Origin of the sequence: Roseovarius lutimaris, from assembly GCF_900115165.1 — a bacterium.
Lineage (GTDB): Bacteria > Pseudomonadota > Alphaproteobacteria > Rhodobacterales > Rhodobacteraceae > Roseovarius > Roseovarius lutimaris.
In genome coordinates, this window is sequence record NZ_FOVP01000002.1 from 1 (window position 1) to 112,078 (window position 112,078).

Annotated in this window: 111 protein-coding genes and 1 pseudogene (1 of these 112 cut by a window edge); 65 read left to right on the top strand and 47 right to left on the bottom strand. The window is 58.0% G+C overall.

Annotated elements, in window-relative coordinates; genetic code table 11:
* Positions 1–333 precede the first annotated feature (333 nt).
* The 3 genes and pseudogenes from istB to BMZ91_RS21710 all read right to left on the bottom strand — a co-directional run bounded on the left by istB (position 334) and on the right by BMZ91_RS21710 (position 1,826).
* Positions 334–1,086, bottom strand: a complete 753-nt coding sequence (gene istB, locus BMZ91_RS01655) for an IS21-like element helper ATPase IstB (protein ID WP_092833656.1) — start codon at positions 1,084–1,086, stop codon at positions 334–336.
* 14 nt (positions 1,087–1,100) lie between these two features.
* Positions 1,101–1,363 (bottom strand): annotated as a pseudogene (locus BMZ91_RS01660) (DDE-type integrase/transposase/recombinase); the annotation flags it as partial.
* 190 nt (positions 1,364–1,553) lie between these two features.
* The gene (locus BMZ91_RS21710) at positions 1,554–1,826 is read right to left on the bottom strand and encodes a sigma factor (protein WP_425441528.1); all 273 of its coding nucleotides are present in this window, start codon (positions 1,824–1,826) and stop codon (positions 1,554–1,556) included.
* A 358-nt stretch (positions 1,827–2,184) separates the two neighbouring features.
* Between BMZ91_RS21710 and BMZ91_RS01670 the strand changes: the two genes are divergently transcribed.
* From BMZ91_RS01670 to BMZ91_RS01695, 7 genes are all read left to right on the top strand, one after another.
* A complete protein-coding gene (locus BMZ91_RS01670; protein WP_092833657.1) occupies positions 2,185–3,312 on the top strand; it encodes a TRAP transporter substrate-binding protein in 1,128 nt (375 codons plus the stop codon).
* Between the two features lie 79 nt (positions 3,313–3,391).
* Positions 3,392–3,976 carry a TRAP transporter small permease subunit gene (locus BMZ91_RS01675; RefSeq protein WP_092833658.1) on the top strand — a complete coding sequence of 195 codons (585 nt, stop codon included), beginning with the start codon at positions 3,392–3,394 and terminating at the stop codon, positions 3,974–3,976.
* Positions 3,973–5,391, top strand: a complete 1,419-nt coding sequence (locus tag BMZ91_RS01680) for a TRAP transporter large permease (RefSeq protein ID WP_092833659.1) — start codon at positions 3,973–3,975, stop codon at positions 5,389–5,391. The genes BMZ91_RS01675 and BMZ91_RS01680 overlap by 4 nt, the downstream gene beginning before the upstream one ends.
* Positions 5,381–6,727, top strand: coding sequence for an amidase (locus tag BMZ91_RS01685; protein ID WP_092833661.1), 1,347 nt, complete (start codon positions 5,381–5,383; stop codon positions 6,725–6,727). Before BMZ91_RS01680 ends, BMZ91_RS01685 begins: the two co-directional genes overlap by 11 nt.
* Before the next feature lie 15 nt (positions 6,728–6,742).
* Entirely contained in the window at positions 6,743–6,901 is a 159-nt protein-coding gene (locus BMZ91_RS21335) for a hypothetical protein (protein ID WP_177193759.1), read from the top strand.
* A 1-nt stretch (position 6,902) separates the two neighbouring features.
* Positions 6,903–7,868: a 2-hydroxyacid dehydrogenase gene (locus tag BMZ91_RS01690; protein WP_092833663.1), complete on the top strand. Its 966-nt coding sequence runs from the start codon at positions 6,903–6,905 to the stop codon at positions 7,866–7,868.
* 60 nt (positions 7,869–7,928) lie between these two features.
* The gene (locus tag BMZ91_RS01695) at positions 7,929–8,210 is read left to right on the top strand and encodes a YrhK family protein (protein ID WP_092833665.1); all 282 of its coding nucleotides are present in this window, start codon (positions 7,929–7,931) and stop codon (positions 8,208–8,210) included.
* 67 nt (positions 8,211–8,277) lie between these two features.
* Here BMZ91_RS01695 and mdoH read toward each other — a convergent pair whose 3' ends face one another.
* From mdoH to BMZ91_RS01730, 7 genes are all read right to left on the bottom strand, one after another.
* The gene (gene mdoH / locus BMZ91_RS01700; RefSeq protein ID WP_177193760.1) at positions 8,278–10,161 is read right to left on the bottom strand and encodes a glucans biosynthesis glucosyltransferase MdoH; all 1,884 of its coding nucleotides are present in this window, start codon (positions 10,159–10,161) and stop codon (positions 8,278–8,280) included.
* Positions 10,149–11,660, bottom strand: coding sequence for an OpgD/OpgG family glucan biosynthesis protein (locus tag BMZ91_RS01705; RefSeq protein ID WP_092834110.1), 1,512 nt, complete (start codon positions 11,658–11,660; stop codon positions 10,149–10,151). The genes mdoH and BMZ91_RS01705 overlap by 13 nt, the downstream gene beginning before the upstream one ends.
* A complete protein-coding gene (locus BMZ91_RS01710) occupies positions 11,657–12,889 on the bottom strand; it encodes an OpgC family protein (RefSeq protein ID WP_092833667.1) in 1,233 nt (410 codons plus the stop codon). The genes BMZ91_RS01705 and BMZ91_RS01710 overlap by 4 nt, the downstream gene beginning before the upstream one ends.
* A 33-nt stretch (positions 12,890–12,922) precedes the next feature.
* Positions 12,923–14,299: a tetratricopeptide repeat protein gene (locus BMZ91_RS01715; protein ID WP_092833669.1), complete on the bottom strand. Its 1,377-nt coding sequence runs from the start codon at positions 14,297–14,299 to the stop codon at positions 12,923–12,925.
* A 207-nt stretch (positions 14,300–14,506) separates the two neighbouring features.
* Entirely contained in the window at positions 14,507–14,977 is a 471-nt protein-coding gene (locus tag BMZ91_RS01720) for a DUF302 domain-containing protein (protein WP_092833671.1), read from the bottom strand.
* A gap of 76 nt (positions 14,978–15,053) precedes the next feature.
* The gene (locus tag BMZ91_RS01725) at positions 15,054–16,229 is read right to left on the bottom strand and encodes a CaiB/BaiF CoA transferase family protein (protein ID WP_092833673.1); all 1,176 of its coding nucleotides are present in this window, start codon (positions 16,227–16,229) and stop codon (positions 15,054–15,056) included.
* A gap of 10 nt (positions 16,230–16,239) precedes the next feature.
* On the bottom strand, positions 16,240–17,871 hold the full coding sequence (locus BMZ91_RS01730; RefSeq protein ID WP_092833675.1) for a thiamine pyrophosphate-binding protein: 1,632 nt from the start codon (positions 17,869–17,871) through the stop codon (positions 16,240–16,242).
* Between the two features lie 209 nt (positions 17,872–18,080).
* Between BMZ91_RS01730 and BMZ91_RS01735 the strand changes: the two genes are divergently transcribed.
* The 6 genes from BMZ91_RS01735 to BMZ91_RS01760 all read left to right on the top strand — a co-directional run bounded on the left by BMZ91_RS01735 (position 18,081) and on the right by BMZ91_RS01760 (position 21,883).
* A complete protein-coding gene (locus BMZ91_RS01735) occupies positions 18,081–18,692 on the top strand; it encodes a ribonuclease D (protein WP_092833677.1) in 612 nt (203 codons plus the stop codon).
* On the top strand, positions 18,692–19,306 hold the full coding sequence (gene lptC / locus BMZ91_RS01740) for an LPS export ABC transporter periplasmic protein LptC (protein ID WP_092833679.1): 615 nt from the start codon (positions 18,692–18,694) through the stop codon (positions 19,304–19,306). Before BMZ91_RS01735 ends, lptC begins: the two co-directional genes overlap by 1 nt.
* On the top strand, positions 19,303–19,806 hold the full coding sequence (lptA, locus tag BMZ91_RS01745; RefSeq protein ID WP_092833681.1) for a lipopolysaccharide transport periplasmic protein LptA: 504 nt from the start codon (positions 19,303–19,305) through the stop codon (positions 19,804–19,806). The genes lptC and lptA overlap by 4 nt, the downstream gene beginning before the upstream one ends.
* Positions 19,803–20,561, top strand: coding sequence for an LPS export ABC transporter ATP-binding protein (gene lptB / locus BMZ91_RS01750; RefSeq protein ID WP_092833683.1), 759 nt, complete (start codon positions 19,803–19,805; stop codon positions 20,559–20,561). Before lptA ends, lptB begins: the two co-directional genes overlap by 4 nt.
* Before the next feature lie 246 nt (positions 20,562–20,807).
* On the top strand, positions 20,808–21,371 hold the full coding sequence (gene hpf / locus BMZ91_RS01755; RefSeq protein ID WP_092833685.1) for a ribosome hibernation-promoting factor, HPF/YfiA family: 564 nt from the start codon (positions 20,808–20,810) through the stop codon (positions 21,369–21,371).
* Positions 21,372–21,418: 47 nt separating this feature from the next.
* Entirely contained in the window at positions 21,419–21,883 is a 465-nt protein-coding gene (locus tag BMZ91_RS01760; protein ID WP_092833687.1) for a PTS sugar transporter subunit IIA, read from the top strand.
* An 18-nt stretch (positions 21,884–21,901) separates the two neighbouring features.
* Here BMZ91_RS01760 and BMZ91_RS01765 read toward each other — a convergent pair whose 3' ends face one another.
* The 5 genes from BMZ91_RS01765 to BMZ91_RS01785 form a co-directional block, all read right to left on the bottom strand.
* Positions 21,902–23,329, bottom strand: coding sequence for a sulfotransferase family 2 domain-containing protein (locus BMZ91_RS01765; protein ID WP_092833689.1), 1,428 nt, complete (start codon positions 23,327–23,329; stop codon positions 21,902–21,904).
* A gap of 6 nt (positions 23,330–23,335) precedes the next feature.
* Entirely contained in the window at positions 23,336–25,033 is a 1,698-nt protein-coding gene (locus BMZ91_RS01770; protein ID WP_092833691.1) for a DUF5927 domain-containing protein, read from the bottom strand.
* Between the two features lie 17 nt (positions 25,034–25,050).
* Complete coding sequence (locus BMZ91_RS01775; protein ID WP_092833693.1) at positions 25,051–26,037, bottom strand: glycosyltransferase family 2 protein; 987 nt, start codon at positions 26,035–26,037, stop codon at positions 25,051–25,053.
* Positions 26,038–26,218: 181 nt separating this feature from the next.
* On the bottom strand, positions 26,219–26,770 hold the full coding sequence (locus tag BMZ91_RS01780; RefSeq protein ID WP_092833694.1) for an ActR/PrrA/RegA family redox response regulator transcription factor: 552 nt from the start codon (positions 26,768–26,770) through the stop codon (positions 26,219–26,221).
* Between the two features lie 77 nt (positions 26,771–26,847).
* The gene (locus BMZ91_RS01785; RefSeq protein WP_092833696.1) at positions 26,848–27,477 is read right to left on the bottom strand and encodes an SCO family protein; all 630 of its coding nucleotides are present in this window, start codon (positions 27,475–27,477) and stop codon (positions 26,848–26,850) included.
* Between the two features lie 90 nt (positions 27,478–27,567).
* Between BMZ91_RS01785 and regB the strand changes: the two genes are divergently transcribed.
* The 8 genes from regB (at position 27,568) to trxA (ending at position 39,470) form a co-directional block, all read left to right on the top strand.
* A complete protein-coding gene (gene regB / locus BMZ91_RS01790; protein ID WP_143076281.1) occupies positions 27,568–28,962 on the top strand; it encodes a sensor histidine kinase RegB in 1,395 nt (464 codons plus the stop codon).
* Between the two features lie 95 nt (positions 28,963–29,057).
* Entirely contained in the window at positions 29,058–30,584 is a 1,527-nt protein-coding gene (locus BMZ91_RS01795; RefSeq protein ID WP_092833700.1) for a PAS-domain containing protein, read from the top strand.
* 40 nt (positions 30,585–30,624) lie between these two features.
* The gene (tsaE, locus tag BMZ91_RS01800) at positions 30,625–31,101 is read left to right on the top strand and encodes a tRNA (adenosine(37)-N6)-threonylcarbamoyltransferase complex ATPase subunit type 1 TsaE (protein ID WP_092833702.1); all 477 of its coding nucleotides are present in this window, start codon (positions 30,625–30,627) and stop codon (positions 31,099–31,101) included.
* On the top strand, positions 31,094–32,119 hold the full coding sequence (locus BMZ91_RS01805) for an aminoglycoside phosphotransferase family protein (protein ID WP_092833704.1): 1,026 nt from the start codon (positions 31,094–31,096) through the stop codon (positions 32,117–32,119). Before tsaE ends, BMZ91_RS01805 begins: the two co-directional genes overlap by 8 nt.
* Positions 32,095–32,787: a nucleotidyltransferase family protein gene (locus BMZ91_RS01810; protein WP_092833706.1), complete on the top strand. Its 693-nt coding sequence runs from the start codon at positions 32,095–32,097 to the stop codon at positions 32,785–32,787. The genes BMZ91_RS01805 and BMZ91_RS01810 overlap by 25 nt, the downstream gene beginning before the upstream one ends.
* Positions 32,780–35,719 (top strand): double-strand break repair protein AddB, encoded by a 2,940-nt coding sequence (gene addB, locus BMZ91_RS01815; protein ID WP_092833708.1) that lies wholly within the window; start codon positions 32,780–32,782, stop codon positions 35,717–35,719. Before BMZ91_RS01810 ends, addB begins: the two co-directional genes overlap by 8 nt.
* Entirely contained in the window at positions 35,716–39,090 is a 3,375-nt protein-coding gene (addA, locus tag BMZ91_RS01820) for a double-strand break repair helicase AddA (RefSeq protein ID WP_092833710.1), read from the top strand. Before addB ends, addA begins: the two co-directional genes overlap by 4 nt.
* Positions 39,091–39,149: 59 nt before the next feature.
* Positions 39,150–39,470 (top strand): thioredoxin, encoded by a 321-nt coding sequence (trxA, locus tag BMZ91_RS01825; protein WP_092833712.1) that lies wholly within the window; start codon positions 39,150–39,152, stop codon positions 39,468–39,470.
* A 66-nt stretch (positions 39,471–39,536) separates the two neighbouring features.
* On the opposite strand, the gene BMZ91_RS01830 is transcribed toward trxA, so the two are convergent.
* Positions 39,537–40,688: an amidohydrolase gene (locus BMZ91_RS01830; protein WP_092833714.1), complete on the bottom strand. Its 1,152-nt coding sequence runs from the start codon at positions 40,686–40,688 to the stop codon at positions 39,537–39,539.
* A 90-nt stretch (positions 40,689–40,778) separates the two neighbouring features.
* Between BMZ91_RS01830 and hslV the strand changes: the two genes are divergently transcribed.
* The 4 genes from hslV to BMZ91_RS01850 all read left to right on the top strand — a co-directional run bounded on the left by hslV (position 40,779) and on the right by BMZ91_RS01850 (position 44,564).
* Positions 40,779–41,333 (top strand): ATP-dependent protease subunit HslV, encoded by a 555-nt coding sequence (hslV, locus tag BMZ91_RS01835; RefSeq protein WP_092833716.1) that lies wholly within the window; start codon positions 40,779–40,781, stop codon positions 41,331–41,333.
* Positions 41,330–42,637: an ATP-dependent protease ATPase subunit HslU gene (gene hslU / locus BMZ91_RS01840; RefSeq protein ID WP_092833718.1), complete on the top strand. Its 1,308-nt coding sequence runs from the start codon at positions 41,330–41,332 to the stop codon at positions 42,635–42,637. The genes hslV and hslU overlap by 4 nt, the downstream gene beginning before the upstream one ends.
* 66 nt (positions 42,638–42,703) lie before the next feature.
* Complete coding sequence (locus tag BMZ91_RS01845; protein ID WP_092833720.1) at positions 42,704–43,279, top strand: NYN domain-containing protein; 576 nt, start codon at positions 42,704–42,706, stop codon at positions 43,277–43,279.
* Between the two features lie 61 nt (positions 43,280–43,340).
* Positions 43,341–44,564 (top strand): MFS transporter, encoded by a 1,224-nt coding sequence (locus BMZ91_RS01850; RefSeq protein WP_177193761.1) that lies wholly within the window; start codon positions 43,341–43,343, stop codon positions 44,562–44,564.
* On the opposite strand, the gene BMZ91_RS01855 is transcribed toward BMZ91_RS01850, so the two are convergent.
* The 3 genes from BMZ91_RS01855 to BMZ91_RS01865 are packed head-to-tail and all read right to left on the bottom strand — an operon-like array spanning position 44,547 to position 46,833.
* On the bottom strand, positions 44,547–45,140 hold the full coding sequence (locus BMZ91_RS01855; RefSeq protein ID WP_092833722.1) for a Smr/MutS family protein: 594 nt from the start codon (positions 45,138–45,140) through the stop codon (positions 44,547–44,549). The two genes, BMZ91_RS01850 and BMZ91_RS01855, sit on opposite strands and share 18 nt — an antisense overlap.
* Entirely contained in the window at positions 45,137–46,177 is a 1,041-nt protein-coding gene (mltA, locus tag BMZ91_RS01860) for a murein transglycosylase A (RefSeq protein ID WP_092833724.1), read from the bottom strand. Before mltA ends, BMZ91_RS01855 begins: the two co-directional genes overlap by 4 nt.
* Positions 46,174–46,833, bottom strand: a complete 660-nt coding sequence (locus BMZ91_RS01865; protein ID WP_092833726.1) for a Tim44/TimA family putative adaptor protein — start codon at positions 46,831–46,833, stop codon at positions 46,174–46,176. The genes mltA and BMZ91_RS01865 overlap by 4 nt, the downstream gene beginning before the upstream one ends.
* Before the next feature lie 110 nt (positions 46,834–46,943).
* Here BMZ91_RS01865 and BMZ91_RS01870 point away from each other — a divergent pair, with 110 nt between their 5' ends.
* On the top strand, positions 46,944–47,429 hold the full coding sequence (locus BMZ91_RS01870; RefSeq protein WP_092833728.1) for an FxsA family protein: 486 nt from the start codon (positions 46,944–46,946) through the stop codon (positions 47,427–47,429).
* A gap of 63 nt (positions 47,430–47,492) precedes the next feature.
* Positions 47,493–47,987 (top strand): protein-export chaperone SecB, encoded by a 495-nt coding sequence (gene secB / locus BMZ91_RS01875; protein WP_092833731.1) that lies wholly within the window; start codon positions 47,493–47,495, stop codon positions 47,985–47,987.
* On the opposite strand, the gene dnaQ is transcribed toward secB, so the two are convergent.
* Genes dnaQ through BMZ91_RS01895 form a run of 4 tightly spaced genes read right to left on the bottom strand, consistent with a single transcriptional unit; the run spans position 47,984 to position 50,694 of the window.
* On the bottom strand, positions 47,984–48,682 hold the full coding sequence (gene dnaQ / locus BMZ91_RS01880; RefSeq protein WP_092833733.1) for a DNA polymerase III subunit epsilon: 699 nt from the start codon (positions 48,680–48,682) through the stop codon (positions 47,984–47,986). The genes secB and dnaQ overlap by 4 nt on opposite strands.
* Complete coding sequence (gene coaE / locus BMZ91_RS01885; RefSeq protein ID WP_092833735.1) at positions 48,675–49,268, bottom strand: dephospho-CoA kinase; 594 nt, start codon at positions 49,266–49,268, stop codon at positions 48,675–48,677. The genes dnaQ and coaE overlap by 8 nt, the downstream gene beginning before the upstream one ends.
* Positions 49,265–50,098, bottom strand: a complete 834-nt coding sequence (locus BMZ91_RS01890) for a shikimate dehydrogenase (protein WP_092833737.1) — start codon at positions 50,096–50,098, stop codon at positions 49,265–49,267. The genes coaE and BMZ91_RS01890 overlap by 4 nt, the downstream gene beginning before the upstream one ends.
* On the bottom strand, positions 50,095–50,694 hold the full coding sequence (locus tag BMZ91_RS01895; protein WP_092833739.1) for a Maf family protein: 600 nt from the start codon (positions 50,692–50,694) through the stop codon (positions 50,095–50,097). Before BMZ91_RS01895 ends, BMZ91_RS01890 begins: the two co-directional genes overlap by 4 nt.
* 418 nt (positions 50,695–51,112) lie before the next feature.
* Here BMZ91_RS01895 and hemJ point away from each other — a divergent pair, with 418 nt between their 5' ends.
* The 7 genes from hemJ (at position 51,113) to BMZ91_RS01930 (ending at position 58,471) form a co-directional block, all read left to right on the top strand.
* Positions 51,113–51,562 carry a protoporphyrinogen oxidase HemJ gene (gene hemJ / locus BMZ91_RS01900; protein ID WP_177193762.1) on the top strand — a complete coding sequence of 150 codons (450 nt, stop codon included), beginning with the start codon at positions 51,113–51,115 and terminating at the stop codon, positions 51,560–51,562.
* 119 nt (positions 51,563–51,681) lie between these two features.
* Positions 51,682–52,953, top strand: a complete 1,272-nt coding sequence (gene rho, locus BMZ91_RS01905) for a transcription termination factor Rho (protein WP_092833741.1) — start codon at positions 51,682–51,684, stop codon at positions 52,951–52,953.
* Positions 52,954–52,980: 27 nt separating this feature from the next.
* Positions 52,981–54,267 (top strand): tRNA uridine-5-carboxymethylaminomethyl(34) synthesis GTPase MnmE, encoded by a 1,287-nt coding sequence (gene mnmE, locus BMZ91_RS01910; protein WP_092833743.1) that lies wholly within the window; start codon positions 52,981–52,983, stop codon positions 54,265–54,267.
* A 12-nt stretch (positions 54,268–54,279) separates the two neighbouring features.
* Positions 54,280–56,142, top strand: a complete 1,863-nt coding sequence (gene mnmG / locus BMZ91_RS01915) for a tRNA uridine-5-carboxymethylaminomethyl(34) synthesis enzyme MnmG (protein ID WP_092834115.1) — start codon at positions 54,280–54,282, stop codon at positions 56,140–56,142.
* Positions 56,139–56,744 (top strand): 16S rRNA (guanine(527)-N(7))-methyltransferase RsmG, encoded by a 606-nt coding sequence (gene rsmG / locus BMZ91_RS01920; RefSeq protein WP_092833745.1) that lies wholly within the window; start codon positions 56,139–56,141, stop codon positions 56,742–56,744. Before mnmG ends, rsmG begins: the two co-directional genes overlap by 4 nt.
* Positions 56,737–57,546, top strand: coding sequence for a ParA family protein (locus tag BMZ91_RS01925; protein WP_092833747.1), 810 nt, complete (start codon positions 56,737–56,739; stop codon positions 57,544–57,546). The genes rsmG and BMZ91_RS01925 overlap by 8 nt, the downstream gene beginning before the upstream one ends.
* 19 nt (positions 57,547–57,565) lie before the next feature.
* On the top strand, positions 57,566–58,471 hold the full coding sequence (locus BMZ91_RS01930) for a ParB/RepB/Spo0J family partition protein (protein WP_092833749.1): 906 nt from the start codon (positions 57,566–57,568) through the stop codon (positions 58,469–58,471).
* Between the two features lie 6 nt (positions 58,472–58,477).
* On the opposite strand, the gene hemW is transcribed toward BMZ91_RS01930, so the two are convergent.
* From hemW to rph, 3 genes are read right to left on the bottom strand one after another with little or no spacing between them, the layout of a single operon-like run.
* The gene (gene hemW / locus BMZ91_RS01935; protein WP_092833751.1) at positions 58,478–59,635 is read right to left on the bottom strand and encodes a radical SAM family heme chaperone HemW; all 1,158 of its coding nucleotides are present in this window, start codon (positions 59,633–59,635) and stop codon (positions 58,478–58,480) included.
* The gene (gene rdgB, locus BMZ91_RS01940; protein WP_092833754.1) at positions 59,628–60,236 is read right to left on the bottom strand and encodes an RdgB/HAM1 family non-canonical purine NTP pyrophosphatase; all 609 of its coding nucleotides are present in this window, start codon (positions 60,234–60,236) and stop codon (positions 59,628–59,630) included. The genes hemW and rdgB overlap by 8 nt, the downstream gene beginning before the upstream one ends.
* On the bottom strand, positions 60,229–60,945 hold the full coding sequence (rph, locus tag BMZ91_RS01945) for a ribonuclease PH (protein WP_092833756.1): 717 nt from the start codon (positions 60,943–60,945) through the stop codon (positions 60,229–60,231). The genes rdgB and rph overlap by 8 nt, the downstream gene beginning before the upstream one ends.
* 117 nt (positions 60,946–61,062) lie before the next feature.
* Here rph and hrcA point away from each other — a divergent pair, with 117 nt between their 5' ends.
* Both hrcA and BMZ91_RS01955 read left to right on the top strand, forming a co-directional pair.
* On the top strand, positions 61,063–62,127 hold the full coding sequence (gene hrcA / locus BMZ91_RS01950) for a heat-inducible transcriptional repressor HrcA (protein WP_092833758.1): 1,065 nt from the start codon (positions 61,063–61,065) through the stop codon (positions 62,125–62,127).
* 9 nt (positions 62,128–62,136) lie between these two features.
* The gene (locus BMZ91_RS01955; protein WP_092833760.1) at positions 62,137–62,700 is read left to right on the top strand and encodes a nucleotide exchange factor GrpE; all 564 of its coding nucleotides are present in this window, start codon (positions 62,137–62,139) and stop codon (positions 62,698–62,700) included.
* Between the two features lie 15 nt (positions 62,701–62,715).
* Here BMZ91_RS01955 and mutS read toward each other — a convergent pair whose 3' ends face one another.
* Positions 62,716–65,343, bottom strand: coding sequence for a DNA mismatch repair protein MutS (gene mutS, locus BMZ91_RS01960; RefSeq protein ID WP_092833762.1), 2,628 nt, complete (start codon positions 65,341–65,343; stop codon positions 62,716–62,718).
* A 162-nt stretch (positions 65,344–65,505) separates the two neighbouring features.
* On the opposite strand from mutS, the gene BMZ91_RS01965 reads away from it, so the two are divergent.
* The gene (locus BMZ91_RS01965; RefSeq protein ID WP_092833764.1) at positions 65,506–67,761 is read left to right on the top strand and encodes an NADP-dependent malic enzyme; all 2,256 of its coding nucleotides are present in this window, start codon (positions 65,506–65,508) and stop codon (positions 67,759–67,761) included.
* 64 nt (positions 67,762–67,825) lie between these two features.
* Positions 67,826–68,683, top strand: a complete 858-nt coding sequence (locus BMZ91_RS01970; protein ID WP_092833766.1) for a ribokinase — start codon at positions 67,826–67,828, stop codon at positions 68,681–68,683.
* On the opposite strand, the gene msrA is transcribed toward BMZ91_RS01970, so the two are convergent.
* Positions 68,680–69,348 carry a peptide-methionine (S)-S-oxide reductase MsrA gene (gene msrA, locus BMZ91_RS01975; RefSeq protein WP_092833768.1) on the bottom strand — a complete coding sequence of 223 codons (669 nt, stop codon included), beginning with the start codon at positions 69,346–69,348 and terminating at the stop codon, positions 68,680–68,682. The genes BMZ91_RS01970 and msrA overlap by 4 nt on opposite strands.
* Before the next feature lie 148 nt (positions 69,349–69,496).
* Between msrA and BMZ91_RS01980 the strand changes: the two genes are divergently transcribed.
* Positions 69,497–70,405 (top strand): D-amino acid aminotransferase, encoded by a 909-nt coding sequence (locus BMZ91_RS01980; protein WP_092834117.1) that lies wholly within the window; start codon positions 69,497–69,499, stop codon positions 70,403–70,405.
* Here BMZ91_RS01980 and tmpT read toward each other — a convergent pair.
* A complete protein-coding gene (gene tmpT, locus BMZ91_RS01985) occupies positions 70,402–71,040 on the bottom strand; it encodes a thiopurine S-methyltransferase (RefSeq protein WP_092833770.1) in 639 nt (212 codons plus the stop codon). The two genes, BMZ91_RS01980 and tmpT, sit on opposite strands and share 4 nt — an antisense overlap.
* A 142-nt stretch (positions 71,041–71,182) precedes the next feature.
* On the opposite strand from tmpT, the gene BMZ91_RS01990 reads away from it, so the two are divergent.
* Complete coding sequence (locus BMZ91_RS01990; protein WP_092833772.1) at positions 71,183–71,902, top strand: sulfotransferase-like domain-containing protein; 720 nt, start codon at positions 71,183–71,185, stop codon at positions 71,900–71,902.
* Here the strand turns inward: BMZ91_RS01990 and BMZ91_RS01995 are convergent.
* Complete coding sequence (locus tag BMZ91_RS01995; RefSeq protein WP_092833773.1) at positions 71,892–73,118, bottom strand: argininosuccinate synthase; 1,227 nt, start codon at positions 73,116–73,118, stop codon at positions 71,892–71,894. The two genes, BMZ91_RS01990 and BMZ91_RS01995, sit on opposite strands and share 11 nt — an antisense overlap.
* A gap of 154 nt (positions 73,119–73,272) precedes the next feature.
* Here BMZ91_RS01995 and ilvA point away from each other — a divergent pair, with 154 nt between their 5' ends.
* A complete protein-coding gene (ilvA, locus tag BMZ91_RS02000) occupies positions 73,273–74,511 on the top strand; it encodes a threonine ammonia-lyase IlvA (RefSeq protein ID WP_092833775.1) in 1,239 nt (412 codons plus the stop codon).
* Here ilvA and BMZ91_RS02005 read toward each other — a convergent pair.
* Positions 74,508–74,840, bottom strand: coding sequence for an Hpt domain-containing protein (locus BMZ91_RS02005; RefSeq protein ID WP_092833777.1), 333 nt, complete (start codon positions 74,838–74,840; stop codon positions 74,508–74,510). The two genes, ilvA and BMZ91_RS02005, sit on opposite strands and share 4 nt — an antisense overlap.
* Positions 74,841–75,003: 163 nt before the next feature.
* Between BMZ91_RS02005 and BMZ91_RS02010 the strand changes: the two genes are divergently transcribed.
* Positions 75,004–76,269, top strand: coding sequence for a PP2C family protein-serine/threonine phosphatase (locus tag BMZ91_RS02010; protein ID WP_092833779.1), 1,266 nt, complete (start codon positions 75,004–75,006; stop codon positions 76,267–76,269).
* Here the strand turns inward: BMZ91_RS02010 and BMZ91_RS02015 are convergent.
* On the bottom strand, positions 76,244–76,687 hold the full coding sequence (locus tag BMZ91_RS02015; RefSeq protein WP_092833781.1) for an NUDIX hydrolase: 444 nt from the start codon (positions 76,685–76,687) through the stop codon (positions 76,244–76,246). The two genes, BMZ91_RS02010 and BMZ91_RS02015, sit on opposite strands and share 26 nt — an antisense overlap.
* A gap of 77 nt (positions 76,688–76,764) precedes the next feature.
* Here BMZ91_RS02015 and hslO point away from each other — a divergent pair, with 77 nt between their 5' ends.
* The 5 genes from hslO to BMZ91_RS02040 all read left to right on the top strand — a co-directional run bounded on the left by hslO (position 76,765) and on the right by BMZ91_RS02040 (position 81,333).
* Positions 76,765–77,757 (top strand): Hsp33 family molecular chaperone HslO, encoded by a 993-nt coding sequence (gene hslO, locus BMZ91_RS02020; RefSeq protein WP_092833783.1) that lies wholly within the window; start codon positions 76,765–76,767, stop codon positions 77,755–77,757.
* A complete protein-coding gene (locus tag BMZ91_RS02025) occupies positions 77,747–78,346 on the top strand; it encodes a CoA pyrophosphatase (RefSeq protein WP_092833785.1) in 600 nt (199 codons plus the stop codon). The genes hslO and BMZ91_RS02025 overlap by 11 nt, the downstream gene beginning before the upstream one ends.
* Positions 78,346–79,491 (top strand): CCA tRNA nucleotidyltransferase, encoded by a 1,146-nt coding sequence (locus tag BMZ91_RS02030; RefSeq protein WP_092834119.1) that lies wholly within the window; start codon positions 78,346–78,348, stop codon positions 79,489–79,491. The genes BMZ91_RS02025 and BMZ91_RS02030 overlap by 1 nt, the downstream gene beginning before the upstream one ends.
* A 42-nt stretch (positions 79,492–79,533) precedes the next feature.
* Entirely contained in the window at positions 79,534–80,757 is a 1,224-nt protein-coding gene (locus tag BMZ91_RS02035) for a class I SAM-dependent RNA methyltransferase (protein ID WP_092833787.1), read from the top strand.
* Between the two features lie 75 nt (positions 80,758–80,832).
* The gene (locus BMZ91_RS02040) at positions 80,833–81,333 is read left to right on the top strand and encodes a L,D-transpeptidase family protein (RefSeq protein ID WP_092833789.1); all 501 of its coding nucleotides are present in this window, start codon (positions 80,833–80,835) and stop codon (positions 81,331–81,333) included.
* On the opposite strand, the gene dalA is transcribed toward BMZ91_RS02040, so the two are convergent.
* A complete protein-coding gene (gene dalA, locus BMZ91_RS02045; RefSeq protein ID WP_092833791.1) occupies positions 81,334–81,849 on the bottom strand; it encodes a divisome-associated lipoprotein DalA in 516 nt (171 codons plus the stop codon).
* 169 nt (positions 81,850–82,018) lie between these two features.
* On the opposite strand from dalA, the gene BMZ91_RS02050 reads away from it, so the two are divergent.
* The gene (locus BMZ91_RS02050) at positions 82,019–82,621 is read left to right on the top strand and encodes a L,D-transpeptidase (protein WP_092834121.1); all 603 of its coding nucleotides are present in this window, start codon (positions 82,019–82,021) and stop codon (positions 82,619–82,621) included.
* 144 nt (positions 82,622–82,765) lie between these two features.
* Positions 82,766–82,954 carry a hypothetical protein gene (locus tag BMZ91_RS02055; protein WP_092833793.1) on the top strand — a complete coding sequence of 63 codons (189 nt, stop codon included), beginning with the start codon at positions 82,766–82,768 and terminating at the stop codon, positions 82,952–82,954.
* Between the two features lie 74 nt (positions 82,955–83,028).
* On the opposite strand, the gene hemH is transcribed toward BMZ91_RS02055, so the two are convergent.
* Together hemH and BMZ91_RS02065 are read right to left on the bottom strand one after the other, a co-directional pair.
* Positions 83,029–84,093, bottom strand: a complete 1,065-nt coding sequence (gene hemH, locus BMZ91_RS02060; protein WP_092833795.1) for a ferrochelatase — start codon at positions 84,091–84,093, stop codon at positions 83,029–83,031.
* Between the two features lie 60 nt (positions 84,094–84,153).
* The gene (locus BMZ91_RS02065) at positions 84,154–84,969 is read right to left on the bottom strand and encodes a methyltransferase domain-containing protein (RefSeq protein WP_092833797.1); all 816 of its coding nucleotides are present in this window, start codon (positions 84,967–84,969) and stop codon (positions 84,154–84,156) included.
* A 21-nt stretch (positions 84,970–84,990) separates the two neighbouring features.
* On the opposite strand from BMZ91_RS02065, the gene BMZ91_RS02070 reads away from it, so the two are divergent.
* From BMZ91_RS02070 to BMZ91_RS02085, 4 genes are read left to right on the top strand one after another with little or no spacing between them, the layout of a single operon-like run.
* A complete protein-coding gene (locus BMZ91_RS02070) occupies positions 84,991–85,716 on the top strand; it encodes a ComF family protein (protein ID WP_177193763.1) in 726 nt (241 codons plus the stop codon).
* 33 nt (positions 85,717–85,749) lie between these two features.
* The gene (gene grxC / locus BMZ91_RS02075) at positions 85,750–86,007 is read left to right on the top strand and encodes a glutaredoxin 3 (RefSeq protein ID WP_092833799.1); all 258 of its coding nucleotides are present in this window, start codon (positions 85,750–85,752) and stop codon (positions 86,005–86,007) included.
* A 5-nt stretch (positions 86,008–86,012) separates the two neighbouring features.
* Complete coding sequence (locus BMZ91_RS02080; protein WP_092833801.1) at positions 86,013–86,846, top strand: carbon-nitrogen hydrolase family protein; 834 nt, start codon at positions 86,013–86,015, stop codon at positions 86,844–86,846.
* The gene (locus BMZ91_RS02085; protein ID WP_092833803.1) at positions 86,843–87,289 is read left to right on the top strand and encodes a MarR family winged helix-turn-helix transcriptional regulator; all 447 of its coding nucleotides are present in this window, start codon (positions 86,843–86,845) and stop codon (positions 87,287–87,289) included. Before BMZ91_RS02080 ends, BMZ91_RS02085 begins: the two co-directional genes overlap by 4 nt.
* Here BMZ91_RS02085 and ubiG read toward each other — a convergent pair.
* Positions 87,286–88,032, bottom strand: a complete 747-nt coding sequence (gene ubiG / locus BMZ91_RS02090) for a bifunctional 2-polyprenyl-6-hydroxyphenol methylase/3-demethylubiquinol 3-O-methyltransferase UbiG (RefSeq protein WP_092833805.1) — start codon at positions 88,030–88,032, stop codon at positions 87,286–87,288. The two genes, BMZ91_RS02085 and ubiG, sit on opposite strands and share 4 nt — an antisense overlap.
* Before the next feature lie 48 nt (positions 88,033–88,080).
* Here ubiG and pip point away from each other — a divergent pair, with 48 nt between their 5' ends.
* Together pip and zapE are read left to right on the top strand one after the other, a co-directional pair.
* Positions 88,081–89,055: a prolyl aminopeptidase gene (pip, locus tag BMZ91_RS02095; protein WP_092833808.1), complete on the top strand. Its 975-nt coding sequence runs from the start codon at positions 88,081–88,083 to the stop codon at positions 89,053–89,055.
* A 54-nt stretch (positions 89,056–89,109) separates the two neighbouring features.
* Positions 89,110–90,165 carry a cell division protein ZapE gene (gene zapE / locus BMZ91_RS02100; protein WP_092833810.1) on the top strand — a complete coding sequence of 352 codons (1,056 nt, stop codon included), beginning with the start codon at positions 89,110–89,112 and terminating at the stop codon, positions 90,163–90,165.
* Between the two features lie 22 nt (positions 90,166–90,187).
* Here the strand turns inward: zapE and BMZ91_RS02105 are convergent, their stop codons facing one another.
* Complete coding sequence (locus BMZ91_RS02105) at positions 90,188–91,117, bottom strand: ABC transporter ATP-binding protein (protein WP_092833812.1); 930 nt, start codon at positions 91,115–91,117, stop codon at positions 90,188–90,190.
* A gap of 74 nt (positions 91,118–91,191) precedes the next feature.
* On the opposite strand from BMZ91_RS02105, the gene BMZ91_RS02110 reads away from it, so the two are divergent.
* Together BMZ91_RS02110 and polA are read left to right on the top strand one after the other, a co-directional pair.
* On the top strand, positions 91,192–91,371 hold the full coding sequence (locus BMZ91_RS02110; RefSeq protein ID WP_092833814.1) for a zinc-finger domain-containing protein: 180 nt from the start codon (positions 91,192–91,194) through the stop codon (positions 91,369–91,371).
* An 85-nt stretch (positions 91,372–91,456) separates the two neighbouring features.
* Positions 91,457–94,258, top strand: a complete 2,802-nt coding sequence (gene polA / locus BMZ91_RS02115; RefSeq protein WP_092833816.1) for a DNA polymerase I — start codon at positions 91,457–91,459, stop codon at positions 94,256–94,258.
* Positions 94,259–94,279: 21 nt separating this feature from the next.
* Here polA and BMZ91_RS02120 read toward each other — a convergent pair whose 3' ends face one another.
* From BMZ91_RS02120 to cuyA, 3 genes are all read right to left on the bottom strand, one after another.
* The gene (locus BMZ91_RS02120; protein WP_092833817.1) at positions 94,280–94,726 is read right to left on the bottom strand and encodes a YtoQ family protein; all 447 of its coding nucleotides are present in this window, start codon (positions 94,724–94,726) and stop codon (positions 94,280–94,282) included.
* 17 nt (positions 94,727–94,743) lie between these two features.
* Positions 94,744–97,143, bottom strand: coding sequence for a phenylalanine--tRNA ligase subunit beta (gene pheT / locus BMZ91_RS02125; protein WP_092833819.1), 2,400 nt, complete (start codon positions 97,141–97,143; stop codon positions 94,744–94,746).
* Positions 97,144–97,268: 125 nt separating this feature from the next.
* Positions 97,269–98,285, bottom strand: a complete 1,017-nt coding sequence (cuyA, locus tag BMZ91_RS02130) for a D-cysteate sulfo-lyase (protein WP_092833820.1) — start codon at positions 98,283–98,285, stop codon at positions 97,269–97,271.
* A gap of 108 nt (positions 98,286–98,393) precedes the next feature.
* Between cuyA and BMZ91_RS02135 the strand changes: the two genes are divergently transcribed.
* The gene (locus BMZ91_RS02135) at positions 98,394–99,272 is read left to right on the top strand and encodes a LysR family transcriptional regulator (RefSeq protein ID WP_092833822.1); all 879 of its coding nucleotides are present in this window, start codon (positions 98,394–98,396) and stop codon (positions 99,270–99,272) included.
* 74 nt (positions 99,273–99,346) lie between these two features.
* Here the strand turns inward: BMZ91_RS02135 and BMZ91_RS02140 are convergent, their stop codons facing one another.
* On the bottom strand, positions 99,347–100,606 hold the full coding sequence (locus BMZ91_RS02140) for a urate hydroxylase PuuD (RefSeq protein WP_092833824.1): 1,260 nt from the start codon (positions 100,604–100,606) through the stop codon (positions 99,347–99,349).
* A 107-nt stretch (positions 100,607–100,713) separates the two neighbouring features.
* Here BMZ91_RS02140 and BMZ91_RS02145 point away from each other — a divergent pair, with 107 nt between their 5' ends.
* Positions 100,714–101,625: a LysR family transcriptional regulator gene (locus tag BMZ91_RS02145; RefSeq protein WP_092833826.1), complete on the top strand. Its 912-nt coding sequence runs from the start codon at positions 100,714–100,716 to the stop codon at positions 101,623–101,625.
* A 2-nt stretch (positions 101,626–101,627) separates the two neighbouring features.
* On the opposite strand, the gene uraH is transcribed toward BMZ91_RS02145, so the two are convergent.
* Entirely contained in the window at positions 101,628–101,981 is a 354-nt protein-coding gene (gene uraH / locus BMZ91_RS02150) for a hydroxyisourate hydrolase (protein WP_092833828.1), read from the bottom strand.
* 153 nt (positions 101,982–102,134) lie between these two features.
* Between uraH and puuE the strand changes: the two genes are divergently transcribed.
* From puuE to BMZ91_RS02165, 3 genes are read left to right on the top strand one after another with little or no spacing between them, the layout of a single operon-like run.
* Positions 102,135–103,553: an allantoinase PuuE gene (puuE, locus tag BMZ91_RS02155; RefSeq protein ID WP_092833830.1), complete on the top strand. Its 1,419-nt coding sequence runs from the start codon at positions 102,135–102,137 to the stop codon at positions 103,551–103,553.
* Positions 103,550–104,041 (top strand): ureidoglycolate lyase, encoded by a 492-nt coding sequence (locus BMZ91_RS02160; protein ID WP_092833832.1) that lies wholly within the window; start codon positions 103,550–103,552, stop codon positions 104,039–104,041. The genes puuE and BMZ91_RS02160 overlap by 4 nt, the downstream gene beginning before the upstream one ends.
* Positions 104,042–104,099: 58 nt before the next feature.
* Positions 104,100–105,533, top strand: coding sequence for a uracil-xanthine permease family protein (locus tag BMZ91_RS02165; protein WP_092833834.1), 1,434 nt, complete (start codon positions 104,100–104,102; stop codon positions 105,531–105,533).
* A gap of 80 nt (positions 105,534–105,613) precedes the next feature.
* Here the strand turns inward: BMZ91_RS02165 and BMZ91_RS02170 are convergent, their stop codons facing one another.
* Positions 105,614–106,447, bottom strand: a complete 834-nt coding sequence (locus BMZ91_RS02170) for a bifunctional allantoicase/(S)-ureidoglycine aminohydrolase (RefSeq protein WP_092833836.1) — start codon at positions 106,445–106,447, stop codon at positions 105,614–105,616.
* 271 nt (positions 106,448–106,718) lie between these two features.
* On the opposite strand from BMZ91_RS02170, the gene pncB reads away from it, so the two are divergent.
* Positions 106,719–108,011: a nicotinate phosphoribosyltransferase gene (gene pncB, locus BMZ91_RS02175; RefSeq protein ID WP_092833838.1), complete on the top strand. Its 1,293-nt coding sequence runs from the start codon at positions 106,719–106,721 to the stop codon at positions 108,009–108,011.
* A gap of 90 nt (positions 108,012–108,101) precedes the next feature.
* Here the strand turns inward: pncB and BMZ91_RS02180 are convergent, their stop codons facing one another.
* The 4 genes from BMZ91_RS02180 to BMZ91_RS21340 all read right to left on the bottom strand — a co-directional run bounded on the left by BMZ91_RS02180 (position 108,102) and on the right by BMZ91_RS21340 (position 111,117).
* On the bottom strand, positions 108,102–109,145 hold the full coding sequence (locus BMZ91_RS02180) for a fatty acid desaturase (RefSeq protein WP_092833840.1): 1,044 nt from the start codon (positions 109,143–109,145) through the stop codon (positions 108,102–108,104).
* A gap of 477 nt (positions 109,146–109,622) precedes the next feature.
* Entirely contained in the window at positions 109,623–110,327 is a 705-nt protein-coding gene (locus BMZ91_RS02185; protein WP_092833842.1) for a winged helix-turn-helix domain-containing protein, read from the bottom strand.
* Between the two features lie 24 nt (positions 110,328–110,351).
* On the bottom strand, positions 110,352–110,585 hold the full coding sequence (locus tag BMZ91_RS02190; RefSeq protein ID WP_092833844.1) for a hypothetical protein: 234 nt from the start codon (positions 110,583–110,585) through the stop codon (positions 110,352–110,354).
* A 91-nt stretch (positions 110,586–110,676) separates the two neighbouring features.
* Entirely contained in the window at positions 110,677–111,117 is a 441-nt protein-coding gene (locus tag BMZ91_RS21340) for a hypothetical protein (RefSeq protein ID WP_177193764.1), read from the bottom strand.
* A 104-nt stretch (positions 111,118–111,221) separates the two neighbouring features.
* Here BMZ91_RS21340 and BMZ91_RS02200 point away from each other — a divergent pair, with 104 nt between their 5' ends.
* Both BMZ91_RS02200 and BMZ91_RS02205 read left to right on the top strand, forming a co-directional pair.
* Positions 111,222–111,842 carry a ribonuclease HII gene (locus tag BMZ91_RS02200; RefSeq protein ID WP_092833846.1) on the top strand — a complete coding sequence of 207 codons (621 nt, stop codon included), beginning with the start codon at positions 111,222–111,224 and terminating at the stop codon, positions 111,840–111,842.
* A gap of 101 nt (positions 111,843–111,943) precedes the next feature.
* A protein-coding gene (locus BMZ91_RS02205) for a site-specific DNA-methyltransferase (protein WP_092833848.1) crosses the window boundary here: on the top strand, positions 111,944–112,078 show its 5' portion. Its footprint extends 981 nt past the window's final position; 135 of the gene's 1,116 nt are visible here — the first part of the coding sequence; its start codon is at positions 111,944–111,946; its stop codon lies off the right edge, out of view.

A 112,078-nucleotide genomic window follows, 5' to 3' on the forward strand; every position in this document is an offset into this window, starting at 1 on the left:
CGTCTGACAGCAGCTTGATTGTATCGAGTAGTCAGTAGTGGAAGTCGGCGTGTGAGGAGGTCATAGACAGGAAGGACAAAAGATCGGTGACGACGGTTTTGAAAACGCATCCGGGTCAATGGGCCAAGAGCCCGCAGAACTGATTTTGCATCAAAGCCGCGCAGCTCCATACCGGCCAGCGGTCATTTGATTGCCGCACAACAGGCCTGATACATGACCGCACCCGATCACACGTCACTATGTCGAAAAACCATCTTGCGCGAACGGGGGTATCCATACATGACCCGGTGTTGTCACCGAGATTTGACCCGCTCAGTCGTTATGCTTTGTTCGTCATGATGTGGTCAATGGTGGTGTCTCCTTCCTTTTCTGTTTCGCAATCTCAGAGCTGGCTTTGAAGCGGTAGCTGTCATTGCCGGTCTCGAGGATGTGGCATCTGTGGGTGAGCCGATCGAGCAGCGCAGTGGTCATCTTGGCATCACCAAAGACCGTTGCCCATTCGCTGAAGCTGAGGTTGGTGGTGATGACGCCGGTACGCCCATAGAATCGGCTCAGCAGGTGGAACAGCAGCGCACCGCCTGATGTGCTGAACGGCAGGTAGCCCAGCTCGTCGAGGATCACGATGTCTGTCTTCACCAGTGCCTCAGCGATCTTTCCAGCCTTGCCGAGGGCCTTTTCCTGTTCCAGCGCGTTGACCAGTTCGACCGTCGAGAAGAAGCGCACGCGTTTGCGGTGATGTTCTATGGCTTGGATGCCGAGAGCAGTCGCAACGTGGCTTTTACCCGTGCCTGGCCCACCGATTAAGACCACATTTTCAGCGGCGTCCATGAACTCACACCGTTGTAGTTGGCGTACGAGAGCCTCATTGATCTCGCTGGCGGAGAAGCTAAAGCCGGAAAGATCCTTGTAGGCTGGGAAGCGCGCGACCTTCATGTGGTATGCGATTGAACGCACCTCTCGTTCAGCCATCTCTGCCTTGAGCAACTGCGAGAGTATAGGGACGGATGCATCGAATGCAGGCGCTCCCTGTTCGATGAGATCGCCAACAGCCTGCGCCATTCCGGGCATCTTCAGGCTGCGCAGCATGATAACGATAGCGGCACCGACGGTTCGATGCCAGCCTCGGCCAAACGCTCTGTGTAGGAATGGATAAATATTGCCCGCTGCGGTCCGAGTGATGAATCAGTCCGCCTTTCTGAACTGGCCGTCGATCATGTAAGGCCTGTTCCAGAACATCCAGCACAAAGTCAGTTTTGGCAGACCGCGAGACCCGCCATCCGACGATGCGGTCAGCGAACGTGTCGATGACGAAGGCCACATAGATAAAGCCCTGCCACGTGGACACATAGGAAAAGTCGCTGACCTGTGCTACGGAATTGGTCGTTCAGCTCTCTGACCCGTCCCTGCGGGGTTGGCCCACCGTCCCGAAGATCCTGGACCTCGTCGATATCGACAGCAGTTGCTTTGCGGGCGCTCAGTTTATCAATCGCAAGGTTGCGCGCAAGCGTAATGAGCCAGGTCATCGGACTATACCCATTGACGGCATAGTTGTCTTATCTTTGCCAGATTCTGACAAAGACCTCTTGCAATGCGTCTTCTGCTTCGGCGCGGTTATTCAATATACGAAGGCGAACCCCAAAGAGTTTCGCAGAGGTTGCATCATAGAGCATCGAGAATGCCCGTCGGTCCCCCAAACCAACGCGGGCGATCAGACCCTCTATTTCACTGCGTGTTGACACCGGGTAAGGGCGGCCCTGGCTGTTGGGTTCGACTACATGATCCCGCCGTTTGAAGGACACTGTCGCGAACATTATTGAACGCCGCATCGGTGTTCAAGCACCGCCGAAACCCGGCAACCAAAAATGCCGGGATCAAATGACCTGCGCGCCGTGATTGTATCGCTGAAAACAATACGCCCATGGATGTATCTGGACTCATCTGAAATCACCTTAAGAGCTCGCAGTTTCTGCGAATTTCGGGTGATTTTACAGGTGAAACAGTCCAAGTGCCCGAAAAATAAGCTCAGTTGGTCAAACATTCTTACCAGAATGCTTGTCTTTGATCCCATAACCAGTAACATCGCGCAGGCGTGGCGATCCGCCTTACGTCGAATCGACTTTTGCGGTTCTATCGGCTCGCCATCAAAATGCGATTAATCGCAAGTGAACGTAATGGGAGGAAACCATGACAGACAAGGCAAAATTGGACCGGCGCTCGTTCCTGCAGCGCGCGGCCTTTGCCGGGACCGCTGCAGCAGGCACGCTGGCAGCTCCGGCCGTATTGGCGCAAGCGCCGATCGTTCTCAAAATGCAAACATCCTGGGGTGCGGGCAACATCTGGCAAGAATTTGCACAGGATTATGCCGATCGCGTCGAAGCAATGTCCGGCGGCCGTTTGAAAATCGATGTTCTGCCCGCAGGTGCCGTTGTTGCGGCGTTCCAGGTTCTGGACGCGGTGAACGATGGTATTCTGGATATCGCGCACTCGGTGCCGGTCTATTGGTACGGCAAAAACAAAGCGGCGTCGCTGTTCGGCACCGGCCCGGTTTTCGGCGGCTCGGCAACCACGATGCTGTCATGGTTCTATGAAGGCGGCGGCAAGGCGCTTTACGACGAGCTGACACAAGACATCCTCGGGATGGACGTTGACGGCTATCTTGGCTTCCCGATGTTCGCACAGCCCTTTGGCTGGTTCAAAGGCGAAGTGAACACCGTCGAAGACCTGGACGGCTTCAAATACCGTACCGTGGGTCTGGCGGCTGATCTTCTGCAATCCATGGGTATGTCTGTGGCACAGCTTCCGGGCGGCGAAATCGTTCCCGCGATGGAGCGTGGCGTGATCGACGCGTTCGAATTCAACAACCCGTCGTCAGATAAAGACTTTGGCGCGCATGACGTCGCCAAAAACTACTATCTGTCATCCTATCACCAGGCGTCGGAAAGCTTCGAATTCCTCTTCAACCGTCTCACGATGGAAGATCTTGATCCCGATCTTGCGGCGATCCTGAAGTACGGCGTTGAAGCGGCGTCGACCGCGAACACCGCAAAAGCGATGCGCCGTTATTCGGCAGACCTGAAATGGCTGCAGGAAGAGGCCGGCGTGAATGTGCACCGCACCTCGGAAAGCATCCTTGCCGGTCAACTTGAGGCCTGGGATAAACTGATCCCGCAGCTTGAAGAAGATCCGTTCATGAAGAAAACTCTCGACAGCCAGCGCGCCTGGGTCGAGCAGGTCACCTATTATGAGCTTATGAACTCGCCGGATTATACGCTTGCGTTTAATCACTACTTCCCCGGCAAGCTTAAAATGTGATCTCAGAGTAAAATCTGACGTGATCAAGGCCTCGGCGACAAACGCGCCGGGGCCACTTTTCAACTGAAAGGGGGCTCGTGTGATTAATTTCATACGTTTTGCCGACAACCTGTCGGCCTGGTTTGGCAAATCCTTTGCCTGGCTCATCATCCTGATGGCCGTTGGCACCGGATATGAGGTTGTCGTCCGCTATATCTTTAACAATCCGACCGCCTGGGCACTTGATGTGTCTTTCATCATGTATGGCACGCTGTTCATGATGGGTGGGGCCTATACCCTTTCACGGGGCGGGCATGTAAGGGGCGATTTTCTTTATCGGCTTTGGCAGCCGCGCAATCAGGCAAAGATTGATTTCGTGCTCTATATCATCTTTTTCTTTCCGGGCGTTATCGCGCTGGTTCTGGCTGGATGGAAATACGCGGCACGATCATGGTCTTACGGCGAAGTTTCGGTCAACAGCCCTGCCGGTGTGCCGATCTATCAATTCAAGACCGTCATCGTTGTCGCCGGTCTTTTGCTGTTCATTCAAGGTATCGCCCAGGTTTGCCGCTGCATTCACTGCATGCGCACCAATGAATGGCTTCCCGCCGATGAAGACGTCTTTGAGACCGAAGACCTGCTGATGCAAAAGGCCTCTGAGGCCGAGAAGGATGCACATCCATGACCGATCCCCAAATCGCCCTGATGATGCTGGGCCTGTTCATCATCTTCGTGTTTCTGGGCTTTCCGATTGCCTTTACGCTGATGGCCATGGGCATTGGCTTTGGCTATTACGCTTATTTCGACGCGCGCCGGATGTGGCGCAGCTTTGACCGGATGGCCGACGATACCGGCTGGCTTGATTCAACGAGCCTCTGGATAGAGGGGTTATTCAACAACCGAATATTCGATTTGTTCGTGAACCAGACGTTCACGGTCATGTCGAATGAGGTTCTGACCGCCGTTCCGCTGTTCCTGTTCATGGGCTATATCGTCGAGCGCGCCAATATCGTTGACCGGCTGTTTTCCACGCTCAATATCGCCGCCAAGAACATGCCCGGCTCGATGGGGGTTGCGGCGCTTATCACCTGTGCCCTGTTCGCCACCGCAACCGGCATCGTGGGCGCGGTTGTCACGCTGATGGGTCTTCTGGCGCTGCCGGCGATGCTCAAGGCGCGGTATGATCCGTCGTTCGCCAGTGGCATTATCTGTGCGGGCGGGACGCTTGGTATCCTTATCCCGCCGTCGATCATGCTGATCGTCTATGCGGCGGCCTCGAACGTGTCGATTGTCCGCCTTTATGCGGCGGCGCTCTTGCCCGGTCTGACGCTGGTGTCGCTTTACCTCATCTACGTCATCGGTCGCTCCATCCTTCAGCCGTCGGTCGCACCGCGCCCGACCAAAGAAGAAGTGCCCGACATTCCCAAGTCGCAGCTTTTCATCATGATCCTGACGTCGCTTGTGCCGTTGGCCTTTCTTATCCTTGCTGTGCTTGGCTCGATCCTGTTTGGTCTTGCCACCCCAAGCGAGGCGGCCTCGATCGGTGCATTGGGCGGTATCTTCCTTGCCTTTGTCTATCGTGCGATGACCTGGCAGCGGATGCGCGAAAGCGTCTATCTGACGGTGCGGACCACCGCGATGGTGTGCTGGCTGTTTGTTGGCTCTTACACCTTCTCGGCCGTGTTTTCATATCTTGGCGGCGAGCATCTGATTTCAGAGTTCGTTCAGGGCCTGAACCTTAGCCCGCTGATGTTCCTGTTGCTTGCGCAGCTGATTATCTTCCTTCTGGGCTGGCCGCTGGAATGGTCCGAGATCATCATCATCTTCGTGCCGATCTTCCTGCCGTTGCTGGCGTTCTTTCAGATTGACCCGCTGTTCTTCGGCATTCTGGTCGCGCTTAACCTTCAGACCAGCTTCCTAACGCCACCAATGGCGATGTCAGCCTATTATCTGAAGGGCATCGCGCCGCCGGAAATCAAGCTGACGCAGATCTTTTCGGGCGTCATGCCCTTCCTGTTCTGTGTCTTCATAGCCATGGCGATGATGTACATCTTCCCGCAGATCGTCTTTTATCTGCCGGAGCTGATGTATGGCAAATAAGGCCGATATCCTGATGCTGGACGCTTGCACCCTTCGCGAGCGTCTGGCGACCGGTGCGCTTAGCGCGCTGGACGTGGTCGAGGCCTCGATTGCGCGGATCGAGGCCCGCGAACCCGAAGTACACGCCTGGGCATGGTTTGATCCCGAATTTGCCCGCCATCAGGCGCGCCAACTTGATATCCACCGCCAGACCGGGCGCGCCATCGGGCCGCTGCATGGTTTGCCGGTGGCGCTTAAGGACATCATCGACACCGCGAAAATTCCGACGGAAAACGGCTGTGTTCTCGACAAGGGCCGGGTGCCGGTCAGGGATGCCACTATCGTCGAAAAGCTCAAGACGGCCGGCGCAATCATCATGGGCAAGACGGTCACGACCGAGCTGGCCTTCATGCAGGCCGGGCCGACGTGCAATCCGCATAACCTTGCGCACAGCCCTGGTGGCTCCTCTTCGGGTTCTGCGGCGGCGGTGGCCGACGGCATGGTGCCCCTCGCGGTTGGCACACAGACCGGCGGGTCGATCATTCGCCCGGCGTCTTACTGCGGGATCACCGGGTTCAAACCCAGCTTTGGGGCGATCCCGCGCACCGGCGTTCTGATGCAATCGCCGACCCTCGATACGGTCGGCGTCTTTGCCCGCACCCCGGCCGATGCCGCGCTTCTGTCCCAGGTGCTGTTTGGCTATGACGAGGCCGATCCGGCGACCCGCCCCGAACCGGCGCCGCCCCTGCTTGAGATCGCGAGGTCGGACCCACCGATCAAGCCGATCTTTGCCTTCGTCAAACCGCCCGGCTGGGACGACGCCGACCCCGAGCTTCACGCCGCCTTTGCCGAACTGGCCGAGGCCCTTGGCGACCGTATGTTCGAGGTTGATCTTCCCGCGCCCTTTGGCGATGCCGCCATGCTGCGCGAGCGGGTGAACTTTGCCGAGATGGCCCGCTATTATTACAGCTATGGCAACAAAGGCTCTGAGCAACTTGGCCCCCTCACGCTTGAGGCGCTGAGTAAGGGCAACGCCATTCTGGCGCGCGATTATCTTGCGGCACTTGATTGGGGTGACGTGCTTTATGCCGGGCTTGACGAGATCTTCGATCGCTGTGACGCGATCATCTGCCCCGCCGCCATGGGCCCCGCGCCCGAGGGGCTTGAGTTCACCGGAAGCGCGCTCTTCAACGGGCTTTGGACATTCGTGGGCACGCCCGCGATCACCATCCCCGCGTTTACTGCGGAAAACGGGCTTCCGATGGGGATTCAGCTTGTCGCCGCACGCGGCAATGACGGGCGGCTTTTACGGAATGCAAACTGGTTTCAAGGCTGGCTGACCGAGGCCGGCGCTTAACGAAAGGACAGACACATGAACAGATTCCTTGCCCTCTTCGCCTTTGCGGTTTTCGCGGGATTTCTTTACATTCTCGCCAGCAAGATCGGCGAAATTGACCTTTGGATCGTGACGCTTCTGACGGCTGGCCTTGCGGCATATGACTTCGTAACCTCCAGCAAGGACAATAGCTGATATGTCGGACAAGCCTGTTATCTGGATTCCGCGGCGCCTTTCGGATGCGACACTGGCCCGCGCGCGCCGCGACTACGAGGTCATCCTGAACGAGGACGACACCCCCGGCAGCGCCGAGGATATCATCGCGATGAGCGCCCGTGTCGAGGGCATGATCCCTTGCCATTCCGAGCATTTCAGCGCCGAGGTCGTGGCACAGCTTGATCCGCGCATGAAGATCGTCGCCAATCATTCGGTCGGGGTCGATCATTGCGACCTGCCCGCGCTTGAATCGCATGGCGTTGTGGTGACAAACACGCCGGATGTTCTATCGGATGCCACCGCCGAGATTGCCATGCTCTTGATGCTGGGTGCTGCGCGTCATGCGGTCGCCGGCGACAGGATTGTACGCACCGGCGCCTGGGATAGCTGGTCACCGTCCTTCATGGTCGGAAAACAGGTAACCGGCGCGCGTATCGGGATTGTCGGAATGGGCCGGGTCGGTCGTGCCTTCGCGCGCAAGGCGCGTGGGTTTGACATGGAAATCCATTACCATAACCGCTCGCGCCTCTCGCCCGAGGATGAGGCCGGGGCGATCTTTCACGCCGATGTTGACAGCCTGCTTGAGGTGTCTGATTTCCTGTCGCTGCATTGTCCCGCGACGCCGGACACCCGAAAGCTGCTGAACGCCGAACGCCTGGCGCGCCTGCCGGTAGGTGCCGTGATCGTCAACACCGCACGCGGCGCCCTGATCGACGAGTCGGCCCTGCTTGAGGCCCTCAATTCCGGGCATGTCGCCGCCGCAGGGCTTGATTGCTTTGAGGTCGAACCCGGCGGCAACCCCGACTTTGCGGCGCATGACAACATCTTCATGCTGCCCCATATCGGCAGCGCCACACGCGCCACGCGTGACGCGATGGGGTTCCGGGCGCTTGATAACCTCGACGCATTTTTTGCAGGCAAGGAACCGAAGGATCGGCTGGTCTGAGTTGCGCGTGCAGGATAGGCTGTCTACCTTGGCCATATCCGAGGCAAAGGGAGCGGCGCAATGGGCCTGTTCGACCATCGCAACCGAGAGCGCAACGCGGATACTCGCAGGATTTATGCCGCTTATGAAATCGCACACACAGTCGTGGATTTCATGGCGGCGATCTGTTTTCTGGTTGGGTCGGTTCTGTTTCTCTGGTCAGACTACGAGACCGAAGCGATCTGGCTTTTCATTGTCGGATCCTTCTTTTTCTGCGTGAAACCAACGCTGCGGCTGGCGCGCGAGGTACAGCTTTGGCGCATGGGGCAATTGGAAACACTGGCGGAGCGCGCGGACAAGTGAGATAGCGCCCTTCATCGCAGGTTTGCCCAGGTTGAATGACCGCGTCGGGCACCGCCCAAAACCGACCCTATTCCGCCGCGATAGGCGTCTGGATTGTCTCATGAAACAGCATGCGATGCGAGCGCGCCAGAGTCAGGATCGGCGGCATCTCCAGCATTTCCGGCGTCGCCATCACGTGGCGCAAGCCGCGTCGTGACCCAAGTCGAACGCCCGATATCATCGACAAAGGCACCGCCAACACAAGGCTTATCGTGATCGGCAAAAGCCAGATCGAGACCATCCCCGCCAGCATGCCAATCCCAAGCAACGCCCCGCTCAGGGTTTCAACCGCATGGAACTTGAGCACCGTTAGCGGGCCATAGCTACCACCCTTGCGGGCCTGCGGCGACCATGTTGGCCGGATGCCGATCACCGTGCGCAGAACCGCCACCAGTTGTTGCACCATCATGATCGGGGCAAACAGGATCGACAGGGCGATCTCGGCCACAAGCGACAACACGAACCGCACCCCACCGCCAAACCGCGCGATCCGCACCTCGGCAAGGCCAAGCGCCGCCGCCCCCATCAGCTTGGGCGCAAGCAACATGCCGTACATGAACAGCAGGATCAAAACAGAGCTAACGCGGCTCATCTCGGGCCAGATCGGATAGAGCGGGTTTTCGGCCGAGAAATAGGTGATCACACTATCGGGTCCGTTCCCCAACAGCGCCCAGATCACCAAAAGCCCAAACCAGGCCGGTGACAAAAGATAGCTAAAGGCGCCATGCAGCAGGTGAAAGCGCGACACCGCATGCAAACCGCGCGTGCCCAAAAGGCCAAGGTGTTGCAGGTTGCCATGACACCAGCGGCGGTCGCGCAGGGCATAATCAATCAGGGTCGCGGGCGGCTCTTCATAGCTGCCGCCGATCGAGGGCATGAAGCGCACCGCCCAACCGGCCCGGCGCAAAAGCCCGGCCTCGACAAAGTCATGGCTCAGGATCAGATTTCCCTTACCCCAAAGCGACGGCATCCGTGGCAGGCCGGCACAATCGGCAAAGGCGCGGGTGCGCAGAATCGCGTTGTGACCCCAGTAATTGCCCTCTGGACCGGTCCAACCGGCGAGGCCTTCGCTAAGCAGGGTGCCATAGACCGAGGCCGAGAATTGCTGCACCCGGCCAAACAGGGTATCCGACCCGACCACAAGCGGGGCCGATTGAATAAGGCCTGCGGATGGGTCGGCGGCCATTTCATCGCTGAGGCGAATCAACGCCTCGGCGCTCATCAGGCTATCGGCATCCAGCACCACCATCGCGGCATAGGCAGCGCCCCAGTTTTCCAGCCATTGTGCAATATTGCCGACCTTGCGCTCGGTGTTCTGAACGCGCCTGCGATACCAGACCCCGGCCCCCGGCGGCAGCGCGGCGCGCAGCGTGGCAAAGGCGCGCTGTTCGGCCATGGCGATGGCGGCGTCCTGGGTGTCGCTGAGGATAAAGAGGTCGAATTTATGCGCGGTTTTGGCGTGATTCAACGCCATCACCATGGCGCAGGCATTGCCGAACACCTCGGCAGGGTCTTCGTTATAGATCGGCACCAAAAGGGCAACGTTCATCGGCGTCGGATGCCCTCGCGCGCCCTTGGTCTTGCGCATCACGAAACAGGCCAGCCCAAGCATCGCGGTGCCCACCGCCAGAGCGATCCAGAAAAACGTCACCACCACCAGCGCCAAAAGCACCCATTCAAGCCACCACATGCCCCCGGTCGACAGCCAGTCGGCAAAGGCCAAGCCAAGCGCCCCTGTGGTGGCGATGGCCGGCAAAAAAGCCGCCGCACGCCGCAACCAGATGCGCCCGACCGGCACCCAACCGGGCGCGCGCGGGTCGCGGTGCGCACGGCGCAGGCTCTGAACCGGGTGGGCCATCGGGCTTGGCGGCGGCATATGCGCCGACCTTGGAAAGGCGGTCAGGCGGTCCATCGGTATAACCACACCTCGGTCACAGACCGGCCCTGATAAAACAGTTGCGCGCGCAATTCCGCCGCCGTGACATCGCCGGGTTGAAACGAAAACGCAAGCCGGGGGCCGCCGGTATCCGGGTTGCGTTGAACCAGCCCCTCGGACACCTCAAGCCGGTTCGAGCTTGCGTGGATCACTAGATCCTCAAGGTCATCGGGAAGCGCCTCATGCGGGGCAAAATCAATCGCCACGACCTTTTTCTCGCCGTGGGTAAAGCCCTTGCCGATCCGGGTGTTGAGAACCTGCGATACCGGTTTTTTGGTCTCGATCTGATCGACCCAGGTCATGTGATAGCTAAAGCTGTGCTCGCTTCCGGCCGCCAGCGGATCGCGCGGGCGCCAATAGGCGACGATGTTGTCGTAAATTTCTTTGTCGGTGGGGATTTCCACAAGCGTGATCGCACCCCGGCCCCAATCTTCGCCGGGGGTAATCCAGAGGCTGGGCCGCTTGTGATAAAGCGCCTCAAGATCGGCAAAGTCGGAAAACCGCCGCTCGCGCTGTGCAAGGCCAAAGCCCTGCGGATTTTCATCGACAAAGCTTGAAATCTGCACGTCCCGCGGATTGGCCAACGGTCGCCAGATCATCTCTCCCCGGCCATTGAGGATGCTGAGCCCGTCACTGTCATGGACCGCAGGCCGGAAATCATCAAACCGGTTGCGGTTGGTTTCATCGAAAAAGAACATCGAGGTCAGCGGCGCAATCCCGATATTGCCTAGCTCGACCCGTGGGAACAGCGTGCAACTTACATCGACATCGGTCGCCTTGCCGTTGGGACGCAGGGCAAAATGATAGATGCCGGTCACCGACGCGCTTTCCATCAACGCATGGATCTTATGCGTGGTCGCGCCCATGGCGGGGCGTTCGATCCAGAACCGGGTGAAGTCGGGAAATTCCTCGCCCTCGGGGGCGGCGGTGTTCACCGCAAGCCCGCGCGCCGACAGCCCGTAAACCAGATCGCGCGCAATCACCCGGAAATAGCTGGCGCCCTGAAACACCGCGTATTCCTGAAAAATGCCCGGCTTTTCAAGCTCGGCGCGCAGACGAACCCCGGAATAGCCAAGATGTCCGTCAAGCGGCAGGTCCGGCGCGGTATCGGTCTTGTCAAACAGGCTGAAATCGAACGGCAAAACGCGGCTCTGGCCATCCTCGACAAGGTTCACCTCAACCGTGTTGGGGAAATACAGGCCCGGATGAAACAGATCGACGCGCAGCGGATAATCCGTATCCGACCAGATCGCGTCGCGGCTTCTGAACCAGATCGAGCGGTATTCGTCATAGGACATTTCACGCCAGGCCTGCGGCACGGTCGCGCGTTTGGCATAGGGTTTGCGCGCGATGTCGCGGGCCAGATCAACCAACCCCTCTTTGGAAAAGGGTGTCGTGGCCACGTCATCGGCGCGCGCCAGGGCAGGGCTTAGCGCGAAGGCCGCGACGGATTTCAATAGGTCACGCCGATTCATTTCGCGACCCTCCATGGGTGGGATTTGAACCACGCCACTGAATAGGCCACCACAATCAGCGCGCCAAAGCCGATGAAGTTGGCCAGCGTCATGTTCCAGGTATTGCGCCCGATCTGATCCATTACAAAGCCCGAGAGGCGCGCGAAGAACATCGAGAAGACAAAGACCGCAAGTGATTGCTGGCCAACCTTGAGGATCATTGCCAAAAGGCCGCGCCAGAGCCGCGCAAGCGTGCCGTCGCCCGCGACCTTGAGGCGCGCACCGCCTTCGCCGGCCGCGACCCAGCACAGATAGGCAAGCGCAAGGAAATGCGCATATCGCAGAATGCCAAAGTCGGATTTGTTGAACAGCCCGCGATTGTCGATCCGCCAGCTGCGCGCCCAGTCAAAGCCAAACTCTCTTATGCCGATGTTGGAGAACGGGATATTGGCAACAACCACAACTGCGGCCACGATAATCAGCGTCCGGTTTACCGGCGGTTTCGGAATCCAACCGCGCATGAAGGCAAATCCGGTAAAAAAGATAAGCTGCCAGCCGAAGGGGTTGAAGAACCACTTGCGATCCGACCATGGCTCGGCCGGGAAACCAAGGTGCATATCGCTTAGCCCAAGCCCCTCTAGCACCGAGCGTTGCGCGAAAAGCCAGATCAGCGCGATGATCCCCGCCACGGCCCAGAGGTTTACACGGCTCAGGGCCATGATCAGCGGCATCATCGCCAGGATCACCATATACATCGGCAGAATGTCGAAATAATTCGGCACATAGGTCAGGGTGAATATCCCCACCAGTTCCGGGCCGGGATCATCAAAGAACTTCCAAAGATTGAGCGAGCCGATATAGGTCTTGTCGAAATTGCCGAAATGATCAATCGCCGCCAACAATGTGGCGATGGCGAAAAACATGCAGATATGTGACCAGTAAACCTGCCAGACGCGGTGCCCCACGCGCATCGTACCCAAGGGCAAACCCGCGCGGTCAAAGGTGCGCCCAAAGGCGATGGCCGACGCCATGCCAGAGCAGAACACGAAAATCTCGGTCGCGTCGGAAAAGCCCCAGCGGGCCGGAATCCAGCTTGTGAAGAAATTGCGCGGGGTATGGGCACACAGGATGATGAACATCGCGATCCCGCGAAAGAAATCCAGACGGATATCGCGGGTCGACGCCACGGGAGCGGCAACGGCCTGGGTTGGACGGCTATTGGTCATGGCCGGATCGGCAACACTCGTCATGCGGTGTCGGCTCCTTTTGTGGAAAATAAGCGCTTATTCGGCCGGAAGGCGGCCTGCCTGTTTCCAGTCACCTTTGGACTCGGCAATCAGATCGAAGCGGGCACTGGCATAGGCATCCAGTCGGCCAGCGCGCTGTGTCAGGCGTTCCTGCAAAATGACCTCTGCATCATCAAGGAACCCGCCACGAATCGCAGAATCGATTGTCAGGCGTTCGAACACGTCTCGTTGTGCATGACTGCCGCCAGCAAGTTGCATGGATCGTCTTGCCCGTCCAAGGTTAAGAAACGCGGTCTTGTAATCCCCTTCCCCGAAGGCCTCAAGCCCTGTTGCGGCCGATAGGCCGGGTGTTGCCAGGCGCGCTTTCATCTCATCGGCGGTGGTTGTGCGGGCATCGCGTTGCAGGCGCGCCATCATACGTTTGACGGCTTCGGTCCGCTCGCCCCCGATAAGCGCCATGAGGTAGTGCAGATCGGCAAAGACAAGGCAGGCATCTTCGGTGCGGCGTTCGGATATATCGGCAAGCTCTTCCCAGCGGTCGCCGACATTGATGCCCTCAAGTTCGAGCCGCATCAAAAGCGCGCTGCCATTGGAAATATCGCGGAAATCGTCGGTTCTATCGCTGCGGATTTCAGTATCGTAAAGGTCGAACACCACGTCGATCTCGCCCTGATCAAGGTGCATCAGGGCCTTGTGCCACCACACGTGATAGCGAAAGTTGTTGCAATGCGCCCAGGCATGTTCGCGCCCGTCAAGCCAGCTCAGGCCCGCGCGCGCGTTGCCGGTCATGTCAAACACATGCGCCATCGCATGCAGACCCCAGGCATCATCCGGCGACAGGCTCAGCCCAAGGCGCCCGGCGGTTTCGGCGCGGCTATATTCGCCGGTTTCCTCAAGGGTGAACGCGTGACAGCCAAACAGATAGCCGCGCGCCGGATGTTTGGCATCATAAGCCGGCAAAACCGCTTCGACCGAGGCGCGCATGCCCTTGCCATCCCCTAGGATAAACCGGGTGGCGTGGCTGATCTTCATCGCCATCGCATCTTCGGGCCAGCGCGCAAGGATCGCTTCCATCTCGTGGATGGTCTCGCTTGGTCGCCCCGCAAGCCATGCACAAAGCCCGCGTACATAGCCCATTTCACGCTCGTTCGGCGTGATCCTTTGGGCGCCCGCCAAAGCCGCAGAATAGGCTTCTTGCGCGGTTTCCATAAGCTCTCGGCGCCCCAGCATCAGGAAGAACATGCCCTTGACCGCATGGGCCATGGCAAAATCAGGCGCCTCTTTCAGAACCATGCCAAGATGTTCAGGCGTACTCGCGGCATGGGCCAGAAACGCCAGCACCATCCTATCCCACGCTTGGGCGGCGACAGGCGATGATACGGTCATTTCGTACCCAAATTGATCATTGCGCATGGCCCGATATCCTTTCGGCAGTAACGTCTTAATCAGCTAGCCAGCTATTTGACACGCCAGCAACACGTCGGCGAGGCACTTCACCAATACGTTATCGAGTCTTTAACGAATGTGACGAACACCAGGCAGGGGTTCACGCTTAAGGTGCTGCAAAATCGGCGCAAACCCGCCCAACGCGAGCGGTTTCAGCGATAGTTTGCCCGAAAATCACTCTGCAATGGCGGCTTTTGCGACAGTTTCGAAAACTCCGTCCAATTCGGCGGCCAGATCGCGCAGAGTGTCGCCGCCCTCATCGAAATAGGGGGTAAAGACCGCCGTTGGCGTGCGGTAACTCAGGCTCGCGGTGCCATCAGCGTCTTCGGTCACATAAATGCGAATCGGTGCTTCGATGCCCGATGCGACACTCGCGGCCAGCATCCGGCGGGCATAATCGTTGCGATAAAGCCCAAAGACCCGGTTCCCCGGAATCTCGTGACCCTGAGCGCGCGCGCCATCCGACGCGCTCGCCTGAGTGACGATTGCAATAGGTGCGGTTTTGACAGCGTCACGCAGCGCCTCGACAAGATCGCCGTAGGACTTGCCGGTGTCATGCACCACCCAGCCATCGCGCGGCTCAAGCGCCTGTACACTCCCTGCCGCAAGGCCAAGAATCGCTAGGATGCTCAGAAAACGTTGCATATCATAGCCCCCTCTTTCGCGCCTATAGCTACTGCCGCAGGCCCTGTGCGGCAAATCACTATGGCGAGAGGGCGGGTTACAGCCCGCTCTTGATCCGCGCCAGAACTGCCTCTGTGTCGGCCCCAAGACTGGGTGGGGCACTGCGGTAACTGACTGGCGTGCGCGAGAATTTAAGCGGGTTGCCGAGCAGGCGCACCTCGCCCTTGGCGGTCTGTGGCGCGGAGAGGGTCACGGTCATATCGCGCGCCTGTGCCTGATCGGATTCAAGGGCTTGCTCGATCGTGTTGACCGGGCCGACCGGCACCTTGCGCAATTCGAGCCCCGCAATCACATGATCGGTGTCGCGCCCGGCAAGCGTCTCGGCGATCTGGCCAACCAAAAGATCACGATGCGTCAGACGGGCCGTATTGGTGGCAAAGCGCGGATCACTGGCCCAGTCGCCCTGTCCCAGATAGTCGCAGAACCGAGCGAATTGGCTATCGTTGCCGACCGCGACGATGACATAGCCATCGCGTGTTTCGAACACCTGATAGGGTACGATATTGGGGTGCGCATTGCCCGCCCGCGTCGGGGCCACGCCGGATGTCAGATAATTGAGGCCCTGATTGACCAGCCAGGACATGGTCGCATCGACCAGCGCGATATCAATATGTTGGCCCTCGCCGGTGGCATCGCGATGGCGTAGCGCCGACAGGATACCGACCGTCGCATAAAGCCCGCAGACCACATCGGCCACGCCAACGCCGACCTTCATCGGCTCTTCACCGGCCTCGCCGGTGATGCTCATGATGCCGCCAAACCCCTGTGCCATAAGGTCGTAACCGGGCTTGTCACGGTTCGGACCGGTCTGGCCAAACCCTGAGATCGAGCAATAAACAAGCCCCGGATAGGCGGCACAGAGCGTGTCATGATCAAGTCCGTATTTCTTTAGACCGCCAGGTTTGAAATTCTCGATCACCACATCGGCGCGCCCGGCAAGATCGTGAAGCGCCTTTTGCGCCGCCGGATCGGTGAGATCGAGCGCGACGGATTTCTTGTTGCGGTTCGAGGACATGAAATAGGCCGAAAGATCGGTCGGCTTGCCTGTCGGATCAAGCGCAAAGGGCGGGCCCCACGTGCGCGTGTCATCGCCGCCGGGGCTTTCGATCTTGATCACCTCCGCGCCAAGATCGCCCATAAGCTGGGTACAGGTTGGTCCTGCAAGGATGCGGCTGAGGTCGAGAACGACAAGGCCGTCAAGCGGTCCGGGCATGGGAGTCTCCTTAAATTCGGCCATCATAAGACCCGCGATCAATTTCGGCGGCGATCACGGTGAAGGTATCAGCGGTTTGCGCCTGTTCCAGTGCCGCGCGCAATTCGGCCCGCGATGTAACACGCACGCCATTGCCACCAAAGGCCCGGCCAATGGCCGCAAAATCATGATGGCCGAAATCAACCGCAAGATTGACCATCTGGCGCTCGCGCTGTTTCTTTTCGATCAGCGACAGGCTTGCATCGACAAACACCACGAAAATCACCGGCAGTTTCAACTCGGCCACGGTCGAAAGCTCGCCCGCGACCATCAGGAAACCGGCATCGCCGGAAAAGCTTACGACGGGGCGGTCCGGCTCTGCGATCTTGGCGCCCATGGCCAGCGGCACGGCACAGCCCATGGTGCAAAGCGCGGTCGATTGCAAAAGCGCCTGCGGGGCGTAAGAGGTCCACATTTGCGACAAGAGAATGCGGTGCGCGCCGCTGTCACAGGTGGCAATCGTTTCAGGGGGAAGGGTCGCGCGCGCCTCGGCAATCACGCCCGCCGCGCCCCATTCATCGTCATGCGGAAAGGCATGGGCCAAAGCGGCGCGCACCGCCGCCGGTTCGCCGCCGGGCCATGTGGCACGCGGGGCAACGCCCTCGCAAAGCGCGCGCAGGCTTGCGCCGCAATCGCCGACGATATTCATCGTCGCCTGGTGCATGTACTGATGGTTTGGCTCCGCCGCGATGTCGATCACATTCACCTTGGCCGGGTCCCAGATTTCGCGCCAGCCGGGGCGCATTTCGATCGGGTCATAACCAACGCAGAGGATCAGATCGGCGCGCTCGACCAGCGGCACCATGATGCCATCGGCCAGCGGCGACAGGCCCGCGCCCCCCATCGCCATGGCATGGGTTTCCTCAATAAGACCCTTGGCCTTGTAGGTGGTGATCACCGGAATGCCATATCGTTCGGCCAGGGTCGCAATATCGGGGCCGGCACCCTCGTTCATGGCATCAAGGCCGACGATCATCACCGGGCGTTCTGCATCGGCCAGCCAACCGCGCGCACGAGTCAGCGCCTCGCCCGGCGCGGGCACCATCACTTCGGCCATCGGGCGGCGACGCAGGATCGGCAGGGTCACGCGGGTGTCGGCGACGCTGATCGGCACGTCGATATGCACCGGGCCGGGCCGCCCCTCAAGCGCGATGCCCATGGCCTTGTCGGCGATGATATCGGCGCCCTGCGCGGTCAGGCGAAAGGTCGCCTTGGTGATCGGGCGCAAAACCGCCTCGTGATCAAGGATCTGATGGGTATATGTCAGCGCCTCATCGGCATCGACACAGCCCGACAGCACGATAAGCGGCACCCGGTCTTGATGGGCATTGGCAATCGCATTGACCCCGTTGAGAACCCCCGGCCCCAGCGTCGCAATCAAAATGCCCGGCGCACCGGTGCGATGCCACACACCTTCGGCCATGAAGGCGGCGGCATTCTCATGGCGCGCCAGAACGCATTCTATACCCGCACGCGACAGCGCATCCATCACGGTCAGAACCTCGCCCCCCGGCATCCCGAACGCATGGCGGCACCCGGCCTCGTACAAGCGCCGCGCAAGGTAATCGGCGGCGCGATCGGCGGTTTGATTGGCATGTGTCACGGGGGCACTCCTTCGTCATCCTGACCCACTTTCTGGCCGAGCAATCGGCCAACCGCAAGCGCCTTTGGCGGTGGTTTGAGGTCTGTTTACTGGAATTTCCCCTGTGCCATGCCTAAATGCCGGGTTGAGGCAGGGCCGCAAAACGCTTAATCACAACGCTAATTCTTACGATCTGCCCATGCTTTTTCATCCGGGCGCAAGGACATAAAATGGCAAACCATCTTTATCAGAACGATCTGCCCGATGGGCTGAACCTCGGACCTGTTGTTGCAATCGACTGTGAAACCATGGGGCTTCAGCCGCATCGTGACCGGCTTTGCGTGGTGCAATTGTCCGGTGGCGATGGCAACGCCCATATGGTGCAGGTTGCCAAGGGCCAGACCAGCGCCCCCAATCTTGCCGCCCTTCTGGAGAACCCGGATGTGCTCAAGCTGTTCCATTTTGGCCGGTTCGATATCGCGGCTATGTACAACGCCTTCGGCGCGCTTGCGGCGCCGGTCTATTGCACCAAGATCGCCAGCAAGCTGATCCGCACCTATACGGATCGGCATGGCCTCAAGTATCTGCTTCAGGAATTGCTGAGCGTTGATATCTCGAAGCAACAGCAAACCTCGGATTGGGGCGCGGCCAAGCTAAGCAATGCGCAGCTTGAATATGCGGCTTCGGATGTTCTTTATCTGCACCGCCTGCGCGAGGCGCTGAATGTGCGGCTTGAGCGCGAGGGGCGCATGGACCTTGCGCAAAGCTGTTTCGATTTCCTGCCGACCCGTGCGCGGCTTGATCTTGCCGGATGGCCCGAGATTGATATCTTTGCCCACTGATGGTGCCCACAGATAACACCTATTCGCGGGTCGTTGCATGGATGAAGATCATCCTGCCGATGGCCGCACTTGGGCTGTTATCAACGTTGTTTCTCATCTCGCGCACCATCGACCCGTCGCAATCGGCGCCCGAAGCCCAGATTGACCTTGAACAGCGTGCGCAGGATCAGGGTGCGACCAAGCCAAGCTTTTCCGGGGTAACGCAGCAAGGCGACGAAATCCTGTTCACCGCCGATATCACACGCCCCAAGCGGGACGAACCCGAGACGATCCTGGTAGAAAATATCATGGCGCGGATGGCGCTTTTTGAGGGCGCGGTTGTCAATATCACTTCCCAGCACGCGCAAATGAACCTCAATAGCCTGACAGCCAGCCTTGAAGGCCGGGTGGAAATCACAACCTCGACCGGCTATGTGGTGGCGACAGACCGGCTGGATACACGGCTGGATGAGATCCATGCCGAGAGCCCGGGACCGGTTAGCGCAAGAGGGTCGATCGGCGCCATCACCGCCGACCGCATGCTTTTGCAGAACAATAACAAGAGCAATGCACCGGAATTGATTTTCACGGGCGGCGTCAAGCTGATATACCACCCCGGAAATGCCAAGGAATGACCGACGTGGCGAGACTTATGATACTAGTGATCGGGCTGTTTTTCATGGGCCTGCCCTCGATGACCGAGGCGCAGGGCGCACAGGTGGCGTTTGGCAATACTCAACGGGATCGCGATCTGCCGGTTGAGGTGACCTCAGATAATCTTAACGTTAATCAGAATGACAACACTGCGATTTTTACCGGCAGCGTGGTGATTGGTCAGGGCGAAATGCGGCTTTCGGCGCCAAGGGTTCTGGTGATTTATCTCAGTGATAAATCCGGGATCGAAAGCCTTGAGGCGACCGGCGGCGTGACAGTGGTCAGCGGCGCCGATGCCGCAGAGGCCGCCCGCGCCGATTACAACCTCATCACCGGGATGATCGAAATGCAGGGTGATGTTCTTTTGGTGCAGGGCGAGAATGCCATCACCGGCGACACCATGATCGTGGACACGACCGCAGGCACCGCACAGGTCAGCGGTCGGGTTAAAACCCTGCTTCAACCAAAGGCCAAGGAATGAACACACCCAACCTGACCCTGGCGCATGAAAATACCGGATTGCGGATCGAGTGCCTGCGCAAAAGCTATAAAAAGCGGGTGGTCATCCGCGATGTCTCGCTCTCGCTTGAACAGGGTGAGGTGGTGGCGCTTTTGGGGCCGAACGGGTCGGGCAAGACCACGACGTTTTACGCCATCGCCGGGCTTATATATCCAGAGGGCGGGCATATCTTTATCGACGGCCGTGATGTCACCAACCTGCCGATGTATCGCCGCGCCAAGCTTGGAATTGGCTATCTGCCACAGGAAATGTCGATTTTCCGTGGCCTGTCGGTAGAAGATAACATCATGGCGATCCTCGATATTTCAGAAAGCGATCGGCGCAAGCGGCGCGAGCGGTTGGAAGAGCTGTTGTCGGAGTTCTCGATCGAGCATTTGCGCCGCGCGCCCGCGCTTGCGCTTTCGGGCGGTGAACGCCGCCGGGTCGAGATTGCGCGCTGTCTGGCGGCGAAACCGCGTTATCTCTTGCTGGATGAACCCTTTGCCGGGGTCGATCCGATTTCGGTTGGTGATATCCGCCATCTGGTGGCCGATCTGAAAAAACGCGGCATCGGTGTTCTGATCACCGATCACAATGTGCGCGAAACGCTGGAGATCGTCGATCGTGCCTATATTCTGCATGACGGCAAGGTTCTGATGTCCGGCAGCCCGCAGGATGTGGTTGCCAATGAAAACGTGCGCCGGGTCTATCTCGGCGACAATTTTCGGATTTCCTGAACGCCGGCCTTTTGCCGCCCAAAACACCATGCGATCCTTTCAATTTGAATTGACAAGACGGCCAGAAAACGCGTCAATTGAGCTATGACATGTGTTGAACTTACGCTGTTCTTTGACTGGCCCCCGCGACAAGGGCCTGCTTTTGGACAGATTTCACATATGTCGAATATCAGCATCCCGAACTGGCACTGAACTTTTGCGCAGGCGCGCCGTGCTAGTCGAGGTTTGTCAAATAAAGGAGACAAGATGCGTTACCAAATCAGCGGACGGCAGATCGACATCGGTGAAGCTCTTCAGGTGTATGTAAAAGAACACCTTGGAACCGTCGTCGATAAATATACCGGGCGGCCGACCGACGCGACTGTATTCTTTTCCAAAACGGGCAGCGAATTCAAATGCGAAGTGACCGTGCATCTGTCCACTGGTCTGACGGCACAGGCCAACGCCAAGGCGCATGAAATTTACGCGGCGTTTGATGCGTGTTCCGAAAAGATGGACAAACAACTTCGCCGGTACAAACGCCGCCTGAAGGACCACCACAAGGAACGCCCGCAGCCTGTTGAACTTTCTGGTGCTTCCTCCTATATCCTCGCCTCAGATAGTGAAGAAACGGAATCAGAGCCTGATAGCCTGCAGCCGATCATCATCGCCGAGATGGAAACCAAGATTCCATCGCTATCGGTTGGTGAAGCGGTCATGCAAATGGAGCTTGCTGGCGCCCCGGTTCTGGTCTTTCGCAACGAGGGCAAAAAAGCGGTCAACGTCGTATATCGCCGGGAAGATGGCAATATTGGCTGGGTTGACCCGTAAATTAGGGCGATGGGCGGTAAAAAACCTCCTGTTTGAGCAGTACAGTAATGGAAATACCTATGATCCTCGATCCTAACGCCGTGCGCGCCTTGTCAGGTGTGACCAGCAAAAAGCGTCTCATGCAAGAGTTGGGTTCGATTGCAGAAGCCGCCTATGGGGTTCCGCATTCCACCGCTGTTGAGGCACTTTTGGATCGCGAAAGCCTTGGCCCCACCGGTGTGGGCCATGGCGTCGCCCTTCCGCATGCCCGCCTTGAGGGGCTTGAGCAGGTGGTCGGTGTTCTGGTCGTGCTGGACAAGCCGATTGGCTTTGATTCCGTCGACCGCCAACCGGTTGATCTTGCCTTTGCGCTTTTTGCCCCGATTGACGCCGGGGTCGAGCATCTCAAGGCGTTGGCGCTTGTGTCGCGCACCCTGCGGGATGCATCGCTTTGCGCAAAATTGCGCGCAAACAACGACCCGGCGACGCTTTATACGATTCTGACTGAGGCGCAGGCGGTTCAGGCCGCCTGATCCCAAGGTCTGACGCCCTCAGGCCCAGCGACCAAACCCAAAGGTTACATAATCGCGCTGATAGACGTCACGCGCCAAGGCCTCGATTTCATCATCGTAAATCTCTGAGAGATCGAATGGCGTATCCGTCAACGCTTGGGGTGGCACCGGCGGCTTGGCATAACCGACCTGACGCGCCAGGGCGGCAAGATAACCTTTCATCTCGGTTTCGCGGATCACCATGTCGGGTGATCCAAACTGTGCCATTCCTTCCAGAACCGAGGCCTGCGTGGCCCAATGCGCATCGACCCGAATGCCGGTCTGCCCTGCAAGATTGGATTTTAGAAAGATCAGGAATGCGACGAAAGCCTCGCGGTGGGCGCGCCGGTCATAGTCTTCCTCCAACTCGCCGCCTGGCAGCGGCAGTTTATGAAAATTGCGCAAGGTCTTGCGAATATCGCGATAACAGCCGGGGCCCTTGACCAAGATCTTGGCGCAGAAAGCGGCATGCGCGCGCGCCACCGGATGGCGCAGAACGCTAAAGCGGCGATGTCCGGGCTTGCGCCGCATCCATTGCCGCAGCGCCCTTTGGTTAAGCTTGGTCGGCAAGGTGTCGGGCGGCACACCGTCAAGCGCCGCAAGCCAGTGACGTACTTCGGTCTCGGGGCCAGAGCGGACCGGCATGTAAAGCAGCGCCGCCTTTGCCGCGCTGACAAATCCCGGCACGGCGGCGCCGCGACGCGGCTCGAAATTCGGTGTGCGCGTCAGATTGAAAGTGTCCAACCCCGCAAGCGCGTGTTCCATCTCGTCAAAGTTGGAAACCTTATCTTCAAGCCCGCCGGGGTTTTGCTTTTTCAGAGAATCGTCAAGGGCATCCAGAACCGTCGCGCAGCCAAGATAGCGTGCCAGACCATTCATCACCTCAAGGCTTTGAAGATCATCATAGGCCACATAAAACGCGGTCTGTCCACTATGCTGAAGCCGGTTCAGAAGGAACACCTGAAAGTCCTGAAGCCGCCCGACATGGCGTTCAAATTCCACGCCGTCAAACTCGATCTTGCTATCACGGCGCCGTTTGACGTTGGTCAGCTTCCACTGGCCGGTGGCCTGGGCGATTTTCCACGAGACATAGCTATCGACCGGGTTGCGGGTCAGCACGATCTTGGCACAGCGCGGATCATCAAGCACGATATCCAGAACCCTTGGATCGTGATCATGAAAGAACCGAAAGCCGCCAATGCCCTCGGACCCGGTTTTTATCGCCTCGATCAACCGCCCCGGATCGCCATCGCGCATTGCCTGCGTCACGCCCAAAACCTCGGTCTTGTTCGGATAAGCGATGAAGTGCGGATTGAATGCCTCGCCATGGCATTCGATGCCGTCAAAGGCGTTCAGATTGCTTTCAAGAAAGTTCGATCCAGTGCGCATTTCTGCAAACACAACGAAATAGTCAAACGGGGCTGTCATCAATATTTACCGCACCAGATAAGGTTTGCGTTGGTTCTGCTGTGGTTCGTTCAGCCTGTGCTCGACCGGGAAATCGCCCATAAGATAGGGATGCATGCCCTGATTCTTGAGGTTTTGCAAAAACTGGCCAAAGCCGCTTAAATCGGTCATGCGCGGCACCTCGGCGAGGCCACGCAGGTTTTGCTGACCGATTTCGTCAATGATGGTTTGCAGCGGCTCCATCGGGGCCTCGATAAATTCGGCCATGGTCCAGATCCGCACCCGCGCCTTGGTCCACTGCGAGCGCAGCACCTCAAGATGTTTGCTTTCGACCTGTTGCAAAAGCGCGGCCTCGCGCCGGATGTCCGAGAAATTGCTGTTGGATTTGAAAAGCGGTACGGCCCAGGCGCCGGAAATCACCGAAATCTGAGCGTTCGGGTCTTTGGCGATTTCCCATTCGATCTTTTGCTTGTCGCGCGGGCCGAACTGAAAACACTGGCGTTCGCCGCGGGTGTTCCAGATCAGGCTGGCCAGAAACGCGCGCGGATTATAGTCGCGCAGGGCGGCGCTATCGCTTAGCGCGCCATTCATCACCGTTTGCCCATCGGAAAACACGGCCCGTTCTGGCGCAAAGAGATGCCCATGCACCCGCATGCCAGTCATCTTGGCCAACCACGGTTCGAAATTCTCGAAGAGGTCGGAAAATCCTTCAAAAACCGAATATTGCGCACAGGTCAGGCCATTTTCACGGCCCTCGACCGGAAACCGGCTTTGCATGTAAAGACCGGGGCGCCCGCGCGTGCGCCGCTCAACCGCCTTGGCGAAAATCCGGTCGATCTTGCCGGGGTTTGGTTCGGTCCGGTTCATCGCGCCGGCCTGATCGGTCAGAAATGCCTGATAAAGGCGATCGGCAAACGGCCAGATCTTGCGCGCAACAAAACAATCCGACCGGCGCAAAAGTTGCAGGTGGTCATCATAGAAAATATGCGGCTTGCCCTGATAGTCGAACTTCGAAAGCGTCAGTGAGCGGCTTTCGATCTGGCGCGAATATTGCCGGACAAGTGTCTGGAAATAACTTTCATCGGGGATCCAGACCTTGCTGAAATAACGGTCATAGGTGTCGCGCTCGGGATCCTGAAGAATGGCCGACAGGGTTTGACGCGTCAGACACCACCACTGGCTTCCCATATGGGGAACAATGCCGTTGGGAATCTTGCGTTTGAATCGCAGCACGCGTTGAAGGGCGACGTATTTATCAAACAGATAGCGTTGGTTACGCCATGAGAACGGGAACCGCAGGGTAAAGCGTTCCTGATCAAGTCCGCCCATTGTCCAGGGCACATCGGCGGTGGTGGCGGATTCGATGAAATCGGTATGCGGGCGTTTGGCAAGGTAATCTATCAGCTCCTGCACCGGGCGCAGCGGCAGGCAGGACCCCGAGGCCAGATAGACGTGGCGGACTTCGGCAAAGTCATTGAGCATGATCTTGGCCGCGTCCTGTGTCGCGGCCACAAGCCCCCAGGTGCCCCATTCACAGCGATGCCGCCTTGCAAACCGCACATCCGGCATATCCGAGAGGGCGTTTACAAAGGCATCATAGGTTTTGCGCGGGACGGCCTTGTCGACATGGATCACCAGCGGACAGCCCGCCGCTGCCCAGTGGCGCGCCACCTGTTCGGCACGGCCAAAGGCGGTATGGACCAACATGATGATCCCGACACCCATGATTTACTGCCCTTCCCTCATGCCCAGTTCCCCTTGGACATTAGGCCAAGGATCTCCAGCTGACGCCAGTTTATATATTTTTCCGACCATTTGCACCAAAGCTCTGGGTTTTCCTGCACGGTTCTTGCGTAGGCCTTGTATTCGACACTGGCCGAATAGTGCTGTCGGCGGGTTAATTCCTCGGCGGCTTTGGCGGTGAAGGTGTCAAGAAACTTGGCATGAAGCAAAATTCCGCTCGCCTTTTCGCCACCCCATTCATCATAGGTCAGGTTAAGCCCACGCGGCAAAAGCATATGAGTCGAGCTTTCATAGGCATAGCGTCGGTCCCATTTCACCAGCGGCGTCTTGTTCAGCGCGGGGGCCTTCTTCGGGGCGTCAGGAAAGAACACCCGCGCCCGTGGCCCGCCCTGAATCCAGAGATTTCCGTAAAACTTGTTTTTATCGATCACATAGTTGCCGGGATCAAACCAGGCGGCGATTTCAAGCGGGTTTTGCCCGGTTTGATAGGGCACCGCATCAATGCGTCCCTTGGGGTACATGTCCAGAAGCATCGCACCAAAGGATTTGACCTGACTGGTATCAAGCCAATCGGTCAAGGCCCGGATCGGGCGCGTATCGCAGAATGGATAAACAAAGAATTCATCGGCATCGACCACAAGCGTCCAGTGATCATGGCCGTATTTCTGTTGTAGCCAGTTCAGCCAATCCACCCCAAAGCGGGATCGCTTATAGCTTGATTTGGTGGACCAGAGCGAAACGTCATCCTGTTGCGCCAGATACTCGGCACCGCCATCGGTGCTGTCGTTGTCGACGATCAGGAAATGCGACACACCCATATCTCGATAATACCGCAGGAAATACGGCAGGCGGATATGTTCATCGCGCAGTGTAGAAAACAACAGGATATCACCGGGGCGAATCCTTTCCGTGCGGTTGGCAACCGGCGTCAGCGAAAAATGCTTGCGATAGGCGCGCAATTTTGCCCGCTTACGCCGCAGCCGCATTCGATATGACTGCCAGATACCCAAAGATTTCGGCCCCCGTTAAACGTTTGTCATCGCCGCACACTATCTCAGGGCAATTAATACAATCTTTTTACTGCACAATCTCTGGCAAAAACGCAAATTGTTGCCAAGTCAGAAAACCCGTTTGTCTGGCCCAGCGCAACCGGCTTTGCGGTTTAATTTACCGTGGCGAGCGCTTGGCAAGGATGCGCTGAAGGGTGCGACGATGCATGTTAAGGCGACGGGCGGTTTCGCTCACATTGCGATCGCAAAGCTCATAAACGCGCTGAATATGTTCCCACCGCACGCGATCCGCGCTCATCGGGTTCTCCGGGGGGGGCGGCAATGTATCACCGGTGGCCAGCAAGGCGTTGGTGATATCCGTAGCATCGGCCGGTTTTGAAAGATAATCCGTCGCGCCAATCTTGACTGCGGCAACCGCCGTGGCGATCGCGCCATAGCCGGTCAGAACCACGATCCGGCTATCGGGGCGCTTTTCGCGAATGATTTCGACCACATCAAGACCATTGCCATCTTCAAGCCGCAGATCGCAGACCGCATAGGCGGGCGGTCTTGCGGTGGCAATCGCGCGCCCGGCGACGACCGACCCGGCGGTTTCAACTTCAAAGCCGCGCTTTTCCATGGCCTTGGCCAAACGTTTCAGAAACGGTTCATCGTCATCCAACAACAGAAGCGTTTTGTCCTCACCAATATTATGCTGGTCCTCGGCCATCCCGTTCCTCCTGTTGCGCGCAATCCCTAGAAAGGTTCTAGCCCGCGCTTTTGCCTGCGTCAAACAAACGCAGCGCTCTAGCTTGCATCAACAAAACATTGAATGCGTTCAGCCATTTGTTCGGCGGTGGAATCCCGGCGGAAAAACTCGACAAAGCCATGCTCCGGCAAAGTCAGATATGACATGGTGGAATGGTCCACGAGGTAGAATTCTTCCTCGCCCTCGGTCGGCTTCTGGGCCTGATAAAATGTGCGATAGGCCTTGCTCGCCGCCTTGACCTGTTCCGGTGAGCCGGTAAGCCCAAGCATGCGCGGGTGCAGGTAATCAGTATATTCTTTCATCACCTCGGGCGTGTCGCGCGTGGGGTCAATCGAGATAAACACCGGTTTCACGATTTTGCCCCGGCTTTCAAGAATATCCACCGCCTCTGCATTGCGCGCGGCATCAAGCGGGCAAATATCAGGGCAGAAGGTATAGCCGAAATATATCAGCGTCGGCTGGTCGACTACCTCTTTGTCAGTCACCGTCTCACCGTCTTCACTCACAAGCGTAAACGGACCACCGATCTGTCCGGCGCCCCCCGCCACGCTTGAGGCGCGGCATTGTGCAAACTGATCATCATCGCCGCCAGCCATCGTCATGTAATAGGTTACGCCAAGCAGCAGAATCACGGCAGCCGTGGCGGTAATGGCAATCAAGCGGGTCATCGGGATTTCCTTGCGTTAGGGGGCGTTGGGTGCAACTTTCAGACTTTCTAACATCCCCCTCCCTGCATGCAATGGGACGCAATCGCACATATGGTTGATCACACCGCCGCCTCCTTCAAATCGCGCCAGAGCGGAAGCTGGATTCGCCTGCGCACGCTTGTGCTCTTGCGGTGGTGGGCGATAATCGGTCAGGCGAGCGCCCTGATCATCGCCGAGCGATTTTATGACCTTAACCTGGAAATCGGCCTGTGTTTTCTCGTGATCGGCGTATCCATCGTCAGCAACCTTGTGGCCGCCTTTGTCTTTGCCGAAAACAAACGCCTGTCCGAACAGGACACGCTTTTGGTCGTATTGTTCGATATGCTGCAACTTGGGTTGCTGTTGTATCTGACCGGCGGGCTGAACAACCCGTTTACCATTCTGATCGTCGGGCCGGTCACGGTGTCTGCCTCGGCGCTGTCGTCTCGGTCAACCGCGTTTCTGGGGGTGATGGCGATCCTGATCGTCTCGGTCCTGATGCAGTTTTACCTGCCGCTGCGCACCGAACAGGGGTTTATCCTTCGGGTGCCGGATGTGTTTCGCTTTGGCAATTGGGTGGCAATTGTCATCGCGGTGATCTTTCTTGGCGTCTACTCACGCTGGATCGTGCAGGAAATGCACGCCATGTCGGATGCCTTGCAAGCCACGCAAATGGCCCTGGCGCGCGAACAAAAGCTGACCGACCTTGGCGGGGTCGTTGCCGCCGCCGCGCATGAGCTTGGCACGCCGCTGGCGACGATCAAGCTTGCCAGCACCGAATTGGCAGAAGAGTTATCTGATAGTCCCGACCTGCGCGAGGATGCGCTCTTGATCGTGCAACAGACCGACCGCTGTCGTGATATCCTGCGCTCGATGGGGCGGGCAGGCAAAGATGATCTGCATCTGCGGACCACCCCCCTGACCGCGCTTGTCGAAGAAGCGGCAGAGCCCCATATTGATCGTGGCAAATACATTCATTTTGACCATGCGGTCGGTGAGGGCGATATTTCAGCTCCGCCTATCGTCCTGCGCCGACCAGAGGTGATACATGGGCTGCGCAACCTTATCCAGAACGCGGTTGATTTTGCGCGCGAAAATGTCTGGGTCGAATCAAGCTGGGACGAGAATACCATCACCATTCGGATCATGGATGACGGGCGCGGATATCCGCCGCATCTCTTGGGCCGAATTGGCGATCCGTTCATGCGTCGCCGCGCGAGCACTGGCGACCCACGACGGCCGGGCTATGAAGGGATGGGGCTTGGCCTTTTCATTGCCAAAACGCTTCTGGAACGCTCTGGCGCGGACCTTAGCTTTGCCAACGGATCGGAGTCTTTCAAATCGCAGGAAAGCCATTCGGCCCGCACCGGTGCGTTTGTCGAAGTGACATGGGATCGGGACGCAATCGCGGCGCCAACCGGCCCGGAATCGACCGCTCTGGGCCTAAATCAGCCCTTTCAAACCTGAAAGTCGACAAGATTCAGCGCAACCGGATCGTCATTAAGGCGGCCTTAACCAGTTTCGATAAAGTTCGACCCGACTCCTGGGACAAAAGGTGCAGTATGGTCGATCTAACCGTTTCAAACTCTGTCATCCTTGGCGGCCTTGTGGTCGCTTTTTCCTTTGCCGTGCTCTGGTTGATCGGGATGTGCCGGACCAGCCAAAGTTATAAAGGGGCGCTGCAACACCCTGGTACACGGGCAAACAGCTTTTTGTTTCGCGACGAAGACCTGATCGAGCACGATGCGAGCACGATGACCCTGCCAAAGGCGGAAACCGAGGATGAAACCGACTGGCATCGCATGAGACGCTGGCTTGGGTTCCGCTTTCCCAATCTTCCAGAGCAGCTTGGCGATCTGACCGCTGATCTTGAAATCGAAAGCAATGAGGACGGTTTGAAATCGCGTCTTGAATTTTCGCCGGGCAAAAAGACCGTCCACCTTACGCTAAGTGAAACGCTTGCACCGGATTCCGTCGTACTGCACGAAACCCTGCGCCAACATGCGCTTTTGGAGGATCGCGCTGCCGCCTTATCGGCGGCGCCAATGCCGGTTTGGGCAACCGACAAAGACGGTAATGCGATATGGGAAAATCAGGCCAGCAAAGCGCTGGCCGATGAGCATAAAGAGCAGATGCTTCTGGCCCTTGGAGATGCGCCAGAGCCCGGCGTTTCGGTCTCAACGCAGGTTTCTCTAGAAAATCCTGTCGGGCCGTCGGATCTTTGGTATGACCTAAAGGCAGTCGGGTCTGATACTGGCACGTTGCATTATGCCGCAAACATTACTCGCATCATCCATGCCGAAACCATTCAGCGTGAATTTGTCCAGACTCTGGCCAAAACCTTTGCCCATCTGACCACTGGCCTTGCAGTATTTGACCGCAGCAAGAACCTGGCACTGTTCAACCCTGCGCTGATCGACCTTACTGCACTTTCCCCTGAATACCTGAGTGCGCGGCCCAGCCTGATCAGCTTTTTTGACACCCTGCGGGACCGTCAAGTGATGCCAGAGCCGAAAAACTATGCAAGTTGGCGCAGCCAGATCAACGATATGGTCAAAACCGCCGCCGGTGGGCTTTACCAGGAAGTCTGGAGTCTGCCCTCCGGCCAGACCTATCGCGTCATTGGTCGACCGCATCCGGATGGTGCCGTTGCCTTCCTGTTCGAGGATATCTCGGTTGAAATTCTCGCCACCCGCCGCCACCGCATGCAAATGGATCTGCGCCAGACGGTGCTGGATCAACTTGATGAAGGGGTTGCCGTGCTGTCCGCCGAGGATCGCCTGATGTTTTGCAATAGCACGCTTGGCACACTTCTGGGCATCGACCCGGATGGAAGCTTTGCCGATATGGGCCTTTCCGATCTTCTGGCGGCCTGCCATTCCCGTTACCCCGATGTTGGTCTCTGGGCCGAGGTCGAAGAAAAGATAACCCGTAAATCCCTGAGCAGTCCGATTATCGACACGGTCGGCCGCCCCGGCGGGGATGGCGCGACCTGTCGGGTGATGCCACTTGGCGGTGGGGTGACGATGCTCTGTCTGACCCAGATCGTCCCGGAAGTTTCAGGCATGACCACCGCCGATCTGCCCTGATCCCGGTTGCGGGCAGGCGTGGCGCGTGTAGTGTCGTGCCATGCCAGAGCACAGCGCCACAACACAGCTTTCCAGCCCCGATGCCACCTGCGCCCTTGCGCAGGCGATGGCACCCTTGCTGCATGCCGGGGATGTGCTTTTGCTATCGGGCGGAGTGGGCGCCGGCAAAACCCATTTTGCGCGCTGTGTTATTCAGGCGCTCTTGCCCGCGCCCGAAGATGTGCCCTCGCCGACCTATACACTGGTCCAGACCTATCCGGGGAAGACCGCCGACATCTGGCATGCCGATCTTTACCGGTTGAACGATCCTTTCGAGTTGATCGAACTTGGCCTGACAGAGGCGTTTTCCGACGCAATCTGTCTTGTTGAATGGCCAGATCGACTTGCCGATATGGCCCCCGAGGACGCGCTCTGGCTTGAATTCGCGCCAGGCAAAACGGACGATCAACGCCTTTTGCACCTGCGCTGGTCCGCTGCACATTGGAGCGAGCGGGTAAAGGGGCTTTGCCATGACTGATCGCGCCATCCTGCAACGCAGTTTCATCGCACGAACCGATTGGGCCGATGCCCGGATCGCGCCCCTTGCGGGCGATGCATCAAACCGGCGGTATTTGCGGCTGACGCGCATCGAGACCGGCGAGACCGCGGTTTTGATGGACGCGCCCCCCGAAAAAGGCGAGGACGTGCGCCCGTTTCTGCACATCGCGCGCTATCTTACCGGTCTTGGCCTCAGCGCGCCGCGCATTCTGGCCGAGGACAAAGCCAACGGCTTTTTGATCCTGGAAGATCTTGGCGATACGCTTTTCGCGCGGGTGATTCCCCAAGATGCCGCGCTCGAACTGCCGCTATACACCGCCGCAACCGATCTTTTGGCAGAGCTTCACCGTCACGCCCCACCACCAGACCTTGCCGCCTATTCGCCCAAAATGATGGCCGATATGGCCACACTGGCGTATGATTGGTACCTGGTGGGTGCGATCGGCGACATCGGCGAGAATAGAGGCGCATTTCATACCGCCATAGAAACTGCACTGACGACTCATGCCTTTGAGGCCAACGTTCTGATCCAGCGCGATTACCATGCCGAAAACCTGCTTTGGCTTGCGAATCGAAAGAGTGTCGCGCGGGTCGGGCTTTTGGATTTTCAGGATGCGATGCTTGGCCACCCCGCCTATGATCTCGTGTCGATCCTTCAGGATGCACGACGCGACGTTCCGGGCGCGCTCGAAAAGCACATGATCGCCCGTTATATCGACAGGTCCGGCGCCGATGCCGCGCGCTTTGAGACCGCCTATCACTGTCTTGGCGCACAGCGGAACCTGCGTATTCTCGGCGTATTTGCGCGGCTTTGCATACGCGATGGCAAGGCGCATTACGTCGACCTCATTCCCCGCGTCTGGGCCCATCTTGAACGTGATCTGTCACATCCCGCGATGGGCCCCGTCGCCGCGATTTTCCGCGCCGTTTTTCCACCCCCGACACCGCCCATATTACAAAGGCTCAAAGATCAATGCGCATCCAGACCCACCCGGTAATGTTGTTTGCTGCGGGGTTCGGCACACGTATGGGCGCGCTCACCGCGCATCAGCCCAAGCCGCTTGTGCGCGTGGCCGGTAAGCCGTTGATTGATCATGCGCTTGATCTGGTGCGTGGCTATGGTGCCGACCGCGTTGTTGCCAATCTGCATTACATGCCCGAACCGCTGGAGCGCCATCTTGCCGGAACCGGCGTTGCCCTGTCGCATGAGGCCCCTGATATCCTTGAAACCGGTGGCGGCCTGCGCAATGCGCTTCCACTTTTGGGTAGTGGGCCGGTGATCACCATGAACACCGATGCCGTCTGGAGCGGGCCGAACCCGCTTGCCCACCTGGCCGCGCTTTGGAATCCTGATCAGATGGACGCCCTTTTGCTTTGCATCCCCAAACCTCAGGCCATTGGTCATTCTGGTGTCGGCGATTTCATCATTGGTGATGATATGCGGGCCCAACGCGGCCCCGACGCGATTTATTCCGGGATTCAGATCATCAAGACCGACCTTTTGCACGACATCCCCGAGGTAAGCTTTTCGCTGAATCTGCTGTGGGACAAAATGCTCAAGACAGATCGCCTTTGCGCCACCCCCTATCCCGGAAAATGGTGCGATGTTGGTCGCCCTGAGGGCATAAAGCTTGCCGAAGACATGCTGGGGTGGTCCGATGTTTGACCCAAGCGACACAGCACGAGTCTTTGGCCTGCCGCCCGGCGTCGATTTCCCGCGCGCCCTGGTTGACGGGTTGATCGCGCGCCATGCCGGTCAGCCACCCGAAGCCCTGGCGCGCGTCCGGCTGATCGTGAACACCAAACGCATGGCGCGGCGCATTCGTGATCTGTTTGATCAGGGTCCGGCGCTATTGCTTCCGCAGATCAGCCTTGTGACCGACCTTGGCGAGGGCTGGGATCTTGGGCAAATCCCCGATCCCGTACCCTCGTTGCGTCGGCGTCTTGAACTGGTGCAACTGATCTCGGCGCTTCTGGATCGCCAGCCCGACCTTGCCCCGCGCAGCGCGATCTTTGATCTGGCCGATAGCCTTGCCAGCCTGATGGACGAGATGCACGGCGAGGGCGTGTCGCCCGATGTGATCGACGATCTGGACGTCACCGATCAATCCGGCCATTGGGCACGGATAAAATCGTTTTTGGGCATTGTTCGTCACTATTTCGATGCAGGCTTTGATCAGCCAGACGTGGAAACCCGCCAGCGTCTTGTTATTGAACGGCGTATCGAGCAATGGCAAAACGATCCTCCGCAAGATCCGATTATCATTGCCGGATCCACCGGATCGCGGGGCGCAACACAGCTTTTGATGCAGGCGGTGGCGCGGCTGCCGCAAGGCGCGGTGGTTTTGCCGGGTTTCGATTTCCAGATGCCGGATCATGTCTGGTCATCGCTTGAAAATGCGCTGCAGTCCGAGGATCATCCGCAATACCGGTTTCACCGTTTCGCCGTCGGCGCCGGAATTGCCGCCCGCGATATTCCCCCCTGGTCCAATGAGGTGCCCGCAAACGCGAACCGCAATGCCATCGTTTCGCTTGCCCTTCGCCCGGCGCCAGTGACCGATCAATGGCTGCGCGACGGCCCGTACCTGAACGATATTCCGGGCGCATTGAAGAACGTCACCCTGCTTGAGGCCCCCTCCACCCGGATTGAGGCCCTGGCGATTGCCATGCGTCTGCGCGACGCGGCGGAAATGGGCAAGACCGCCGCCCTGATCACCCCCGACCGCATGCTGACACGGCAGGTAACGGCGGCGCTTGATCGCTGGAATATCCTGCCTGACGATAGTGCCGGTCTGCCGCTGCATCTGTCGCCACCGGGGCGGTTGTTGCGTCATGTTGCCGACCTGTTTCGCCACCGCCTGACTGCTGAAGCGCTTTTGACGTTGCTCAAACACCCGCTAACGCACCAGGGCAGTGACAGGGGCGAACATTTGCGTCTCACCCGCGAGTTGGAGCTGCATTTACGTCGGCATGGCCCGCCCTATCCGACCGAGCAAAGCCTGATGCTTTGGGCCGATGGGCGCAAGGACAAGATGGCAGGGCGCTGGGCGCAATGGCTCTGTGCCTGCTTCACAAACAGGGACGATTCCGGCGAAATTGCACTTGTGACGCGGATAGAGGCGCATATCACTCTGGCCGAAAAAATTGCCCAAGGCAGCCTGGGTGAGGGCAGCGGAACCCTTTGGCAAAAGGATGCCGGGCAAGAGGCGCAAAAGACCATCACAGAATTTTCCGCCGAGGCCGAAGTTGCCGGCGCGCTGAACGCCGCCGATTACGCCAGCCTGTTTCACAAAATTCTGGCCGCGCGCGAGGTGCGCAACCCGGTAGAACCACATCCAAACATCCTGATCTGGGGAACGCTAGAGGCGCGGGTTCAGGGTGCTGACCTTTTGATACTTGCGGGTCTGAACGAAGGAAGCTGGCCCGACGCGCCAAAACCCGACCCCTGGCTTAACCGCACATTACGCCATCAGGCGGGGCTTTTGCTACCCGAGCGGCGGATTGGCTTGTCGGCCCATGATTTTCAACAGGCCATTGCCGCGCCCGAGGTCTGGCTTACGCGATCCGTGCGCTCGGATGATGCCGAAACGGTCGTGTCGCGCTGGCTTAACCGGATTCAAAACCTGCTATCCGGCCTGCCGGATCAGGGGGGCGTCAAGGCGCTTGAGGATATGCGCGGGCGTGGGGGCGTTTGGCTGCAACGGGTCCGGCAATTGGAAGACCCGGGATTTGAGCCTTCGGCGAAACGCCCTGCCCCTTGTCCACCCACCGAGGCGCGGCCCAACCATCTCTCGGTGACGGAAATCAAACGGTTGATCCGCGACCCCTATGCGATTTACGCCCGCCATATTCTTGGGCTGCGCCGTCTTGATCCGCTGATGAAAATACCGGACGCCCTGTTGCGCGGTATCGTTTTGCACGAGGTGCTGGAAAGCTTTGTACGTGAAACCGTTGAAGACCCGGAACGCTGTACGCGAGCAGTGTTGATGGAAAAAGCAGTGACTATTCTGGCTGAAAATGTACCCTGGGCCGAGGCCCGAGCGCTTTGGCTGTCGCGCTTGGAACGGGTTGCCGACTGGTTCATTGATAACGAACTTGGCCGTCAGATTCTTGCCAATCCAATCGCATTCGAAACCAAGGGCAAGGCCCGGATCGCCGATCTTGATTTCACCCTCTCTGCCCAGGCAGACCGGCTTGATCTTGACCGCTATGGCAACCTGCATATTTACGATTACAAAACCGGCCAGCCGCCAAGCAAGAAGGAACAAAAGGCCTTTGACAAGCAGCTTTTGCTAGAGGCGGCGATTGCCGAACGCGAAGGCTTTGGCGAGATCGGCCCGACCAAAGTGGCGCGTGCGGTTTTCATCGGCCTTGGCGGTGGTGGGCGAGAAGAAGATGCGCCGCTTGAAGAAGACCCGCCAGAGAAGGTCTGGGCAGAGTTTCACGCGCTGATTTCGGCCTATATGGATCCCTCCAAGGGCTATATTTCACGACGTGCCCCGCGCAATAGCGACGATCAGGGCGATTACGATCAGCTTGCCCGCTTTGGCGAATGGGATATTACCGATGCGGCCGATTTGACGGATATCGGCAAATGACAGAACGCAACGACGCCACCCAACGCCAGATTGATGCCGCGCGACCCGACCGATCCACCTGGCTTTCGGCGAATGCCGGATCGGGCAAGACGCGGGTTTTGACCGATCGTGTGGCGCGGCTGTTGCTGGATCAGGTCGATCCACAGCATATTCTGTGCCTCACCTATACCAAGGCCGCCGCCAGCGAGATGCAGAACCGGCTGTTCCGGCGGCTTGGGGCCTGGGCGATGCTGGCCGATGATGCGTTGATCGACGAGCTGCGCGATCTTGGGTTTGAGGGCGCGATTACATCCGAAACCCTGCATGAGGCGCGGCGCCTGTTTGCCCGCGCGATTGAAACGCCCGGTGGGTTGAAAATTCAGACGATTCACTCGTTCTGCGCCTCGCTTCTTCGCCGTTTCCCGCTAGAGGCCGGCGTGACACCGCAATTCACCGAGATGGAAGACCGCACCGCGACGCTGTTGCGCGGTGAGATTGTCGAGGACCTTGCAGGGGGGGCGGGAGCAGATGTCTTTTATGAGGTGGCGCGCCACTATTCCGGCGAAAGCTTTGACAAACTGACCGCCGAAATCGTCCGCCACAGGGGCGCCTTTGACACACCCCTGAGCGATGCCAGACTTGCCGAGATGTTCGGTCAGCCCGCAGACCTTGATCATGACATGATCACCTCGCGGATTTTTCTGGGCAACGAGCAGGCGCTTTTGACTGAGATGTTGCCCGCACTCAAGGCTGGATCAAAGACCGACGTCGCGGCGGCAGAAAAGCTTGGCAAGATCACGCGTCTCGATTTTGGCGCGCTGCCGGTCCTAGAGGGGGTCTTTTTGACCGGATCTGGGGCGAAATCACCGTTTTCGGCCAAGATCGGCACGTTTCCAACCAAGGCCACGCAAGGTATTCTTGCCCCGGTGATGGAGCAGATCAACCAATGGATGCTTCGGGTAGAAGAGGCGCGCAATGCGCGTCTGTCATTGATCGCGATGCAGAAAACCCGCGCGCTTCACGATTTTGCGCGGCTTTTCCTTCCGGCTTATGAGCGCGCCAAGCAATTGCGCGGCTTGCTGGATTTTGACGACCTTATCCTGCGCGCCCGCAATCTCTTGACCAATCCCGATGTTGCCGCCTGGGTTTTGTTTCGCCTTGATGGCGGAATTGATCATATTCTGGTCGATGAGGCGCAGGATACGAGCCCGGTTCAATGGCAGGTGATCGAACGGCTGGCGCAGGAATTTACCAGCGGTCAGGGCGCGCGCCCCGACGTGTTGCGTACGATCTTTGTGGTGGGCGACAAGAAACAGTCGATCTATTCGTTTCAGGGCGCCGATCCGCGCGAATTTGACCGCATGCAGCAGGATTTCGATGCGCGGCTTTCGGCCACGGACTCGCCGCTGCAATCCCAGGTTCTGGCCTATTCATTCCGCTCATCCCGTGCCATCCTTTCGGTGGTTGATCATTGTTTTGAAGATGCGCAGGAAAGCGGTTTTACGCCGCAAGAGGGTCACAAAGCCTTTAAAGAGGCGCTTCCCGGACGTGTCGATCTCTGGCCCGTGGTCGAAAAACAGGATCAGGACGAACCACCCGAATGGCACCTACCCGTTGATATCCGCACCCCCAACGATCCGGCGATCATTCTGGCCCGTCAGATCGCCCGCAATATCCGCAGGATGATCGATAGTAATCAGGCGATCCCGGATGAAACCGCGCCTTCGGGCTTTCGTGCGGTTCAGCCCGGTGACTTTCTTATTCTCGTGCGCAGGCGCTCTGGATTTTTTCACGAGGTGATCCGCGAATGCAAAATGCAGGATCTTCCGATTGCCGGGGCGGATCGGCTTAAGGTCGGGGCCGAACTTGCCGTGCGCGATCTCGCAGCACTTTTGTCATTTCTCGCCACCCCGGAGGATGATTTGTCATTGGCAACCGCGCTGCGGTCGCCACTATTTGGCTGGACCGAAGCAGAGCTTTATGATCTCGCGCAGGGCCGTAAACAACGATATCTTTCCGTCGCGCTACGTGATCGGGGCGCCGAATTTCCCGAAACCACGCGGATTTTAGGCGACCTGAGCAATCACGCCGATTTCCTGCGCCCCTATGATCTTATCGAGCGGATCCTGACGCGCCATAACGGGCGTCAGAAACTTCTCGCGCGTCTCGGACAAGAGGCCGAGGATGGCATTGATGCGCTTTTGTCCCAGGCGATGGCTTATGAGCAGCGCGCGGTCGATAGTCTGACCGGGTTTCTGGTCTGGATGGAAACCGATGACCTTGAAATCAAACGTCAGATGGACAGTGCCGGTAACCGGATCCGGGTCATGACGGTGCATGGTGCCAAGGGCCTTGAGGCGCCGATTGTCATTCTGCCCGATACGGCGCGGCGCAATCCGCCAAGCCTGGGCCAGATCGTGATCGCAGAAAATACCGCGCTTTGGACCGGAAAAGCCGACGAAATGCCATCCACCATTCGCAACGCAACCGAAGCTGTGAAAACCGCGCAAGTGGCAGAGCGTGACCGCCTGCTTTACGTCGCGATGACGCGGGCGGAAAAGTGGTTGATCGTTGCCGCCTTCGGTGATTTGGGCAAGCAAGGCGACACGTGGTACGACAAGATCAAACGTGGCATGCAAAAGGCCGGGGCCGGGGCGTATGACTTTGCCACCGGGACCGGGTTGCGGCTTGATTATGGAAATTGGACCGAAACAGAGAGTTTGGTTGAGCACGCATCAGAGCCGGAAATCGCCCCGCTTGCCGCCCATTTTTTCCGCCCCGCGCCAGAGATCGACCCAAGGCCAAAAACGATTAGCCCTTCCGAAATCGGCGGCGCCAAGGCGCTTGCGGGTGAGCGCGGCCTTGATGAAGAGGCCGCCAAACGGCGTGGTCGCCAGGTTCACCGCTTGCTTGAATTCCTACCGCAGGTGCCCGCGCAGGATTGGCCCGACACCGCCACGCGCCTTTTGGAAAAGGGCGGCGATGGCGCGATGGGTGACGAGCTTGCCTTGTTGCTCGGCGAGGCCGCAAAGGTTTTGACCAGACCGGGGCTTCAGCCGCTTTTCGCCGCCTCTACGCTGGCCGAAGTATCAATCACCGCCAATCTTGAGGCGCTGAACGGCGCGCGCATTCACGGCACGATTGACCGGCTGATTATCGAACCCTCCCGCATTCTAGCGGTGGATTTCAAGACCAACGCGATGGTTCCCGATACGCCAGAAGAGTGCCCGGACGGGATTTTGCGACAAATGGGCGCTTATGCGCATGCGCTGGCCGCGATTTATCCGAACCACCGGATTGAAACCGCAATCCTGTGGACGAGGACCGCGACGCTCATGCCGCTTGCGCACGATCTTGTGACAGATGCACTCAGCAATACCCAGGTAACTTGACGCGCCCGCTCAGGCTACCTAGTTTGCGTTCGAAACCCTGATCCCTAGGAGAGATTACAATGGCCACCGTTGCCGTCACCGACGCTACCTTTGACGCCGAAGTCAAAAATTCCGATATCCCCGTCGTCGTGGATTTCTGGGCCGAATGGTGCGGCCCCTGCAAGCAGATTGGCCCGGCTCTGGAAGAACTTGCCACCGAAATGGGCGGTAAAATCAAAATTGCCAAGGTCGATGTTGACAGCAACCCCAATTCCGCTGTCGCCATGGGTGTGCGCGGTATTCCGGCGCTTTTCATCTTCAAGAATGGCGAGGTTGTTTCAAACCGCGCCGGCGCCGCGCCCAAGGCCGCGCTGAAAAGCTGGATCGAAGAAAGCATCTGATCCGTAGAGTTCAAGAAGTTTGAGGGGCCGTTTTGCGGCCCCTTTTTCTTTGTAACAGGACTTTTGCTATGCCGGGCCCAAAAGATCGCGCGCGATACGTTCGAAAATCGCCGTTCCGATCGGAATAAGGTCATCGGGGAAATCATAATCCGGATTGTGAAGGGCCGCATGATCTTCGCCCGGCCCAAGGCAGAGCATTGCGGCCTTTGCATCCCAACCGAAAACACCAAAATCCTCTGAGGCGCGCATCGGCAGACCGAGGTCGCTGTTTTTAACGCCAATCGCGTTCATGGCGGAAACCGCAATCTCGGTCGCGTCGGCATCGTTGATAGAGGCCGCGAAATCATCACAACACTCAAAATCAACGGCAAGCCCCGCTTCGCTGGCCAAAACCGCCGCGATCCGGCGGGCCTCTGTTGCGATTTTGGCCTTAGTCTCGTCCTGCGCGCTTCGCAGCGTTGCAAAGATCACGGCCTCGCCCGGCGCGATGCCAAAACTGGGCTCGCCGATTTGGACATGGGTAATCGTGACCAGCCGAAAATCATCGTCCAGCGCCCCACCCCGGCCCAACGCCTGAAGCGCCGGAATGAGTTTCGAGACGGCTTCGACGGGGGATATCCCATCGTCGGGGTCGGCCGCATGGGCCGTCTTGCCCGTGAGCGTAATTTTCAACCCTTCCGAGGCGCAGTTCACCAACCCGACACGCGTCGAAACATGGCCAAACGGGCGCCCCGGTTCGTTGTGAATGGCAAAGGCCCAATCCGGTTTGATCGCTTGATAGGCCGGATCGGTCACCACCGCACGGGCGCCGCTGCCATCCTCTTCGGCGGGCTGAAACATCAGGATAACCCGGCCTTTGCCAACGGGTTTGCGCGATATCAACCTGCCCAACCCCAGAAGCATTGTCATATGCCCGTCATGACCGCACAGATGCCCCTTGCCGGGCACCTCGGATTTCCAGGCGGCGTCTGATATTTCCTGAATCGGCAGTGCGTCCAATTCCGCGCGAAACAATACCGTGGGTCCGGTACTGCCACTGTCGAATTCCGCAGCAACCCCATGTCCGCCAAGCCCGGTGAAAACGCGGGTCGGAGTCATGGCCTTCAAGGCATCCGTAATTGTTCTGGCTGTTTCGGCTTCTTCACCTGACACTTCCGGGCGACGATGCAGCGCGCGGCGGAACTCGGTTAGCTCAATCAGGTCAGAATTTGAAAGCATCACGCACCCCGGTTTCGAACGAACGGTTTGCCAAGGCCTTGCGTCCCTACCATTCCCCTTCCATATAGTCCCTAACGGAACGGAGGCCCCATGAGCAACGAATTTCCCGGATGGCATGGCACTACGATCATTGGTGTCAAAAAAGGTGGCAAGGTTGTGATCGCCGGAGACGGACAGGTCAGCCTTGGCCAGACCGTGATCAAGGGCAGCGCCCGCAAGGTGCGGCGCATTTCGCCGGGGGGCTATGACGTTGTTGCCGGTTTTGCCGGCTCGACCGCCGATGCCTTTACCCTGTTGGAACGGCTTGAGACCAAGCTAGAGGCAACCCCCGGCCAGTTGCAGCGCGCGAGTGTCGAACTTGCCAAGGATTGGCGCACCGATAAGTACCTGCAAAAGCTTGAGGCGATGTTGATCGTTACCGACGGTGAAGAGCTTTACGTAATCACCGGCGCGGGCGACGTTCTTGAGCCAGAGCACAACGTTGCCGCAATCGGGTCAGGCGGCAATTACGCCCTCGCCGCCGCGCGCGCGATGATGGATAGCGACCGCGACGGCGAAGAGATCGCCCGCACCGCAATGGCGATTGCGGCCGATATCTGTGTTTACACCAACGGCAACCTGACGGTGGAGAGTATTTCAAAATGACTGACCTGACCCCGCGCGAAATCGTCTCGGAACTTGACCGCTTTATCATCGGCCAGAGCGATGCCAAGCGCGCAACCGCCGTGGCGCTGCGCAACCGCTGGCGGCGCAAACAGCTTGGCGACGATCTGCGGGATGAGGTCTATCCCAAAAACATCTTGATGATCGGGCCCACCGGCGTTGGCAAAACCGAGATCAGCCGCCGTTTGGCCAAACTTGCCCGCGCGCCGTTTATCAAGGTTGAGGCGACGAAATTCACCGAGGTCGGCTATGTCGGTCGCGATGTCGAACAGATCATTCGCGATCTGGTGGATATTGCCATCGCCCAGACCCGCGAGGATATGCGCGAGGATGTTAAAACCCGCGCCCATGAGGCCGCCGCAGAGCGGGTGATCACCGCAATCGCCGGCGAAGACGCCCGCGAGGCCACGCGCGAAATGTTTCGCAAGAAGCTGAAGGACGGCTTGCTTGATGACACCGTGATCGAGATCGACGTTGCCGATACGTCAAACCCGATGGGGATGATGGATATCCCCGGTCAACCCGGTGGCCAGATGGGCATGATGAACCTTGGCGATATATTTGGCAAAGCTTTTGGCGGGCGCACAATGCGCAAGAAGGTGACCGTCGCGGAAAGCTATGAATTGCTTATCGGGGAAGAGGCCGACAAGCTTTTGGATGATGAGACCGTGAACAAGACAGCACTTGAGGCAGTCGCGCAAAACGGAATCGTTTTCCTTGATGAGATCGACAAAGTTTGTGCCCGCTCCGATGCGCGCGGCGGCGATGTGTCGCGCGAAGGGGTGCAACGCGACCTGCTGCCGCTGATCGAGGGCACGACGGTCACGACCAAATACGGCCCGGTGAAAACCGACCATATCCTGTTCATCGCCAGCGGCGCGTTTCACATCGCCAAGCCGTCGGATCTTTTGCCCGAACTTCAGGGTCGCCTTCCGATCCGGGTGGAACTTCGCGCGCTGACCGAGGCCGATTTCGTTCGGATTTTGACAGAGACCGACAACGCCCTGACCCTGCAATACACGGCATTGATGGGCACCGAGAATGTGACGGTTTCCTTCACCGAAGACGGAATTGCAGCGCTCGCCAAGATCGCCGCCGAGGTCAATCAATCGGTCGAAAACATCGGCGCGCGGCGGCTTTATACGGTGATGGAACGGGTGTTCGAGGAGCTGAGCTTTACCGCGCCGGACCGCTCGGGTGACACGGTGGTTGTCGATGCCGGTTTTGTCGAAAAGAACCTTGGCGAATTGATGCGCTCGGCTGATCTTTCGAGGTATGTGCTTTAACACAGTTTTGTCGAACTGGTCCGTTCGCCAATTCTCTCTCTGGCTGTCGCGTGGTAAATTTGTTCTATGGTTGTTTTGCTCCTAATCCTTATCGTGTCGCTGGGAGGCGTCGCAGCGGCGCTTTTCCTGCCCGGATATGCCGATTTGATCCTAGTCGCCGGGCCTAGCACAATTGCGGCTTTACTCTTATGGCTGCGTGTCGTCTTTCGCGGACAAAAACCGGCCCAAAACTGGATTCTAATCGACGGGTCTAACGTCATGTATTGGAAGGGTAACAAGCCGCAGATCGAGACATTGCGCGAGGTAATCGCCTATCTCAGGAACCACAAGCATACGCCCGCTGTCGTTTTCGATGCCAATGCCGGCTATCTCTTGGTGGGTAGATATCAGCACGATTACGCGATGGCCAACCATCTGGGCCTGACAGAGGAATGCGTGATGGTCGTACCCAAGGGCACCGTCGCCGACACTTTCCTTTTGACCGTGGCCCGCGATTTTAACGCTCCGATCGTGACTGATGACCGCTATCGCGATTGGGCGGACGATTATCCGGAAATAGAAGAACCAGGTCGGCTTATCCGTGGCGGCTATCGCAACGGGGTGCTCTGGCTCGATGGGATAGAGGCGCCAGTAGCGGCGTGATGTTCGAACAAAGATAACGGCCACCCTTTTCTTTGGCGACGTTTCGCGCGACGTAAGGGATATGTCGATTCTCGCCTTCCTTCGTGACAATGCGCCCTGGCTTTCGGCCGGGGTGTTGCTGACGTTTTTATCGGGCTTTGGGCAGACCTATTTTATCTCGATCTTCGCGGGCGAAATCCGTGAGAGTTTCGCGCTTAGCCATGGCCAATGGGGCGGGATTTATACGCTTGGCACGAGTGCCTCGGCGCTTGTTATGGTCTGGGCCGGGGGGCTGACGGATCGGTTTCGGGTGCGTGCGCTTGCGCCGGTGATCCTGGTGATGATGACCGGGGCCTGTGTTTTCATGGCGCTCAACCCGGTCTGGTGGCTGTTGCCTGTGGTGATCTTTTCGCTTCGCTTTACCGGCCAGGGCATGATGAGCCATATCGCCGTGGTCGCCATGGCGCGCTGGTTCGTGGCGGCGCGGGGCAAGGCCTTGTCGGTGGCAACGCTTGGCTTTGCGGTAGGCGAGGCGTTTTTGCCGCTGATCTTTGTGTCGCTTCTGCTGGTCTATGACTGGCGCATGCTCTGGCTGGTGGCGGCGGGAGCTGCGGTGCTTGGCATTCCGCTTTTGCTGCTGTTGCTGCGGCGCGAGCGCACGCCGCAATCCTGGGCACAGACGAGCCAGTCGCTTGGCATGGACGAGAGGCACTGGACCCGTCGCCAGACTTTGGGCCATTTCCTTTTTTGGTTCATGGTGCCGGCGCTTTTGGGGCCAGCGGCGTTCAACACCGCGTTCTTTTTTCATCAGGTCCATTTCGCCGAGGTCAAATTGATTTCCCATATGGAACTGGTTGCAATGTTCCCGATTTACACGGGCGTTGGCATTGGGGCGATGATCCTGTCGGGCTGGGCGCTGGACCGGCTTGGCACGGCGCGACTTTTGCCGTTCATGCAAATCCCGATGGTGGCGGCGTTTATGGTTTTCGCCTTTGCCGAGGGGCCCGGCATGCTTTTGGTTGGGTTCGTGTTTCTGGCCATGACAACCGGCGCCAATACCACCCTGCCGAATGCATTCTGGGCCGAGTTTTATGGCACCGCCAACCTTGGCAGCATCAAGGCAATGGCCGCCGCGATCATGGTATTTGGATCGGCAATCGGGCCGGGGATTACCGGTGTGGCGATTGATCTTGGGGTCGGGATCGAGACGCAGTATATTTTCGTGGCCGGATATTTCGTCTTCACCACGGTGATGATGACAATCGGCGTGAGGCGCGCGCGCCCCTTGTTATCGCTGTCGCCGTAGATAGACGTAATAGGCCCCGCCGCCGCCGTGTTTCAAATGCGCCTCGGTGATCTGCAACACCAGCGGAGCAAGTGGCGGCGTCCGCAACCAATGCGGCACATTATGGCGTAGCACGCCCTGGCGTACCGGGATCGGCCCGCCGGTATCGCGGTCTTTGCCCTTGCCGGTGACCACCAGAACAAGCCGCTTGCCCGCAGCGTGTGAGCGCAGAATAAATCCGGTCAGGGCCGGATGCGCCTGTGCCATGGTCATGCCGTGCAGGTCGATCTTGCCCTCTGGAATGATTTTACCGCGCTTGAGCCGGGTAAAAGCCTTTTTGTCCATCGCGACCGGCGCGGCGGCGACGCGTTCGGAAATACCGGGCAGCACATCATGGATATGGCCAGATCTCGTGGACTTCTCGCCAAGCGTGAACTCTTCGATCCGGGGGCGCTCCTTAACCTTCGGCGGTTTTTTGGAAAGGCTATCGGCCAAAGGCTGGGGTTTGACGGGCTGTTCGGGGTTTAGACGTCGTGCCGTGCGCGCAACCTGATGCCAAAGCTCAAGCTCTTCAGGTTTGACGCCACGGCGGCTCACGGCTTTTGCTCCGGCAACATGGCATAGGCGCGCTGGATCGGCATGAGCACCACCATGCGCCCCGGATCGCGAAGGCGCCCGGCGGCGAGCCCGGCAGCATCGCCGGTGCCAAAGAAGATATCCGCCCGCTGCGGCCCCTTGATGGCAGAGCCGGTATCCTGCGCGACCATCAGGCGGCGGATCGGATCATTGCCGCCCTTCTCGATCCAGACCGGCGCACCGAGCGGCACATAGGACGGATCAACCGCCACCGTGCGCCCGCTCGTTACCGAGCGGTTCATCGCGCCAAGCGGGCCAAGGTCGGCGTCCACATCGCCAATCGGGCGGAAAAAGACATAGGACGGGTTGTGAAACAACAATTCCCGCCCCTCTTCGGGGTTGCGTCGCACCCAGTTCTTGATCACCTCGGCCGAGACCTGATGCACGTCGTAAACTCCGCGTCGCACCAATTCGACCCCGATGGAGCGATAGGGGTGGCCGTTGGCACCGCCATAGCCGACGCGGATCACCCCGCCATCCTCTAGGCGAATACGGCCTGAACCCTGAATTTGCAGAAAGAAAAGCTCGACCGGGTCATCAACCCAGGCGATCTCAAGGCCTTGGCCGCGCATCACATCGGTGGTTTCGATCTCTCGCCGCGTCAGCCAGGGATTGGCCAATTTGGCGGCGGGCGGTTCGCGGTAGATCGGATAGCGATAGCGCGCATCCGGGCGTCGCGCTCCGTGAAGCTCTGGCTCAAAATAGCCGGTGAAAAGCGCAGGCTTGCCTTCGCTGATCATGAGCGGGCGAAAGAAAAGTTCGAAAAAGGCCCGTGCGTCCGGGCCTTGCTGTGCCAGAGCACAAAGCGCGCGCCAATCAGGGTCTTTCATGTCAGGACAGGTGTTCAGAAAAACCTTTAGGGCCGCGGCATGATCATCCTCGGCCCACCCATTCAGGTCTTTGAAATCAATGATGTCATGGCGCAGATCTTCGGCTGCTGCCGGTGATCCGAGCCAAAGCCCAACCCCCAGAAGAATACCCCGAAGCGCGCCCGTCATTCGCCCGTTGCGATAAGCCGCCAGTTGGGGTCATCCGATCCCATCACCCGCTCATATGTCCAGACGTCTTTCTGACGTTTGGATTGACCGGGCTCACCTTCGACAATTTCGCCATCCTTGTCACGCACCACCGAGATCAGCTCGCCCACGCATTTGACAGTAATCGCGGCGCGACGTGTCGCCTGATCAAATGTTGCGTCGATCAGCGCAAGCTCGCGCACGCCAACGAATTCTGCCTCGATGGTAAGCCCCTGTTCTTCACGGGCATCCACCACCTGGGCGAAGGTTTCATAGACATCCTTGTTGAGAAACGGAGTGATTTCATCAAGCTTGCCCTTCTCGAAGGCCATCAGGATCATTTCATAGGCCCCGCGCGCGCCCTGCAAGAAGGTTGTGACGCTAAAGTCGGGCTCGATCCGCTTCATATCGGCAAGCGCGCCGGCCGCGTCGGAATCTTCGGGGACGTGATCAATGATATCGTGATCCGGTCCGCCCTGGATAACCTCAAAGTCACGGCGGCGCGTTTTATCCGGTGCGGGTTGCGCCCGCGTCGGATCTTCAAACCCGTCACGATTTCCCAAAACGCTTTTCAGCCGCAAAATCAGAAAAATAGCGATGCCAACAAGCACCAGTAACTGTAAAATGGGCGAATTCATGGGCACCTCTTGTTGTGCAGGGCATGGTAAGGATCGTCGCTCGTCCTTATGTAGGTGAGGTGCGCAGCCAAGTCCACCTTGTGGACCGTAAAACAAAGGAGTGGCATAGCATGTGGTTGTTTCTGGCTTTCATAGCGGTTCCGCTGATCGAAATTACCCTGTTCATTCAATTGGGGGGTGCGATCGGTCTGTGGCCAACGCTGGCGATCGTCGTGATCACCGCGATGCTTGGAAGCTGGCTTATCCGCAGGCAAGGCGCGATTGCGATGACAAGCCTGCGTCGGTCGTTTTCCGATCTTGATGATCCGTCCGAACATCTTGCGCACGGGGCGATGATCCTGTTCGCCGGGGCGCTTTTGCTGACGCCGGGGTTTTTCACCGATGCGGTCGGATTTTCCCTTATGGTGCCGACCGTGCGGCGCGCGGTGTTCAATTTCATCCGCGCCCGTGTCAAGGTCGAGCGGTTTGAAATGGGCGGTCAGGCGCCTCGCGATCCCCGTCACCCCCATCAGCCCGATATCATCGAGGGCGAGTATCAAGAGGTCGATCCCCCAAAACGGCCAACCCATGGGCCATCAGGCTGGACAAAGCATTGAGCCAAGCAAACCATCCTGCTAAGTCATAACCAAAGTATTTTGAACCTTCAGGAGAGACCAGACATGGCCGAAGAACAAAACGGTGCTGCCCCGCAAGTACCGCAAGTCAAGATGAATACCCTGTCACAGTTCGTGCGCGATCTGTCGTTTGAAAACGTGCTTGCCCAACGTGGCACCGGCGGCGAAGTTCAGCCCGACGTCAGCGTTGCAGTTAACCTTGACGCAAAAAAGCGCAGCACCGAGCATCAGTATGAAGTGTCGGTCAAGCTTAACATCACGTCAAAAAACAAGGACGCGGACGAGCCGCTTTTCGTCATGGAAATGGATTATGTCGGCGTCTTCCACATTGAAGGCGTGCCCGAGGATCAGATCCATCCTTTCCTGCTCATCGAATGCCCTCGGATGATCTTCCCGTTCATTCGCCGCATCGTAAGTGACGTGACCCGTGATGGCGGCTTTCCGGCGCTTAACCTGGAAAACATTGATTTCATGCAGCTTTACCGCAACGAAATCGCGCGTCGCCAGGCCGACAACGAAAGCCAGAAGGCCGACGCCTAACCAAGCTTTTTCCAAAGCGCGCCGTCGCCCATCTTGTCGACAAAGGCTTGATGGGCGGCGGCCTCTGCTTCGGTTATCCGCGGTGCGAGGGGCGTATGCCGTGGTTGTGGTCGCCAGTTTTCAGCAGCATCCTGTTTCTGGTCGCGGCGATTGCTTTGCGCACCCGCGAGCACGAAATCGGGCTGACGACCACCAATCAGCTCTAGATAAACCTCTGCCAAAATCTCTGAGTCGAGCAAGGCCCCGTGCAGGGTACGCGCGCCGTTATCAATCGAAAACCGGCGACACAGCGCATCAAGCGAGGCAGGTGAGCCGGGAAATTTCTTACGCGCGATGGCCAATGTATCAATCGCCTGTTCCCAAGGCAGCTGTCGCATCTTGAGCCAACCCAACTCGGCGTTGAGAAATTTCATATCAAAAGCCGCGTTGTGAATCACAAGCTTGGCATCTTCGACAAAATCCAGAAATTCCTGCGCCACCTCGGCAAATACCGGCTTGTCACGCAGAAAATCATCGCCCAGGCCATGAACCTCAAACGCGCCTTGAGGCATGGCCCGCTTGGGGTTGATGTATTTATGAAAGGTCCGGCCTGTCGGCATATGATTGAAAAGCTCGACAGCGCCGATTTCGACAATACGGTCGCCCTGCTCGGGTTCAAATCCGGTGGTTTCGGTATCAAGGACGATCTCACGCATGGCTTATGTTCTTTCTGATCTCTGCCAGCACAGCCTGCACCTGTTCGCGGGCATGCTCAAGCGTGTCGGTTTCAATCACGTAATCCGCACGGTCTCGCTTGATCTCATCCGGCAGTTGCTTTTCACGGATGGCGTCAAATTGTGTCTCGGTCATTGTGCCCCGGCTTAACACCCTTTCACGCTGGAGTTGCGGTGAAACAGTGACACATACAACCGCGTCCATTGCCTGATCACCACCGGTTTCAAACAAAAGCGGAATGTCTAAAACACAAACATCATCGGTTGTGTTTTGCAAGAATTCCTGTCGGTCCCTGGCCACCAGAGGATGCACGATCTTTTCGATCTTTCGCAAAGCGCCCCGATCCGCAGAAATGATGTCTTTCAAACGCTCACGCGACACTGCGCCATCCTCGATGGCCGTCGGAAAGCTTGCGGCAATTGGGCCCACCGCCGCGCCTCCGTTTGCGTATAGTCGATGAACGGCCGCGTCCGCATCCCAATGCGCGCAGCCCTCTTCGACAAACATCTGAGCCGTGGTGGATTTTCCCATGCCGATGGAACCGGTCAACCCAAGTTTAAAGGTCATCGCAACGCCGCAGCACGGGTCGCGCTATCGACTGTCGGGCGAACGCCGAACCAACGCTCAAAGGCAGGCACGGCCTGATGCAACAACATCCCTAACCCATCAACTGTGACACATCCCGCCTTTTCCGCCTCGATCAACAGCCGTGTTTTGAGCGGCGCATAGACGATATCGGTCACCAAGCTACCCCGGCGCAACCCATCCAGCGGCACCCGCAGCGGCGGCTTACCCAACATGCCAAGCGATGTGGTGTTGACGACTGTAACGGCCTCTTCAAGCATATTGCCGGCCTGGACCCAATCGACCACCTGAATGCGCTTGCCAAATTCAGATTGAAGCGCCTCTGCGCGCACGCGGGTCCGGTTCGACAGTAAGATTTCGGGCACGCCAATATCCAGCAGCGAGGCGATGATTGCCCGCGCGGCACCCCCTGCACCAAGAACGGCGGCCGGCCCTGATTTTGGATCCCAACCCGGAGCGTTCTGGCGCAGGTTCTGAATAAAGCCATAGCCATCGGTGTTATCGGCGTGAATCTTGCCATCCTTGCGAAAGATCAACGTATTCGCCGCCCCGATCAAGGTTGCGCGGTCTGTCACGAGATCGGCCAGCTCTAACGCCAGCTCTTTGTGAGGTACGGTAATATTCACCCCGACAAAACCCATTTTCGGTAGGGTTTTTAGAACGTCGGCAAGATCATCCGCAGCAACGTCCATCGGAATATAATATCCTGGAATTCCAAGCGTCTTGAGCCAATGACCATGAAGCTGCGGCGATTTAGAATGGGCAATGGGCGAACCGATGACACCAGCCAGAGGTATTTTTGCATGGCTCATTGTTCAAGATCTCCTCGTAGCGTCAGATAGGATAGCAGGTCCAGCAATGGCAGGCCAAGTACGGTGAAATAATCGCCTTCAACGCGGGAAAACAACCGCACACCTTCTTCTTCAAGCTTATAGGCCCCGACGGAATGGCGAATACTTTCCCAGTTTCGCTCGACGTAGCCGTCCAGATAAGCATCGGAAAACGACCGCATTGTCATCCGAACAACGCCGACATGCCGCCAAATCGGTTTGCCGCCCTCACAGATCACCGCAGCCGAGAGAAGATCATGTCGTTTGCCACGCATATCTAAAAGCTGTGCGCGCGCCTCTTCTGGCGATTTGGGTTTCGACAAAAGCCTGCCTTGCAGATTGAGTACCTGATCACAGCCGATAGTCAAAGCGTCGGGGTGTTTCTGGCTTACCTTTGTTGCCTTCAATTCGGCCAATGCATCGGCAATATCGCGTGGCGAGGCATCTTCGGCCAACATCGAATCGCGAACCGTCTCTTCGTCTACACGGGCCGGAACAACGTCAAAACCCAGCCCTGCATTTCGTAAAAGCGTTTGCCGGATGTCAGAGGTAGAGGCAAGAACAAGAGGCTGAGGCATGTGGATAACCCATGGGAAATATCACTTGGGTTTTAAGAACAATTAACCGGTAAATCCATCCCAACTTAGGTTTCTATCGAATTGCGGCAATTTCACAGGCTTGTCAGTGTTTTCTACCGCTGTGGGAAAGGATAAATCCGTGTTGTGTATTTCATCCTCGAGGGCGAAGTTATACTCATTAGTTAAATCTGTTGTTAACCTTTAAGTTCTATGTCAAGGTATTGATATAAAACTAATATTTCATTTTTTGTTTTTTTGAAGTTCTAATGCCTCTGAATCATACACAGAGTTATCCACCTGTTCTTAAGTCTGTTGAAAACACAATAATCCACAGAAATTGGTCTCCCTAAATAAAACAACAATCTTTCTTATATATATTTTAATTATTAGAAAGATCCGGACCCGAGCGAGGATAGCCATGTTTGATTTACTGAGTACGTTTTATCCTTGGATAAAAGCATTCCATATCATGTCCGTGATTTCATGGATGGCTGGGTTGTTTTATCTGCCCCGGCTCTTTGTCTATCATACGGAACAATCAACGCCGGGCGATAGCCGTGATGAGGTGTTCCAGACGATGGAGTACAAATTGCTGAGAGTGATCATGAACCCCGCAATGGTGGCGACATGGGTATTTGGCCTTTTCCTGGTCATGACCCCCGGCATTGTCGATTGGTCGGCGGTCTGGCCTTACACCAAGATCGCAGGTGTCCTTGTGTTGACTTGGTTTCATCATTGGCTTGGCTGGCGCCGCAAGGATTTTGTGGCTGGCAAGAACACCCACACAGGCCGCCAGCATCGAATGATGAACGAGGTTCCTACCCTTGCCATGGTGGTGATCGTTCTTTCGGTCGTGGTGCGTTTCTAAGGCTCGCATTGACGAAACCGGCTTTGATGCGTATGTAGCGCGCAAGCGCCCGTCCGGGTGGCCTGTTTTCCATCAATGACTGATACATGCGCCCATTGGGTGCGTCTGAGGGTTTTCCTATGACTGACGAATGTCTGAACCTTGCCGATCTCAAAGCAATGACTGCGAAAGATCTTCTTGCGATTGCCGAAGAACTTGAGATCGAGAATGCCTCGACCATGCGTAAGGGCGAGATGATGTTCTCGATCCTGAAAGAACGGGCCGAGGATGGATGGACGGTTTTCGGGGATGGCGTGCTTGAGGTTCTTCAAGACGGGTTCGGGTTTCTACGCTCTACCGAGGCAAACTATCTTCCGGGTCCCGATGACATCTATGTTTCACCCGACATGATCCGGCAGTATTCGCTTCGCACCGGCGATACGATCGACGGTGAGATGAAACAGCCCGATGAGAACGAGCGCTATTTTGCTCTGACGTCGGTCACGCAGATTAACTATGAGGATCCCGAAAAGGCGCGCCACAAGATCGCTTTTGACAACCTCACGCCGCTTTATCCGGATGAGCGGATGACCATGGAGGTCGAGGACCCGACGATCAAGGATCGCTCAGCGCGAGTGATAGACCTTGTCGCGCCGATCGGTAAAGGGCAGCGGTCGCTTATCGTGGCCCCGCCTCGGACGGGTAAAACCGTATTGCTTCAGAATATCGCGAACAGCATCGGAAAGAACCACCCCGAATGCTATTTGATCGTTCTGTTGATTGATGAACGTCCCGAAGAGGTGACCGACATGCAACGCTCGGTCAAAGGCGAGGTTGTCAGTTCCACCTTTGATGAACCGGCCACACGCCACGTTGCAGTGTCCGAGATGGTGATTGAAAAGGCCAAGCGTCTTGTCGAGCATAAACGAGATGTTGTTATTCTTCTTGATTCGATCACAAGACTTGGTAGAGCGTACAACACTGTTGTTCCTTCTTCGGGCAAGGTTCTCACCGGCGGTGTGGATGCAAATGCCTTGCAGCGGCCCAAACGCTTCTTTGGTGCGGCCCGCAATATCGAAGAAGGTGGATCGCTCACCATCATCGCGACCGCCCTGATCGACACCGGAAGCCGGATGGATGAGGTGATTTTTGAAGAATTCAAAGGCACCGGCAATTCGGAAATCGTGCTTGATCGCAAGGTCGCGGATAAGCGGGTGTTCCCTGCCATCGACATCCTGAAATCCGGCACCCGCAAGGAGGATCTGTTGATCGACAAAATCGACCTTCAGAAAACCTTTGTTCTGCGCCGCATTCTCAACCCGATGGGCACAACCGATGCGGTCGAGTTCCTGCTGTCCAAGTTGAAACAGACCAAGTCGAACGCAGAATTCTTTGACTCGATGAATACCTGATTTAGCCACCATAACGGGGGCGTGTTCATGGACACGATCTATGCTTTATCGACGGCGCAGGGAAAGGCCGGGGTCGCGGTTGTTCGCGTCTCTGGGCCTAACGCGTTGGAGGCCTGTCACGTTCTCTGTGGTGATATCCCTGTGTTTCGCCGCGCGTCTTTGCGGGTGTTGCGCGATCAAGCTTGCACGCGCCTTGACGAAGCGCTTGTTTTGACCTTCCCGGAACATCAAAGTTTTACTGGCGAACCTGTTGTTGAATTTCAACTTCATGGCAGCATCGCCGTCGTTTCCGCAGTTCTTGATACCCTGGCAAAGCTGGACGGTTTGCGCGCCGCAGAGCCCGGTGAATTCACACGTCGCGCCTTGGAAAACGGGCGGCTCGATCTCGCCCAGGTCGAGGCGCTTGCCGATCTTATCGAATCCGAGACCGAGGCCCAACGTCAGCAGGCGCTGCGTGTGCTGTCCGGGGATCTTGGTCGCAAATGTGAGGAATGGCGCAAAGGCTTGATTCGCGCGGCCGCCTTGCTTGAGGCAACGATTGATTTTGCCGATGAGGAGGTTCCCGTTGATGTGTCTCCTGAGGTAACCGAAATTGTCCGGGCGGTTTCGTCGGCGCTTGAGCGTGAGATTGCGGGTGTGGCTGCGGCGGAGCGTATTCGCACGGGCTTTGAAGTCGCCATTGTCGGCGCCCCGAATGTCGGTAAATCCACACTTTTGAATGCTTTGGCAGGACGTGATGCCGCCATCACATCGGAATTCGCCGGCACCACCCGTGACGTTATCGAGGTACGTATGGATCTTGCAGGTTTGCCTGTAACCCTTCTCGATACGGCGGGTCTTCGCGACACCGAAGATGCAGTGGAATCTATTGGGATAGAACGGGCACGTGACCGTGCGGATCACGCAGACCTGCGTGTGTTTCTAATCTCGGATGGCCAGGAACCAGAGTTGCCGCAGCGGGCTGGCGATATCGTGTTGCGGGCCAAAGCTGATCTGCTTGACGATCCAACAGGTGCCATTTCCGGAAAAACTGGATCTGGCCTGTCTTCTTTGGTGGACAAGATCACAAAAACGCTAAGCCTGCGTGCTTCTGGTGCGGGACTTGCCACTCGCGCACGTCATAGGCAAGCTATGCAGCGTGGGCTCGAATCGCTTAGCGCTGCCTTGTCGTTGATCCCCTTGGGTGAAGAAATGGCAGATATTGCTGCTGAAGAGCTTAGGGCCTCTATTCGCGCGCTTGATTCTCTGGTAGGACGCATTGATATCGAAAATGTGCTGGATGAAATCTTTGCGAGCTTTTGCCTCGGAAAGTAAGGAGTGTTTCACGTGAAACATTTTGACGTCATTGTAATCGGCGGAGGTCACGCCGGGGCGGATGCTGCACATGCTGCGGCACGAATGGGTGCGCGCACTGCCCTCGTTACCCTGACCGGGGCAAGCATTGGCGTGATGTCATGTAATCCGGCAATTGGTGGTTTGGGGAAAGGCCATCTTGTTCGTGAGATCGACGCGCTTGACGGTGTTATGGGGCGGGTTGCCGATAAGGCCGGTATTCAATTTCGCCTTTTGAACCGACGCAAGGGCCCGGCGGTTCAAGGCCCGCGGGCACAGGCGGATCGTAAAATTTATCGAGAAGAAATGCAGGCAGAGATCGCCGCGCAGCCAAATCTCGACGTGATCGAGGGCGAAGCCTCTGATTTTATCCTCAAGGATGGTCGGGTCGGCGGTGTCGTCTTGGCAGATGGAAGTGAGATTACTGCCGCTGCTGTTGTTCTTACGACCGGCACATTCTTGCGCGGTGTGATCCATATCGGTGATGTGTCCCGTCCAGGCGGGCGTATGGGCGATCGACCTTCGATAAAGCTTGCAGAACGGATTGACTCATTCAACTTGCCGCTTGGTCGCCTGAAAACGGGCACCCCGCCGCGTCTGAACGGCAAGACAATCGCCTGGGATCGGCTTGAGGCACAACCCGGTGACGATGATCCTGTGATGTTTTCCTTCCTCTCCAAGCACCCGCCCGCGCGGCAGGTTTCTTGTGGAATCACATATACAAACGAAAAGACCCACGACATCATTCGCGAGAATCTTGAGCGCTCTGCCATGTACGGGGGCCATATTGACGGTATCGGCCCGCGCTACTGCCCGTCGATTGAAGATAAAATCGTTCGATTTGCCGATAAGACATCGCATCAGATTTTTCTGGAGCCGGAAAGTCTCTCGGATGATGTCGTCTATCCCAATGGGATTTCCACCTCCCTGCCCGAGGATGTTCAGACCGAGTATGTCCGATCGATCGTTGGGCTTGAAAAGGCCGAAATTCTTCAGCCTGGCTATGCGATTGAGTATGACTATGTTGATCCGCGCGCTTTGGATGGCACTTTATCGGTCAAGGATGTCCCTGGTCTCTACCTTGCGGGTCAGATCAACGGCACAACCGGCTATGAAGAGGCAGCGGCGCAGGGTCTTGTTGCCGGTATAAATGCCGCGCTGTCTGTTCGCGGCGGGGAACCAGCGATCTTTAGCCGGACAAATAGTTATATCGGTGTGATGGTTGATGATCTGACCACGCGTGGGGTAAGCGAGCCTTATCGTATGTTTACCTCACGTGCAGAATTTCGGTTGTCCCTGCGCGCGGATAACGCAGATCAACGTCTTTCACCGCTGGGTCTTGCGTTGGGATGTGTCGGGGATAATCGTAAGGCGGTGTTTGAGGATAAGATGGCACGGCTTTCCAGCGGCCGGGAAATGCTCGAATCGAAAACATTTTCGCCACGCGAGCTTGCTGCGGCTGGCCTTAAAGTCTCACAGGACGGGGCTCGCCGGAGTGGCTTTCAAATACTCGCTTATCCAGATGTCGGGTTCATAGACCTTTTGCGAATAGATGACAGCATCTCGGCCATCGACCCCGAATGTCGCGCGCAGCTTGAAAAGGACGCGCTGTATTCCAATTATATCGAGCGTCAGACCCGAGATGTGGAAATGATGAAGCGGGACGAAGCTCAGATCATTCCTGTAGGTTTTTCATTTTCGGATATCGATGGCCTTTCAAATGAGCTCAAGCATAAATTGAATGCCTCTCGTCCAGGAAGCCTTGCCCAAGCAGCCCGGATTGATGGAATGACGCCTGTAGCTTTAACGCTCATTCTTGCCAGGCTACGGCACGCGCGCCGCGATCAATCCGCATGAGCGTGACACTGGATGTTTCACGTGAAACAAAGGCCAGGCTGGAAATCTATGCCGACCTGCTACGAAAATGGAATCCAAAGATAAATCTCGTGTCAAAGAACACAATCGATGACCTTTGGAACCGCCATTTCGTCGATTCTGCTCAGATATATTCTCTTGCGCCTCACCCTGTGAAGCACTGGGCTGATCTTGGATCAGGGGGCGGCTTTCCGGGGTTGGTCATCGCGATCATGGGCGCGGAACGGAAGTCACCCAAGAAAACCACGCTTGTCGAAAGTGATTCCCGCAAATGCGCCTTTCTGCGCACGGTCATTCGCGAAACTGGCGCCTTTGCAACGGTTGTGAATGAGCGGATCGAAGTATTGCCGGAATTGAGTGCAGACATAATCTCGGCCCGCGCGCTAGGGAGCCTGGACCTGCTTTTGTCCTTCGCTGAACGCCATTTGGCCAACAATGGCACGGCTATTTTTCCAAAGGGCGCAAATTGGGAAAAAGAGCTGGCAGATGCGCGATCTAAGTGGAATTTCGATTACCAGCTTGCTAAAAGTAAAACCGAAACCGGTCCCGTCATTATGAAGATAACAGGAGTTGCCCGTGTCTGATCCAACCCGACCACGCGGACCAAAGATCATCGCGATTGCCAATCAAAAGGGCGGCGTCGGCAAAACCACGACCACCATCAACCTTGGTGCGGCGCTTGCCGAGGCTGGCGCGCGAGTTTTGATTGTTGATCTTGATCCCCAGGGGAATGCGTCAACCGGACTAGGAATAGAAGCAGATGCTCGGGAATACACAACATATGACTTTCTGCTTGATGAAATTAGTCTTGGCGAGGTGATTCAAGCGACGGCAGATGAAAACCTCATGATCATTCCGGCGACGGTTGATCTTTCGTCCGCCGATATCGAGCTTATCTCGAACGAAAAGCGAAGCTTTCTTTTGCATGATGCGCTGCGACAGCATGCCATTGACGCCTATGCGCTTGATTATGTGCTGATTGATTGTCCGCCCTCACTTAACCTGCTGACGGTCAATGCCATGGTTGCGGCACATTCAGTTCTTGTCCCCTTGCAGAGTGAGTTTTTCGCACTTGAAGGTTTGTCGCAACTGATGCTGACAATCCGTGAGGTCCGCCAGACGGCTAATTCAAACCTTCGGATCGAGGGGGTTGTTCTGACGATGTTTGATGCCCGGAACAATCTTTCTTCGCAAGTAGAGCTGGACGCGCGTGAAAACCTCGGCGATCTGGTGTTTCAAACGCGCATTCCCCGGAACGTCCGGGTGAGTGAGGCGCCATCTTATGCAATCTCTGTGCTGAGCTATGATTCAAATTCAAAGGGTGCGCAAGCCTATCGCGATCTTGCGCAGGAACTGATGCAAAACAACGCGCGCGCCGCCGCCTGAACCGAAAAGGAAAACAGATATGGCCAGCAAGAAAACACAGCAGCGCGGCCTTGGGCGCGGCCTTTCGGCGCTTATGGCGGATGTCGGCGACGATGCTCGCGCCACTGCGGGCGATGGCGCAAAACACCCCGATCTTATGGTTCCTGTCGAAAAGGTTCAGCCCAACCCCGATCAGCCGCGCCGCAGTTTCGATCAGGAGCTCTTGCAGGATCTGGCCAATTCTATCGCGGAAAAAGGGGTAATTCAGCCGCTGATCGTGCGGATGAACCCGCGTCGTGAGGGTGAGTATGAAATTGTCGCTGGTGAGCGTCGATGGCGTGCTGCTCAGATGGCCAAGCTTCATGAAATTCCGGTCCTTGTCCGCGAGTTCAATGACACAGAGGTGCTGGAAGTCGCGATTATCGAGAATATCCAGCGGGCCGATCTTAACCCGGTTGAAGAGGCGACCGGGTATAACCAGCTTATGCACAAATTTGGGCATACCCAGGAAAAACTGGCCGAAGTTCTGGGAAAAAGCCGGAGTCATATCGCAAACTGCGTGCGCCTTTTAAACCTGCCGGAAGAGGTTTTGATCTTTCTGCGGGAAGGAAAGCTTTCGTCCGGGCATGCACGTGCGCTGATCACGGCAGAGGATCCCGCCAGTTTGGCGCGTCAGGTCATCAAAAAGAACCTGTCAGTGCGTGAGACCGAGAAATTGGCTAAAACCGCTGTAGGAAATATTTTCAATGAAAGTGGCACAACGGCCAAACCGCGAAGACCCGCAGCGAAGGATGCCGATACGATGGCGTTGGAGGGCGACCTTGCGGCCAACCTTGGTATGAAAGTGACGATTAACCACGCATCAGGACAGGAAAACGGTCAGATCACCATTAGCTATGACACGTTGGATCAGTTGGATAAGCTATGTGGACTTTTGAGCAGTTAAACGGCTCTAATCCGGCAGAAGATCGCGAATTACGGCGTTTAGAACAGCCCGCCCCCGCCGCGTCGCACAGAGACGCGCGCCGCGATATTCAACCATGCCGATCTCTTCAAGATGCGTGATCGCGTTGGTGTTTAGCGGCGCGCCGGAAAGGGCGGTAAAGCGGGCGGGATCAATGCCACCCGATATCCGTAATCCCATCAAAAGATATTCTGTCGCCTGATCCGGGCCGCTTAGCGGCAGGGCGCGCTTTTCTGGATTGACCCGTTCGGTAGAGATAAGCCAACGTTCGGGTGACGAGAACGCCTCGGTGGCAAAGCGCTGCCCGTTGCGGGTGATGCGCCCATGTGCGCCGGGGCCGATCCCAACGTAATCGCCATAGCGCCAGTAAATCATATTGTGTCGGGATTCCGATCCAGGCCGCGCGTGGTTCGACACCTCATAGGCGCCAAGACCCGCCGTATCACAAATCTCCTGGGTCGCCTGATACATGTCGGCGGCAAGATCATCTTCCGGAAGACCGCGAAGGCGACCGGCGGCATAGCGATCGCCAAAGGCGGTTCCCTGTTCGATTGTCAGCTGATAAAGCGAGAGGTGATCAATCGCCATGGCAAGGGCTTCGCCCAGCTCTGAGCGCCAATCATCAAGGGTTTGATCCTGGCGCGCGTAAATCAGGTCGAAACTTACTCTGCCGAAGGTTTCTCTTGCAATATCAAACGCTTGTTTGGCCTCCGCGACGGAATGAATGCGACCAAGACGTTTGAGATCACGATCATTGAGCGCCTGAACGCCCATTGAAATGCGCGACACACCGCCCTGGGAAAAGGCGCGAAACTTGCCCGCCTCGACAGATCCGGGATTGGCCTCGAGGGTAACTTCCAGATCGTTGGCGGCAGGCCATGTACGACGAACCCGGTCTAGGATCGCCGCGACAACGTCGGGGTTCATCAAGCTTGGCGTGCCACCCCCGAAAAACACGCTATTCAACACACGACCAGAGAGCATCTCTCCGTAACGGTCGATTTCAGACAGATAAGCGCGCAGCCAGCGGGATTGATCAATGTCACGCGCAACATGGCTGTTGAAATCGCAATAGGGGCATTTGGCCTGACAGAACGGCCAATGGATATAGAGGCCGAACCCCCCTGCTTGCCAATCCTCAGCCAAAACAGCGCTTTACCAGTTTGTTGAACGCATCGGCGCGGTGGCTGATGCGGTTCTTTTCCCAGCGATCCATTTCACCAAAGGTAATCTCATAGCCGACAGGCTGGAAGATCGGGTCATAGCCGTGGCCCTCACGCCCGCGCATCGGCCAAACCACCCACCCTTCGACAGTGCCGGCAAAAACCTCGTCATGCCCGTCGGGCCAGGCGAGCACCAGGGTACAGCAAAACCGCGCGGTCCAGGGCTGCGCAGTCCCGCTTTGGACAAGTTTGTCATGGGTTTTGGACATCGCCATGACAAAATCTCGGCCCGTCTCTGTTTCGGCCCAATCGGCGGTATAAACGCCAGGCGCGCCGTTCAGCGCATCGATTTCAATCCCGCTGTCATCGGATAGGGCGGGCAGGCCGGTTGCCTTGGCCGCTGCATGCGCCTTGATGCGCGCATTGCCGACAAAGGTCGTTTCGGTTTCGTCGGGTTCGCCAAGCCCTTTATCGGCGGCGCCGACAACGCGGACACCATAAGGGGCAAGCAGATTGCTGATCTCTTCAAGCTTGCCCGCATTATGGGTGGCCACCAATAGGGTGTCCTCGGTAAATTTACGCACCTGTCGCCTCAAGCTGTTTTGCGACAAGCGCGTCAACGCCTTTCTCAGCCAGATCAAGAAGGGTGTTCATCTGATCGCGGCTATAGGTAGAGCCTTCGGCGCTCATCTGCACCTCGATCAACTTTTTGGTGCTGGTCATGATGAAATTGCCATCAACGCCGGCATCGCTATCTTCGGGGTAATCAAGATCAAGCACCGGCTGGCCCGCATAGATGCCGCAGGATACCGCGGCAACCGGATCAATCAGCGGATCGCTTACAACATCGCCAGCCTTCATCAGTTTTTGCACGGCAAGGCGAAGCGCGACCCATCCGCCGGTGATCGAGGCACAGCGCGTGCCGCCATCGGCCTGAATGACATCGCAATCGACGGTGATCTGACGTTCGCCAAGGGCGACACGATCAACCCCGGCGCGCAAGGAGCGGCCAATCAGGCGCTGAATTTCAACGGTACGCCCGCCTTGTTTGCCCGCCGTCGCCTCGCGGCGCATCCGGCTATTGGTCGAGCGCGGAAGCATGCCGTATTCGGCGGTCACCCAACCAAGGCCGCTGCCCTTGATAAACGGCGGCACGCGATCCTCGATGGTGGCGGTGCACAGAACATGGGTATCGCCCATTTTGATCAGGCAAGAGCCCTCGGCGTGCTTCAAAACCGCGGTTTCGATTGAAACTGGCCGCAATTCGCTTAAATCTCTACCTGACGGTCGCATGATATTTCCCTTTCGCTGTTGGGCGGGGGATACAGGTGAAGTACCTGCAATGGCAAGCCCGATTGACCTTTGGCGCAACCCGTCCTTAATGGCAGACCTATGAGGAAACCCAGTTAGATGAATACCCCAAGACAGGCCCTTGACCAGATGAACGACCGGTCGCGCGAAGTATTCCGTCGCGTGGTCGAAAGCTATCTTGCCAATGGTGATCCTGTGGGGTCGCGTACCCTGACGCGTGATTTTAGCGAAAAGGTAAGTGCGGCAACGATCCGTAACGTGATGCAGGATCTGGAATATCTTGGCCTTCTGGACAGCCCCCACATTAGCGCCGGGCGCGTGCCGACGCAGGAAGGGTTGCGAATGTTTGTCGATGGCTTGCTTGAGGTGGGTGATCTTGAGGCAACGGATCGCAAGATGATTGACGATACCGTCGCCACGAACTCTCAGGATGTTGGCGGCATACTTGATCGTATCGGCTCTGCCCTGTCGGGGGTGACGCGGGGGGCGTCTCTGGTTCTGACGCCGAAACACGAGGCGCCGATCAAGCACATCGAATTCGTCAGCCTTGGGCATGACCGCGCGCTTGTGGTTCTGGTGTTTTCCGACGGTCATGTGGAAAACCGCATTTTCAATCCGCCCCCCGGTCAAACGCCAAGTTCGATGCGTGAAGCGGCGAATTTTCTGAATTCGTTGATCGAGGGCAAAACCCTGTCGGATCTTCAGACCGTGATCGCCAAACAGATCACCGCGCGGCGCCAGGAGATTGATCAGCTTTCCCATGCCATGGTCGAAAGTGGCCTTGCGGTGTGGGAAGGCGAAGGCGACACCTATGAGCGGTTGATCGTGCGCGGCCGGGCGAATCTTTTGAATTCAGGCGCGGAACAGGTTGATCTTGACCGCATCCGAACCCTGTTTGACGATCTTGAACGCAAACGTGACATCGCCGAATTCCTCGAACTTGCCGACGAAGGGGCAGGTGTGCGCATTTTTATTGGCTCTGAGAACAAACTTTTTTCACTTTCGGGTTCCTCTTTGGTTGTCTCTCCATATATGAACGCTGACCGTAAGATCATTGGCGCGGTTGGTGTCATTGGCCCGACGCGCCTGAACTATGGGCGGATTGTGCCGATCGTCGATTACACGGCGCAACTGGTTGGCAAACTGATCTCGGACCGGAGTTAGAGGTATAAAATGGCAGAGCCGAACAACGAAAGCTTTCTCGACGATATCGAGGAAGCAGCCGCAGAAGAGAACGAACAGAACGAGGCAGAGATTTCTGACGAAGAGTTGGAGCTTGATACCCTGCGCGCAGAGCGTGACGCCTATCAGGACAAGTTCATGCGCGCGCTTGCGGACGCCGAAAATGCGCGCAAGCGATCAGAGAAGGATCGGCGCGAGGCCGAGAATTACGGCGGTTCCAAACTGGCCCGCGACATGTTGCCGGTATATGATAACCTCAAGCGCGCTCTTGAAACCCTGACCGATGAACAGCGTCAGGCCTCGGCCGCGGTGTTTGAGGGAATCGAGCTTACGCTGCGCGAGCTTACAAACGTCTTTGCCAAGCATGGCATCACCGTGATTGACCCGCAGGTCGGCGATCGGTTTGATCCGCAGCATCACGAGGCCATGTTCGAGGCCCCCCTGCCCGGCACAAAGGCTGGCGAGATCATTCAGGTGTCTGGTCAGGGCTTTATGCTGCACGACCGTATCCTGCGCCCGGCGCAGGTTGGCGTCTCGTCAAATCGCGGCGCGTAACATCCAGGGCGGGCGTTAGCCCGCCTTGGTTTTTGTCAGTCCCTTGAGCTCATAGATCAGGTCCAGCGCCTCGCGCGGGCTAAGTGCATCTGGCAGGATATCTGCGAGTCGCGCCTCAACCTCGGATGGGCCACTGCTTTTTGCGGGTATCGGCGGGGGCGGCATTGCGGAAAAAAGCGGCAGGTCGTCGATCAGCGCCTTTTGGCGGCTTCCGCCTTCGCGCTCACCCTTTTCCAGCGCATCAAGCACGACCCGCGCCCGCGCGACTACCGTTTCTGGCAGGCCGGCCAGCTTGGCGACTTGCACGCCATAGCTTCGATCAGCAGCGCCGCGGCGGACCTCGTGCATGAAAATCACATCGCCATCATGTTCCTTGACGGTCACGGTGGCGTTTTCAACGCGCTCCAGCTTGTCGCTCAGATTGGTCAGCTCGTGATAATGCGTGGCGAAGAGCGCCCGACACCGGTTCACGTCATGCAGGTTTTCAAGCGTCGCCCAGGCGATGCTCAGCCCATCATAGGTCGCCGTTCCGCGCCCGATTTCATCGAGAATGACAAGTGCATGATCGTCCGCCTGATTGAGGATCGCGGCGGTTTCGACCATTTCGACCATGAAGGTCGAGCGCCCGCGCGCCAGATCGTCCGAGGCGCCAACGCGGCTGAACAACTGGCTGACAAGACCGATATGGGCGGATTTGGCGGGCACATAGCTTCCCATTTGCGCCAAAAGTGCAATTAGCGCGTTTTGCCGAAGGAATGTCGATTTACCGGCCATGTTCGGCCCGGTCAAAAGCCAGATATCGCTTTCGCCGCCAAGATCACAGTCATTGGCGATAAAAGGCGCGCCGTTCTGGGCGCGCAAGGCGCGTTCAACCACCGGATGACGCCCACCCTTGATGTCAAGCGCGCGGCTGGTATCGACCATCGGTCTGCACCAGTTTTCCTGCGCCGCAAGATCGGCAAGGGCGGTCGAAAGATCAATTTCCGCCAACCCGCGAGCAACCTGTGCGATGGCGCCGGATTGCTCTAGAACTGCGGCTTTCAGGGCATCATAGAGCCGCTTTTCAATCTCAAGCGCCCGACCGCCCGCGTTCAGGATCTTGGTTTCCATCTCGCTGAGCGGCACGGTGGTAAAGCGAACCTGATTGGCGGTCGTCTGGCGGTGTTTGAAGGTCTCGTTCAGCGGCGCCGCAAGCATTCTTTCGGCGTGGGTCGAGGTGACCTCGACGAAATAACCAAGGACATTGTTGTGCTTGATCTTGAGCGACTGAATGCCGGTCAGGGCGGAATACTCTCCCTGCATCGCCGCGATAACGCTGCGCCCTTCATCGCGAAGTTGGCGTGCCTCGTCCAATTCGGCATCGTAGCCGGGCGCGATAAATCCGCCATCGCGGGCCAAAAGCGGGGGTTCGGCCACAAGCGCCTGATCAAGAAGATCAAGCAAGGCGTCGTGACCGGTCAGGCCCTTAGCGGCCTCGGCGAGAAGTGGCGGCAGGTCGATATCGCCAAAAAGCGCTGCAACCTCTTCACCCTGGTCCAGCCCGTTGCGCACCGCGGCAAGATCACGCGGCCCGCCGCGATCAAGCCCAAGCCGCGACAACGCGCGGTCAAGATCGGGCACCTTGCGCAGCGCATTACGCAAATCAGCAGCAATTCGAGACTGTTCCACCGCAAAATCAACCGCTGCCAACCTATTCTGCACGACATCCAGTACCCGACTGGGGCTTGAAAGGCGTCGTTCCAGCAACCGTCCGCCGCCTGCCGTTACAGTGCGATCAATCGTGGCCAGAAGCGAGCCAGCCCTGCCCCCTCCAAGCGCCTGGGTCAGTTCCAGATTGCGGCGGGTTGCGGCGTCGATCTGCATCGTGCGTTCGTGTTGCTCGCGCACTGGCGTTCGCAACAGTGGCAGGTTGCCCTTCTGCGTGATCTCAAGCCATTCCACGATGGCGCCCATTGCGGCCACTTCGGGGCGGGTAAACTGGCCAAAAGCTTCTAGCGTGGTGACGCCAAACAGCGCACAAAGCCGCTTTTCACCGCCGGTACTATCAAAAGCCGAACGCCCCAGCGGGGTAAGCGACGCGCCGGATTCAGTGACTGTTTCGCCTAAAACGTCTTCATCACCGTCAGCAATCACGACCTCTCGCGGAGCGAGCCGGGCCAGTTCGGGGCCAAGCCGTGCGGCCGTCAAGGGCATCACATGAAACGCCCCGGTCGAAATATCGACCCAGGCGAGCGCACAATCGCCGCGCACCTGGGCAAAGGCGGCAAGGTAATTGTGGCGCCGCGCCTCAAGCAGGCTTTCCTCGGTCAGGGTGCCGGGGGTGACAAGGCGCACGACGGCGCGATGTACCACCGATTTCGATCCGCGTTTCTTGGCTTCGGCGGGGTCTTCCATCTGTTCGCAGACGGCAACGCGAAATCCCTTTCGGATCAGCGTCAGAAGATAGCCCTCGGCGGAATGTACCGGCACGCCGCACATCGCGATATCTTCGCCCAAATGCTTGCCGCGTTTGGTCAGGGCAATATCAAGCGCCTCTGCCGCCGCCGCCGCATCATCGAAAAACAATTCGTAAAAGTCGCCCATCCGATAAAACAAAAGCGCCTGCGGGTACTGCGCCTTGATCTCAAGATACTGCGCCATCATCGGCGTGACTGTCGATGGTTGTGCTGTCACGGGGGCCCCCTTTTGTTTGGCGTGACCTTACAAATCCCCGTGCGCCCGCGAAAGCCAAAACCGCGTTTCAGTTGAGGACATCGCATTCCCCCGCTATGCAGGGTGAAGTTTATCCAATGAACAGGCCCCGACATGGCAAAAAACAAACTGACCCGCGAAGAGGCCCTTGCCTTTCACCTTGAACCCACCCCCGGCAAGTTCGAGATTGCGGCCACCGTGCCGATGACCACTCAGCGTGATCTTAGCCTTGCGTATTCGCCCGGTGTGGCGGTGCCCTGCGAAGAAATCGCAGAGCATCCCGCGCTTGCCTATGACTACACCAACAAGGGCAATCTTGTTGCGGTGATTTCGAACGGGACAGCGGTTCTTGGGCTTGGCAATCTGGGCGCGCTTGCGTCCAAGCCGGTGATGGAGGGCAAGGCGGTTCTGTTCAAGCGGTTTGCCGATGTGAATTCGATTGATATCGAGCTTGATACCGAAGACCCCGAGGCCTTTGTCAACGCGGTGAAATTGATGGGGCCGACCTTTGGCGGTATCAACCTGGAAGATATCAAGGCGCCGGAATGTTTCATCATCGAGCAGCAGCTCAAAGAGGTGATGGATATACCGGTCTTTCATGACGATCAGCACGGCACGGCAGTGATTTGCGCCGCAGGGCTTATCAACGCGCTTTTTCTGTCGAACAAGAAGATCGAGGATGTCCGGATCGTGTTGAACGGTGCGGGCGCGGCCGGCATTGCCTGTCTTGAGCTGTTGAAATCCATGGGCGCCAAGCATGACAATTGCATCATGTGCGACACTAAGGGCGTGATTTATCAAGGTCGTACCGAAGGAATGAACCAGTGGAAATCGGCCCATGCCGCCAGCACTTCATTGCGAAGCCTGGAAGAGGCGATGGCAGGGGCGGATGTGTTTCTTGGCGTCTCTGCCAAGGGGGCGGTGACCCAGGATATGGTTGCCTCGATGGCCGACAATCCGGTGATTTTCGCCATGGCCAACCCCGATCCAGAGATCACCCCGGAAGAGGCCCACGCCGTGCGCCCCGATGCCATCGTGGCCACCGGGCGCTCGGATTATCCCAATCAGGTGAATAACGTCCTCGGCTTTCCCTATCTGTTTCGCGGCGCGCTTGATGTGCATGCTCGTGCGATCAACGACCAGATGAAGATTGCCTGTGCCGAGGCCCTGGCGCGGCTCGCGCGCGAAGATGTGCCCGATGAGGTTGCGATGGCCTATGGCCAAAAGCTATCATTCGGGCGCGATTATATCATCCCGACGCCGTTCGACCCGCGTCTTATCTATACGATTCCGCCTGCGGTTGCGCGGGCCGGGATGGAGACCGGGGCGGCGCGTCGCCCGATCATTGATATGGATGCCTATGAGGTGTCGTTGAAATCGCGGATGGATCCGACCGCCAGCATCCTGCGTGGCATCAATGCCCGCGCCCGCAATGCCCAGGCGCGCATGATCTTCGCCGAAGGTGATGACCCCCGCGTGTTGCGCGCCGCCGTGCAATATCACCGGTCTGGCCTTGGCAAGGCCCTGGTGGTTGGGCGCGACAACGATGTGAAAGAAAAGCTGGAGGCCCTTGGCCTTGGCGATGCGGTTCGGGAACTTGAGATTGTGAATGCTGCCAAGACAGGGCGGCTTGAGGAGTATAAAGAGTTTCTTTACAATAGGTTACAGCGTAAAGGCTTTGATAGGCATGACATTCACCGCCTTGCCGCACGTGATCGGCATGTGTTCTCGGCTTTGATGCTTGCGCATGGGCATGGCGATGGTCTTGTGACCGGGGCAACCCGAAAATCGGCGCATGTGCTTGAGTTGATAAACCACGTTTTTGATGCCGACGCGCATCACGGGGCCGCTGGTGTGACGGCGCTTTTGCACAAGGGGCGGATCGTTCTGATCGCCGATACGCTTGTGCATGAATGGCCCGATGAAGAGGATCTTGCCAATATCGCCACGCGCGCCGCCGGTGTTGCCCGCGATCTTGGGCTTGAGCCGCGCGTTGCCTTTGTTAGTTTTTCGACATTCGGCTATCCGCGTTCCGAGCGGGCTGAGAAAATGCACCGCGCGCCGAAGGTGCTTGAAACGCGCGGCGTGGATTTCGAGTTTGAAGGAGAGATGACCGTTGATGTGGCCCTTAACGTCACCGCGCAAGAGAGCTATCCGTTTCAGCGGTTGACCGGGCCTGCGAATATTCTTGTGGTGCCGGCGCGTCATTCGGCGTCGATTTCTGTCAAGCTGATGCAGGAAATGGGCGGGGCTACGGTGATCGGTCCGATCCTGTCGGGCGTCGATCAGCCGATCCAGATTTGCTCGTCGAACTTTACGTCCAACGATATCCTGAACATGGCAGTTCTGGCGGCCTGCAAGGTGGGCTAGGTTTTGCGCCTTTGGCAGGTGTTGGAATCCGAGTATTTGGGGAAAGGTGAAACAGGGGCTGAGCATGATTTTCAACCTTGGCTCGATCAACGCCGATCACATCTATCGCTTGCCTCACCTGCCAACGCCCGGCGAAACCCTTGCCACGGATAGCTATCACCGCACACTCGGCGGGAAGGGGGCCAATCAATCGGTGGCCGCCGCGCGGGCCGGGGAACGAGTTTGTCATATTGGGGCTGTTGGCCCTGATGGCGGTTGGATGGTTGATCTGCTTGAGGAATATGGCGTCGAAGTTGGGCATGTTGCGCGGTCGGATGTGCCCTCGGGTCATGCGATGGTTTGTGTGGACAATGCCGGTGAGAATGCAATTGTCATCTATCCTGGGGCCAATCGCGCGCTTGATCTTTCGGATGTGACATCGGCGCTGGGCGTTGCGTCGGCGGGTGATTGGCTCATGATGCAGAATGAAACGAATCTCCAGATGGAAACCGCGCGTCTGGCCGAGGCTGGCGGATTGAATCTTGCCTATTCCGCCGCGCCTTTTGACGCTGATGCGGTGCGGGCGGTTCTGCCTTTTGTCACGATTTTGATTCTGAATGACGTCGAGGCAGGTCAGCTTGAGAAGGCGATGGGCGTCATCGAGGTGCCACAGTTGTTGATTACCCGTGGCGCCGAGGGCGCCGAATGGCGTGACACTGTGTCGGGCGAGGTTATCCTGTGCCCTGCCGTTCCGGTTACGCCGGTGGACACCACCGGCGCGGGCGACACTTTCGCGGGGTATATGGTGGCGTCGCTTGCGCAAGGCTTCGCGCCAAGCGCGGCGCTTAGGCGGGCCTCGGCGGCGGCGGCTCTTCAAGTGCAAGAGCCGGGCACGGCAGAGGCGATCCCGACAAGCCGCGAAACCGCTGCGCTTCTTGGCTAGGACGATCCCGCAAAGGGCGCGTCATTGCCCCAAAGCATGCGCACCCGGGCGTCGCGGCCGCAGGCGTCGCGATAAAGTTTGTAGGCCTTTGCCTTGGTGCGTGGCCCGAACCGGGTAATGACGAGGGCGTTGCTTTTGTAGTAGTCCTGATGGCCGCTATCGGCCGCATAGAATGTTTGAAGCGGAAGAATCGGCGTGACAATTTTTTGAGACAATGCATTTGCCGCTGCTGCCTTTGCGGCTTCGGCAAGTTGTTGTTCGGTTGGATCAGAGACGAAAATTGCCGTGCGATAGCTTGCGCCACGATCACAGAACTGCCCACCCGCATCGGTCGGATCGACGGAACGGAAAAATAGATCCAACAGGGAGGCGCGCGTGACTTTATCCGGGTCGAAAGTGATTTTGACGGCCTCAAAATGCCCGGTATTGCCTTGCGTGACCTCTTTGTAGCTTGGATTCTTTAATGTCCCGCCGGTAAAGCCCGATACCGCGCCGATGACGCCAGACACTTTTTCAAAATCAGCCTCAACACACCAGAAACATCCGCCTGCAACGACCAGATTTTGAGGCTCCGCCGCATGTGCGCGGTTGCCTTGAACGCAAAGACCGACCGCGATCAGCATTGCGAGCACGGCTGCTTTGATCTCTCGTTTTTGTAGTATCATAGCCTTGCCCTCCTTGAGTGAGGCTATCCTGCACCAAATCGGCGATCACACCAAGGTACGAGCCTGTGAAGTCACGCGCAGTTGAGCGATATTTCGCCCTTGGCACGGTTTGGGCGGCTCACTAAACTCGCCGAAAACGGGGGACATCATGAGCGAACACCAGACCACACATCAAGCCGAGGAGGACGCGCGCAATGAGCAGATCAACATCTGGCTGAACGGCCGGATCGTGCCCAAAGCCGAGGCCTTGGTAAGCGTTTATGACAGCGGTTTCATGCTTGGTGATGGCGTGTGGGAGGGGCTTCGGCTATATGATGGGACATGGGCCTTTGCAGGCGAGCATCTGGATCGGCTCTTCGAGGCAGCAAAGGCGATTGACCTTGATATCGGTATGACCCGAAAAGAGGTGTTTCAGGCCATAATAGACACACAATCGGCCAACGACATGACCACCGACGCGCATGCCCGCCTCATGGTGACGCGCGGGGTGAAAACCCGGCCATTTCAGCACCCGTCGCTAAGCCGGCAAGGGCCGACCGTGACCATCATCATGGAGCATTCAAAGCCAAAGATCGCGCGGCCGATCCGCCTTGCAACAGTGCCGCATATTCGCGGATTGCCGATGACGCAGGATCCGAAACTCAATTCGCATTCCAAGCTGAATTGCATCCTCGCCTGCATAGCGGCGGAAAAAGCGGGGGCCGATGAGGCCCTCATGCTGGATCTGCATGGCTTCGTGAACACGACCAACGCCTGTAACTTTTTCATCGTCCGCAAGGGCGCGGTTTGGACAAGCACTGGCGATTACTGCATGAATGGCATCACCCGGCAAAAGGTGATTGATCTGTGCCGGGCCAATGACATTCCGGTTTACGAGCGGAATTATTCGCTGGTCGATACATATGGCGCGGATGAGGCGTTTCTGACCGGCACCTTCGGGGCACAAACCCCCGTGGGCGAGATCGACGGCCGGGTGATCGGGGATGGCGCGCAAGGGCCGATGACACGCCGCATTCAGACGCTTTACAAGGCTCTGATCCAGCGCGAAACCGGTTAAACCGGCAATAGGAGAAACGCTTTTTCCGACGCCGGGCAAACACCCTTTAATCCGCCTTTCACCTCTGCATCTTCCAAAAGCGTGATGTCGTAACGCGCACTGTAGTGACCCCGTACTTCGACCTCTGTCAGGGAAAACGGCGGGCCGTTCATCACCGATTGGTCGTACTCAAAAGTGACAAGCAGTTGAAGCGCGCGTTGCGTGATCGTTGCGATATGATCGGTATAACGCCTGCGCATATCGTCGGGTAAGGCCACCAGAGCGGCGCGGTCAAATACCGCATCAACCGGCCCAAGAATCTCGGGCGTCAGATCGAAAATATCACCGACAAGGATATCAATCTCTGTCGCGGCATATCGCTTTAACGGGCCTTCCTGCGTTACCTCGGGTACAAGGGGTAGTTCGTCAAAAAGCTGTTGCACCGCGATTTCGCTAAGTTCTGCGCCGGCAACGCGATATCCCTTTGATAAAAGCCAGGCAATATCGCGGGTCTTGCCACAGAGCGGCAGGAAAATCCGCGCGCCCGGCGCAATGGGCAGGGCCTCTAAATGGGCCGCCAACATCCGGTTCACCTCGCCTTCGTGAAACCCGATCTGCGCATTTTCCCACCGGGTGTGCCAGAAATCTGCCTCCATGCCCTGCCCTTACCTCTGTTGTTGCATCTGCGATTCGACGATTCTAGACTCATGGTGGTAGCAAAGGGCGCGGGCAGGCAATCATGAAATTTCATCGAACTGTCATGTGGTGCGGTATCGCCCCGTCCGGGCGCCGCTAAAGATGCGGATCGCAATGTGGTCCGGGCCGCGCAATCTTAGTACGGCGATGATGTATAGCTTTGGCGCCCGCGCCGATTGCGCCGTGGTGGACGAGCCGTTTTATGCCAGTTATCTTGCCCAAACCGGGCTTGATCACCCGATGCGAGACGAGATTATCGCGTCGCAGCCGACCGATCCGGCCAAAGTGATCGAAACCCTTTTGGGGCCGATCTCTGGCGGCAAAGCGCATTTTTATCAAAAGCACATGTCGCAGCATATGATCGAAGGCGTGCCGCGCGATTGGGTGCACCGGGTGGCGAATGTTTTCCTGATCCGCCATCCGGCGCGGGTTGCGGCAAGCTTTTCAACGAAATACGACAATCCGACATTGGCCGATATCGGCTTTGTCCAGCAGGCAGAGCTTTACGATCAGCTTGTCGCGGCAGGCGCCCGCCCGGTTGTGATTGAGTCCGCTGATATCCGGCGTGACCCCGAAGTTATGTTGAAACGGCTTTGCGCCGCCATTGGGCTTGGCTGGGATCCGGCGATGCTAAGCTGGCCATCGGGCGGGCATCCGGATGACGGGGTTTGGGCCGCACATTGGTATGGGGCGGTGCATCAATCGACCGGGTTTGCTCCGGCTGAGGGGGCAATGCCCGATCTGGATGGCCCGCGCGCGGCATTGGCAGAGGCGGCGATGCCCGCCTATGCCCGCCTGCGCGCGGTGGCGCTTAGCCTTTAAGGCGACGATTGCGCGCCGCCAGAAGTTTAAGGCGCAGCGCGTTAAGCTGAATGAAACCAGCCGCGTCTTTTTGATCATACGCGCCAGCATCGTCTTCAAACGTCACATGCGCCTCGGAATATAGGCTGTGATCTGACCAGCGGCCCACGGTGGTTGCCGCGCCTTTGTAAAGCTTGAGGCGCACGGTGCCGGTCACATGTTCCTGGCTTTTGTCGATCGCGGCCTGAAGCATCTCGCGCTCGGGGCTGAACCAGAAGCCGTTGTAAATAAGCTCGGCATAGCGCGGCATCAGCGAATCCTTGAGGTGGCCTGCGCCGCTATCAAGGGTGATCTGTTCGATTCCACGATGCGCCTCTAACAGGACGGTGCCGCCGGGGGTTTCATAAATCCCGCGCGATTTCATCCCGACAAAGCGGTTTTCCACGAAATCAAGCCGCCCGACCCCGTGTTTGCCGCCATATTCATTCAGCCTTTTCAGGATCGTGGCCGGGCTCATCGCCTCGCCATTGATCGCCACGGCGTCGCCCTTTTCAAACGACACTTCGATGAATTCGGGGGTGTCGGGGGCGTCTTCGGGGCTAACCGTGCGCTGAAAGACATAGTCGGGCGCGGCCTCTGCCGGGTCTTCCAATACCTTGCCCTCGGATGAGGTGTGCAACAGGTTCGCATCAACCGAGAACGGCGCCTCGCCGCGTTTGTCCTTGGCGATCGGAATCTGGTTTTGCTCGGCAAAGGCCAAAAGCTTGGTCCGGCTGCTCAGATCCCATTCCCGCCAGGGCGCGATCACCTTGATGTCGGGATTAAGGGCATAGGCCGCCAATTCAAACCGCACCTGATCGTTGCCCTTGCCGGTCGCGCCATGGGATACGGCATCGGCGCCGGTTTCGGCGGCGATCTCAACCAGGCGTTTGGAGATCAGCGGTCGGGCAATCGAGGTGCCCAAAAGGTAAAGCCCTTCGTAAAGAGCATTGGCGCGGAACATCGGAAAGACGAAATCGCGCACGAATTCTTCGCGCACATCCTCGATATAGATGTTCTCGGGCTTGATCCCCATCAGCTCGGCTTTTTTGCGAGCGGGGTCAAGCTCTTCGCCCTGCCCCAGATCGGCGGTAAAGGTCACGACTTCACAGCCATACTCGGTTTGAAGCCACTTCAAAATAATCGAGGTATCAAGGCCGCCGGAATAGGCCAGAACAACTTTCTTGGGCGCAGACATTCACTTTCCCCTTGCGTCAAATCTGGCTGGCGGAGTAGCGGCTTTTTCCCCAATGGGCAAGTGGACCCGGTTGATCGCGCTTTGTTGAGGTTTTGTCGAGGGTCGCGACCTCTGACCCTTGTCAGAGCGGCACGATTGCGGCACTCAGGCGGGCATGACTGATTTCAGAACAATGGCCCAAGCCGCCGAAACCGCGATGCGCGAGGTTTTCGAACCGACGCCGCTTCAGCGCAATGATCACCTGTCCGAGCGTTACGGTGCCGAGATCCTTCTGAAGCGGGAAGATCTTTCGCCGGTTCGCTCTTACAAACTTCGCGGCGCGTTCAATGCGATGCGCAAGGTCTTGGCGCGAGCGCCCGAAACGACACAGTTTGTCTGTGCCAGTGCGGGCAATCATGCGCAGGGGGTGGCGTTCATGTGTCGCCATTTCGGGGTCAAGGGCGTGATCTTCATGCCCGTCACGACGCCACAGCAGAAGATCGGCAAGACCGAGAAGTTTGGCGGCGATGCGGTGGCGATCCGGCTTACCGGCGATTATTTCGATGACACGCTGCATGCCGCGCAGGCCTATTGCGCGCAAACCGGCGGGCATTTTCTGTCGCCGTTTGACGATGAAGATGTGATTGAGGGCCAGGCCTCGGTCGCGGTTGAAATCGAGGCGCAGCTTGGCGGCCTGCCCGATCATCTGATCATGCCGGTCGGTGGCGGCGGGCTTTCGGCGGGGGTCCGAAGCTATGTCGGTGATCGCTCATGCCTGACCTTGGTGGAACCAATGGGCGGCGCCTGTCTCGGGGCGGCGCTTGCGGCGGGCAAGCCGATACGCCTTAACCATGTCGACACCTTTGCCGATGGGGCGGCGGTGGCCCGGATCGGGGCGAAAACCTTTGCCCGACTGCGCGATTTTGATGCCAGGCATGCCCGTGTCATTGACGAGGATCGGTTGTGCACCACGATGCTTGAAATGCTGAATATCGAGGGGATCGTTCTTGAGCCTGCGGGCGCCTTGTCGGTGGATGTTCTCAAGGATATCGGTGATGTGATCCGGGGCAAAACGGTTGTCTGCGTCACCTCTGGCGGTAACTTCGATTTCGAGCGCCTGCCCGAAGTCAAAGAGCGTGCCCAGCGGTTTTCGGGGGTCAAGAAATACTTTATCCTGCGGATGCCGCAACGCCCCGGTGCATTGCGTGATTTCCTGGAAATCCTTGGTCCGGATGACGACATTGCACGGTTTGAATATCTCAAGAAGTCGGCCCGCAATTTTGGGTCTGTCCTGATCGGGATCGAAACCAAGAACCCCGACAATTTTAAGCATTTCTTGCAAAAGCTTGCGGCGGCCGGATTTGATTACCGCGATATCACTAAGGATGAGGTTCTGGCCGAATTCCTGATTTAGGCGGCGATGACCCGGTCAAGGCCTGACAGGAAGGCGGATTTCGACGCATCATAGCAGCTTAGAACCTCAGCGAGGTCGACGGTGTCCTGCTGTCCGGTCGCAGAGGCCATTTCACCCGCGTGGCAAAGGTCTGAAAACGCGGTAAACCCAAGGTTAAGCGCACTGCCCTTGAGAAAATGAAGCTGGCCTTCAAGGTCGCTGCGATCCGAAAGGGCGCGCAGCTTGTCGATTTCGCCGTCCACCTCTTCAAGAAACAGCTCGACCACCTCGCCAAATGCCTCTGCTCCGATTTCGTCACGTAAGTCCTGAACACGGTTCCAGTCGATCATTTCCCAGCCTCCTTTCGCTTTGGCCCAAGGCTGCCGGTAACCTGCTGACAAAGGGTTAAATCCAGCGGGCAAGCGTTGAAAATTTTAGCATTCACATCCCGTTAAGCGGCCTTCGGTTAGGCGTTGTTCAGTTAAACCAAAGGTGGCGGTTGTGCGGTCTCGGATGCAGGAATTATCAGATACGGATGCGGGCGGCGGTGTGATCCGACGGGTGCTTGTGGTGGATGATAGCCGCCTCCAACGCCGTATTCTGAGCGCCTCGCTTCAACGTTGGGGGTTTGAGGTGCAAGAGGCCGAATCAGGTGGTGATGCGCTTGTACTGTGCCGTGATAATCCCCCCGATCTTGTGATGAGCGATTGGATGATGCCGGGTCTGAGTGGTCTGGATTTCTGTAAAGAATTCAGGCAGATGTCGCGCGATAACTATGGGTACTTCATCTTGCTCACCTCAAAAAGTGATAAGGATGAGGTCGCGCTTGGTCTTGATGCGGGGGCCGATGACTTTCTAACCAAACCCGTCAATGCCGCCGAATTGCGCGCCCGGATTTCCGCCGGTGCCCGTATTTTGCGGATGGAGCGGGAACTCACCGAGAAAAACCGCCTTATCAAGTCGACGCTGGATGAATTGCAGACGCTTTATGATTTGCTGGATAGTGATCTGATCGAGGCCAAAAAGCTTCAACAATCCCTGGTGAGCGAGCGGTATCGCGATTTTGGCCCCGCAGAGGTATCCCTGATGCTGCATTCGGCGGGGCATGTGGGCGGCGATCTGGTGGGCATGTTCCCGATCAGCGATCAGCGTATCGGCCTCTATGGCATAGATGTTTCCGGTCACGGAATAAGCTCTGCCCTGATGACCGCGCGGCTGGCGGGATATCTGTCGTCCTCTGTGCCGGAGCAGAACCTCGCGCTGCGCAAGACCGCCGATGGCCGTTTTGTCGCCCGCCCGCCATCCGAGGTGATTGCCAATCTCAATCGTCTGATCATGAGCGAGATGGAAACCGAGCATTACTTTACCCTGCTTCTGGCGGATGTCGATCTTGCCAGTGGAAAGGTGATCATGTCCCAGGCCGGTCACCCCTACCCGGCCCTTCAGCGGGCCAACGGGCAGGTTGAATTCGTCGGACGCGGCGGTCTTCCTGTGGGTCTGATTGACGGGGCCGAGTATCAACAGTTCGAGGTAACCATGGCGCCGGGCGATCGCTTGCTTATCCATTCCGACGGGATAATCGAATGTGCGGGCACATCCGGGGCGCTTTTGGATGACGCGGGCCTTGCAAGCATCCTGCGCGATCTGCGTCAGACGCGCGGCATGGCCTGTCTTGAATCGCTGATCTGGAAGCTGTCGGAATTTGCTGGCGATGCAGATTTTGCCGATGATGTTTCGGCCGTCTTGCTTGAATTCAAGCCAAGCCTGTTTCCTGGCTGACAAAAAACCGATCACCTTCGTTGCCCAGTTCACGCGCCGCGATGTCGGGGCTGATCCAGATCGCCTGATGCCCCGGCTCGGTGGGTGGCCCAAGGACGCGTACCGGATGAGCGCGATAGATCACACAGAGTTTTTCGGCCCATAGATCGTATTCTGGCATGAAGGTGAACCGCCGAAACGCCCCGATCCGAAGGGGCCGTGCGATTTTCCAGCCGGTTTCTTCGAACACTTCGCGGTGCAGTGCCTGAATCGGCGATTCGCCGGGGTCGATTCCGCCACCGGGAAGCTGAAGCTCAGGCAAGGGATTGACCTGATGGGTGACAAGCAGCTGCCCATCGCGGGGCAAAATCGCATAAACGCCCGGTCGTCGGCGATATGAAATGCCGGGTTTTGGTGTCTCTCCGAATCGTCTGATCATGGCTTGCCCCCTTGGACGCCGACTTGCCCTGCCTATATAGTCGCGATATGCCAAGAACCGGCGCTGAAGGAAACCCCATGACACTCGGACAAAAAATCGCCTGGGACGACACGATATTGCCGTTCCAGCTTGACCAGGCAGATATTCGCGGTCGTGTTGCGCGGCTTGACGGGGTGCTGGATGGCATCCTCAAGCAGCATGACTATCCCATGGTGGTTGAGGCGCTTGTGGCCGAAATGGCGCTTTTGACCGCATTGATCGGACAGACGATCAAGCTCCGCTGGAAGCTATCGCTTCAGGTGCAAACAAATGGCCCCGTGCGGATGATCGCCACCGATTATTATGGCCCGACCGAAGAGGGCGAGCCCGCCCGCATACGCGCCTATGCCAGCTATACCCAAGAGAGGCTAACCGACGCCGCGCCGTTCGAGCAGCTTGGCGATGGCTATTTTGCCGTGATGATCGACCAGGGTCAGGGTATGGCGCCCTATCAGGGGATCACCCCGGTGGCCGGTGACAGCCTGCGCAGTTGCGCCGAGGCGTATTTTGCCCAATCCGAACAGCTTCCGACGCGTTTTGCCCTAAGCTTTGGCAAGTCAACCGAAGCCGGCGGAGCAGAGCACTGGCGCGCGGGGGGCGTGATGTTGCAACATATGCCCAAGGCCTCGCCCTTTGCAAAAGAAGGGGGCACCGGGGAAGCCGGGCTTTTGATGCCGCAGGATATCCTCGATGGCGAGGAGGCGGAAAACTGGAATCGGGTAAATATCCTGCTTGATACGGTTGAAGACCTTGAAATGATTGGTCCCTCGGTGGCGCCGACCGAACTTTTGCTGCGGCTGTTTCATGAAGAGGCCCCGCGGGTGTTTGATGCTCAGCCGGTGCGCTTTGGCTGTACCTGTTCCGAGGATCGGGTGCGCAACAGCCTGTCGATCTACTCTGCCAAGGATATTGAAACAATGACCACCGAAGAGGGTATCGTGACCGCCGATTGCCAGTTCTGCGGTGCGCATTACCGGCTTGACCCGGCGACAGTCGGATTTGAGGCAAAAGAGGGTCCCGGTGGCGCCTGATCCGCTGGATAGGGTGCTTGGTGCGCTGAACGCTGCGCGCCAGGCCTCGTCTGACTATGATCTCAACCCCGAGATCATCCTTCCTGCGGGGCGCAAACTTCGGGCGGCGGGGGTCTTGGTGCCGGTGATATCCACTGGCGGCGTGGCGCGCGTGATCCTGACCAAACGGTCGTCGGCTCTCAAGCATCATCCCGGTCAGATTGCCTTTCCCGGCGGCAAACAGGATTTGGGCGATGTTGATATCACGGCCACCGCCCTGCGCGAGGCGCAGGAGGAAATCGGCCTCGATCCGGCCAATGTCGAGGTTTTGGGCCATCTGCCAAAACATGAAACCGTTACCGGATTTGATGTGACGCCGGTCCTGGCGCGCGTGTCGCATCCGTTTGTGGCGCGTGCGGAAGTGGGTGAGGTGGATGAGGTCTTTGAGGTGCCTTTGTCGCATCTGTTGACGCTGTCGCATTTCCGGGTTGAACAACGCCGTTGGCGCGGCAGTTGGCGGCGCTATTACACGGTGCCGTTTGGCCCCTACTATGTCTGGGGCGCGACCGCGCGCATTTTGCGTACCCTGGCCGAGATGGCGCGGCCATGATGCAGATCACCGAAGATTGGCTCAGGCTTGCCGCCACGCAAGCGGTCTGCAAGATGCTGACGCATGCGGGATATCAGGCGCTGTTTGTGGGCGGCTGTGTGCGCAACGCCCTTTTGGGCGCTCCGGTGGGCGATATCGACATTGCCACGGATGCCCTGCCCGGTCAGGTGATGGAATTGGCCAGTTCGGCGGGGCTAAAGCCGGTCCCGACAGGCATTGATCACGGCACGATTACGGTGGTTTCGGGTCACATTCCCCATGAGGTGACTACGTTTCGAGAGGATATCGAGACTTTTGGCCGTCACGCCAATGTGGCCTTTGGCGGCGATATCATTGCAGACGCGCGACGGCGCGATTTCACGATGAATGCGCTTTACGCGCGTCCCGACGGCACCGTTCTTGACCCACTTGGCGGGCTTGACGACCTCAAGGCGCGGCATGTGCGCTTTATCGAGGATCCGGCGAAACGCATCCAGGAGGACTACCTGCGCATTTTGCGGTTCTTTCGGTTTCATGCCTGGTATGGCGACCCGGATGGCGGGCTTGACGGTGATGGGTTGGCGGCATGTGCGATGCACCTCGACGGCTTGGCGGGCCTGTCGCGCGAGCGCGTTGGTGGTGAGATGCGCAAGCTTTTGGGCGCGCTCGACCCGGCGCCATCGGTTGCCGCAATGCGCACTGCCGGTGTCTTGTCGTCGGTCTTGCCGGGGGCCGACGATCGCGCGCTTGGCCCCCTTGTGCATCTTGAATCAGAGATTGATACGGCCCCCGACGCCATTCGGCGGCTTGCAACGCTCGGCGGAGAAGACGTGGCCAATCGGTTGCGTCTGAGCAAGGCTGAGGCGCGGCGGCTGGCGCATTTGCGCGAAGCGGCGACGGGCACGATGGCGGCGCCGGAACTTGGCTATCGTCATGGCGCATCTGACGGGCTTGATATCCTGCTCCTGCGCGCGGCGCTCTTTGAGCAACCGCTTGCGCCGGGCGCAAAGGATGACCTTGCGCACGGTGCCGCGGCACGGTTTCCGGTCAAGGCGGTCGACCTGATGCCTGATTTTAGCGGCGCCTCTCTTGGCGCGCGTCTGGCCGAGCTGGAACAGCGCTGGATCGCGTCAGGTTTTCGCCTTGGGCGTGACGATCTGGTGTAAGCGCCCTTTAACGCGCCCGCAACTCGGGCTAAAGCCAATCGCATGAGCCAACATAAAATCATTCGATTGGGCCATCAGGGTGACGGAATCGCCCAAGGCCCGGTTTTTGCCCCGCTTACCCTTCCCGGTGAGGTGGTGAGCGGAACGCTTGACGGCCAGGCGCTGCGCGATGTCAAGATCGACACGCCCTCGCCCGACCGGGTTGCGCCGCCCTGTCGGCATTTCAAATCCTGTGGCGGGTGCCAGCTTATGCATGCCTCGGATGATTTTCTGGCGGACTGGAAGCAGGATGTGGTGAAATCCGCGCTCGGGGCGCATGGAATCACGGCCGAGTTTGCGCCGATCCACGTCTCGCCTGCGCAATCGCGGCGTCGCGCGACCCTGACCGCGCGGCGTACCAAAAAGGGGGCGATGGCCGGGTTTCACGCCAAGGGCTCGGATGTGATCATAGAAATCCCCGATTGCAAGCTCTTGCACCCGGCCGTTTTGGGGGCTGTTCCGGTGGCTTGCGCGCTTGCCGAAATCGGCGCGAGCCGCAAAAACGGCATTTCGGTGTCGGTGACCCTGTCGCTGAACGGTCTTGATGTTTCGGTGAGCGAGGGCAAGCCGCTGGACGGGCCGTTGCGAATTGCCCTCGCCGCTCTGGCGGAGCATCATAATCTGGCGCGGCTGGCCTGGGACAACGAGGTGGTTGTGACCCGTCATGCCCCCGAACAGGTGTTTGGCACGGCGCGGGTTCTGCCACCGCCGGGCGCGTTCTTGCAGGCCACGGCACAAGGCGAAGCGGCCTTGCTTGCCGATGTTCAGGCGATTGTCGGCGGGGCTAAACGGATCATTGACCTGTTTGCGGGTTCTGGCACCTTTGCCCTGCCGCTTTCCAGAAACGCCGAAGTGCATGCCGTTGAAGGCAGCGCCGCCATGTGTGCGGCTCTGGATGCCGGGTGGCGCAAGACCCAAGGCCTTAAATCGGTGACGACCGAGGCGCGCGATCTTTTCCGCCAGCCGATCTTGCCGGATGAGCTAAAGCGGTTTGATGCGGTGGTGATCGACCCGCCCCGCGCCGGCGCCGAGGCGCAGATTGCCGAGATTTGTCGCACCCGCGTCCCTGTCGTTGCCTATGTCTCATGCAGCCCGACAAGTTTTGCCCGCGATGCCAAGGCCCTTTTGGCCGGGGGCTATCATCTTGATCGTCTGCGTGTGGTGGATCAGTTCCGCTGGTCCTCGCATGTAGAGATGGTGGCGGGATTCACACTAAATCCTGCGTGATTCGTAAAATTCCCCCTATTCCAAAGCGGCCAGATTATTGTATGAAAGACGCGAGCAGTATAACGGCAGTTTTCGATGAAACCCATCAGATTTCTTTTACTGATGGCGTCCCTTATGGCCCTTGTGGCCTGTGGTGGCCCGTCAAAATTCAAAACCTATAACGGCCCCGAGGTGACGCGGATCATCATCAACAAGGGTGACCGCGAGATGTTTTTGCTGCATCATGACCGGGTTCTGAAATCCTATGAGGTCGACCTTGGCTTTGCCCCCGAAGGCCATAAGGAATTTGAAGGGGACGGCAAGACACCCGAGGGCGATTACACCGTCGACCGGCGCAATCCCAACAGCTCTTTCCATCTGTCGCTCGGCATCTCTTATCCAAACGAACAGGATATCGCCTTTGCCGAGGTGGCCGGAAAATCACCGGGCGGCGATATCTTTATTCACGGTGAGCCGAACAAGCTTGGCATATTCGGCCCGGATTGGACGGCGGGCTGTATTTCCGTCAAGAACGGAGAGATCGAAAGCATCTATGCGATGGTCCGCGACGGAACGCCGGTGACGATCAACCCCTGATCAACCGCCCAGAACCATGGTCCACCAGATTTTTCCATTGTCTTCCTGAAGCCAGGAGAAGCCCATTTTCGTGGCGTCCGGCGCAAGAATGACACGACGCGAGCCGGGCTCTTCCATCCATACGGCCAGGGTTTCAAGCTCGGTCTCATAGGTCTCCGAAATCGTCTCGCCAACAAGATGGCCGGTATATCCGGCGCGTTTGACCCGATCAATCGGCGAAGAGCCGTCAGAGCCAAAGTGCCAGGGCCGGTTTTGCAGCGACATATCGCGCGAATGGGTTGCGGCGGCGGCATTCAGAGATGCGTCAAGAACAAGCGGCGATTGCCCGGCGGCCTGGCGCAGGGAATTCACCGAATCCAGCATGCGGAACTGAATTTCCGCCGTTTCGCCCGATCTGATGCGATAAAGCTTGGGTAGCGGTTTGCCATCTGACCCAAGTTGCGGTGGCGGAGGCGGGGCCGCGCAGGCCGCCAAAGCCAAAAGTGCCGACAGGAAGATGATGTAAAGACGCGCCATGATGTCAAACCACTCGAAATTGCTGTAGTCTTTGCTTTATCGTGGGAAACGTTGCGATTCAAACCCACATACGCGCAAGTTCGCCGGATGACAGTTGTTTGAATTGCGACTGCGTCATTCGCGCCATATATATCTGCAATCCAAGGACCAAAATCTGGAGAAACCCAAAATGGCCTCTGAAACCCGAGACAACTGGAACCGGCGCGCTTTTCTGGCGGGGACCGCGGCACTGATCGGGGCACCGGCGTTGGCGCAGAGCGTTGACGGTGAAGGCACCGTCGAGATTGAGCGTGATGTCACCGAAACGGTGCGCCACAATGTATCAAGCTTTCGCACGCTGAGCTGGGAGCCGTATTTCTCGAACCTCAAAAACGGCGCAATCCTGGTCGATATCGATTCGCGCGCGGTCCATTTCTGGAACGAGGATCAGTCGGTTTACAAGCTTTACCCCTCCTCCGTGCCGCTGACCGAAGATCTGACACGTCGTGGCCGCACATCTGTGGTGCGCAAGGTCGAAGGCCCAAGTTGGCGTCCGACGCCCTCGATGCTTAAACGTAATCCCGAATGGCCAGCCTATGTTGGGCCCGGTCCCGATAACCCATTGGGCACCCACGCGCTTTACCTAAGTTGGACATATTACCGAATCCACGGCACCCATGACACCCGCAAGATCGGGCGTCGGTCGTCCAATGGATGCGTCGGTCTTTACAACGAACACATCGCCGAGTTGTTCGGAATGGCCAAAGTGGGCACCCAAGTGTTGCTTATTTGACGAAAAAGCGCCCTGATATAGCGGCTTGGACTTAACTTGGGTTTGCATTCGGTTCGGATTGCTGGTTAGAAAAAAGCCACGAGGTTAAGTCTTGGGTGCTTGGCGTTGTATTTAACAGCGTTAAGCCAATATCTGGAGGATAATATGAAGAAACTCGTTCTCGCTGCCGCCCTTAGCGCCGCTGCTTCGACCGCATTCGCCGGCAACTATGCAGAGCCCGTTATCGAGGCACCTGTAATTGTTGAAGAAACCGCTGCAAGCTCGTCTGCTGCTGGCGTTTGGATTCCGTTGCTTCTGCTGGCCGTTGTGGCCGCAGTCGTCATTGCTGACTAAGTCAGTATTGAATGCTAGGAAAAAGGCAGTGGGAAACCACTGCCTTTTTTCGTTTCTGCAGGGGTGATTGGCGTTTACTCAAGCCAGCCCTGAAGATTCGCTTCGACAATGGATGCCAGAGCCTTGATATGCGCGTCCTGGTCATTCAGGCAGGGGATATAGGTAAATTCCTCGCCGCCCGCCTCTTCAAAGCTTTCCTTGATCTCTTCGTTGATCTCTTCCAGCGTTTCGATGCAGTCGGCGGAAAACGCCGGGGCCATCACGGCGATTCGTTTCTTGCCGTCTTCGCGGGCAAGCCGGGCAACCTCTTTCACGGTGTAGGGCTTTAGCCATTCTTCGGGGCCAAAAACCGACTGGAACGTCGTGGTGATCTCGGTGTCGTCCCAGCCAAGCCGCTCTTTCAGCAGGCGCGTGGTTTTCTGACACTGGCAATGATAGGGATCGCCCTGCATCAGATAGCGTTTTGGCATCCCGTGATAGGATACCACAAGGATATCGGGGCGCGTTTCAACATTCGCATAGGCGGTTTCGACCGATTCGGCCAAAGCCTCGATATAAAGCGGGTTTTCGAAGTAGGGCTCGACCACACGGGCAATCGGCTGCCATGTTTCGTCCATCAGCGCGCGAAAGAACTGATCGTTGGCGGTGGCCGATGTGGCGCCGGCGTAATGCGGATAAAGCGGAAAGAACAGGATACGGGTACAGCCGGCCTCGACCATGGCGCGGACCTTGGATTTGGTCGAGGGGTTGCCATAGCGCATGCAGAAATCAACCATCACCTTGTCGCCATAACGCGCCTCAAGGGCGGTCGCCATCTTTGCGGTCTGGTCGCGGGTGATGGTCATCAGCGGGCTTTCGCCCTTATCCTCGTTCCAGATTGATTTATAGGCATGACCGCTGGTGAACGGGCGCTTGGTCAGGATGATGAGCTGCAACAGCGGTTGCCATTTCCAGGGCGCATAATCAATGACACGACGATCCGAGAGAAATTCATTCAGATAGCGGCGCATTGACCAATAATCGTAATTATCCGGCGTGCCCAGATTGGCCAGCAAAACACCCGTCTTGGCGCGTGCAATTGCGGGGTGATCGCCGGGCGCATGGGCCGGGCGAGCGGCAGAATGACGGGCATCGAGCATGGGCTGGGTCAATCCTTACTGTCTCGGGCTAAGGCTGACATAGAGGTTGCGACGGTAAGGTCAATCTTTCAGCGGTGTTTCTTTGGCCCCAAGCACATCTGCAAGCCGGGCGCTGGCCGATCCGGGCCGCAGGGGCTGGGGTTGGCTGACGTCCGGGGACCAGCCGGTGAGGAATATCATCTCGAAGGTGGCGGGGATGCGCCCGTCGGCATCGCCAAACTCATGTGCATAGATTTCGGCGGCCCGATCAAACAGCGCGCGCCGGGTTGCGCGCCTTGGGCGGTTTGTCATGGCGTTGCTCTCGCCCATCGCGCGCAATTCGCGCATCAAGTGGGCAGGCGAGGCATAGCTTGTCTTAAGCGGCAGGGTATCGGCCACCGGCAGGGCAAAGCCCGCGCGTTGCAAAAGCGCGCCGAGGTCGCGGATTTCACCCATAGGCAAAACGCGGGGCGACAACCCGCCAAGCAGATCCGATTCCGCCTGCGCCAGGGCGGTGCGCAATTCATGCAGGGTTTCGCCACCAAACAACGCGGTCAGCATGAGACCATCGGGTTTGAGCGCACGCCGCGCCTGAATAAGCTGACCCACAGGATCATTCGCCCAATGCAGGCAAAGCGCGTGGATCACCAGATCATGCGCCTCTGGGGCAAGCGCAAGAGTGTCGCCATCCCCAACGCAGAGGGCCTCGGGAAAGCGATTTTGCCAGAATTCCGGAAAACCGCTTACCACGGCAGGCGAGGTAAAGGATTTTTTAACCAAGCTCAGGCGATCCTCGATCTCATCAGCGGCGGTTTCATGCAGAAACCAGACAGGCGCGCGCAAGGCGCGTCGGCGGTTGCGGATCAGGGCGGAGCGGTCTGTCAGGGTTTGCGTCATGGCGGGGACAATAGGGCGAGTATGACGGCTTTTCAAACGGCACTTCAGGTGATCTATCCGGCGCGCTGCACTTTGTGCGGTTGCCACGTCGAAAGCGATTTTGGCCTTTGCGGTCCGTGTTGGCGGGACACGCCGTTCATTGCAGGGCTGGTCTGTGACACCTGCGGTGTGCCGCTTCCCGGCGAAGACGGTGGAGATGCAGAGCATTGCGACGAGTGCCGGAGTGTGGCGCGCCCATGGTCGCGGGGGCGATCGGCGCTTGTGTACCACGAAAACGGCCGCAAACTTGTGCTGGCGCTCAAGCATGGCGACCGTCATGACGTCGTGCGCCCCGCAGCCGTCTGGATGGCGCGGGCCGCACAGCCGCTGTTGACCCGCAACACGCTAGTTGCACCGGTGCCCTTGCATTGGCTGCGGATGCTCAAGCGACGCTTTAACCAATCTGCGCTTCTGGCACAGGCGCTGGCGCGTGAGACTGCTTTGCCGGTCTGCCCCGATCTGTTGCTTCGGTCCAAACACACCCGCTCGCTCAAGGGGCTGGGCGCTGACGCACGACATGCCACGCTCGATGGTGCGATTCACATCAATCAAAGGCGTCAAACCGAGCTTATCGGGCGTAATGTGCTTTTGGTGGATGATGTGATGACCTCGGGGGCCACGCTTTCGGCGGCGGCGCAGGCCTGTTTTTCGGCGGGCGCGCAAGATGTGCGCATACTAACACTGGCGCGCACGGCCAAGGATGCCTAAGTTCCTGCCAAACAGGAAAACAGGAATGCCAAAATGCAACCAGTTGAAATCTATTCGTCGCCTCTTTGCGGATTTTGTCACGCGGCCAAGCGGTTGCTCAAGCAAAAGGGCGTAAACTTTTCGGAAATTAACGTGCTGGCCCAACCGGCCCGCAAATCCGAGATGTTGAAACGCGCAAACGGCCGTCATACCGTGCCGCAGATTTTCGTCGGTAAGACCCATGTCGGCGGTTATGACGAGCTTTCAGCGCTTGAGCGGGCGGGCAAGCTTGACGCGCTTTTGGGCAAGTGACGTCAATGCGCGCAGCCCTTGTTCAACTCAACAGCAGCGATGATCCGGCAGCAAACCTGCCGGTCACGCTGGCGTTTATTGACCAAGCAATCGCGCAGGGGGCCGAATTTGTCCTGACGCCCGAGGTGACCAATTGTGTGTCCGGGAGCCGCACGCATCAAAAGGCGGTTCTGCATCCCGAGGACAGCGACCCGACACTGAAAGCGCTGCGTGCCAAGGCGGCAGAGCGCGGCATCTGGCTTTTGATCGGCTCGCTCGCGCTCAAGACAAGCGACCCCGATGGCCGGTTCGCCAATCGGTCGTTTCTGATTGGGCCGGATGGCCGGATTGTTGCGCGCTATGACAAGATCCACATGTTTGATGTCGATGTGTCACCCGAGGAAACCTATCGCGAATCAGATGGGTTTCGTCCCGGTGCCTGTGCAGTGACCGCCGATTTGCCAATCGGTACGCTCGGTCTGAGCATTTGCTATGACATTCGCTTTCCGCATCTTTATCGTCGCCTTGCCCATGCCGGAGCGCGTATTCTAACGGTGCCCGCGGCGTTTTCCTATGTCACGGGGGCCGCGCATTGGGAAACCCTGCTGCGGGCGCGGGCGATTGAAAACGGCTGTTACGTTCTGGCCCCGGCGCAAACCGGCACCCATGCCGCAAGTACCGGGCGCAGCCGTCAAACCCACGGTCATAGCCTTGTCGTCGCCCCCTGGGGCGAGGTTCTGGCCGATGGCGGCACCGATCCCGGCGTTCTCGTGGTTGATCTTGACCCGGCCGAGATCGAGAGCGCGCGGGCGCGTGTCCCGTCGCTGCGGCATGACAGGCAGTTTGATGGCCCGGCATGAATGACACGACCAGCAATTCCCTGGCGGTGGCCTTGTTCAGTGAGATCCTCACCAATGAACAGCTTATCCGCAATCGGCTAAGTCGGGTGTTGCCCAAGGGCATGGAAATCTCGCATTTCTCGGTTCTCAACCATCTTGCCCGCATCGGCGACGAGCGCAGCCCGGCGCAGCTTGCCAAAAGCTTTCACGTGACGCGCGGTGCGATGACCAACACGCTGAGCAAGCTGGAGTGGGCCGGATACGTGCATATCCGCCCTGATTGGGATGATGCGCGCCGCAAGATGGTCGCGATCAGCCCCTCTGGCCGACAGGCGCGCGACGCCGCCATCGCCGGGATCACTCCGATGGTTTCGGAACTGATCAGCGATCTTGGCGAAGACAGGGTGCGCGCAAGCCTTCCGGTGCTGCGCGAATTACGCTCCAAGCTGGAACCGCGCGGCTAGCCCGGCTTGACGCTGGCGGTGACGTAATTCACGCTCAGATCCCTGTCCGACAACCGCCAGACCCATGTGATCGGGTTGAACACGAAGCCTTTGCGATCCACCGGATCGAGGCCAGCCTTGCGCAGCAGGTCATAAAGCTCGTCCGGGGTGATGAATTTCGACCATTCATGCGTACCCTTGGGCAGCCAGCGCATCACGTATTCCGCGCCGACAATCGCCATGGCGAAGCTTTTGGGATTGCGGTTGATGGTTGAACAAATCTGAATTCCGCCGGGTTTGAGCAATTGCCGACAGGCGGTGAGATAGGCTAGGGGGTCGGCCACATGCTCGGCCACTTCCATGTTCAACACGGCATCAAACTGTTCGCCAGCGGCGGCCATATCCTCGGCGGTGGTGTGGCGGTAATCAATCGCAAGGCCGGATTGCTCAGCATGAACCTGTGCAACCGGGATGTTGCGCGGCGCGGCATCGGCGCCAACCACCTCGGCGCCGAGGCGCGCCATCGGCTCGCTTAGCAATCCGCCACCACAGCCGATATCGAGAATACGCAGCCCTTTGAAAGGCATATCCCCGGTAAGATCACGGTCATATTCGGCCGCGATCTGCGCGGTGATATAATCCAGACGGCAAGGGTTCAGCATGTGCAGCGGCTTGAACTTTCCGTTCGGATCCCACCATTCGGCAGCCATCGCTTCGAATTTGGCGACTTCGCCGGGATCAATCGTGCTCTGGGCGGCTTGCATTCTGCTCTCCATATGCTCTTTTGGACATGCTTGTTATATAGGACATCCATGAACAAATTCTCAGGCCAAAAGAGCGCAGTACAATATCTATATCCGCCGGTCGAACCCTTTGACCGGCAAATGATGGATGTGGGCGACGGGCACAGCATTTATGTCGAGCAATCCGGTCGCCGTGATGGGCTGCCGGTTGTGGTGTTTCACGGCGGTCCGGGTGGCGGGTGCAGCCCGGCGATGCGGCGTTATTTCGATCCGGCCATCTATCGGATCATTCTGTTCGATCAACGCGGGTGCGGGCGATCAAGGCCCCATGCCAGCGTTGAGGATAACACCACCTGGCATCTGGTGGCGGATATTGAACATATTCGCCGCGCGCTTGGCATTGACACTTGGATTGTCTTTGGCGGAAGCTGGGGCGCGACGTTAGCGTTGATTTATGCACAGGCCAATCCCGCGCCAGTGATGCATCTTGTGCTGCGCGGCGTGTTCACCATGACCGAGGCCGAACTGACCTGGTTTTATGGCGGTGGGGCCGGGGCATTCTGGCCCGAAACCTGGCATCAGTTCAAATCGCTGATTCCCAAGGCCGAACACGGCGATATTATCGCCGCCTATCACCGGCGGCTGTTTTCCGGGATATTGAACGAAGAGGTTCGTTATGCCAAGGCCTGGTCGGCCTGGGAAAATGCGCTTGCCACGGTGCATTCCACCGGCGTTGGCGGCGATAGCCCGGCGGATTATGCGCGCGCCTTTGCGCGCCTTGAAAACCACTATTTCACCCATCGCGGGTTTCTGGCGTATGACGGTCAAATCCTTGATCAGATGGATAAAATCGCCCATATCCCCGGCACGATTGTGCAGGGGCGCTATGATATGATCTGTCCGCCCGCCACCGCCTATCAACTGGCGCGGGTCTGGGAAAACGCCGATCTGCGGATGATTCCGGTGGCCGGTCACGCCCTGTCAGAGCCGGGAATCAGCGCCGAATTGGTCGGCGTGATGAACCGGCTGGCGCGAAAAGCCTGAACCCTCAAGGCATTGGCGCTTTTCCCGGCGCCTTTCCCGCGATATCCCGGTGGTATGGAAACGCTACCCGAACTTTATGCCCGGCGTGTTGCCGACGGCACGCTGACCTATGACGCCGCACAAGAGGCGTCTCTGCCCGAATTCGAGCGGATTCGACAGGCCCTGGCCGATCAACCGCGCAAAGGCTGGTTTCGCCGCGCACCAGAGCCGATCAAGGGGCTATATCTCTGGGGTGGGGTCGGGCGCGGCAAATCCATGTTGATGGATCTTTTTGTCGAGACGGTCGATGTGCCCAAGCGCCGGGTGCATTTTCATGCCTTCATGCAGGAAATCCATGCCGGGCTACATGCGGCCCGCGCGCGCAACGAAAGCGATGCACTTACCCCGGTGGCGAAAGAGGTGGCCGATTCGATACAGCTTTTGGCGTTTGACGAGATGCAGATCACCGATATCACCGATGCGATGATTGTCGGCCGCCTGTTCGAGGCGCTTTTTGCCGCCGGTGTCGTGGTGGTCACGACCAGCAATCGCATTCCCGACGAGCTGTATAAAAACGGGCTGAACCGTCAGCTTTTTCTGCCCTTCATCGAAATCGTCAAAGAGCGCATGGTTGTCTATGAAATGGCAAGCCCGACGGATTACCGACAGGATCGCCTTGCCGGAAGCCCAAGTTATTTTACCCCGATCAATGAGGCATCGCGCGCCGAGGTCCAGAGTATCTGGCAGGATCTGACCGGCGGCAAGGGCGAGCCGCACAAGATCATCGTCAACAAGCGCGAGGTCGAGATCCCGGCGTTTCACAACGGCGTGGCGCGGGCAACGTTTTATGATCTTTGCGGCAAACCCCTTGGCCCGGCGGATTACCTTGCGCTGGCAGAGGCGACGCGGGTTCTGATCCTGGAAGACATCCCGCAACTGGGGCGCAGCAACTTCAACGAGGCCAAGCGCTTTGTCACCCTGATTGATGCGCTCTACGAGGCGCACGTGCGGCTTATCTGTTCGGCGGCGGCAAAGCCGGAATACCTTTACCTTGAAGGTGAAGGATCGTTCGAATTTGAACGCACCGCCAGCCGTCTGCGCGAAATGCAATCCGACGGCTGGGGCAAGTGACGCCTGTATTGGCAGGCGAATTTTAGCGGCTGCGTGTCAGTTCCAGAAACACATCCTGAAGATCGGCCTGTTCGGTCTTTACGTCGCGGATGGAAATCCCCGCTTCTCGAACGGCGGCCAGAACCGCTTCGGCCGAGGTGACCGACGAATGATAGGTGATCACAAGCGCCCCATCCGCACGCGATGAAATCTCTAGCCCCTCGCCCTTTGGCAAGGTTGTGGCCGGGCTATCGGGCTGAATGATCATCGTCTTGGCATCAAGCCGCCCCAAAAGGTTGGCGGTGCTGTCGCGCGCCACCAGTTGGCCAAGGTTGATGATGGCGATTTCATCGCACATCTCTTCGGCCTCTTCGAGGTAATGCGTGGTCAGGATAATCGTCATTCCCTGTTGATTGAGGCGACGAATATTTTCCCAAAGCATCTGGCGCAATTCGATATCGACACCTGCGGTCGGTTCATCCAGCACCAGAATATGCGGCGTATGCACAAGGGCCTTGCCCAGCAAAAGCCGCCGCCGCATGCCGCCCGACAGCGTTCTGGCATAGGCATCGGCCTTGTCCTCAAGTCCGATAAGGCGCAGGATTTCGTCGCTTTTGCGTTGCGCGCGGGGCACTCCATAAAGACCGGCCTGCACCTCAAGCGCGCCGTGCGGCGTAAAAAAGGGATCAAGGTTGAGTTCCTGCGGCATGACCCCGATCGAGGCGCGCGACTGGCGCGGGTTCACGTCCTGATCGAAACCCCAGATCGTGACCTGACCGCTGGTTTTCAGAACCAGCCCGGCAAGAATATTGATCAGCGTCGATTTGCCGGCGCCGTTTGGCCCCAAAAGCCCAAAAACAGAGCCTTGCGGGATATCAAGATCAATGCCCTTGAGCGCCTGTTTTTCGGGGCTATTGCGCCCGCCGCCATAGGTTTTTGTCAGTCCACGGATTTCAATGGCATTTGCGGCCATGGTGCTCTTGCTCCTTGCTGGCGGATCAATCATATTTGGACCTAATTCAAAGTTACGCAAAAGGAAACGCCCCCATGGTAACGCAGGCCCCAGAAACGAGAATTGTTGACGCCTATCGCGTGGCCTGTGATGGCGGCGAGGGCGCGCTGGGCCATCCGCGCGTCTGGCTTCAGATTCCGCAGGACAAGGGCTATGTCGAATGCCCGTATTGCGATGCCAAGCTTGTGCACCGCGATTTTGAAGGCAAAGTCTGAACCGACCAGCGCCGCGTCTGCGGAGACCATTGGCGTTTGAGTATTTTTGGAAAGATGAAAGCCGTCTGGGCGAAAGGGGCTAGCCATGTCATTCGGAAAAGGTTGTCATCTGCATCTGATTGACGGATCGGCGTTTATCTTTCGGGCCTATCATGCGCTGCCGCCGTTGACGCGCAAATCGGATGGTTTGCCGATCGGGGCGGTCGCGGGCTTTTGCAACATGTTGCAGCGTTATGTCGAGGGCAACAATGGCCATGATGCGCCGACCCATGTGGCGGTGATCTTTGACAAGGGGAGCCACACGTTTCGCAACGATATGTATCCCGAATACAAGGCCAACCGCGAGGCGATGCCCGAGGATTTGCGGCCGCAAATGCCGCTGACGCGCGAGGCGACGCGCGCCTTCAACATCGCCTGTGAAGAGATCGAAGGCTATGAGGCCGACGATATTATCGCGACGCTGGCCTGTCAGGCGCGCGATCTTGGCGGGCGGGTGACGATCATCAGCAGCGACAAGGACCTGATGCAGCTTGTCGGCGGCGGGGTCGATATGCTGGATGCGATGAAAAACCGGCTTATTGACGTCGATGGGGTGCGCGAAAAGTTTGGCGTTGACCCGGATCGCGTGGTCGATGTGCAGGCTTTGGCCGGGGACAGTGTCGATAATGTCCCCGGCGCGCCGGGCATCGGGGTGAAGATCGCGGCGCTTTTGATCAATGAATTCGGCTCGCTTGAAGAGTTGCTGGATCGCGCGGAAGAGATCACACAGCCCAAGCGCCGCCAGACCCTGATTGAGAAGCGTGAACAGATCGAGATGTCAAAGCGGCTGGTGCAGCTTGATTGCAACACGCCGCTTGATTTCACGCTTGATGATCTTGAGGTGCGTGACCCGGACGCTGATGCCCTGCTGGAGTTTCTTGCCAGGATGGAATTCCGCACCCTGTCCAAGCGGATTGCCGATGCGCTTGGCGCCGATGCGCCGGTGATCGCAGAGGCGTCGCCACAAGCGGGGACTGAGGCGCAGAATGCCCCGGTATGGCCCGCAATAGACCCTGAAAAATACGAACGGGTTGGCGATATGGCCGCTTTGGAAACATGGATCGAACGCATTCGGGCGCGTGGTTATGTGGCGGTGGATACCGAGACGACATCGCTCAATGAGATGCGAGCCGATCTTGTGGGAATCTCGCTTTGCGTCGATCCCGGTCAGGCCTGTTACATCCCGCTTATCCATAAGGATGGTGCGGCGGACGATCTTTTTGGATCGGACAAGCTTGCCGATGGGCAGCTAAGCGTCGGCGATGTGCTTGCCGCATTGAAACCAGTGCTTGAAGATGATGCGATCCTCAAGATCGGGCAGAATATGAAATATGACGCCAAGATTTTTGCGGCCCTCGACATTCAGGTCGCCCCGATTGATGATACGATGCTTATGTCCTATGCGCTTTATGCCGGGCAGCATGGGCATGGGATGGACACGCTGAGCGACCGTTATCTGGCGCATAAGCCGATCCCGATCAAATCGCTTTTGGGGACGGGTAAATCGGCGATCACCTTTGATCGCGTACCAGTCGATGAGGCAGTGAAATACGCCGCCGAGGATGCCGATATCACGCTGCGCCTATGGCACCTGTTCAAGCCGCAATTGCACCGCGATCAGGTGACCACGGTTTATGAGGTTCTCGAACGCCCGCTGGTGCCGGTTCTGGCCCGGATGGAGCGGTACGGTATCAAGGTTGATCGTGAAACCCTGAGCCGGATGTCGAATGCCTTTGCCCAGAAAATGGCCGGGTTAGAGGCTGAAATTCACACGCTTGCCGGGCGCAGCTTTAACGTCGGTTCGCCCAAGCAATTGGGTGAAATCCTGTTTGACGAAATGGGGCTTGAGGGCGGCAAGACCGGCAAGACCGGGGCCTATGCGACGGGCGCCGATGTTTTGGAAGACCTTGCAACCGAACACGAACTGCCCGCTCGGGTGTTGGATTGGCGCCAGCTTTCCAAGCTGAAATCGACCTATACCGACGCGCTTCAGGATCATATCGACCCGGACACGGGGCGGGTGCATACGTCGTATGTTCAGACCGGGGCGAATACCGGACGGTTGTCATCGACCGATCCCAACCTGCAAAACATCCCGGTGCGATCCGAAGAAGGCCGCCGCATCCGTGAGGCTTTTGTTGCAGAGCCGGGAAACCGCCTTGTCAGTCTCGATTATAGCCAGATCGAGCTTCGGATTCTGGCCCATGTGGCGGGGATTGATGCGCTTAAGGCGGCGTTTCGCGAGGGGCAGGATATTCACGCGATGACCGCGTCAGAGATGTTCAATGTGCCGATGGATGACATGACGCCGGATATTCGCCGTCAGGCGAAGGCGATCAACTTTGGTGTGATCTATGGCATCTCGGGCTTTGGTCTTGCGCGCAACCTGCGCATCCCGAGGTCAGAGGCTCAGGGCTTTATCGACCGCTATTTTGAACGCTTTCCCGGCATCAAGGCCTATATGGATGAAACCGTCGGATTTGCCAAAGAGCATGGCTATGTCCAGACCCTGTTTGGCCGCAAGATCCACACGCCCGAGATTGCCGCCAAGGGCCCGCGCGCCGGGTTTGCCAAGCGCGCAGCGATCAATGCACCGATCCAGGGAAGTGCCGCCGACATTATCCGCCGCGCGATGATCCGGATGCCGGATGCCATTGCCGATATTCCCTGCAAGATGCTGTTGCAGGTGCATGACGAATTGATCTTTGAGGTGGCCGAGGATGCGGTTGATCGTCTGATCACCACGGCCCGCGATGTGATGGAAGGCGCGGCGCACCCCGCCGTGCATCTTGACGTGCCTTTGGTCGTGGATGCGGGGCAGGGGGCGAACTGGGCCGAGGCACATTAAGCGTCGCGTGGCCCAGGGGCGTTACCCCGGCAGGCTGCCGTCCAGAACATAGCGCAGGATTTCCACAACCTGCGCAGGGTCGCGGGCAACGGCCAGGGCGGCGGCGTCGACCTCTTTCAAGGCATGATCGTGATCCGGTTCTTGCAAGATGATCAGCGATTTGCCAAGCGCGGCGGCATAGCCAGCATCAAACGCCGCGTTCCATTGTCGGTATTTTTCGCCAAAGCGCACGACGACCACATCGGCATCGGAAATTCCCTTACGGGTGCGGATCGCGTTGACCATCGCGCCCTTGTGATCGTGCCAGTATTTACTGTCCTCAGCGCCAAGGATCGCCACGCCGCAATCGTCGCTGGCGGCGTGATCGGTGACCGGGCTGTTGAAGGTCACAGCAAGACCTTTTGCCCCTTCAGTGATCTGTTCGCGCCAGTCGGTGTGAATTTCGCCTGACAGATAAACGTTCAGCATGCCATATCCCCCTTTTTCTAGCCGCGCAGCGTACCGCCGGTGGCTTTGGTGACTTTTTCGATGATTTTGGCCGAAACAGTCTCTATTTCGGCCTCTTTTAGTGTCGCGCCCTTGGGTTGGAGGCGCACAGTCATGGCGAGCGATTTCTTGCCCTCGCCAAGGTTGCCACCGATGAATTCGTCAAAGATGCGCACATCCTCGATCAGCGCCTTATCGGCCCCGGCGGCGGCATTGATCAGGGTCAGAGCCTCGACCCCGGCATCGACAACAAAGGCAAAGTCACGTTCGACCGCTTGCAGATCGCTGATCTCAAGCGCGCCGCGTGTCGCCGAGGTTTTGCGCGGCAGCGGGATTTCGGCGGGATAGAGAGTAAAGGCGACCGCAGGGCCCTTCACGTCCATCGCCTGAAGGGTGCGCGGGTGCAATTCGCCAAAGACCGCAAGCATCTTTTTGGGGCCAAGGCAGATACGGCCATGACGACCGGGGTGGAACCATGCCGGGCCGTCGCGCAGCACTTGAACCTTGGTTGGCGCGCCGATTGCGGCAAGGATCGCCTCGGCGTCGGCCTTGGCATCAAACAGGTCAACGGCGCGCGCGCCGCCCTGCACGTCCTTGGGGCCGGTGCGACCCACCAGAAGGCCCGCCATCTGGATATGCTGTTCTCCCGGTTCGCCGCCCTGAAAGGCGTGGCCAACCTCGAACAGGGCAAGATCCATGATACCGCGCGCCTGATTGCGGGCCGCGGCCAAAAGCAGACCAGGAAGCAGATCGGGGCGCATATGGCTCATTTCCGAACTGATTGGATTGGCGAGCATCGTGGCATCGTCGCCACCGCCAAACAGCGTCGCGCTGGCGTGATCAATAAAGCTATAGGTGACGCATTCGTTGTACCCGAGGGCCGCGCCCATGCGCCGGGCGATCTGTTCGCGCTTTTGCATCGGCGACAGGATCGGCTTGGGTACGCCGACATCCACGCGCGCCATCGGGCGACCCTTGAGCTTGGTCAGAGAGGCAATGCGCGCCACTTCTTCGACAAGGTCGGCCTCACCAAGGATGTCCGGGCGCCAGCTTGGGACATGGGCCATATTGCCTTCAAGTTTGAAGCCAAGGCTGGTCAGGGTCTGGCGTTGCTCGGATTCCGGAATGTCCATGCCAACAAGCGAGCGCACGCGCGCCGGATCAAGCCGATAGGCGCGCGCCACATCTGGCACCTGCCCTGCGGTAACGCGGTTCGATGGGCTGCCGCCACAAAGATCAAGGATCATCTGGGTCGCGAGATCGAGTGCCGCCATATTGAAGGCCGGGTCGATCCCACGTTCGTTGCGATACCGCGCATCAGAGTTGATCTTGAGCGCGCGACCGGTGCTTGCGATCTGGATATGGTCCCAAACGGCAGCTTCAAGGAAGACGTCGGTGGTGGTTTCGGTGCATCCCGTGGCAAGGCCACCCATGATGCCGCCGATTGATTCAATGCCGTGGTCGTCGGAAATCACCACCTGGCCGGGGCCGAATGTGTATTCCTTTTCATCCAGCCCAACCAGCGTTTCGCCGCCCTTGGTGCGGTGAACCCGCAGATTTCCGGTAACCTTGCCCGCGTCAAAGACATGCAGGGGGCGGTTGCGGTCATAGGTGAAAAAGTTGGTGATATCGACCAGCCTTGAGATCGGGCGCAGGCCAATGGCACGCAACCGATCCTGAAGCCACTCCGGCGAAGGGCCGTTTTGCACGCCCCGGATAAGACGGCCGGCAAAAACCTCACAGCCATTGCTGGCGGCATCTTCGTCGATGGTCACGGTGATGGGGCAGGGGTATTGACCCTCGATATGGGCCTGCTGTTCCGGCTTCATCTTGCCAAGACCGCGCGCCGCAAGATCAAGCGCAATGCCGCGCACGCCCAAGGCATCGGGGCGGTTGGGGGTGATCGCGATCTCGATCACCGGGTCAACCTTGGCCGGGTCATTGAGTGCAAGCCAATCGGTAAACCGCTGGCCAACCTCGCCCGAGGGCAGCTCGATAATGCCGTCGTGTTCTTCGCTTAGCTCCATCTCGCGCTCAGAGCACATCATGCCATAGCTTTCGATGCCACGGATCTTGCCCACGCCGATGGTCGTATCAATGCCGGGCACGTAAACGCCGGGCTTGGCGATTACAACGGTGATACCCTCGCGGGCATTGGGCGCGCCACAGATGATCTGGGTCTGGCCGCCATCCGTGTCGACCTGACAAATCCGAAGCCGGTCGGCATCCGGGTGCGGCTCGGCCTTGATGACCTTGCCGATGGTAAACTCCGCAAGGCGGCTGGCGGGGTCTGAAACGCCCTCTACCTCTAGGCCAAGGTCGGTCAGCGCCTCGGTGATCTCATCAACCGTGGCCGTGGTGTCTAGGTGATCTTTCAGCCATGACATTGTGAATTTCATGTGCGTTCATCCGCCTGTAAATCTTGGGTCGACACAGGCTTTAGCGGATATGTCCGATATGGAAAACCCCGCATCGCTGCGGGGTTTCAATATCATGCGTCGGATGGCTCGGGTTTGTGCTGGCCTTAGGCCGTCCAGTTGCCCGAGAAATCGAATGCGTTGTCATAGCCAAACAGAGCGACAGAACCGCCGGTATGAAGGAAGACAACCCGCTCGCCCTTTTTAAAATGACCCTTGCGGATCAGATCAATGAACCCGGCCGCGCCCTTGGCCGAATAGACCGGATCAAGCAGGATCGCTTCAAGCTCTGCGAACATCTTGATCGCCTCGATACCACCCTCGGTCGGGATGCCATAGCCTTCGCCGACATAATCGGTATTGGCGACAACATCTTCGCGGCCGACCACACCGGGGCAGCCAAGCTTTTCGGCGGTCTTGACGGCAAGGTTGTAAACGTTCTCTTCCTGTTTGGCCTTGGGTGCGCGCACGCCGATCCCCAGAAGTGGGATATTGGCGTTCATCGCCTTGAGCCCGGTGATAAGACCCGCCTGCGTGCCGGCGCTTCCGGTGGCGTGAACGATGTGATCGACCTTGAGCGCGCGATCGTTGAACTGCGCCAGCATTTCAAAGGCACAGTTGACATAGCCCAATGCGCCGGTCGGGTTCGAGCCGCCACCGGGGATGGTATAGACATTGCGCCCCTCGGCGCGAAACTTGTCGGCGACCGCTTCCATCTCTGCGTGCATGTCCAGACCCGGACCGCGCTTTTCGGTGGTGGCGCCATGCATATGATCAAGCAAAACGTTGCCGTTATTGTTGTAATTGGCATTGTTAGAGCCTGTTCTGTCTTCCAAAAGCAGGTGACACGCCATGCCAAGCTTGGCCGCGAAGGCTGCGGTTTGACGGGCATGGTTGGATTGCGTCGCGCCTTGGGTCATCACAAGATCGGCGCCCTGAAGCTCGGCTTCGGCCATCAGGAATTCAAGCTTGCGGGTCTTGTTGCCGCCCGTTGAGAGGCCGGTGCAATCATCGCGCTTGATCCAGATTTCCGGCCCGCCCAGTTCGGCGGTCAGGCGGTCCATCCGCTCAAGCGGGGTGGGAAGGTGGGCCATGAAACGGCGCGGGTAACGGGCAAGATGCATCTGAGGTCTCCTATAAAATGCGTTACTGGCAGAATAGAGGGCGACTAACGGGCCGTCTAATGCTAATATCGCCTGGTAATATGCAATATCTGCAAGATCGAATCGAATATGCGGCTTGAATGGCTTGATGATATCCTTGCGGTGGCCGAGGCCGGGTCGCTGGCGCGGGCCGCGCAGATACGCCATGTCAGCCAATCGGCCTTTACCCGCCGCCTGCGCGCCATCGAAGAGGCGCTTGGCGTGCCGCTGTTTGATCGCCGTCGCAAGCCGGTGGTGCTTTTACCTGAAATCGAGGCGCAGGCCGGGGAAATGCGTGCGCTGGCAACACAGCTTCGCCATCTGCGCGAAACGCTGACCCAGACAAGCGGCGCGCGGGGGCTGACGCTGGCATGTCAGCACGCGATCACCACCACCCATTCGCCCGCAATCGTCAGCATTCTGACCGCGCAGGGCGGGCGCCCGGTGCGGGTGCGGTCGGATAATCGCGATGAATGCCTGTTGCGGCTTTTGTCCGGCGAGGTTGATCTGGCAGTGCTCTACGCCGCACCAGAGATTGCGCCGCTGACCCTGAACCGGGCGTTCGAGCAGGTGTTGCTGGGTCGCGAGCGATTGATTCCGGTTGCCGTGCCGCGTCTGGCGCAGGGCGATGATTTGCCGTTTATCGGCTATCCGTCGGATGTGTTTCTGGGACAGGTGATGGCCCGCGCGATCTTGCCGGGGATTGCGGCGCATCGGGTGTTGCGACGGCGGGCGGAAACCGCGCTGACGCTGGCGGCGCGTGAATATGCCTGTCGCGGTATCGGCGTGGCGTGGTTGCCCGAAGGCATGGTGGCGCAGGATCTGAAATCCGGTCGCCTGATCAGTCTGACAGAGAGCCTGCCAAGCCAGCAGATGGAGCTTTGGATGATCCGCCTGTCGGATCGCCCCGACGATAGCTGGGCGCAGGATTGGGCGCGGCTTGTGGCGGCACTGGCAAAGCCAACTTGACAGTCAGCAATCGCGACCGCGAATCCATTACTTTGGCCAGGGTCTTTGGATAAACGGTCAGGACGCCAGGTGTTTCACTGCGCAGCGAGAGAAAACGGCAGGTCGCGGGCGGCGTTTTTGTACCAGCGGATGATCGCCCTGCGCTCCTCTTCTTCGATAAAGGACAGATTGGCCGGGGGCATGGCAACCGATACACCGGCCTGCAAATAGATCTGGCGCGCGGCGCGGGCGATATCGTTCGGGGTTTCAAGCAGGATATTCTTGGGCGCGCGGTGAATGCCGTCGTAAAACGGCTCACGCGCGTGGCACATGGCACAGCGGCCGGGCACGATGCTTGTGATCTCGTCAAACCCTTCGGCGGCGGCGAACACCTGTTCGGTTGCCGTCAAAGGCCGTGCCTCTGATTCCTCATAGCTATCGTTGCGCAACGGTGCCGTGCTTAGCCACATGATCGCGACGAACAAGAGGGCGGTCACGGCCCATGTCCAGGTCGGGTTGCCGGTGCCGGCATGGCGGGTGTTGAAATAGTGTCGGATGCTCACCCCCATCAGAAACACCAGCGCCGCGATAAGCCAGTTATACTCGGTCGCGAAGGCCAGCGGATAGTGGTTGCTGAGCATCAGGAACACCACCGGCAAGGTAAGATAGTTGTTATGGGTCGAGCGCAATTTGGCGATTTTGCCATATTTAGGGTCTGGTGTGCGCCCCTCTTGCAGGTCTTTCACGACGATCCGCTGATTGGGCATGATGATGAAAAACACATTGGCGGTCATGATCGTGGCGGTGAAGGCACCCAGATGCAAAAGCGCCGCGCGTCCGGTGAACACCTGATCATAGCCATAGGCCATGACCACCAGCAGGATGAACAACAGGACCATCAGGAAGGTCGGCTTTTCGCCAAGGCCGGATTTGCACAGGAAATCGTAAACCAGCCAGCCAACGGTCAGCGAGGCGGCGGAAATCAGGATGCCCTGCCAGATCGCCAGATCGGCCTTTGCGGCGTCGATCATGTAAAGCTCGGCCCCGGCCCAATAGACGATCATCAATAGCGCCGCCCCCGAAAGCCAGGTGGCATAGCTTTCCCATTTGAACCAGATCAGGTGGTCGGGCATGTTGTCCGGCGCGACCAGATATTTTTGAATGTGATAAAAGCCACCGCCGTGAACCTGCCATTCCTCGCCATGCGCGCCTGGCGGAAGATGCGGGGCCTTGCGCAAGCCAAGATCGAGCGCCACGAAATAGAACGACGACCCGATCCAGGCCATCGCAGTGATGACATGCAGCCACCGCACGGCAAACCCAAGCCAGTCCCAAATGATCGCCAAATCCTGCATTGTCTTCTCCTTCGCTCACTTTTGGCGACCTTACTGCACCTCGCCATTGTCCTGTAATGCAAAAAAAATCCTAGCAGCTTCAACAGAAAGCTAATAATCTTTTTGCCATGTCCTATCTGAACAATATCCGCACGTTTGTTCGTGTTTACGAGCTTGGTAATATGTCGGCGGCGGCGCGGGATCAGAGGATATCGGCCGCGGTTGCCTCGGCGCGCATTGCGCACCTCGAAGAGCATCTGAATATTCGCCTGTTTCAGCGCACCACAAGGATGCTTCACCCGACCGAGCAGGGGGTTTTGTTCTATCGCGGGGCCTGCAAGATCCTTGAGGCGGTGGACGAGGCAGAGGCCGAGATTACCGATGTTACAAGCTCGCCGCGCGGCACATTATACGTGGCGGCCCCACTTGGTATGGGCAAGCGCCTGATTGCCCCGATGGTCCCTGCGTTCAAAGAGGCCTATCCGCTGATCACCATCCGGCTACGCCTGTCGGATCGTAAGCTTGATCTTGCGGGTGAAGGGCTTGATGCGGCGTTTTTTCTTGGCGTGCCAGAGGATTCAACGCTTCGTATTCGCAAGATTGCGGATTGCCCGAGGGTGCTTTGTGCCGCCCCGGATTACATCGCGCGCAGGGGCTTGCCGCGTGATAGCGCAAGCCTCAGGGCGGATAAACATGATTGTCTGAATCTGCGCTTTCCCGGCGCGCCGGAATTTCAATGGCCGCTTCAGACGCCCGACGGGATCAAGCGGCTTGCGGTGTCGGGCCCGTTTGAAACCGATGATGGCGATGTTCTGACCAACTGGGCGCTGGACGGGCACGGGATTATCCTCAAGCCGCTGTTTGAGGTGGCCGAATACCTAAGCGCGGGTCGGCTTGTCCCGGTTCTGGAAGGCGAGCCGCCGATTCCTATCCAGATGGCCTGCCTTTACACCCATCGCCGCCACCAGGACCCAAAGACGCGGCTCTTTATTGATTTCATGGTCAATCACATTCAGGCATCCCTTCCGCAGGACGCCTGATCCTAGCTTCCGCGATAGGTTGAATAACCGAAGGGAGAGAGCAAGAGCGGCACATGATAGTGGCTTTGCTCTGACATGCCAAAGCGCAGCGGTATGATATCGAGAAAGCGCGGATCTTCCGGCGGGGTGCCAGTCGCGGTGAGATAATCACCGGCGTGAAACACAAGCTCGTAGGTGCCGGTTTCAAAGCGCTCGGCCGACAGGATCTGTTTGTCGGTGCGCCCGTCGGCATTGGTGATCAGCGTCTCAAGCAAGTCGTGACGCCCGCCAGTGATGCGGAAAAGCTCGATCTTCAGGCCTTGTGCCGGGCAACCGCGCGCCGTGTCCAGAACATGCGTTGTCAAATAACCGGTCATGATCAATCCTCAATCCTTGGGGTTGGCTTGCTTTCTGGCGTTATTTAGAGGTTTTTGACAGATTAGTCTTGCAAACAACTCCTTCAAAAATTTCTAGAAGGTAATACGCATTCTTCCGTATTAAAACATAATCGAAATCTGGAGACACCTTTGATGACACGTTATCCCCGTAATATGCGCGGCTATGGCACGAAATCGCCCGATCCGAAATGGCCGAATGGCGCGAAAATCGCGGTGCAATTCGTGATCAACTATGAAGAAGGTGGCGAAAACAACATCTTGCATGGCGATGCCGCATCCGAGGCATTCCTGTCCGAGATCGTTGGCGCCGCCGCCTGGCCGGGGCAACGGCACTGGAACATGGAATCAATTTATGAATACGGCGCGCGCGCCGGGTTCTGGCGTCTGCACCGGTTGTTCACAGAGCTTGATATTCCGGCGACGGTTTATGGTGTGGCCACTGCCCTTGCGCGCAACCCCGAACAACTGCGGGCCATGCAGGCCGCCGATTGGGAGATCGCAAGTCACGGGTTGAAATGGATCGAGTACAAGGATCACACGCCCGAGGTTGAAAAGGCCGATATGCTGGAGGCGATCCGCCTTCATACCGAAGTGACCGGCGCCCGCCCGCGTGGCTGGTATACTGGTCGGTGTTCGGCCAATACCGTTGATCTTGTCGCGCAAGAGGGCGGGTTTGATTATGTTTCCGATGCCTATGCCGATGACCTGCCCTATTGGATCACGTCCAATGGCAAGGATCAGCTGATCGTGCCCTATACGCTTGATTGCAACGACATGCGGTTCGCCACGCCACAGGGGTTCAACTCGGGCGATCAGTTTTATGCCTATCTCAAGGACAGCTTTGATGCGCTTTACGCCGAGGGTATCGAGGGTCAGGCCAAGATGATGTCGATCGGCCTTCATTGTCGTCTTGTCGGGCGACCGGGGCGTATCATGGCGTTGCGCCGGTTTATGGAATACGCTCAAGGGCACGCCGATGTCTGGTTTGCCAAGCGGATCGAGATTGCCCGACATTGGCACGAGCATCACCCGAAAGCGGATTTTGTCCGCCCTTCGGAAATGACCAAAGATGCCTTTGTCGCGGCCTATGGCGGGATTTTCGAGCATTCCCCCTGGATCGCCGAGCGCGCTTTTGATCTGGAACTTGGCCCGGCGCATGATTGCGCCATTGGCTTGCATCATGCGCTGTGTCGGGTGTTCCGGTCCGCGTCGCGTGACGAACGGCTTGGCGTTTTGACGGCGCACCCTGATCTTGCAGGAAAGCTGGCGGCCGCAGGGCAGCTGACCGCCGACAGCACCTCGGAACAGGCGGGCGCGGGGCTTGATATGCTCACTGACGACGAGCGCGCGATGTTCCAATCCCTCAACGCCGAATATGTGGCAAAGCACGGCTTTCCCTTTATTATCGCGGTACGCGACAATACCAAGGCGTCGATCCAGCAGGCGTTTCAACGCCGGATCAACAACGATAGCGAGGCCGAGTTTGCCGAGGCCTGCACGCAGGTCGAGCGGATTGGCGAGTGGCGCCTTACGGACATGTTGCCGCAATGACCCGCCAGCTCCGCATCACCGCCCTGACCGCAGACGCCTTTGCCGCTTACGGCGATATTATCGAGGCGCGCGATGCACCGACCAAGATGATCAATCAGGGCATGTGTGGACGTCACCATGATCTTGCCTCGCTTGATTTTTCCGACGGGCGCGCCGGGATAAGCCTGTTTGACGCCAAGGCGCGCCATCTGCCGCATCTTGTCGATATGGTCGAGCGTCACCCCGATGGAAGCCAGGCCTTCGTGCCGCTGGACGGCGTGCCGTTTCTGGTGGTCGTGGCCGATGATGCGGGCGGCGTGCCGGTGGATCTCAAGGCGTTCATCACCGCACCGGGGCAATCCATCAATCTTTATCGCGGTGTCTGGCACGGGGTTCTGGCCCCGATCGGCGCACCGGGGAAATATATTGTGGTCGATCGCATTGGCGAGGGCCCCAATCTTGAAGAACACTGGTTCGATGACCCGTTTGTCGTTGACTCCATTGGCTAAGAACCCTGGCAAAAGAACCAGAGGCACAACGCGGACAGCTACGACAGGAGGAATGATCATGGCTGATACTTCAATCGGGACGCCGGAGCAGCTTCGCGATCCTGACTATTTTCCCGGTCTGGCGCGGGGGATTCCACTTGGAATTCAGCACGTTTTGGCCATGTTTGTCTCTAATGTGACGCCGGCGATCATCGTTGCCGGGGCTGCCGGGTTTGGATTTGGATCAAACTCGCCGGATTTCCCGGAACTGCTTTACCTCATTCAGATGTCGATGCTGTTTGCGGGTGTGGCCACGCTTTTGCAGACGATCACCATCGGCCCGGTCGGGGCGGCCTTGCCAATTGTCCAGGGCACGTCATTTGCATTTTTGCCAATCATGATCCCGCTGGTGGCGGGCAAGGGCGTTGATGCGCTTGCCGCCCTGTTCACCGGCGTGATCCTGGGCGGGCTTTTCCATGCCTTGCTCGGCACGGTGATCGGGAAAATCCGCTTTGCCCTGCCGCCTTTGGTGACCGGGCTCGTGGTGACGATGATCGGTCTTGCTTTGGTTGAGGTCGGCATCCAATACGCCGCCGGCGGTGTACCCGCGAAAATGTCGGGTGCTGCGGAATATGGATCATTGCTTAACTGGTCCGCAGCTTTGATCGTGATCGCGGTGACCCTCGCGCTCAAGTTCTTTGCCCGTGGTATGCTCGCGATTTCGGCGGTGCTTGTCGGTCTGTTGGTTGGTTATCTCTATGCCATCATGATGGGCATGCTCAGCCTTGAGACGGTCACCGGATCCTGGGCCGGATCAGCGGCTTTTGCCCTGCCACAGCCGTTCAAATACGGGTTCGAGATGTCCGGCGCTGCGATCATCGGGTTTTGTCTGATGGCGTTCATCTCGGCGATTGAAACCGTCGGCGATGTCAGCGGCATCACCAAGGGTGGTGCTGGGCGCGAGGCGACGGACAAGGAGATTCAGGGCGCGACCTATGCCGACGGTCTTGGCACGGCGCTTGCCGGATGCTTTGGGGCCTTTCCCAATACCTCGTTTAGCCAGAATGTCGGCCTGATTGCCATGACCGGCGTCATGAGCCGCCATGTGGTGACCTGTGGTGCGATCTTCCTTATCATTTGTGGTCTTGTGCCCAAGGTGGGCGCGGTTATTCGTACCGTTCCGATTGAGGTGCTTGGCGGCGGTGTGATCGTCATGTTCGGCATGGTTGTGGCGGCGGGTATCTCGATGCTGTCGGATGTCGCATGGAACCGGCGCAACATGGTGATCTTTGCCATCGCGCTTAGTGTCGGCCTCGGGCTTCAGCTAGAGCCGGAAGCAGTCAAGTATCTGCCCGATACGATGCGCATTTTGATGACCTCCGGCCTGTTGCCGGCGGCACTTATTGCCATCGTGCTCAACCTTGTGCTTCCCGAAGAGCTTGCCGATGAAGCCACAGAAGAGGTTTCCGGCGGCATGGCGGGTCATGGCAAGGGATCGCTTCCCACCGACTAAAGGCGGATTGGCCAATAAAAAAGGGGGAAGGGGCGTGATGCCCTTTCCCCCTTAGACTTGCAGGGTCTGTTCCGGCAGGATCAGGGTTTACCAAGGCCAAGCGGCATATGCCGGTTCACATCCTTGTAGAGCAGATAACGGAACGGCCCCGGCCCGCCCGCGTAACAGGCCTGTGGGCAAAAGGCGCGCAGCCACATGTAATCACCGGCCTCGACTTCGACCCAATCCTGATTGAGCCGGTAAACCGCCTTGCCTTCCAGCACGTAAAGCCCGTGTTCCATCACATGGGTTTCGGCAAAGGGAATGACCGCGCCGGGTTGAAACGTCACGATGGTAACATGCATGTCATGGCGCAGATCGCTTGGGTCGACAAAGCGCGAGGTCGCCCATTTGCCATCGGTGCCGGGCATTTCGGTCGGCTCTACCTCGGTTTCATTGGTGACAAAGGCGGTCGGCAACTCAAGCCCCTCAACCGCGACATAGGCCTTTCGAATCCAGTGAAAGCGCACAGGTTTGGCACCCCGGTTGCGCAGGCTCCATGTCGCGTCTGGCGGCAGAAAGGCATATCCGCCTTCACCCATCTCATGGGGGGTGCCATCAATCGTCAGGGTCATGGCACCCTCGACCACGAACAACACCGCCTCGACGCCGACTTCGGTTTCGGGCCGCTCGCTTCCACCGCCGGGCTGAACCTCGGCGATATATTGCGAGAATGTTTCCGCAAAACCCGAAAGCGGGCGCGACAGAACCCAGAACCGTGCGCCCTCCCAAAACGGCAAAAGGCTGGTGACGATATCGCTCATCGTGCCTTTGGGAATGACGGCGTAGGCCTCGGTGAACATCGCCCGATCGGTCAAAAGTTGGGTTTGGGGCGGCAATCCGCCCGTCGGTGCATAATAGGTTCGCTTGGTCATTCTCGCGCCTTTGAAAAACTCTATTCCATCCTATCAAGCCGCTAGTGAACGCCAAGACAAGCCTTTAAGTGGCCTGATAATGCTGAAGCTTTATTCTGATGAATTTGATAATACCATCTTGTGCCATGGTGCCCAGCAAAAACAGGCCCTCATCCCTGCGATGATAATTCGCCAGGACCTAGCCAAACTTCGCCCTGAACCGGGTGCTTGCCTTGCGCGTCGCGATGCCGTTTGATTTAACCGGCGCAATGTTTTTACCGGAGCCGTGCCAATGGTCGATATCGCCACCCGTGTTCACAACCACAAATGGAAGATCGACCCGATTGTGCGATCCCTGATCGACACCGATTTTTACAAGCTTCTGATGTGCCAATCGGTGTTTCGCAACAAGGCCGATACACAGGTCAGCTTTTCGCTGATCAATCGAAGTAAATCCATCCGTCTGGCCGAGCTGGTCGATGAGGGCGAGCTTCGCGAACAGCTTGATCACATCCGCTCGCTGTCTTTGTCGCGGGGTGAAAGCACCTGGATGCGCGGCAATACGTTTTACGGCAAACGCCAAATGTTCACGCCCGAATTCATGGATTGGTTCGAGACGCTGCGCCTGCCGCCTTATCAGCTTGAAAAACGCGACGGGCAATATGAGCTGACGTTCGAGGGATCCTGGCCCGAAGTGATGCTTTGGGAAATTCCGGCGCTGGCGGTGTTGATGGAGCTGCGCTCGCGCGCGGTGCTCAACACGATGAAAAAGTTCGAGCTTCAGGTGCTTTATGCCCGCGCGATAACCAAGCTCTGGGAAAAGGTCGAACAGCTGCGCGGTATCCCCGGCCTTCGGATTGCCGATTTCGGCACCCGCCGCCGCCATTCCTTTCTCTGGCAGGATTGGTGCGTGCAGGCGATGACCGAAGGGCTTGGCGAGGCTTTTGTCGGCACCTCCAACTGTCTTATCGCCAAGAATCGCGACCTGCCGGCGATTGGCACCAATGCGCATGAATTGCCGATGGTCTATGCGGCCCTGGCGCCAAACGACGCCGCGCTCAAACGCGCGCCCTATGACGTGCTGAGCGATTGGCACGAAGAACATGACGGCAACCTGCGCATCATCCTGCCCGATACTTACGGCACCGAAGGTTTCCTGCGTGACGCGCCCGATTGGCTGGCCGGGTGGACCGGCATCCGGATTGATAGCGGCGATCCTGCAACCGGCGCCGAAACCGCGATCCGCTGGTGGAAAGAGCGCGGGGAAAACCCGCAGGATAAAATGGTGATCTTTTCCGACGGGCTTGATGTCGAGAAAATCATCGCCCTCCATCATCAGTTTTCGGGTCGGGTGCGCTGTTCCTTTGGCTGGGGCACATTGCTGACCAACGATTTTCGCGGCCTGACAGAGGACGACGCCCTTGCGCCGTTCTCTCTGGTCTGCAAGGCGGTCTCGGCCAATGGTCACCCGACCGTCAAGCTATCTGACAACCCCCGCAAAGCCATGGGCCCCGCAGATGAAATCGCCCGCTACAAACGGGTGTTCGGGGTCGGAGAGCAAGAGGCGCTGGAGGTGGTGGTTTAAGCGGTTTTCCTAGAGGATGGACCTATCCCATGACCCGTAGGGTGGGTGAAACCCACGCGCTGCCTTGGTCGTATCAAGAGACCGGCGCGTTCAGACCGTTTTGGCTTCTGAAAAGGAAATCAATCGTCGGCTCTGATCGTCCCAAAGCTGAAGCTTCACGCAGCTGATGCTTTCGCGAATTGTCAGGCGCTGCGCCTGATCAAGCTTGGGGTGATCACGCAGGATTTCAGAGAGGCGATAGAACGGCACCCGGCTTTGAAGATGGTGCACGTGATGTGCGCCGATATTGGCCGAAAACCAGCGCAGGATGCCGGGCAGGATGTAGTGCGAGCTGCCATGCAGGGCCGCATCGTGAAGCTGCCAGTCCGGGTCTGGATCCCAGCAGGTCTCTTCAAACTGATGCTGCACATAAAACAGCCAGACCCCGATCGACGCCGCCACCACGACCGTTGGCACGAACACGAGAAAGATCGCAGCCAAGCCGCCAAAATAGGCCAAGCCGACCAAAACGGCGGTCAGAACCACATTCGTGCCCATCGCGCTTACCCAATAGCGCCATCCGGCGCCCATCAGGCCAAGCGGCAAACGGTTCTCGAGGAAAAACAGGTAGGACGGCCCCAGCACAAACAGGACAAAGGGATTGCGGTAAAGCCGGTATTTCAACTGTCCAAAGCGCGAGAGGCCTTGATACTCTGTGACCGTAAGGGTCATCACGTCGCCCATGCCACGCTTGTCGAGGTTCCCGGCAGAGGCGTGATGCACCGCATGGGTACGCCGCCAGACATCATAGGGTGTCACGGTCACAACGCCCAGGGCGCGACCGATCCAGTCATTCAGCAAACGATTGCTAAAGAACGATCCGTGGCCACAATCATGCTGAATCACAAACAGGCGTACAAGAAACAGGCCGTTGAAAACCGACAGGGCGGCGGCAAGAAAATAGCTGAACGACAGGCTCCAGAGGGCAAGCGCCCAAATCGCCAGAAACGGAATCAGTGTCACGAAAAGCTCGAACACGCTTCGCGCGTGCGATGGTTCCCGGTAATTGGCAAGAATGCGGACCCAAATACGTGCGTCTTCGGTGTCGGACGCCGCGACAGCCTGTTCTTGGGCTGCTGTGACAGCAGGTGACATCAGGTTCTGAGCCAAATCGAGATATCCCTCAGCGTTTGGGCTGCGATGTTGCAGCCAACGTAGGTTTCGGGCACGCCATGATCCGGGTCCCGTCGTCAGTATTAGGTGTCGCTACTCTTGCGGTGCTGTCGACCATGAACACGGCCGCCGAAAAGCCGTGCAGTCTATCGTTTGTCAACAAGCGCATGTACCTCCAAAGAGCCAAAGGATGTTGATGGCAAGGTTTTTATCCATCAAGGTCCACCCAATTCCATTACCGCCAAAGCATAGCAGTTCAAAGATTAAGAAGACACGTCTACCCGTCAAACCGTGACGCTTGCTATTTTGGAATTGACGTAAAGACAAGCATTAGATGGGCATCCTACCCGGCAAGCCGGTCGTGACGGTGCAAAATCGTGTCTTTGGGGCCGATTATGGCCGAGCATTTTGACGCAGGTGCGGCGATTGGTCCTTGTCACCTGAGACACCCCTAACCTCTCAGATGACCCGGATCACGTCCTTGTCGATCGCAAGCATGTAACCGCGTCGCGCGATATTCTTGACCAGAAGTTCGCTCACAAGCTGATTTCCCAAGGTGTCGCGCAGGCGCTTGATCCGGGTGGCGCCGGCCGCTTCTTCGCAATCGGATGCGTTGCGGCCCGAAATCACGCCCTCAATCTCGGCCCCGGTCATGACATCGTCATCCATCCGCGCCTCGGCCAGAACCGACAGGGTTTCCATCGCCGCATCGGTTAGCTTGAAACCCATATTGTTGAGATACACGGTTTTCTCGTCGCGGCTTATCAAGAGTGAACTTACCTGAATGCCAGAGCGTTCAATCTGGGCCATGCGGCGATTGAGGGTGATCAGCATCACCAGAAATACAAGCGCCGAAACCAAAAGAGCGGTGGCAAAGACCAACAGAACGAAGATCACCATACGGTAACTTGTCAGGGTTTCGGAAAATGCCGTGCCCGAGAGGGCGAGAATTTCCAGAAGCTTGATATCGGTCCGCGCCGTCAGCGCATCGTTTTCCACAAATATCCGCTCGACCCGCGCGTTGAACGCATTGGCGTCCGGCAGGTTGAGAAACAGGAACACCGCCGCGATCGTCAGGATCGCAACGATGGCCACGACGCCAAGAACCACAACACGGTTGCCCGAGCGCCGCGCATCGGCGGCTGTACCGATCAATCCCCGCACGCGGATCTCCTTTGTATACCCAACCTACTTTTCCTTCTTCGACAGCACCTTGAGAAGCTTAAGCCCCTTGCGCGCCAATTTTGCGCGCAACGCCGCCTCCGCAGAAGGGCAGGGCGCGTTGACGGTGGTAACATCATAAAAAAGCTCAAGCGGCTTGTCGCGCTTGGCCTTGTATTCAATCTGACAGGCGGCCTGCGCGCCGGTGGCGGCGAGGCTCAGGCCAAGAGCCATAAGAATTATCTGTGCGATGTGTTTCATGCGGGCAAGATGCGCCGAACCCCACGGCTATTCAATAACCTGTGACGTGAAATGAACCGAAGACAGGCTGTTATCTGATAACATCGGGGCGTTATTGCCTGTCTGAACGGGTTGACCCCATCTTCAGTGCATCGCGAATGGTCATGCAGGCCGACGCTTTGACATCACTGTCATGAAACCTGAAAGGAAAGAGATCATGCACCGCAAGTTTATCGCAATCGTCCTGGGCGCCGCCCTTGCCGTTACGGGCCTGAGCACCACTCCAGTGCGCGCACAGGATCGCGGCGAGACCGCCGCCATCATCGCAGGCGTGGCCGCCCTTGCCATCATCGGCGCCGCCGCTGCCAGTGACCGCAAACATGACCGTCGCAAGGATTACGTCACACGCGGACATGGCCATAATTACGGACACCAGAATCGCCGCTACAAGCAAAAGCGTCATTACAAGCAAAAACGCTATAATCGCGGCCACCGCGCGCATCAGAATGGGAACCGGAACTCCCATCGCCATATCCAGCAACGGCGTCAACACGGAAGGTGATCAGCGCGGTTTATTCATCCGCCAGTCTGTGGAGCAAAGGGAAGGGGGCACCTCTTCCCTTTTGCATTTCCGGGCGCACTGTGCGATCCGAGGCCATGTCCGGCCCCGATTACACCCACGAAACGCTTGCCCTGTCTCAGGGGTTTACTCTGATCGCCGGGGTCGATGAGGTTGGGCGCGGCCCGCTTGCCGGGCCGGTGACCGCGGCGGCCGTGATCCTTGACCCCGATCATATTCCGGCAGGCCTTAACGATTCAAAGAAGTTGAGCGCGAAACGCCGCGCCGCGCTTTATGACGCGCTGTTGGGTTGCGCCGATGTGTCGGTCGCCCATGCAAGAGTTGCAGAGATTGACGAGATCAACATCCTGCGCGCCTCGCACCTGGCGATGGAGCGCGCGGTTCAGGGTTTGCGGCAAACCGCCGATATGGCGTTGATTGACGGCAACCTTATTCCGCGCGGTCTGAGCATTCCGGCGCAGGCGATTATCAAGGGCGATGCGGCCTCGGTCTCGATTGCGGCGGCGTCGATTGTTGCAAAAATAACGCGCGACCGCATTATGGGGGCGCTTGCGCAACAGTTTCCCGGTTATGGCTGGGAAACAAACGCAGGTTATCCGTCAAAAGGTCACAAAGCGGCACTTCTAAATCTCGGGGTGACCCCACACCATAGACGTTCCTTCAAGCCGGTACACAACATCTTGTATCAAGGAAAATAACTAACCCACTGATTCAAAAAAGAAATTGACGGCGAATCAGCTTTGACTCATCTTTGACCTCAACAACCAGAGCGCACAAAGCGTCGGGACAGAGGCAGAAAATGAAGACGATGACCAAAGCAAAAGGGGCGTCCGCGCTCCCTCTCAATACGATAATTGCCGGTGACTGCATCGAGGTTATGAACAGCCTTCCCGAGGCCAGTGTCGACCTGATCTTTGCCGACCCGCCCTATAAT

What these genes read in the sequence shown, in the direction of transcription:
- BMZ91_RS02035 (WP_092833787.1), top strand. Translation starts at nt 79,534, where the DNA reads ATGAGCCAACATAAAATCATTCGATTGGGCCATCAGGGTGACGGAATC.
- rph (WP_092833756.1), bottom strand. Translation starts at nt 60,945, where the DNA reads ATGCGACCGTCAGGTAGAGATTTAAGCGAATTGCGGCCAGTTTCAATC.
- BMZ91_RS02190 (WP_092833844.1), bottom strand. Translation starts at nt 110,585, where the DNA reads ATGAAACACATCGCACAGATAATTCTTATGGCTCTTGGCCTGAGCCTC.
- BMZ91_RS02015 (WP_092833781.1), bottom strand. Translation starts at nt 76,687, where the DNA reads ATGATCAGACGATTCGGAGAGACACCAAAACCCGGCATTTCATATCGC.
- lptB (WP_092833683.1), top strand. Translation starts at nt 19,803, where the DNA reads ATGAACACACCCAACCTGACCCTGGCGCATGAAAATACCGGATTGCGG.
- ubiG (WP_092833805.1), bottom strand. Translation starts at nt 88,032, where the DNA reads ATGCAAGCCGCCCAGAGCACGATTGATCCCGGCGAAGTCGCCAAATTC.
- polA (WP_092833816.1), top strand. Translation starts at nt 91,457, where the DNA reads ATGTCATTCGGAAAAGGTTGTCATCTGCATCTGATTGACGGATCGGCG.
- BMZ91_RS02105 (WP_092833812.1), bottom strand. Translation starts at nt 91,117, where the DNA reads ATGGCCGCAAATGCCATTGAAATCCGTGGACTGACAAAAACCTATGGC.
- coaE (WP_092833735.1), bottom strand. Translation starts at nt 49,268, where the DNA reads ATGACCTTTAAACTTGGGTTGACCGGTTCCATCGGCATGGGAAAATCC.
- pncB (WP_092833838.1), top strand. Translation starts at nt 106,719, where the DNA reads ATGGTCGATATCGCCACCCGTGTTCACAACCACAAATGGAAGATCGAC.
- puuE (WP_092833830.1), top strand. Translation starts at nt 102,135, where the DNA reads ATGACACGTTATCCCCGTAATATGCGCGGCTATGGCACGAAATCGCCC.
- rsmG (WP_092833745.1), top strand. Translation starts at nt 56,139, where the DNA reads ATGAGCGTGACACTGGATGTTTCACGTGAAACAAAGGCCAGGCTGGAA.
- BMZ91_RS01720 (WP_092833671.1), bottom strand. Translation starts at nt 14,977, where the DNA reads ATGCAACGTTTTCTGAGCATCCTAGCGATTCTTGGCCTTGCGGCAGGG.
- istB (WP_092833656.1), bottom strand. Translation starts at nt 1,086, where the DNA reads ATGCTGCGCAGCCTGAAGATGCCCGGAATGGCGCAGGCTGTTGGCGAT.
- mutS (WP_092833762.1), bottom strand. Translation starts at nt 65,343, where the DNA reads ATGATGGCGCAGTATCTTGAGATCAAGGCGCAGTACCCGCAGGCGCTT.
- BMZ91_RS01870 (WP_092833728.1), top strand. Translation starts at nt 46,944, where the DNA reads ATGTGGTTGTTTCTGGCTTTCATAGCGGTTCCGCTGATCGAAATTACC.
- BMZ91_RS01990 (WP_092833772.1), top strand. Translation starts at nt 71,183, where the DNA reads ATGCGGATCGCAATGTGGTCCGGGCCGCGCAATCTTAGTACGGCGATG.
- hslV (WP_092833716.1), top strand. Translation starts at nt 40,779, where the DNA reads ATGAGCAACGAATTTCCCGGATGGCATGGCACTACGATCATTGGTGTC.
- mnmE (WP_092833743.1), top strand. Translation starts at nt 52,981, where the DNA reads ATGGACACGATCTATGCTTTATCGACGGCGCAGGGAAAGGCCGGGGTC.
- hrcA (WP_092833758.1), top strand. Translation starts at nt 61,063, where the DNA reads ATGAATACCCCAAGACAGGCCCTTGACCAGATGAACGACCGGTCGCGC.
- BMZ91_RS02070 (WP_177193763.1), top strand. Translation starts at nt 84,991, where the DNA reads ATGACGGCTTTTCAAACGGCACTTCAGGTGATCTATCCGGCGCGCTGC.
- BMZ91_RS01670 (WP_092833657.1), top strand. Translation starts at nt 2,185, where the DNA reads ATGACAGACAAGGCAAAATTGGACCGGCGCTCGTTCCTGCAGCGCGCG.
- BMZ91_RS01695 (WP_092833665.1), top strand. Translation starts at nt 7,929, where the DNA reads ATGGGCCTGTTCGACCATCGCAACCGAGAGCGCAACGCGGATACTCGC.
- grxC (WP_092833799.1), top strand. Translation starts at nt 85,750, where the DNA reads ATGCAACCAGTTGAAATCTATTCGTCGCCTCTTTGCGGATTTTGTCAC.
- mltA (WP_092833724.1), bottom strand. Translation starts at nt 46,177, where the DNA reads ATGACGGGCGCGCTTCGGGGTATTCTTCTGGGGGTTGGGCTTTGGCTC.
- pheT (WP_092833819.1), bottom strand. Translation starts at nt 97,143, where the DNA reads ATGAAATTCACAATGTCATGGCTGAAAGATCACCTAGACACCACGGCC.
- pip (WP_092833808.1), top strand. Translation starts at nt 88,081, where the DNA reads ATGAACAAATTCTCAGGCCAAAAGAGCGCAGTACAATATCTATATCCG.
- BMZ91_RS01770 (WP_092833691.1), bottom strand. Translation starts at nt 25,033, where the DNA reads ATGGGTGTCGGGATCATCATGTTGGTCCATACCGCCTTTGGCCGTGCC.
- BMZ91_RS01895 (WP_092833739.1), bottom strand. Translation starts at nt 50,694, where the DNA reads ATGCCTCAGCCTCTTGTTCTTGCCTCTACCTCTGACATCCGGCAAACG.
- uraH (WP_092833828.1), bottom strand. Translation starts at nt 101,981, where the DNA reads ATGACCGGTTATTTGACAACGCATGTTCTGGACACGGCGCGCGGTTGC.
- cuyA (WP_092833820.1), bottom strand. Translation starts at nt 98,285, where the DNA reads ATGCATCTTGCCCGTTACCCGCGCCGTTTCATGGCCCACCTTCCCACC.
- BMZ91_RS02160 (WP_092833832.1), top strand. Translation starts at nt 103,550, where the DNA reads ATGACCCGCCAGCTCCGCATCACCGCCCTGACCGCAGACGCCTTTGCC.
- BMZ91_RS01930 (WP_092833749.1), top strand. Translation starts at nt 57,566, where the DNA reads ATGGCCAGCAAGAAAACACAGCAGCGCGGCCTTGGGCGCGGCCTTTCG.
- BMZ91_RS02180 (WP_092833840.1), bottom strand. Translation starts at nt 109,145, where the DNA reads ATGTCACCTGCTGTCACAGCAGCCCAAGAACAGGCTGTCGCGGCGTCC.
- BMZ91_RS01680 (WP_092833659.1), top strand. Translation starts at nt 3,973, where the DNA reads ATGACCGATCCCCAAATCGCCCTGATGATGCTGGGCCTGTTCATCATC.
- ilvA (WP_092833775.1), top strand. Translation starts at nt 73,273, where the DNA reads ATGACTGATTTCAGAACAATGGCCCAAGCCGCCGAAACCGCGATGCGC.
- BMZ91_RS02135 (WP_092833822.1), top strand. Translation starts at nt 98,394, where the DNA reads ATGCGGCTTGAATGGCTTGATGATATCCTTGCGGTGGCCGAGGCCGGG.
- BMZ91_RS01690 (WP_092833663.1), top strand. Translation starts at nt 6,903, where the DNA reads ATGTCGGACAAGCCTGTTATCTGGATTCCGCGGCGCCTTTCGGATGCG.
- BMZ91_RS01970 (WP_092833766.1), top strand. Translation starts at nt 67,826, where the DNA reads ATGATTTTCAACCTTGGCTCGATCAACGCCGATCACATCTATCGCTTG.
- hemJ (WP_177193762.1), top strand. Translation starts at nt 51,113, where the DNA reads ATGTTTGATTTACTGAGTACGTTTTATCCTTGGATAAAAGCATTCCAT.
- BMZ91_RS21710 (WP_425441528.1), bottom strand. Translation starts at nt 1,826, where the DNA reads ATGCGGCGTTCAATAATGTTCGCGACAGTGTCCTTCAAACGGCGGGAT.
- dalA (WP_092833791.1), bottom strand. Translation starts at nt 81,849, where the DNA reads ATGGCGCGTCTTTACATCATCTTCCTGTCGGCACTTTTGGCTTTGGCG.
- BMZ91_RS02140 (WP_092833824.1), bottom strand. Translation starts at nt 100,606, where the DNA reads ATGCAGGATTTGGCGATCATTTGGGACTGGCTTGGGTTTGCCGTGCGG.
- BMZ91_RS02040 (WP_092833789.1), top strand. Translation starts at nt 80,833, where the DNA reads ATGAAACCCATCAGATTTCTTTTACTGATGGCGTCCCTTATGGCCCTT.
- BMZ91_RS01965 (WP_092833764.1), top strand. Translation starts at nt 65,506, where the DNA reads ATGGCAAAAAACAAACTGACCCGCGAAGAGGCCCTTGCCTTTCACCTT.
- BMZ91_RS01845 (WP_092833720.1), top strand. Translation starts at nt 42,704, where the DNA reads ATGGTTGTTTTGCTCCTAATCCTTATCGTGTCGCTGGGAGGCGTCGCA.
- BMZ91_RS01685 (WP_092833661.1), top strand. Translation starts at nt 5,381, where the DNA reads ATGGCAAATAAGGCCGATATCCTGATGCTGGACGCTTGCACCCTTCGC.
- zapE (WP_092833810.1), top strand. Translation starts at nt 89,110, where the DNA reads ATGGAAACGCTACCCGAACTTTATGCCCGGCGTGTTGCCGACGGCACG.
- BMZ91_RS02170 (WP_092833836.1), bottom strand. Translation starts at nt 106,447, where the DNA reads ATGACCAAGCGAACCTATTATGCACCGACGGGCGGATTGCCGCCCCAA.
- BMZ91_RS01765 (WP_092833689.1), bottom strand. Translation starts at nt 23,329, where the DNA reads ATGACAGCCCCGTTTGACTATTTCGTTGTGTTTGCAGAAATGCGCACT.
- addA (WP_092833710.1), top strand. Translation starts at nt 35,716, where the DNA reads ATGACAGAACGCAACGACGCCACCCAACGCCAGATTGATGCCGCGCGA.
- secB (WP_092833731.1), top strand. Translation starts at nt 47,493, where the DNA reads ATGGCCGAAGAACAAAACGGTGCTGCCCCGCAAGTACCGCAAGTCAAG.
- msrA (WP_092833768.1), bottom strand. Translation starts at nt 69,348, where the DNA reads ATGATACTACAAAAACGAGAGATCAAAGCAGCCGTGCTCGCAATGCTG.
- hpf (WP_092833685.1), top strand. Translation starts at nt 20,808, where the DNA reads ATGCGTTACCAAATCAGCGGACGGCAGATCGACATCGGTGAAGCTCTT.
- BMZ91_RS01775 (WP_092833693.1), bottom strand. Translation starts at nt 26,037, where the DNA reads ATGCGGCTGCGGCGTAAGCGGGCAAAATTGCGCGCCTATCGCAAGCAT.
- BMZ91_RS01850 (WP_177193761.1), top strand. Translation starts at nt 43,341, where the DNA reads ATGTCGATTCTCGCCTTCCTTCGTGACAATGCGCCCTGGCTTTCGGCC.
- BMZ91_RS01865 (WP_092833726.1), bottom strand. Translation starts at nt 46,833, where the DNA reads ATGAATTCGCCCATTTTACAGTTACTGGTGCTTGTTGGCATCGCTATT.
- BMZ91_RS02050 (WP_092834121.1), top strand. Translation starts at nt 82,019, where the DNA reads ATGGCCTCTGAAACCCGAGACAACTGGAACCGGCGCGCTTTTCTGGCG.
- mdoH (WP_177193760.1), bottom strand. Translation starts at nt 10,161, where the DNA reads ATGGACCGCCTGACCGCCTTTCCAAGGTCGGCGCATATGCCGCCGCCA.
- BMZ91_RS01830 (WP_092833714.1), bottom strand. Translation starts at nt 40,688, where the DNA reads ATGCTTTCAAATTCTGACCTGATTGAGCTAACCGAGTTCCGCCGCGCG.
- BMZ91_RS02065 (WP_092833797.1), bottom strand. Translation starts at nt 84,969, where the DNA reads ATGACGCAAACCCTGACAGACCGCTCCGCCCTGATCCGCAACCGCCGA.
- BMZ91_RS01760 (WP_092833687.1), top strand. Translation starts at nt 21,419, where the DNA reads ATGGAAATACCTATGATCCTCGATCCTAACGCCGTGCGCGCCTTGTCA.
- BMZ91_RS02030 (WP_092834119.1), top strand. Translation starts at nt 78,346, where the DNA reads ATGCAGATCACCGAAGATTGGCTCAGGCTTGCCGCCACGCAAGCGGTC.
- BMZ91_RS02110 (WP_092833814.1), top strand. Translation starts at nt 91,192, where the DNA reads ATGGTAACGCAGGCCCCAGAAACGAGAATTGTTGACGCCTATCGCGTG.
- BMZ91_RS01890 (WP_092833737.1), bottom strand. Translation starts at nt 50,098, where the DNA reads ATGAGCCATGCAAAAATACCTCTGGCTGGTGTCATCGGTTCGCCCATT.
- hslU (WP_092833718.1), top strand. Translation starts at nt 41,330, where the DNA reads ATGACTGACCTGACCCCGCGCGAAATCGTCTCGGAACTTGACCGCTTT.
- BMZ91_RS02010 (WP_092833779.1), top strand. Translation starts at nt 75,004, where the DNA reads ATGCAGGAATTATCAGATACGGATGCGGGCGGCGGTGTGATCCGACGG.
- rho (WP_092833741.1), top strand. Translation starts at nt 51,682, where the DNA reads ATGACTGACGAATGTCTGAACCTTGCCGATCTCAAAGCAATGACTGCG.
- tsaE (WP_092833702.1), top strand. Translation starts at nt 30,625, where the DNA reads ATGCCAGAGCACAGCGCCACAACACAGCTTTCCAGCCCCGATGCCACC.
- BMZ91_RS02080 (WP_092833801.1), top strand. Translation starts at nt 86,013, where the DNA reads ATGCGCGCAGCCCTTGTTCAACTCAACAGCAGCGATGATCCGGCAGCA.
- BMZ91_RS21335 (WP_177193759.1), top strand. Translation starts at nt 6,743, where the DNA reads ATGAACAGATTCCTTGCCCTCTTCGCCTTTGCGGTTTTCGCGGGATTT.
- trxA (WP_092833712.1), top strand. Translation starts at nt 39,150, where the DNA reads ATGGCCACCGTTGCCGTCACCGACGCTACCTTTGACGCCGAAGTCAAA.
- lptA (WP_092833681.1), top strand. Translation starts at nt 19,303, where the DNA reads ATGACCGACGTGGCGAGACTTATGATACTAGTGATCGGGCTGTTTTTC.
- BMZ91_RS02120 (WP_092833817.1), bottom strand. Translation starts at nt 94,726, where the DNA reads ATGCTGAACGTTTATCTGTCAGGCGAAATTCACACCGACTGGCGCGAA.
- hslO (WP_092833783.1), top strand. Translation starts at nt 76,765, where the DNA reads ATGACACTCGGACAAAAAATCGCCTGGGACGACACGATATTGCCGTTC.
- BMZ91_RS01810 (WP_092833706.1), top strand. Translation starts at nt 32,095, where the DNA reads ATGCGCATCCAGACCCACCCGGTAATGTTGTTTGCTGCGGGGTTCGGC.
- regB (WP_143076281.1), top strand. Translation starts at nt 27,568, where the DNA reads ATGGTTGATCACACCGCCGCCTCCTTCAAATCGCGCCAGAGCGGAAGC.
- BMZ91_RS02200 (WP_092833846.1), top strand. Translation starts at nt 111,222, where the DNA reads ATGTCCGGCCCCGATTACACCCACGAAACGCTTGCCCTGTCTCAGGGG.
- BMZ91_RS01795 (WP_092833700.1), top strand. Translation starts at nt 29,058, where the DNA reads ATGGTCGATCTAACCGTTTCAAACTCTGTCATCCTTGGCGGCCTTGTG.
- BMZ91_RS02005 (WP_092833777.1), bottom strand. Translation starts at nt 74,840, where the DNA reads ATGATCGACTGGAACCGTGTTCAGGACTTACGTGACGAAATCGGAGCA.
- dnaQ (WP_092833733.1), bottom strand. Translation starts at nt 48,682, where the DNA reads ATGCGTGAGATCGTCCTTGATACCGAAACCACCGGATTTGAACCCGAG.
- BMZ91_RS02085 (WP_092833803.1), top strand. Translation starts at nt 86,843, where the DNA reads ATGAATGACACGACCAGCAATTCCCTGGCGGTGGCCTTGTTCAGTGAG.
- BMZ91_RS01780 (WP_092833694.1), bottom strand. Translation starts at nt 26,770, where the DNA reads ATGGCCGAGGACCAGCATAATATTGGTGAGGACAAAACGCTTCTGTTG.
- BMZ91_RS01710 (WP_092833667.1), bottom strand. Translation starts at nt 12,889, where the DNA reads ATGACGAGTGTTGCCGATCCGGCCATGACCAATAGCCGTCCAACCCAG.
- BMZ91_RS01955 (WP_092833760.1), top strand. Translation starts at nt 62,137, where the DNA reads ATGGCAGAGCCGAACAACGAAAGCTTTCTCGACGATATCGAGGAAGCA.
- addB (WP_092833708.1), top strand. Translation starts at nt 32,780, where the DNA reads ATGTTTGACCCAAGCGACACAGCACGAGTCTTTGGCCTGCCGCCCGGC.
- BMZ91_RS01995 (WP_092833773.1), bottom strand. Translation starts at nt 73,118, where the DNA reads ATGTCTGCGCCCAAGAAAGTTGTTCTGGCCTATTCCGGCGGCCTTGAT.
- BMZ91_RS02055 (WP_092833793.1), top strand. Translation starts at nt 82,766, where the DNA reads ATGAAGAAACTCGTTCTCGCTGCCGCCCTTAGCGCCGCTGCTTCGACC.
- hemH (WP_092833795.1), bottom strand. Translation starts at nt 84,093, where the DNA reads ATGCTCGATGCCCGTCATTCTGCCGCTCGCCCGGCCCATGCGCCCGGC.
- BMZ91_RS01735 (WP_092833677.1), top strand. Translation starts at nt 18,081, where the DNA reads ATGGCAAACCATCTTTATCAGAACGATCTGCCCGATGGGCTGAACCTC.
- lptC (WP_092833679.1), top strand. Translation starts at nt 18,692, where the DNA reads ATGGTGCCCACAGATAACACCTATTCGCGGGTCGTTGCATGGATGAAG.
- BMZ91_RS01715 (WP_092833669.1), bottom strand. Translation starts at nt 14,299, where the DNA reads ATGCGCAATGATCAATTTGGGTACGAAATGACCGTATCATCGCCTGTC.
- BMZ91_RS01805 (WP_092833704.1), top strand. Translation starts at nt 31,094, where the DNA reads ATGACTGATCGCGCCATCCTGCAACGCAGTTTCATCGCACGAACCGAT.
- BMZ91_RS02165 (WP_092833834.1), top strand. Translation starts at nt 104,100, where the DNA reads ATGGCTGATACTTCAATCGGGACGCCGGAGCAGCTTCGCGATCCTGAC.
- BMZ91_RS01705 (WP_092834110.1), bottom strand. Translation starts at nt 11,660, where the DNA reads ATGAATCGGCGTGACCTATTGAAATCCGTCGCGGCCTTCGCGCTAAGC.
- BMZ91_RS02145 (WP_092833826.1), top strand. Translation starts at nt 100,714, where the DNA reads ATGTCCTATCTGAACAATATCCGCACGTTTGTTCGTGTTTACGAGCTT.
- BMZ91_RS01785 (WP_092833696.1), bottom strand. Translation starts at nt 27,477, where the DNA reads ATGACCCGCTTGATTGCCATTACCGCCACGGCTGCCGTGATTCTGCTG.
- tmpT (WP_092833770.1), bottom strand. Translation starts at nt 71,040, where the DNA reads ATGGAGGCAGATTTCTGGCACACCCGGTGGGAAAATGCGCAGATCGGG.
- BMZ91_RS01725 (WP_092833673.1), bottom strand. Translation starts at nt 16,229, where the DNA reads ATGCCCGGACCGCTTGACGGCCTTGTCGTTCTCGACCTCAGCCGCATC.
- BMZ91_RS01980 (WP_092834117.1), top strand. Translation starts at nt 69,497, where the DNA reads ATGAGCGAACACCAGACCACACATCAAGCCGAGGAGGACGCGCGCAAT.